Raw genomic sequence first — 111,006 nt, forward strand, 5'->3', positions numbered from 1 at the left:
TCAAGCGAGGAGATCAAATCAGTTCTAGCTAAAATCAGGGGACTAAATGAGAACCATCGCACGTAGGGTAAGAGTAATAACCTTCTCTGCACGAACCAAATGTGATGCCTTTCTTTTCTATAAGCTCTCTAGCCCTCTGAAGGATTTTAAACCTGACATCCCTTCTAAGATAAAGATATCCCTCGTATTTCTCTGTGTATAAGGGTTCAAGCTTTCTCATAAGGTGTGGGAATTTTGCCCTCATTCTGGCCCTAATATCTGGCCTAAGCTTTAGTGTTGACACTGTTATGTGACTGACAAAATCAAGCTCATTAAGAGTCTTTTCGAAATCCTCCCAAGTATAGTAGGGTATTATGGGATCTATTCTGGCATACACTGGGATTCCAGCCTTTTTAGCCTTTTTTAGCGCTCTTATTCTCGCCTTAGGTGGCGGGGCATTTGGCTCAAGCATCTTTGCTTTTTCCTCATCCATTGTCGTTACTGTAATCCCCACGGCACATCTAAGCTCTTGAAGAATGTCAATGTCTCTTTCAAAAATATCCGATTTTGTTAGCAAGAGACATCTAACCCCATACCTCTTAAACAGCTCTAGAACTCTCCTGGTTATTCCTAACTGCCTTTCTATAGTCGGATAGGGATCCGAAGAATATGACATTGCAATTATGTACCTCTTGTCGAATTTCCTCAATTCTTTTTCAAGAGAAGGGAGAAGATTGTCTTTAGTTCTAACCTTAAACGCCCTAGGTATATAACCGGTTATATAACAGTATACGCACGCATGGTCACAACCGGTATAGGGATTGAGTGTGTACTTAAATGGACATGTGCAGAGCTTAGATTTCCAGGGGTCAAACGGTCTTATATACATCGCATGTTGCTGAAATGAGAAGCAATATAAAGTTTTAAGCTAAAACTGGGAAGGGTGAAAATTATGTCAGATAAAGTTAGAGGGACTGTCAAGTGGGTTGAGGGTGAACAGTTCATAGGAAGAATAGAGGGAGATCAGTGTTCAGTAATCCTAGGTGAGGGTGGAATAAGTCCAATGAAGCTCCTCCTTCTCAGCGTTGCAGGATGTACAGCATTTGATGTAGTTATGATTCTAAAGAAGATGAGAGAGCCAATTAAGGGCCTGGAGATTGAAATAGAAGGTGTTAGAAGGGACGAATATCCAAGGATATACACAGAAGTTACGATACACTATAGAATATATGGAAATGTAGACGAGAAGAAGGCGAGAAGGGGTATAGAGCTAAGTCAGGAAAAATACTGTTCAGCATCAGCGCACATCAAGCTGAGCGGGGCAAAGGTAAACTATACCCTTGAAATAATCAGAGATAATTAATCAAGAGTTTCCCGTCTTCAGCACTCTTCTATCTCTTTTTTTCTAAATTCTTAAAAATCCTAATGAGATAACTAACTCAGATGATGAGCCTCCATCCAAGCTGAGTTGTGATGAATGCACATCAGGCTGAACACTCAACAATATTGAAAGAATGTCCTCAAGGTGGTTTATATGGTAAAGATTCCCAAAAGTCATCCAAGATACTGGAGCCTTCTTTATAGGGAGAGAATTATAGAAGGGATGGAGAGAGGAATAACTGCGAAAGCTGGTCTGATAGCACATGGAAGAGGAGAAGCTTTTGATTACCTCATAGGAGAGAAAACAATACCCCCAGCGGAGAGAGCTATGAAAGCGGCAGTTGCAAAGATATTACTTGCTAAGCACCCAGTAATTTCTGTAAATGGGAATGTAGCAGCTTTAGTCCCAAAAGAAACTGTAGAATTGGCAAAAGTTCTTAATGCAAAACTGGAGATCAACTTATTCTACAGAACCGAAGAGAGGGTAAAGAGAATAGCAGAAGTCTTGTACGAAAACGGGGCTAGGGAAGTTTTAGGAATAAACCCGACAAAATTAATTCCTGGACTAGAAAGCGAGAGAGCAAAAGTGGACGAAAATGGTATATGGAAGGCTGATGTAGTGTTGGTTCCCCTAGAAGATGGGGACAGAACAGAGGCGCTTGTTAGGATGGGAAAGTTCGTGATAACGGTTGATCTGAATCCCCTCTCCAGATCCGCAAGGATGGCAGACATAACGATAGTAGACAACATAATCAGAGCATACCCAAGGATGATTGAAATTGCAAAAGAGTTTAAGACCCTAGGAAGAAGTGAGCTTGAAGAGATAGTTTCCGAATATGACAACTCAAAGACTCTCAGCGATGTTCTACTTCATATAAGAGACAGACTGACAAAGTTGGCAGAGGAGGGGATTTGGAGAAGGAAAAAATTGGACTAATACTATAAACTTTCAACAAGTTTCCTCAGCCCTGCTATTAGTTCTGTTTCATTTTCTGCATGGGAAACGACTAGAGGAACTCTCTCCTTTTCTGCTATTTTTACAGCTAGCTCATCCAACCTCTTAACGCCATGCAATACAACCATTGCTGGTTTTAGCCCTTGAACCCTAACTGCGATCATTGGACTTCTTCCAGTAGTCACCTTAGTAAAGATCAGAGCTCTTTCTGTTGTCCAGCCATAGAGTTTTAGAAATTCTTCAGCAGACATTTCAAGTATTGCTTGGATACTATCCACTACTGTATACCCATAGATTCTCCTATCCATGAGATCAGGATTTGCAACTATCTCGCCCTTAACGGCATTAACTATGTCCTTAACTGTTACAGGGATGTTGAATTCCCTAATATCAAGAATTGCACTAGTTGGAATTTCGCCACTTAGTGTCCTGCTAAACGCCTTTATCACATTTCCCCCTCTCTTTTCGTCTATTTCTATTAATGCTTCAACGAACTTCCTTATGGTAGATGCTCCAGGACTTTTTCTTCTTCCCCCTTCATAATCACTAATAACAGAAGAGGAGACCCCAAGATACTCAGCAAGTTCGGTTTGACTTATTCCAAATATCTCCCTCCATTTTCTCATGGTTTTGCCTGGATCTGGAGAGAGAACTATCTCACCTGCGATCCTTCTAGCTAGGGCTTCCTTTTCCTTTTCGAACATGATGATATTTTAACAAAGGGATAATATAAATATTTCGGCAATTGCCTAAACATTGAGTGAAGTTAAAAGATTTTTCAACTTTCTGAAGTCTTCTTCAAGTTCCTTCCGAAGTTGGGGTCTGTATAAGGCCACGGCGGGATGGTACATAGGAATGATATAGATTTTTCCGAAGAGTGTTCCAGCCTCGAAAATCTTACCATGGATTTTACTGATATTCTCAACTTCAAAACCAAACTTTCTCAAAATGTAAGATGTTGAGAAACGGCCAAGGGTCACTATGATCTTTGGTCTTATTATATCGATTTGCATATCAAGATACGGAGCACATGCTTTGATTTCATCCTCTGTTGGATCTCTGTTATTTGGTGGTCTACATTTAACTATATTTGTTATGTAGACTTCTTCCCTTCTCAAACCTATACCTTTCAGGAGCTCATCTAGTACTTTTCCAGCTTTTCCAACAAAGGGAAGTCCTTGTTGATCCTCCCAATATCCTGGAGCTTCTCCAATGAACATTATCTTTGCATCATAATTTCCATAGCCTGGAACAGGATTTGTTCTCAAGCGCCATAGGGGACATTTTCTACAAGATTTTATTTTCTCTTCAAGCTTTTTCATCCGCTCTTCTTTAGAAACCACAGAGGATCACCTTTTTACAGGGAGTCTTGCTTGGGAAAGATAAGCTTGAAGTAATTCTACCCAAGCCGTGTAATATCCTCTTTCGTAATCATCCCTAAACTCTTGGTTTTTTATTTCTTCAAATCTTTTGAGCAATTCTTTGATCTCATCTGGATCGGGGTTGTTAAGTAGTCTTACAATAAGTGAATCAGAGTCGTTGTCTTTTATTGCACTCATAAACCCGTTTATTGCTTTTAGATATCCTCTCCCCCACTCGTCATCTTTAACAAGCTTTGAGAGCTTATCAAGGTGAGATTTTGCTTTATCAAAATCCCTCCTAAGTAGAGCCCTTAGAAACATTTCCATTCTCATTTCTCTTGCTGGCAATTTCTCACCTCCTTAGCCTCTGTAGGAGATCCTCTTTTGTTGGTAGATTATTGAACACTTTTGGATCTTTTACCTTCACTAGAATCGGGATAGTATCGTCGAACATTTTGAGTATTTTACCAAATGGTATCTTACCTTCGCCAGGAAGGAGATGTAAATCACCAACTCCATAAGCCAAAGCATCTTCAGGCTCAACCTGGGGGAACATCTTCCCGAAATTATCATGTACTAGTAGAAGTATCGTTTTGTCTACGCCAAGTTTTACATCCTCCAAAAGCTTATTTTCATTTCCCTGGGCACTCAAGAATGCATGTGCAACGTCCAATGCAAATCCTACGTTGTCTCTATCAACGTTGTCTATGACATATAGGGTGTCCTTGACACTGAAAGTATTTTCAAGGGCTATCTTTATTCCAAATTTAGATGCTGTATCGGCTAGACTTCTTATAGCATCAATTTCCAAGTCAAGCCTTCCTGTTTTCCCGCTTTGCATTACAATAATCTTTGCTCCAAGTTTTATGGCAACATCAAGAGCAGCCTTTGCTACTTTAAAGTGTCTGGTATAGTAGACGCTGTCTCTCAAATTAAGAGAGACAGGCATTCTAATTATATACTCAATTCCAACTCCCCTCAGAGCAGCCTCAACTTGTTGCAAGTGGTCTTCGATCACAATTCCATTCTTTATCAGCCCCAAGGCATGTGGAAAAATTTGAACAAAATCATAGTTCTTTATCTTGACCTCCGCCAAAATCGAAGGTAGAGTCTTTCCCTCTTTAATAAAGTGGGGATATATACTTACTCCAACCTTCATAATCCTAACCCCCTTGAAAAACCCTCAAGCGAAAGACTTAAAAGTCTTCCGTGAATGAGGTACTTCCGGGCAATGCCGGGGTAGCTTAGCCTGGTCAAAGCGCCCGGCTCATAGGGCTACTCCCCCGTAGAGGGGGAGCCTGAGAAACCGGGAGATCCGGGGTTCGAAGCCCCGCCCCGGCACCAAAGCTTTTCTGAACGTAGGTATTTTTAAGGAGTTAAACATAGATAAGAGGGGAGACCAAATGCACCTAATGGAATTCCCAAGAGAAGTTATTCTTGGTAAAGATTTAATTAGGGAGGTAAATAATGTAGCTAAAAGGTTGAAATTAAGTTCACCTGTTCTCGTAGTATATGGACCAAAAACAAGGGAAATAGCAGGAAAAGATGTGGAGAAGGCATTGAACTCAGATTTTGACGTTCATTCCATAACCGTTAAGGAAGCCCACATAAAGGAAGTTGAAATTGTCGAGGATAAAATAAGAGATGAGGGGATAAAATGGGCAATTGCTGTTGGCGGTGGAAGCATAATTGATGTAACAAAGCTGGCAAGCTATAGAGCAGGAATACCCTTCATAAGCTTTCCAACTACAGCTTCCCATGATGGCATTGCAAGTGCAAATGCCTCGATAAAAGGGCTAGGAGCAAAAACATCGATAAAGGCAAGGCCACCTATAGCGGTCATAGCGGATATAGGGATAATAAAAACAGCCCCCAAGAGATATCTAGCAGCAGGAGTTGGAGACGTGATAAGCAACATAACAGCAGTTAGGGATTGGAAATTGGCACATAAAATTAGAGGGGAATACTTTAGCGAATATGCAGCTGCATTAAGTCTAATGAGTGCAAAGATGGTCATGAGAGATGCGGAAATAATAAGGCTTGGCGAAGATGAAGGAATTAGAAAGGTCGTTAAAGCTCTGATATCTAGTGGAGTCGCAATGAGCATCGCTGGCTCTTCAAGACCTGCAAGTGGTGCTGAGCATTTGTTCAGCCATGCCCTTGACATGCTTCTCGAAAAGCCCGCTCTTCATGGAGAACAAACAGGAATTGGAACAATAATAATGGCATATCTCCACGGAATCAACTGGAAAAAGATCAAAGAGACTTTAAAGACTGTAGGCGCTCCAACAACAGCATATGAGCTGGGAATTGACCCAGAGATAATAATAGAGGCTCTAACGATAGCTCATACGATAAGGCCAGAAAGGTACACAATTTTAGGTAGAGATGGCCTAACGAGAGAAGCTGCTGAAAGAGCAGCTAAAATAACAGGTGTAATTTAGGAGGTGTTTTGAGATGGTTACGAAGACGATAATTACGCTAGTTGGGGAAAAACTGGCTAAACCCGGGCTAGAATTCATATATTATGGACCCGCAGAACCATGTAAAACGTGCAAACTTGCTAGAGTTTGTATAGGAAATCTAGAGGTTGGAAGAAGGTACAAAATAGTAAGTGTCCGCAACATAGAACATCCCTGCCCCCTCCATGAAGGGAAAGTTAGAACTGTAAGAGTAGTAGAGCCAGCAATAGAAGTCCTCATAGACCCGAGATATGCAATTGCAGGAAGCAAAATAAAATTGAAGTTCGTTGAATGCGATGATCCAGAAAAACTCGAAATAATAAGACCAGAGGGCCTATTTGAGGGAGATATGGTAAAGATACTTGAAATAGTTAGCGATGTTGAGTGCAATGGGAAGAAGTACAAACTTGTTAGGGTAGTTAGGGATACTGAATGATTTAACGTCTTTAATTTTTATTAAAAATTTTGTAGAAAAATTGAGGGAAATCACATTTTGTCAGGAGCCTCTATCCCCATAAGCCACAATGCATTTCTCAAGACCTGTCTAACAGCCATAACCAATAGTAATCTCGCTTCTCTGATACCTCTTTCTGCCTTTATCACGGGATGATCCATGTAGAATTTGTTGAAGAGTGAAGCTAATTCATTAGCATACCATGCAATTAAGTGAGGCTTTACATCCTCTCCAGCCTGCCTCACAACTTCTGGGAATTTCGCTAATAGGATCAGGAGCTCTCTTTCTTTTTCAGTTAGCTTCCCAAAGTTCGCAAGCTCAAGTAAAACTTTCCAATTTGTCGATATGCCGCTCTCTTCTGCCTTTCTGAGGATTGATGAACACCTAGCATGAGCATACTGGATATAAGGAGCGCTTTCTCCTTCAAAGTTAAGTACATCCTCCCATCTGAAGACTATCTTTTTATCTGGGCTATATTTTATCATGTTATACCTGACAGCCCCTATACCGACCTTCTGGGCTATCTCCTCTTTTTCATCCTCGGTCAGGTTCGGATTCTTCTCTTCAACAAGCTCTCTTGCCCTCTTGATAGCCTCCTCCAGAACTTCATCAACTGTAAATCCTACCCAAGTACCTTTTCTTCCAGAGAACTTCCCTTCTGGCCTCTCAACATGCTCATAGGCTAGATGATGGAAGTTCTCAGCGGCATCCTTATACCCAAGCAATTCTAAAGCATATTTCACAGCCAGCTGAGGATGCCTTTGCTCAGCCCCAATGACATTTATAACAACATCTGCCCCACCAAACCTTCCAGGCATTGACTCTCCATCCGGGGCAGTTGTCCAAGTGTGGAAGTCCCACTTCTTGTAAAGAAGGTCAACTTCAACTTTCCCAAACTTCCAGAGATGGTAAGCTATATCCTTTCCAGTATATGTCGCCGTTCCATCGCTTCTCCTTAACACCATGTAGGGATTCTTCATGTCTGGGAACAGCTTCGATAAATCCATTACAAATGCTCCCTTGTACTTTCCGTCTTTTGGGACATAAAAGTTCTCATTTTTCTCCAGCAGTTCGATTGCAATCTCAAATAGCCTTCTTGAGACTATATCACTTTCCCAAACTAGAAGATCATACGTTATGCCGAGCCTATAGGTTGTATCCATCTGAGCCCTAACTACTTCCTCCGCGAGTTTTCTTCCTTCGAAATCTCCCTCCTCTAGTTTTCTCATTAGCTCTCGTATTTCTTCCTCAATTTTAGGGTTCTCTTCAATTAGCTTGTTAACTTCGACATATAAGAGTCCTAAAGCATGATCGATTGGATTATCCTTGAGCTTCCTTTCCCTAAGTGTGTTCATTAACTCCTCAAATTTTTCCCTCATATTGAGGTAGCCCCAGTAAACTTGGGCAAACTGAACGCCGAGATCATCAATATAGTTCTGAACTTCAACGGTATATCCCAGAAACTTCAATATCCTTGCCATCGTGTCTCCCAAAATGGCGTTTCTTGCATGGCCCATATGAAGAGGCTTTGTAGGATTAACGGAGGTGTGCTCTACTATAACCTTCTTTCCCTTACCAATATCACTTCTCCCATAATCGGTTTCTTTCCCTAGAATCTCGCTGATTAATAGTCTTGCAAATTCAGCATAGTCTAGGAAAAAGTTTACATACCCGTTCACAGCCTTTACGTCCTTTATCCCTCTAGGGAGCTGAGATTTCAACTCTCTTGCTATTTCTTCAGCTATTTCCATTGGAGATCTTCTTAAAATCCTCGCCAACTGAAATGCAACCGCTGTACCAAAATCACCCATTTCGGGATTAGGAGTGTCAGCAAATTCAATTTTCCCTTCCCATTCTGGAGCTAATTTCTTAATAACTTCCTCCAATGACTTTTCTGCCTCAATCTTAATCTTATCGAGCATCCCAGACACCTCACTTTATTTTAAACCTCAGAAGTGCAGCTATTCCTCCAAGGGCCTTAAGTTTATCGCCTCCTTCATGCTCTGAACTGACAACTAAAACCTTTGCCCTAAGATTCCTAGCAAGCTCCATGAGCTCTTCTATCTTTTCCCTAGCTTCGCCTTTTAATAATTCGTCAAGAACTAAAAGAACATCAACGGCCCCATAGTTGATCGCTTCTTCAACTTCCCTAAGGCCATATGCAACGGGGCCGTTCTTTGCTATCTCTTCAATGACTTTTTCCACAAAATGTATTTCCTTAGATACCCTGCTCTCCGCGTAAACTTTGTCAACGGTTCCCCTCTTTATGACTTCGTAAATGCCCGTTCGTCCTCCCATACTAGTGTCATCTGTAACAACTCTTTTTGCAAGCTCTGGGTAGTTCTCTTTCAGAAATTTTACAAAATCCTCCTTGTAAAATCCTGGACCAGCTACTATTGCCTTTTCTATGTTTTCTCTTTCAAAAAGTTCTAACATTGTTTTTGCAATATCATGGAAAAACCTTGCCTCTTCTTCTTCCCTTTTAACGTTGTATCTTTTTCCTCCAATGTTATACCTTATTGAAGCTATGAAATCTAGGCCATACTCCCTAACTATAGCAATCTCCGCTTCTCCATCCTCAATTACAACTATCATTACCTTAGCCCTTTTAGACGCCTCAACGGCCTCTTTTATTCTCTCTATATGATGGCTTCTCCATTTCTCTTTCTGGATTGTCACTACAGTTCCAGGTTCAATAGCTATCGTGTGGTATTTCCCAAGCGGGACGTCCTCTCTGCTAGCATAGACTATTGGTCCAGTAACTCTTAACTGATTTGCAAATCTATGAAGGTTAACTTTCTCAACCCTTACTCCCAGAAACACGGGAATAACTTCAACTTTTTCAGGCCTCAATGAATCTCCACGCTGGGATTGTTTTCTAAGGGTTTTCGCGTAAACTATATCCCCCTCATTAATAACGTGATAAAGGTGCCATAAGTCATCAAGCGTCTCGACTTTTATTTTAACCTTTCCTTCTTTAGGCTTTTCTTCTAGAATTTCCATGACAAATCACCTCATTTCCAGCCAAATTCCGATAAGAATTTCCTTTTAAGCCTTTTTATAGTTCCAGACACCCCAAGTGTTCTTATCATTACTCTCTTCTCTCGCCAAGAAGAAACAAGGGTAAGTGAAAATCTTATCTCCTCTACGTAATTCCTATCACACCTAAGAATTCCAGTCTGGCTCTTCTCGTCAAATTTTACTAACCATGGCTTTGCTTTTGCAGTTCCAAGCTCCCCCAAAGTTCTAAGGACTGCATTCCAGATAAGTTCCTTTATATCATCTTTCGTTAGAGTATCTTCAGCGATTATCTGAAACGCTATATACCTATGCTTATCTCTCATTGTAGGAGGAAGCGTCTTTGGCTTATCGTTCATGGTTTGAGTTTAGGACAGTTCAATTAAAATACTTCCTCTGAATTTTACTACTGCATTTCGTAGCACAAAAGGTTTATATACCTTTCGGTATTCGTAGTTATATTGAAGGGGGTTCTCGAACCGCCGGCGGGGGTGTTGTGGTGAGTAAGCAAAGAGTTTGTCCTGTTTGTGGGTCAACTGAGTTTATCTACGACCCCGAAAGGGGTGAAATCGTCTGCGCACGGTGTGGATATGTAATTGAGGAGAACATAATTGACATGGGTCCAGAATGGCGTGCATTTGACGCTTCTCAGCGTGAAAGAAGGTCAAGAACTGGAGCTCCAGAGAGCATACTTCTTCATGACAAAGGACTCTCAACCGACATAGGAATTGACAGGTCACTAACAGGATTAATGAGAGAAAAGATGTACAGGCTAAGAAAATGGCAGTCTAGACTCAGAGTAAGCGATGCTGCCGAGAGAAATCTTGCATTTGCCCTAAGTGAGCTCGATAGAATAACAAGCCAACTTAAGCTTCCAAAACACGTTGAAGAAGAAGCGGCAAGGCTTTATAGAGAAGCCGTGAGAAAAGGGCTTATTAGAGGAAGGTCAATCGAAAGTGTTATTGCAGCCTGTGTATATGCTGCTTGTAGGCTCCTCAAAGTACCCAGGACATTAGATGAAATATCTGATATAGCAAGAGTAGAAAAGAAGGAAATCGGAAGGAGCTACCGTTTTATTGCCAGAAACTTAAATCTCACTCCCAAAAAGTTATTCGTGAAACCAACTGACTATGTTAACAAGTTTGCAGATGAACTGGGCCTTAGTGAGAAAGTTAGAAGGAGGGCTATAGAAATTCTTGAGGAGGCATACAGAAGGGGACTTACTAGTGGAAAGAGTCCTGCTGGGCTTGTTGCTGCAGCTTTATATATAGCATCTCTTCTAGAAGGTGAAAAGAGAACGCAAAGAGAGGTTGCAGAAGTTGCAAGAGTCACTGAGGTAACCGTAAGAAACAGATACAAAGAGCTCGTAGAAAAACTTGGAATCAAAGTCCCCATGACATGAATTTCTTTACTATTCCTCTTTTCTCTAAAATTTGTAAAGGGAAAGACTTTTATTGGCGCCGGGGCGGGGATTTGAACCCCGGTGGGCAAACGCCCACGGGCTCTCCAGGCCCGCGCCTTCCCTGGCTAGGCTACCCCGGCACACTCCCAACAGTAAATAGAATTAGAGGGATTATAAACTTTTCATGAGATGAGTTCAATTTCAATTGTAACGTCTTCAGGAACGCGGATTCTCATGATTTGCCTCATAGCTCTCTCATCAGCTTCAATATCAATGAGCCTCTTATGAATTCTAAGCTCCCATCTGTCGAAGGTAGCTGAACCCTCTCCGTCGGGGCTCTTCCTTGTAACTATCCTTATCCTTTTGGTGGGAAGAGGTATTGGCCCGCTCATTCTCACTCCAGTTCTCTCAGCTATTTGCTTTATCTGATTTGCAACCTCATCAAGAGAGCGGACATTTGTACTTGCAAGCTTAATCCTTGCTTTCTGCATAAAAATCACCCCAGAGAATTAATAAAGAAGGGAGAAGAAATCACTCACCCTTCTGGATTGAGATTACCATACCTGCGGCGATTGTCATACCCATGTCTCTGATAGCGAATCTACCGAGCTGTGGGATCTCCTTGAAGGGCTCAAGGACTACTGGCTTCATTGGCCTAAGGATAACGATTGCTGGGTCACCAGTCTTGATGAACTGTGGGTTCTCTTCAACAATGTTACCTGTCTTTGGATCAAGCTTTGCTAGGAGCTGCTCAAACCTAACTGGAACCTGAGCAGTGTGAGCGTGAAGGACTGGGCTGTAACCAACGGTAATTGCTGTTGGGTGGTTGAGGACATAAATCTGTGCCTTGAAGGTGTCCTTTGTCCTGACGACTGTTGGTGGCTTGTCGGTGTGTCCAGCAACGTCACCTCTCTTAATATCGTTCTTGCTAACACCTCTGACGTTGAATCCGATGTTGTCACCTGGAAGAGCCTCTTGGAGTGGCTCGTGGTGCATCTCGATGGACTTGACTTCACCCTGTATGGGCTTGTGGAAGATCGTTGATGCTGGCTCAAAGATTACGACATCACCGACCTTAAGCTTACCAGTCTCTACTCTACCAACTGGAACAGTACCGACACCCTTAATTGAGTAGACATCTTGGATGGGTATTCTGAGTGGCTTGTCAACAGGCTTCTCTGGCTCTGGTATCTGGTCAAGTGCCTCAACGAGTGTTGGACCGTTGTACCATGGCATCTTGTCACTCTTCTTAACAACGTTGTCGCCTTCCCAAGCGCTAATTGGGATTATTGGGAACTCCTTGTAACCAAGGATCTTGAGGAGCTTCTCAACCTGGGCCTTGACCTTCTCGAAAGCCTTCTGGTCGTAGTTAACCATGTCCATCTTGTTTATAGCAACGATGATGTGCTTGATACCGAGAGTCTTTGCAAGGAATGCGTGCTCCTTGGTCTGTGGCATGACACCATCGGTAACTGCAACGACAAGAACTGCTGCGTCAGCCTGTGAGGCACCAGTAATCATGTTCTTAACGAAGTCCCTGTGACCAGGAGCGTCAATAATTGTAATGTACCTGTGTGGGGTCTCGAACTTGGTGTGAGCAACGTCAATGGTAATACCTCTTTCTCTCTCTTCCTTAAGCCTGTCCATGACCCAAGCGAACTTGAAGGACTTACCCTTTTCACCCATCTCCTCGAACTTCTTGATGATTGTCTCTGGGATGTTACCTGTGTCGTAGAGGAGCCTTCCAATGGTTGTGCTCTTTCCGTGGTCTACGTGCCCGATAAACACGATGTTAACGTGGGGCTTGTCCTTTGGCATCTTTAACCACCTCCAAACTTTTGCCTAACCCTACTTTTGAGCTGGCTTTTTAAAATTTTCGCACATCAGCCCCCTCCGGCGGGAAACCCGCCACTTGGGAGGGAGCTTCATGGGCTCGGATTGAAGTAAAAAATGGGGCTTAAAAACTTAACTCACAGATTTAAACAGAAAGTCGTAAACTGACTACCTAGGAAGAGGCTCAGCGGTGACCACTATCATCATCACTCAGACAAGACCGATTTCTTCATCGCCCCTTCAATTCACTCGCAAATATGTATTTAAACTGTTATACAAACTACAGGCCATGAGATTCATACCCCTTATAGTCGCAAGACCGGAAGTTCAGATGGCTATAGACGAAGCCATAATGATAGCGAGGATCGAGGGGAAAGTTCCAGATACAGTAAGGCTTTATGTGTTTAAGCCAAGTTCAGTAACAATCGGTAGATTTCAGAGTGTTAGACACGATGTAGACTTGAATAAAGCAAAAGAGCTTGGAATTCCAGTAGTTAGGAGAATTACAGGAGGAGGAAGTGTCTTCCATGATGAGTTTGGGGAGATAACGTACTCAGTTGTTATAGGGGAAGACTATCATCCCGCACTTAAAAATATCCAGGAAAGCTATAGATTTTTAGCTGGCCCTCTAGTGGATGCCCTTAGAGATCTCAACCTGAATGCAGAGTTTTCTGGACTTAATGACATTGTTGTCAATGGTAAAAAGATAAGCGGATCTGCTCAAACTAGAAGGAAAGGGGTTATACTCCAACACGGAACTTTTATGTACTCAACGAGGCTGGAAATCTTGGCATCGGTTTTGAAAGTTTCCAAGGAAAAACTCAAGGATAAAGGAGTAAAAAGCATTTACGAAAGGGTAACTACTTTGGAAAAAGAAGGGATAAAGCTGAGCATGAACGAAGCCTATGAACTACTTAGAGCATCATTCTTTAGGGCATTTCCACTAGAGGAAGGAGAGCTAACGAAATATGAACTAGAGCTGGCAGAAAAGTTGATCGAAGAGAAATATGGAAATCCCAACTGGAATGAAATGAAGTAATTATGTCGTTACGTTATTTTTTCTTTTTTCAAGCCTCGCCCTTTGGGGTGGGGACGAATAAACGTTCAATGTGTCTCGGAAAATCGAAACCTTTTTAGAATCTTGCAACGTAATTTGGCCCCCGAAGCGACCACCTAAAAAACAACCCCTCTCAAAGGGGTTTAACGTGTCCCTCCCGATAGGGGGATGACGCCATAAGGCGTCCTCGTTGGGGTGGCCTTTGGACGATAACCCCGAACCCGCTTGGGCGGGTAGGGGTAACGGGCCTGAGACCGGGCCTGCGGGCTGAGCTGAAACCGGCGACGGGAGTAGGTGATGGGCCCGCGAACCGATGAGTCCCCTAAAGGGTTGGGGTTATGACGCCCAAGAGGAACCCTCACCCTTCAGGGCGAAGAGGAGGTCAGACCCTTTATATCCACGTGAACAAATGCAACTTCAACCTCTGGCAACTCCTCAATTTTCTTCTTGACTTCTTCACTTATGTTATGTGCCTCCAGGAGAGTAATGGTAGGAGAAACCTCTATGTGCAACTCGACATGTAACTTACTTCCCACGTAGTGAGCTCTTAAATCATGAACTCCTAAAACTCCAGGAACGCTAAGAGCAGCATCCTCAATCTTCTTACACACCTCATATGGAGGAGCCCTACCCGTTAGATAGTTCAGGTTCTCCAAGATTATCTCAGCAGCAACCTTTCCAATAAAAAGAGAAACAATTATCCCAGCCAGTGCATCACCAAACCAAAATCCAATTTTCTCAAGGAAGAATCCAAACAAAACAGCCACAGTGCTGAGAACATCGCTTCTATGGTGGTATGCATCTGCTATTAGAATCTTATTATCAACTTTCTTTCCAATGCGCAACGTGTACCTAGTCATTCCTTCCTTAATTATAATCGAGACTACTGCAACGCTTATCATAAGAGGGTTAACATCAATTCTAACTCCATGAAGAATTCTCTCAATTGAATCTCTCCCGATTTCATAAGCGACTAGAATTAATAACTGACCCATAAAGAATGCAAAGAGGGGTTCAAATCTAGAGTGGCCAAAAGGATGCGAACTGTCTGGAGGCTTCTTTGAAATTTTTATCCCTATTAGGCCGATTATACTTGTTAGTGTATCACTAAAAGAGTGAACACCGTCTGATATCAAAGCTATACTTGAATAGATTATTCCCACTATAATTTTAAGGAAAGCCAAGAACAGATTTCCCACTATGCTCACTATTATCGGCTTGTATTCTTCCTCCATATTATCACCTTAGCATATGCACAAAATTTTATAAGGCCCCAAATTCAGTTTTCCGGAGAACATTTATTAGATTTTCCAATTTTGTTAGCCTAATCTAAAAAATTTAGAGAACAGCGGTCAGTCCGTCACTCCCTCATCACTTCTCAGCCTAGGCTGAACTCCTCATCCCGCACTCGTATTCCTTGAGGGTCTAGAGCTCAGAGATCACCTACCATCATCACAACTCAGTTCGCCCATCACTCATCATTGCCAAAAAGAGAAGTCAGTAAGAGGTTAATAAGGTTTGGGCAGGAAGCAAGAAAACGGGCAAAACTTCAGACATCCCACCCGAACTCTTCCCTTACAAGTTTCACCAATTCTTTAAATTCCTCTTTTTTGATATTCACGCTGCTCGTTGCCCCAACAAGCGCTATTATCCCATGAACTTCTTCTTGGATCTGGATAACATCATCTGCAACCTTTGCAACTCTGAGCTCTCTCCTCGCTACCTCATCCTCGCTGATCTTAAATCTATCCTCCCCTATCTTGTAGTATCTAATTTCTGTCATTCTTCATCACCTCCACTTTTTTCTCAACTTTTAGTTACGAAATGGAAAATTATAAGGGTTTCGGAGAATCTTGAATAGAACCGTAATATTTATAAAGTCATTAGGATGGTTATTTCTTGGACGCGCCGCCGTAGCTTAGCTGGTGGAGCGCCGGACTGTTAATCCGGCGGTCCCCGGTTCGAATCCGGGCGGCGGCGCCAAAAGGAAAAGGGCCCGTAGCTCAGCCTGGTCAGAGCGCGCGGCTCATAACCGCGTGGTCCGGGGTTCAAATCCCCGCGGGCCCACCAAAACTATTCAAAACTATTCTTAAATTCTCGATTCTCCTTGAACTATTGAGATCCCTAATATTATTAGAGAAAGGCCGACAATTGTTGATATTAGTATCTTCTCCCCCAAGACTATTGAGATGATACAAAGAGACAACGCAGGAGTTAAGTATATCAAAGAAGATACTTTTTTAGCTTCCTCACTTTCAAGAGCTTTAAGCCATACAAAGAAAGTAACCCCCATTTCAAACAATCCGATATATATTGACCCAACAATTCCAAGAATGTCAATCTTAATGCCCCGAAGAACGACGAAAGCTCCTATGTAAATCACTCCAAAAAAGAAATTCCAGAACATCTTAACAATGCTGTCCCTCTTATCTCTCAAGTTGAGAATCCAGTAGGTGGCCCAAATTAATGCACTAGCAAGAGCGAGACCATCCCCAACTGGATTTACAAACTTTAGAGAGGATAAATTCCCTCTTGTCCCAACAACTAGAGCTCCAGTAAAGCTCACAAGAATACCAAGGAGGGAATGATAGGTTAAAGACTGACCAAGAAATATTGTTGCAAATATTGTTAAGAAGATTGGCCAAGTATAGTTAAGAGCCTGAGCCTCTTGGGCTGGGAGAAGATCATATGCTGTAAAAAGAACTAGATAATAAAGGAAGGGGTTTAAAAATCCTAAAACTGCAGAACTCAGATTTACCTTAAAGTCGAATACATCTCTACTCTTACTCCTTAGAATTCCAAAAAAGAATACTAAAAGTGATGTCAGGGAGGCATAGAACAACATTGAAACAGGATCTATTCGAGACAGAGTCAACTTAAAGGCTGTAGCTACAGTAGACCAGAGTAAAACGGCTAGTATTCCATACTTGTTCATGATGTATGCTCATGCTAACTCCCTTATAAGGAGTTCGGATGATGAAAATGAATTAAAAGGACAATCAAGAAAAATGCTACCTTCTCTTTCCTCTCTGAATCTTGGCTTCTTGATAAGCTTTAGTCCACTTAAGCTTTCTAGGATTTCTACCCATAAAGAAATATCTTTCACATTTCCTAGAGCAGAAAAAGAACACTCTACCATCATTCCTAACGAACATCTTGCCAGTCCCGGGTTCAAAGGGCTTGCCACAGTATGAGCAGATGTTCCACCTTGCCATCTAATTTCACCTCCTGCTCTTAATCTCCCTGGCTTCTCTTTCGGTTTCTCTGAGTATCAAAATGTCCCCAACCCTAACTGGACCTCTGACGTTTCTTCTAATTACCCTGCCCTTGTCCCTACCCTCAAGGATTCTAACCTTAACCTGCGTAACATCTCCCGTTGTTCCAGTTCTTCCTATGATCTCAATAACTTCAGCTGGGTATCCTTCATCCTCCGCCATGCCTCACACCCCACTTATGAGCATGATTAAATGAGAGAGGAAATAAAGGAAGGGAGCTCACTTCATGAGCTCCCTAACCTTCATTGCAATTTCCTCAACTAAATCTCTCGCCTTACCAGGCTCAATTATAGCAACACTAGCTGCAGCAACCTCAATCCCAGCAGCAGCACCAAGCTCCTTCTTGCTTGGAACGTAAATGTATGGGATCTCCTTCTCCTCACAGAGAGGTGGCAAGTGAGCTACTATTTCCTCTGGATCAACGTCTTCAGCTATTATGACAAGCTTTGCCTGACCCCTCTCAACGGCCTTTGTAGTTTCGTTTGTTCCCTTCCTTATTTTTCCAGTGTCCCTAGCAATTTCTACTGCCTGAAGTGCCTTCTCAGCGAGCTCCTTTGGGACTTCAAACTTAACGTAACTTGGCTTGGCCATCATCCATCCCTCCCTTCGTCATCGTTCATCTGTCGAGCTTGGTTGATATTGGATAATTTAAAAGGATTTTGGTTAGACAATACATTTTTAAAATCAGCATTACTCCCAAAAATGGGGAGATAGGTGAGGAAGATTTGGAAGCATTTCCCAGGAACATTTGGATTGCTTGTTATCATCACAGCAGTTTTCGTCTATGAAGTAATCGTTGGATTTGACAAAGCTATTCTTCAACTCGCACAGATAAACGGTCTTGTCCTGCTTAATGGAGAATGGTGGCGCTTAATAACTGCCATTTTTGTTCATATGGGCTTCGTACACTTTGCATTAAACTCATTTTGGCTATTCTATTTGGGGATTGACTTAGAAGGGATCATAGGGATGAAAAGATTCCTGATCGTATTTTTCCTTTCGGCACTCGTCGGGAACATACTCAGCCTCTTTACTCTTCCACTGTATGTAGCTTCGGGAGGAGCCAGTGGAGGTCTCTTTGGAATAGTTGGGGCTTCCTTATCAATAGAAGGAGTTCTAAGGAGAAATATGCAAAAGGCCCTCATAAATGCAATAATTTTGTTCTTAATAAACAGCATACTCCCCGGAGTGAACGCGATAGCACACTTTGGCGGACTTGCAACAGGTCTTTTACTAGGCTATGTCTATGGAAGATGGCTTAAAAGAAAGTTAATTGACATGAGTTATTGGCTTGAACCTTACTGAACTCCAATCTTCGGGCAGATATCCCTTAAAGGGCATTCGTCACACTTAGGCTTTATAGGTCTGCAGACAGCCTTTCCATGATCAACCATCGCATGATTAACGTACAACCATTCATCCTTTGGAAGAAGCTTTTTCAGAATTTCTTCAACCTTCTCTGGTGTTGCATTTGGAGGGACAAGACCAAGTCTCTTACTAACCCTATTTACATGGGTGTCAACTGGAATCGCTGGAATTCCAAATCCATAGGCTAAAACTATATTGGCACACTTTCTGCCTATTCCAGGGAGTTTCATGAGTTCCTCTAAAGTATTCGGAACTACCCCTCCATATTTTTCGAGGATTATTCTAGTTGATTCAACTATCCACCGTCCTTTGGTTTTCCAAAGGCCAATTCCAAGATTTTTGAGAAACTCTTGCATCTCCTCAATTGAAGCCCTTGCAATGTCCTCCATGCTAGGATACCTCTTGAAAAGCTCCTCAGCAACCCTATCTGTTACTTCATCACGATTTCTTTGAGAGATTATGCACTTGATGAGGGTTCTATATGGATCCCCGGAAACATGTTTCTCCCTTGGATACGTCTCTTTCAGAATTTGAATAATTTTCAAAACTCTAGAACTTAATGACCTTAAGTTTTCTTCCATCAACGACCACCAATCCTCCATTCATTGGAACTACTTTAATTATTTTTTCGAACTTTTCTTTATAAATTTCCTCGAGATATTGGTTCAAAATTAGAACTTCATTGTTAAAGATTACAACAATTTTATCTCCAGAACATAGGACGTCAATTGGCTCTCTTTCAAATTCCACCTCTAGAGTTTCAATTCCTAACCTGGTAAGCAAAATCTGAGTCTTTTCTGTGATCTTCTGGGGTGAAGGTGTTGCATGAACTACCTTAAATTCTAGCTCCTTGCCAAGTATCTCAATTCCAACAACATCTCCACTTTTAACTTCCTTTCCTTTGAGTTTTGCCCTGAGTATCTCAGCAAAGTCTTGGGGTAGCTCTATATCAATTAAAGGTTTCAAAACAACCCTTCTCATTTTAGAACACCCTCGCATATCCCCATTTCTTCACGCTTGTCAATATAGATGTTTCCGTGCTTTTAATACCATCTATCTTTCCAAGCTTATCCAGCAGAAATCTCTCCAGCTCTTCAAGGTTTCTAACAGTGACTTGCATAAAGATATCATGGGCTCCCGTAGCTATTCCCAGAACGTCAACTTCTGGAAGTTCAGCAAGTTTTTCTGCAACTTCTCTAACCTTACTGGGCTCAGCGTCTACAGCTATCACAGCAACTATCTCATATCCGGCTTTAAATGGGTTTATTAGGGCAGCAAATTTCCTTATTATTCCTTTTTCAACTAACTTCTTTACCCTGGCCCTCACCGTCGATTCAGGCACCCCTATTAACCTAGCAATCTCAGAGTAACTAATCCTACCATCTTCTTGGAGTAAGTGCAATATCCTCCTGTCTAGCTCATCCAGCATTATTTCACCCCCAATTTTACTAATTCGTTTTATTCGTAAATAAAGATTTTGTTGAAATAGCAAAAATTCAGCGAAAAAGTTATCGATTTTTGTGAGAATTAATATTGGGGAGAGTTATGGAGCCAGAGGAAGTTGTGGAGAGGTATAATAGGGTAATAGCTCCAGCAAACAGGACAACTTATTTTCCCCTAGTCCCCGTTAGAGCGGAAAATGCTAAGATATGGGATATTAAAGGAAGGGAATACATTGACTTCCTAAGTGACGCAGCAGTTCAAAACGTTGGACATAATAATCCCAGAGTTGTAAAAGCCATAAAGGAACAGGTCGAAAAGTTAATACACGCAACTTACATATATTCCTTTCCAATTGAGCCCCTTCTTTTGGCAGAAAAGCTAGTTGAGATTGCTCCCATAGAGAACGCCAAAGTTTCTTTTGGATTGTCTGGAGCAGATGCAAACGATGGGGCTATAAAGTTTGCAAGAGCCTACACTAAGAGACAGGTGATTTTAAGCTACATGAAGAGTTTTTACGGATCAACGTATGGAGCAATGAGTCTGACTGGTCTAGACTTCCATGTAAGGGCTATGGTGGGAGAGCTCAGCGGTGTTCATTACATTCCCTATCCAAACTGCTATCGCTGCCCATTTGGAAAAGACCCAAAAACTTGCAACATGGAATGTGTTGAATATATAAAGGAGAAGTTTGAAGGTGAAGTTTACGCTGAGGGAGTCGCAGCACTTTTTGCAGAACCAATTCAAGGAGATTCTGGCATGGTAGTCCCACCAAAAAACTACTTTAAGAAAGTGAGGAAGATCTTGAAGGAGCATGGGATACTGTTGGTTGTAGACGAGGTTCAGAGTGGAATGGGAAGAACGGGGAAGTGGTTTGCTATAGAGCATTTTGACGTAAAACCAGACATAATAACAGTAGCAAAGCCCTTGGGAGGAGGGCTTCCAATAAGTGCAACGATTGGAAAGGCAGAAATCATGGATTCTCTCCCACCTCTTAGCCATGCATTTACACTATCGGGGAATCCAACAGCCGCTAGGGCTGCTTTAGCTGTCATTGATGAAATCGAAGAAAAAGACTTACTCAGAAGAGCAGAGAAATTAGGAAATTATGCAAAGAAACGACTCGAAAAAATGAAAGAAGAACATGAGATAATTGGAGATGTTAGAGGACTAGGCTTAATGCTTGGCGTTGAGCTCGTTAAGAACAGAGAAACCAAAGAAAGAGCTTTTGAAGAGGCGAAGAAGGTTGTATGGAGAGCATTTGAGCTCGGCCTTATAGTGACATTCCTCCAGGGAAACGTCCTTAGGATACAGCCTCCCTTAACAATAGAAGAGGAGACACTAGAGGATGGGCTTAATATTCTAGAGAAGGCAATAACAGACGTCGAAGAGGGAAGAGTCCCAGACGATGTTCTAGAAAAAGTTCAAGGATGGTAATGTTCATCTCCAGATGATATTAGGTTTTACTTCCTTATTACTATTTCAGCGGAAGGATTAGTGTAGAAAACTCATCCATACATAGTCCAGGACGAAGTAATAAAGGTACACAAATTCAACGACCTCCACTTGATAACATGCTTCAGAAAATTCAATTATTATGAATAAACGGGCAACATTAAGTCGGTTTATTAAAAAATTCCCTGTAAGGAGTCTGACCTCCTCCTCCGCCCTAAAGGGCGAGGCTTGAAAAAAGAAAAGTCAAAGAAGGAATGAGAGGATAATTTGGAAAAAGAAATTTAGAACATCAATTGTTCTTCTGCCTTAAAAAGGCCGAAATCCCAATTGCAAGGAGCACAGCAATACCTGGTCCACAGATACCCTTCTTCGGATAAGGAACCGTTTCTGGGGAGGGTATTGTTATGTTTTGGGGAATATTTGTTCCAAGGTAATACTTGTCCGGAATCCATGCTGGAGGTTTCTCTTCAAGTCCCCTTAGTATTGCATCTAACAGAGGATGGGAATGCGTTCCCGGCTTCCTATCGGCGGTAATCTCCCAGACCATAACTCCTCCTAGACTATTATTGAGCATATACCTGGTCTTTATGTAGATGCTCTTAGGATCGTCAAATGTTATAAAAATCCTATACTGCCTTGAATACAGCCATGGAACTTGAGAGTAGTCGTCCCAGAAATATTCATATGCCTCGCTTCTGGCCTTTTCAGCAACATCCCAATAATCCATCACCCCATGAGTTTCCGCTGCAGATCCCCATGTTCCGGCAGGAGTGCCACTATATGGTTGGAATAGTCCATTGTTCTTAGGAGGCACATTTGCAAAGCTTCTAGCGTAGAATGGAAGGCCAAGAACTATTTTTCTCTTATCAGGGACGTGCCTCAGGTACCACATTATCGTCTCGTTCACAGAACCATAGTCTGGCCCATTCGGATTCTTATAGAGAGGAGCATTGTGGGCAGTAACAGGGCTCCATGGGCCTGCGTAGTCGTAGGTCATCACATTTATAAAATCAAGGTACTTGCTTGCTTCCTCCCAGTCAATTCTTGAAGCTATATCTATACTCGCCGGAGCAGCAACGGTTAAGAGGTAATGTTTTTTGTCCTCCTTTCCGGCTTTATCCAGGGCTTCTCTAAATTCTCTCAGCAGAATTATGAAATTCTTTGGATCATCTGGACTTACGTAGTTATCTTCCATCCCTCCACCGCCAGGGTACTCCCAGTCAATATCAATGCCGTCGAGATTGTACTTCCTTATTATGGAGATAGCACTACGTATGAACTCTTCTCTTTTCTTAGGATCAGCGGCAACAGGTGAGAAGTACTTACTAAGCGTCCAGCCTCCAACCGAGATAAGGAATTTAACCGCGGGGTATCTTCTCTTTAACTCCTTGAATGATTCGAGATTCATTGGATCTGCCCATGGATCTGCCCACGTGACTGTTCCGTTCTCTAGTAACTTAAGGAATGCATAGTTGACGTGGGTGACATTTTCAAATGGTATGTCGTACGGAGAGAAAGCTCTAGCGTAGATTCCCCATGAAATGTAGTATACAACGATCCTATACGGTTGAGGGGGCGTTGTGACCTTTACTATGTTACTCGGCTCTCCTTTTTTCCCATCCTTAAAGATAGGAACAACGGCATAGTAGTAGGTTGTATTGCCAGTGACATTGAAGTAGTCAATCGCCGTGTTGGTAGGTGTGATCGGCCCAACTTTCTCCCAATCTTCTCCCTCCCCTGGGGGCTGAGATGTCACCCTTTTTGCTCTCCATAGGTAGCCGTGGTATTCAACGATTTCACCGGGCAGGTAGTTCCAATTCTCTTTGTACCTGGGATGACTGCTCCAATTAACCACAAAGACTAAATTTTCAGAAGATACAATATCACTTACATTTAAAGACCTGTATACTTCATAGGCCTTGGCATCTTTTATTGGAGTCCATGTTAGGTTAACTGCATCCCATGCAATTGGATGGGCAATTAACTTAAATTCTGATTGAGTTGCAGAAGCATTCATGCCAATAGGGATTGCAGAGAGACACAAAAGCATCACAAGAAAAAGTGCCCTTCTCATGATTTGTCACCCATAATGATCCATATAAGGGTTTATCTATTAAGGTATTATTTTAGATAGACAAAATAACCAAGAAAGGGGTTAAGTAGAGCTGACCTCCTCCTCGCCCTGAAGGGCGAGGCTTTCAAAAGAAAAAGCAAGGAGGTTGAGAGCTAAATTAATCACGACCGATAAAGGACAAGAAGAAGTAGCAAAAAAGAAAGATGGGGCTATATAGACTGACATCTCGTTCTTCCTACTCGTGGGTTGTGTGGGAATCTCATAGCGGGTAGGTTTACAGCTTCCATCTTCATCGGCTGGCTTTCGAAGGAACGATTACTCTCCACATTTCCAAGGCCTTCAACAGTCCCCAGTCAGGCTTAATAACCCTCCATACCAGAGACTACCATACCACTCAAAAAATCTTACCTATCCCCACACATTTTTGCTACCCAAAGGAAAGTATTGCCCTCTTCTTATTATCCTATGCCGCCGGTTAAATCATATATCAAAAAGTTTATAACTTGATACATCTGCAGATATATCTGGTGATATATTTGGAGAGGCCAAGAATTAGAGGGTATATGAAGCTCCTAATACTCCACATACTCAAAGAAAAGCCCCTCCACGGGTATGCTATAATGCAAGAACTTGAGAATAGGTACGGAATCCCCGAACCAAGTGCTGGTGCAATATATCCAATCCTCTCTGAACTCAAAAGGGCAGGTCTTCTGGAGGTTGTTGGAGAGGGAAGAAGAGAGAAGAAAATTTATAAAGTAACTGAGGAAGGCCTGAAATTCCTCAAAGAAAACGAGGAAGAGGTCGAAAAGGTTCTGAAAATTATTGAAGCCCATAAAGAGTTTTCAAGACTCGGTGGTAGGGAGCTTGGTAAGACCTTGAAAGAGTTGCTTGAAAAAATGCCCGAGCTAAGCGAGAGCGAGAAGGAGAAAGTTAAGGAAGCAATTGAGGAGTTCACGAGAAGGATAAGGCTCATTCTAATAGGAGGTGATTAAATGTACGCGATAGAGGTTGAAAATTTAGTTAAAAAGTACGGGGACTTCACAGCGGTGAAAGGGATATCATTCAAAGTAAAGAAAGGAGAAATCTTTGCATTTTTGGGACCAAATGGAGCAGGGAAAACTACAACAGTTCACGTCTTAACTACGTTACTTAAGCCAACTTCAGGAAGAGCAACAGTCGCTGGTCATGACGTCGTTGAGGAGCCAATGGAAGTGAGAAAGAAAATAGGAATAGTATTCCAGGATCCAAGCGTTGATAGGGAATTAACAGCATATGAAAACATGTACATTCATGGAAGAATATATGGACTTGGAGGAAAAGAGCTTAAAGAGAAAATAGAGAAGCTACTGAAGTTTGTTGAGCTCTGGCAGTTTAAGAATAGGCCAGTCAAATACTTCTCAGGGGGTATGCAGAGAAGGCTTGAAATAGCTAGGGCACTTCTTCATGAACCAGAGATACTTTTCCTGGATGAACCAACTATAGGGCTAGACCCTCAAACAAGAGCCCACATATGGGACTACATTAGGACTATGAAAGAAGAGCATGACATGACGATATTCCTAACTACTCATTACATGGACGAAGCAGAGCAACTGGCCGATAGAATAGCAATAATAGACCACGGAAAGATAATAGCTGAAGGAACTGCCGAAGAGCTAAAAAAGCTCGTTGGCAATGATATAATTTATTTGAGGCTTGAAAGTCCAAAAGAAGACCTAAAGTGTTTGAAAGCAGATTTCATAAGAGGATGTAAGCTTCTTCCAGATGGTAGGGTTAGAATAGATGTCGAAAATGCAACTGAAGCACTACCAAAACTCTTTGAGCTTGCCCAAAAGTCTGGAGTTAAAATTCTCGAAGTCACGTACCACAGGCCAACACTTAACGATGTCTTCCTTCACTTAACTGGGAGAGAAATTAGAGATGAAGGTGGAGAGCAAAACGTTGCCAGAATGATAATGAGGGCTAGAATGAGGAGGTGAGAGAATGAGGGTTCTGCTTACGATGGTCTACAGGGAGATTAAGAGGTTCATGAGGTCGAGAGCAAGAGTTATTGGATCGCTCCTAAATCCACTAATTTGGTTGATATTCTTTGGAAAGGGGTGGGCTGGCGCCTTCAACTTCCCTGGTGCCAAGATGCTTTTTGGAGGAGTTGACTACATGACCTACTTGGTTCCAGGAATAGTGGCAATGACAGTATTCAACATGGGTTTTATGCAGGGTATAACGTTGATTTGGGATAGACAGTTCGGATTCCTCAAAGAGCTCCTCGTCGCACCAGCCTCGAGAGTTGAAGCAATAATTGGGAGAAGCATTGGAGGGGCACTGATGGCCCTTATCCAGGGAATAATAATCTTAACCCTAAGCTTTACGATGGCAGATCTTAAACTTTCAGGAGTTCTACCCACATTGGCGCTGGCATTTTTAGTAGGTGTGGCGGTTTCAGGCCTGGGAATGGCAATAGCCATGAAGATGACGAGCATGGAGGGATTCCAAGTAATAGTAACAATGCTAATGCTCCCAATGACATTCCTTAGCGGGGCGTTCTATCCAATAAAGACGATGCCGGAATGGATGCAGTATTTAGCAAAGATAAATCCACTAACGTATGCAGTAGACGGAGCAAGATACTACCTGGCCGGAATTCCAACGACATTCTCACTAAGAACAGATTGGCTGGTTTTATCTGGATTAGCCGTGATCCTCGTTGGAATTGCGGCCCTAGAATTCAGAAAAGCAACAATAGACTGACCACTCTCCTTTTAGATTGTTCCAAAACTTTTTTATTATTCGATAAACCCTCTGCCAATCATGAATGCTAAAATCACGCTGATGATTCTAATAGGAGGAGGACTTGGAGCGGTAGCTAGGTTCTATATATCAGGGATCCTACCCGTTTATAGAGACTTTCCGGTAGGAACTCTCCTGGTTAATTCAATAGCAAGCTTTATACTAGGATATCTCTATGGTCTTCTTTTCTGGGGATTTGATGTATCCCAGGAAGCGAGGGCATTCTTTGCAACTGGGTTTTGTGGAGGGCTTAGCACATTTTCAACGTTCTCCTACGAAACATTTTCTCTACTCAGAGAAGGAGAAATGAAGCTAGCACTACTAAACGTTTTGGCAAACGTTTTTGTAACGCTATTCCTAATATTTATAGGATTCCTACTTGCGAGAAGGTGATAAACATGGTTGAAGTTGAACACTGGAACACGCTCAGGTTGAGGATATATATAGGAGAAAATGATAGATGGGAAGGAAGACCGCTCTATAAAGTAATAGTTGACAAACTACGGGAAATGGGAGTTGCAGGAGCAACCGTTTATAGGGGAATTTACGGATTCGGCAAGAAAAGCAGGCTACATTCAAGTGATGTTATAAGACTATCAACCGATTTGCCCATAATAATAGAGGTTGTTGACAGGGGCCATATAATTGAAAAGGTCGTAAACGAAGTAAAGCCAATGATAAAGGATGGAATGATAACGGTAGAACCAACAATAGTTCTTTGGGTCGGAAGCAAAGAGGAAATAAAGAGATTTGAAGAAGATGCTGTTAGGCGATGATGTAGATTGGCCTTTGGGGTACTCGATGCCCGAGACCGGTGTATGCTGAGCCTAGCAACTTCCTCTTTTATTCAAAATCCTTAGATATAAGCTTTGTAGATACTAAATGTATAAAATTCACAAAATTGCATCGATTTCTCCGTAGGGGGCACTTGAGTTTAGAAACTATTATAATTCCCTGCTCAGATTAAGATTAAGGGTGGTTTTATGCTCATTCGGGGAAGAGTAAGAGAAAGCAAGATACCAAAGTTTAAGCACAGATGGTTTGGAGTTCTAGAAGTCGAAGCCAAAGATTCTAGTGAAATTTACCGCTTATATATGAGCGGCGTAGCCCAATGGTTGGTAGAAGGAGATGAGGTGGAGATAAAAGTTCTTAAACCCCCAAAGGAGAAGGACGGAATAAAGATTTTGGAGTTCAATGATTACGAGCTATATAAATTCTATAATGGAGAAAGGATTAAGGTTTGGCCTCTCTGGGAAAAACTGTACAAGGCAAAGAGGTTTTCTCCACTAACTGGAGAGTTGCTTTATGAGTACGAGATTAGGGCAAGAGAAGCCACATACGAGAGTGATTTTGAGGCTATAGCTGAGCTTGAACAGTACCACTATGCAAGTCAGAAAGAGAAAGTAGCTCTGTGGAGATGTGAGAAGTGTGGGACAATAATAGAGGCAAACACAAAGCCAATATGTCCCAAGTGTAAAACGGATAAGCATGTCCATATATTAGAGATTAAAGGATCAACACCAGCTTCGAGGTTCCTTCTCCTAGAGCTTGTAAAGAGGGAGGAGTACGAGCCAAGAATATTAGCGTATGTGAGAGTGGATCCACCAATCCCCCTAATGCACAGAAAACTGCCAAATGGAGATGTTGAAAAGAACATTAGGGAGAAAATATTCCCTGAGGAATGGCTAAAGCCAAGCTTTTGGCCAGAAAAGATAATGCATGAGCTCTTTATGGAGCTCAGAAAGAAGTATCCAAAGAAAGTTGCGAGATCGCTACTCTGGGAGAAAGCGAAAGAGAGGGCACTCAGAGAGAGCGATACAGCTGGAGCCAGGATAGCCAGAGTTGTCGTTCATCCTGACTATCGCTCAGATGGATTAGGACAACTAAGCGTTAAAGCAGCACTTGAATGGATCGCCGAGAGAAGAATTCCAGAGATGAGAAAAAGGAAGCACTTTGTAGAAACGATAGCCCAGATGGCCCGATATAATCCCTTTTTTGAAAAGGTGGGATTTAAGTTTGTCTGGGAAACTGCCAGTGGGAGACCAGTCTTGATATATCCCTTAACTGAGGAAGCCAAAGAGTACTTAGATAGGTACTTCAAAGAGGACCCATATGCTCCAAAAGAGCCTTTATGGAGACCGAGTTATGGAAAAGTTGAGAAAATGAAGGGGTCGATAGTGTTCAAAAACGTCAGCAAGGTCTTTGAGAGCGAGCTTGATATAAAAGGACTGCCAGAGGAGATACAAGATCTGCTGAAGGCTTTTGGTGTTAAACATAGGGTCATTCAAAGGCCAGTGCTTAGGAACCTGAACTTTGAAATTAAGCCGGGAGAGATAATAGCAGTGGTTGGAGCTAGTGGAGCCGGAAAAACGACACTACTCAGACTGATTTTGGGAGCAGTTAAAGGATTCTGGGAGGAGAAGTATAGGCCAACAAGCGGAGAAATTAAAGTACCCGACAATGTGAAGGTCTCTGTTCTCATCCCTGGAGAATTCGAGCCAGAATTTGGATCGGAGAGTATATTAGAGCATGTTTACAGGAAAATAAAGGATCTTAACGCGGCTGTGGAGGTTCTAAACAGAGCTGGATTAAGTGACGCAGTTCTCTATAGGGCTAAGTTCTCCGAACTCTCTACGGGTCAAAAGGAAAGGGCCAAGATAGCATCCCTTCTCGCCGAAAAGCCAAATCTAATTTTAATAGACGAGTTTGCAGCCCATCTAGATACGCTTACAGCAATGAGAGTTGCAAGGAAGGTTGCCGAGATACTTAGAGAGGCTGGAATTACCGGTGTCATAATAACACACAGACCAGAAGTCGTTAAGGCTCTCGACCCTGACAGGGTGTTGTTCGTTGGATACGGAACGGCTATAATGAAAGACTCTCTTCAATAAAGGATCTTCTAGTCACTATTCTTCAGTTTTTAGAATTACTTTTTCTTTTGAAAACCTCACCCTTTAGGGTAGGGAGGATGTAGTTAGCACCATTTTCAGAGGATAGGTTTATATACCACGCGTCATATTCTAGCAACATGAAAGTATCTGCCTTTGAAGTTGCTTCCCGCTACGTTTATCCTTCTTTAAGGAGAAGATTGGTAGAGATACTTAGGGAGAGAGGACTCAAACAAGGAGAGATAGCTGAATTACTCCACATAACACAATCTGCGGTTTCTAGGTATCTTAAAATGAGTAGAGGTGCACTAATCGACGTTAGACAGTTCAGTGACATTGAAGATAAATTAAGGGAGACTGCCAAATGGATAATGGAAGAGAAGCCAAGCGAATATGAAATCCACAAGGCACTAATAAAAATAACAGTAGAAATGCTCGCAAAGGGCTACGTGTGCAGTTTTCACTCTAAGATAGACCCAACCTTGAATCCCAATGAGTGCAATGTATGCTTGGAAGTTTTTCAATAGGGTGACCTGATGCATCGAACTGCCTTAGGCATGGAACAACCAAATATAGAAAACACTGACCTCCTCCCCGCCCTAAAGGACGAGGCTTTAAAAAGGAAAATGTCAGGTAAAAGAAAGTTTTGAGAGGAAAATCAACCTTATCTCGATTTTCAAACCTAATCAGTTTTCATATCGAAATTACAAGGTGATAATGGAAAACTTTATATGACATGTGGCAAATCTAGTATGGTGGTTTCCATGCCTAAAATACTCGTCAAGAGAATCCTAGATGAACCGGAACTATATATAATTCGGGTGGATGACGACCAGATAAGGTACTTTGAAGCCATGTGGAGCATTCCAGAAGGAATAACATACAACTCATACCTAATGAAGCTCGGAGATGAAGTAGTCCTTTTCGATACTGTAAAGAGAGAGTATGCAGAAATGTTCATAGAGGAACTCAAAAGGCTCATCGACTTAGAAGAGATAACTAGGATAGTCGTTCATCACACAGAGCCAGATCACAGTGGAGCACTTCCACAGGTTCTAAAGGAGAACAATTACAGGGCCCAGGTAATAGGAACGACATTCGCTAAGAATTTACTAGAGGGATTCTATGGGAAGGACGTCATAAAGAACTTCAAGGTAGTTAAGGATGGAGAGGAAATGAAAATTGGAGACAGAACCTTCAGGTTTATTACCGTCCCATGGCTCCACTGGCCGGATACAATGATAACTTATGTCGTCGAGGACAAACTGATCTTTAGTTGCGATGCTGGAGGGGGATATTCAATTCCCGAGGATATTGACGATGAAAGAGACGAGGTTGTCCAAAGATATTTACCCTACGTGACTAAGTATGTTGTCACAGTCATTGGACATTATTACAAATACATAGTCCAGAATATAAAGAAGCTAAAGCGTCTAGGAATAATTGACAGTGCAAAGATGATACTGCCAGGCCATGGGCTTATATGGAGGAAAGATCCAAAGAGAATCTTTGAACATTATGAAAAAATAGGAGCCGGAATTCCAGAGAAAGACAAGGTTTTGGTAATATATGATTCAATGTATGGCTTTGTTGAAGAAAGAATGAGGATAGTCATTGACGAGCTGAGGAAGCTTGGAAAAAAGGTTAGTGTTTATAAGTTTACCGATAAAGAGAACCCTTCTGTTGCAGACATCCTAGGAGAAGTACCGACTGCAGAAGCCCTGATAATAGGAGCCTCAACATTTGAAGCTGATATCCATCCTAGAATTAGATACACCCTATTTGAAATCCTCGACAAGGCAAACTATGAAAAGCCTGTCCTTATTGTAGGAGCATTTGGATGGGGAGGAGTTGCTGGGAGAAAGATAGAGACAATGATATCTAGGAGCAAGTTTGACCATGTAGCAACGGTCGAAAGCAGAGGAAAGCCATCAAAAGAAGACGAGGAAAATTTAAGAAAAGCTGTGAAAATGTTATTCTCTTAACTTTCCCTATTTTTCTGGGACGAACACTACAGAGTTTTTTGTTATCTCATACCTCCAAGATTTAAGATTGTAGTCCATAAAGGGGCTTCTAATTATCGTCAAAACTCTCTGGATTGAGACTCCGCTAACTCTAACTTCTAATCTTATAACATTCAAAGCAAAACTATTCACGATCTCAAGAATACTCTCTGGAAACATTTTTGTATCGAATGTTATAATTACACTATTTCCGGGAGCACGGGATAGAACCTTTGTTATACCTGGAATCATTAGTGTTAGTTCACTTTTGTGTCTAACACCATAGATGTCCAAACCTAACACGAAGAATATTGAGTTTTTTAATCCCTTTACAGCTTCTCCTATTCTCCCAACGATTAATTCTGGATCTGAAGTCTCAATTATTAAGGAAGGCCTTAAATCTTCCTCAAGGAACGGATTTATAGAGATCAGCTTATCTGCACCGAATACTTCCTCTGCATCTTTAAATATAGACTTCAAATATCTCATAACAGCAGCATACGCATCATTGAAAGATATCACAACGAATTTCTCGTAATCACTTCTCAACATTTTTGCCAAATTATACAAAATAACTTCTATATCGCTTCCTATCTCATGGGTGATTAAGGTTGGGCTTAACCTCCTAGCAGCCTCTGCAATTATCTTCAATGGATCCTCCATGGTCAATCACCATATATTTCCTTAAGTATCTCTACTAGTTCCTCTAAAGTTTCTGGGGGTTCTGATCCACCTAATACGTCTTTCACTTGATCTATGACTACCATTTCCAACAATCTAGCACTATATTCCCCAAATAATTTTGCAACAGCACTTTTAAATTCTTTTGGATTTGAATAAGCTACTTCAAGTCCCTTTCCTAAAGAAACTTTTAAATGAGTCTCTAATACTGCCTTTAGCCCTGGACTTACCTTGTCTAGGGCCGAAGCCAAAGCTTTGACTAAGATTTCTTCACCCTTACTCATATATTACCACCCCTGAATCTGTGATTTCGTACCTGTGAATCTTTCTGGAATGGTTTGACCCCCTTGCCTTGACTATTAACAGCCTTCTTTCTAGTTTATCTCCAACTAAAAAGTATTTTAGCCAGATTATTATATCGGCCAAAGTACTCGCATGAGTTGAAGGGACAGCATTTCCATTGCTTTCCTCCGTTAGGGTAAAGTACAGAGTGGTTTTCATGTCCTTTGCTAGAATAGATAAATATCTGAGAACTTTTCCTAAGTCCCTTTCATTTATGTGTTCCCGAAGAGAGCTTAAGCTATCAATTACTATTCCTGTTGGGTGGAACTCTTCAATTATCTTCCTTATTTCTATGAATATCCTTAGAGGGGTAGTCGCTTCTGGAATCCAACTAAATAACAGCAAATTACCAGAGTCTAAAGCTTCCCAGATTTTAAAACCATAGTTCTGAGCAGTCCTTAATAGTTGATCAATTGGCTCCTCAAAGGTTATATAGACAATCCTTTTCCCTTCTAGGGCATTTTTAACGGCAAAATGTAGAGCAAAGGATGTTTTTCCAGTTCCTGTCATTCCTACAAGAAGCAATGTTGATCCAAGATATATTCCTCCGCCAAGAAGCTTATCAAGTTGCTCTATTCCAGTACTTATTCTCTCCCAGCCAGGTTCAAATTCTGCTCTTTTCAGCTCAGGAACGTCAAAAAATTCAATACCTCTCTCCGTTATCGCATATTCGTATTCAGGCTTCTTTATGTTCCTTCTTCTCATCTTTCTTACCTCAAGCGTTCTAACTATATTTTCTCCTAACCCCCTACTCTTAAGAACAAGAACACCATCAACGACGAACTCCTCTATTCCAAATCCGATTTTATCTTCTCCTATTGGCTTCTCAGCAATTAGAAACACCGTCGAATTATACACCTTAGCTAGTCTCCCCAACATTGTATGCAAAAACGTTCTGAGCTTTTCTTTTCCTAGCATTTGAGCTATTACAGTTATTGAATCAAAAACAATCCTTTCTGGCCTAAATTTTATGATCTCACTCATTATGAGTTCAATTTCTTTTTCTATTGTTTCTGGTGGAACCGTGACTAAGTCTAAAAACTTAAACATGTTCTCCTTTTCAAGAGTCTCAAAATCCATTCCAAACATCTTCATCTGCTCATAGAATTCTGCCTTAGTTTCACTAAAGGACACATAAATCCCCTTTTCTCCAAACAATTTTGCACCGTTATGTAAAAAGGTTGCGGAGAATATCGTTTTTCCCGACCCAGGCTCTCCAGCCACAAGGATTATTGATCCCTCCGGAAATCCACCTTGAACAATGTAATCATCAAAATATTTCACTCCAAATAATCTTCCCATACTCTCACCCTATAATTAATTTTTCTTGAATAACTTTAATTTTGTTTTTAAAACTTCCACAAGATCTTGGTTCAATAAAGTAAACCAAATATGTTTGAACCACAAACCTTATAAGGACGAATCACAAAACTAAAAGTGAAGAATTCAAAAAAATGAGGTGATTAGAATGCTGAAAGATACCATCAAGAGTGGAGATTGGAAAGGAGAAAAACATGTACCCGTTATAGAGTACACAAGGGAGGGGGATCTAGTAAGGATAGAGGTAAGTGTTGGAAAAGAAATTCCCCATCCAAACACTCCAGAGCACCATATCGCCTGGATTGAACTATACTTCCATCCAGAGGGAGAGAACTTCCCCATAATGGTGGGGAGAGTTGCATTTACCTCCCATGGAGATCCACTCACAGAGCCAAGGGCAGTCTTTTTCCTAAAAACAACCAAAAAAGGCAAACTCTACGCGCTCAGCTATTGTAACATTCACGGCCTTTGGGAGAATGAAGTTACCCTTGAATGATTTACAAACTTTTGATATTTTGTCTTTATAAAATTTGAATGTTTTTCCCTGGGATAACACAAATGTTTATATCCTCCCCTCCTCCCCCATTTTTTGGTGGTTCTCTATGAGGATAGTTGTTATAGGCTCAGGAACGGCGGGAAGTAACTTTGCACTTTTCATGAGAAAACTTGACAGAAAAGCTGAGATAATCGTTATAGGAAAGGAAGACACGATGCAATATTCTCCCTGTGCTCTTCCCCACGTAATTAGTGGAACCATAGAAAAGCCTGAAGATGTCATAGTCTTTCCTAATGAATTCTATGAGAAGCAAAGAATAAAAATGATGCTTGGAACAGAAGCAAAAAAGATTGATAGAGAAAGGAAAGTCGTAATTACAGACAAGGGCGAAGTTTCATACGATAAGCTCGTTATTGCAACAGGATCAAAGGCGTTCATTCCCCCCATAAAGGGTGTCAGCAACGAGGGAGTTTTCACACTAAAAAGCCTTGATGATGTTAGGAGAATAAAAGAATACATAGAAAAGAGAGAACCCCAGAAAGCCGTAGTCATAGGGGCAGGGCTTATTGGCCTTGAAGGAGCGGAAGCTTTTGCAAAGCTGGGAATTGAAGTTTTAGTCGTAGAACTCTTAGAGCACCTTCTCCCAACAATGCTAGACAGGGACATGGCAAGAATAGTTCAAGAAGAAATGGAAAAGCACGGGATAAAATTCAAGTTTGGAATTGGGGTAAATGAGATAATCGGAAGCCCTGTTGAGAAAGTCAAAATTGGCAATGAGGAAGTTGAGGCTGATCTAGTTCTTGTTGCTACTGGAGTTAGGGCTAACGTAGATCTTGCAAGGGATGCGGGCCTTGATGTTAACAGAGGGATAATTGTTAATGAACACATGCAGACAAGTGATCCAGATATTTATGCAATTGGAGACTGTGCTGAGGTCATAGACGCTGTAACCGGCGAAAGAACATTGAGCCAACTTGGAACATCGGCCGTTAGAATGGCTAAGATTGCAGCTGAACATATTGCAGGAAAGAACTCAATATTTAGACCAGTGTTTAATACTGCAATTACAGAATTATTTAATTTAGAAATTGGGACGTTCGGAATGACAGAGGAAAGAGCGAAGAAACTCGGAATCGATGTTGTGGTTGGTAAATTCAAGGGATCTACAAAACCAGAGTACTATCCTGGAGGAAAGCCCATTACTGTTAAGCTTATATTTAGAAAAGAGGATAAAAAACTCATTGGTGCTCAAATAGTAGGGGGAGAGAGAGTTTGGGGCAGGATAATGACACTATCAGCTCTGGCCCAGAAAGGAGCAACTGTTGAAGACGTTGCTTATCTCGAGACGGCATACGCTCCTCCAATAAGCCCAACTATAGACCCGATTACAGTCGCCGCGGAGATGGCCATGAGGAAGTTCAAACTTTAACCTATTTTTTGAAAACTTTTAAATACATTTCTTACTACTTTTGTTGAGGATAACCATGAAGGGTCTAGCAAAGGCAGGTCTCTTCATTATACTATTCACACTATTTGCTATTCCAACATTAGCAAAAGAGAATATCGTGTACGTAGCTCAGATTAGGGGGCAGATAACATCCTATACATATGACCAGTTCAACAGGTACATAACACTCGCAGAAGAAAACAATGCCGAGGCCATAATAATTGAATTTGACACACCAGGAGGAAGAGGAGATGCTATGATGAATATTATTCAGAGAATCCAAGGAGCAAAGGTTCCAGTAATAATTTATGTATACCCCCCAGGAGCCACGGCAGCGTCCGCTGGAACTTACATTGCTCTGGGCTCTCACCTCATAGCGATGGCTCCAGGGACGAGCATAGGAGCATGTAGACCTATCCTAGGCTATGCCCAGAACGGTTCAATAATAGAGGCCCCTCCAAAGATCACCAACCATTACATAGCATACATAAAGAGTCTAGCCCAAGAAAGCGGGAGAAACGCAACTATAGCTGAGGAGTTCATAACAAAAGATCTAAGCTTAACCCCCGAAGAGGCTCTGAAATACGGTGTTATTGAAGTAATAGCTAGGGACGTTAATGAACTCCTCAAAAAGGCGAATGGTATGAAAACAAAGCTCCCTGTTAATGGTAAATACGTGACACTAAACTTCACTAACGTTAAAATAATAACACTAGAACCATCCTTTAAAGACAAGGTGATAACATATATAACCGACCCTAGCATAGCATACTTGCTTTTAACCCTGGGAATATGGGCATTAATAATAGGATTCTTAACCCCAGGGTGGCATGTACCAGAGACTATCGGGGCAATAATGATAGTCTTGGCAATAATAGGATTCGGGTATTTTGGATATAATGCAGCAGGATTGCTACTGATAATCGTGGGAATGCTATTCTTTGTTGCAGAAGCCCTGACCCCCACCTTTGGCCTGTTCACAGTTGCCGGGCTTATTTCATTCATCTTAGGAGGTATATTACTGTTTGGAGGTGGGGAAGTGGAGTATCTAGTGAACAAAGAGGTATTTTCACAGCTTAGGATAGTGATAATAACGATAGCAGCATTACTTGCGATATTCTTTGCTTTTGGAATGGCGGCTGTAATAAAGGCCCATAAGAAAAAGGCAGAAACAGGAAAAGAAGAAATGATAGGCCTCGTGGGAACTGTTGTCGAGGATCTAAATCCCGAAGGAATGATCAAGGTCAGGGGAGAGTTGTGGAGGGCCAAAAGTAAGTTTGGTAAGAAAATTGAAAAGGGAGAAAGAGTTAGAGTGGTTGATATGGAGGGACTGACACTTATTGTTGTTAGGGAGGGTGAAGAAAGATGATAATTCCTGGAAATATTATCGTTATAGGGATCGTCCTACTCTTTATATTGATATTCCTGGCAAGTGCCATAAAGATAGTAAAAGAGTATGAGAGAGCAGTAATATTTAGACTCGGTAGAGTTGTAGGTGCCAGAGGACCAGGACTGTTCTTCATAATCCCAATATTTGAAAAGGCAGTGATAGTTGATCTAAGAACTCAAGTATTAGATGTCCCAGTACAGGAAACGATAACTAAGGACAATGTGCCTGTTAGGGTTAATGCAGTAGTCTACTTTAGAGTAGTTGATCCAGTCAAAGCTGTAACTCAGGTTAGGAATTACATTATGGCAACATCCCAGATATCGCAAACGACTTTGAGAAGCGTTATAGGACAGGCCCACCTAGATGAGCTACTCAGTGAAAGGGACAAATTGAACATGCAACTCCAGAGGATAATTGATGAAGCTACGGATCCCTGGGGGATTAAGGTTACTGCGGTAGAAATAAAGGATGTCGAACTACCTGCTGGAATGCAGAGGGCTATGGCAAAACAAGCAGAAGCAGAGAGAGAAAGAAGGGCCAGAATTTTACTTGCCGAGGCTGAAAGACAAGCCGCGGAGAAGCTTAGAGAGGCTGCGGAGATTATAAGCGAGCACCCAATGGCTCTGCAACTTAGAACACTCCAGACGATAAGTGACGTTGCTAGTGACAAGAGTAATGTGATAGTTTTGACACTACCCATGGAGATGCTAAAACTTTTCAAGAGTCTAGCCGAAGCAGCAGAAGCTTACAAGGAGAAAGTAGAGAAAGAAGAAAAGGAATAATCTCTTTAATCTATTCTTTTAATCCTCTCCACTTTATATAACCTCCAAGAAGGAACTTCCCTGGCATCATTGGGTGATAAGCATAAACTCTTACCGCATAGTGCCAACAGGGGTCATTTAAGTTCTGGAGGGCTTTGCCTCTATATGTATATACATATCTTCCATTCCCTAACTCTTTTGTTTTCCTGAGCTCCACTATATGAGGCTTTAGTATCTTAAACTTCTCCTCTCTTATTCCGTAATACAGTTCAACTCTGACGTCTTCTGGGGAGAGACCGTTAAGATTCACGGTAACTTCGACTAGATGCTCATTAACCTTAACGTCCTCAATTTCAACTTTCTCCCACTCCTTCATTACCCTTGCTTTCCATCTTGCTAGTTCTTTTGCCCATTTATAGTTGTCTCTGCTAAGGTATATTCCGAGCTCCATGGCCTTTGAGTAAAACTTAGTAACATAATCCTTGACCATTCTATGAGTGCTGAACCTAGGAGCTATTGTTTTTATGCTCTCCTTCATCATCCTGATCCATGCATCCCTGTTTTCGTAGTACATGGGTACTACAACACCCTCGAGGATGTCGTACAAACTGATTGCATCCCAATAGTCGTCAGCCTCGGTTTCAGGTTCCGTGCTCGTGTCCCCGATCACCCAGCCATTCCTTCCGTTATATCCTTCAACCCACCATCCGTCGAATATGCTGAGATTTATGACCCCATTGAGGCCCGCCTTCATACCACTTGTTCCACTGGCCTCTAAGGGTCTTCTTGGAGTGTTAAGCCACACGTCAACTCCCGATACAAACAATCTTGCAGAGCCCATGTCATAGTTCTCGATTAAAATGATCTTCCCTTTGAACTCTGGCATTTGAGAAACTTCATAAACTCTTCTAAGGAACTCCTTGCCAGCTTCATCTCTTGGGTGAGCCTTTCCTCCAAAGACAATGTAAACTGGCCTTTCGGGATTGTTCACTATTTTCTTAAGCCTCTCAAGGTCTGCGAATAGAAGAACAGCTCTCTTATATGTGGCAAATCTTCTTGCGAATCCTATTATCAGAGCGTTTTCGTCAATATCGGGCAGGGGTTCATCTATTCCTAACCTCTCATTTCTTCTCATGATTTTCCTTCTTATAAGCTCAATCAACTCTTTCTTTGCCTTTAAATGAGCCTCCCACAGCTCTTCATCAGGAATCCTTTCTATAGCATACCAAATACCTTCTAAGTTCACATGCTCCCTCCATATTTTTCCAATGTATATATCATACAGCTTCGCAAGATTTTCGTTTACCCATGTTGCTGTATGAACACCATTCGTTATGCCCTCTATTGGTATCTCATCCAGAGGAACTCCTTTCCAGAGATCAGCCCACATCTCTCTAGTAACTTTTGCATGTAACTGGCTGACTCCATTGACGAAGTTTGAGGTTTTAATTGATAGGATTGTCATATTGAAGTTCGAATCCTCTGGCGTAGCTTTTCCTAGCTCAAGGAACTTCTCCACAGGTAGTCCCTCAAAGAATTTTGAAAGTTTCTCTTTAACGAAGTCAGCTGGAAATACATCATGGCCTGCTGGTACTGGGGTGTGGGTTGTAAACACGCTTGTCCCTCTAACAACCTCCAAAGCCTCCTCAAAGCCTAGTCCTCTCTCCATGAGCCACCTTATTCTTTCAAAATTTGCAAAGGCCGGATGACCTTCATTTAAGTGAATAACTCCTGGCTCTATCTCTAAAGCCTTTAGAAGTCTCATTCCACCTATTCCTAGAAGAATCTCTTGCTTTATCCTTTTGTCAGGCTCCGCGTTATACAGATAATCACATATTCTTCTATCTTCATCGGTATTTTGGGGAACATCTGTGTCAAGCAGGTACAAGTTAACTCTACCAACTTTAACTAAAAAGACCCTTGCCTTTACTATCCTGTCCTCCAGAGGAACATCGATGAGAAGCGGCTTTCCATCGTTCGTTAGAACCTGTCTGATGGGCATTTCTTTTATGTTATACTCCGGGAATATTTCTACCTGTCTACCGTCTTTATCTATTTCCTGCTTGAAGTATCCATGCTTGTAAAGGAGGCCTATTGCTATGAAAGGCAGGCCAAGGTCACTGGCCGTCTTCAAATGATCCCCCGCAAGTATGCCAAGGCCTCCGGAATATATAGGAAGACTCTTACTAATGCCGTATTCCATACACAAATATACTATGGGCTTATCCCAGTGGGGATAATTTGTTGAAAACCACGTTGTACTTTCAGTCATATAGCTCTCAAATCTTTCGATTACCAGTTCATATAGGTCTAGGAAAGAATCATCCCTAGAAAGTTCTTTAAGCCTTGACTCTGGAACCTCTAGCAAAAGCTTAACTGGGTTTTTGTACTCCCTCCAGTGTTCCTCATCTATCTTTTGCCAAAGTTTCATTGCCTTATGATCCCAACTCCACCAGTAGTTATATGCTAAATCTGCCAATTTAAATAAATTTTCGGGAAGCTTTCTGAGTATTTTCTCTTTAATAGAATTGTCAACTTTCATTCCCTACCACCCCCAGAGAGCTAATTGCAACTTTATAATCCCTGTCAGAGTAAAGGACGAGGTAAATTTCCTTAACATTTCTAGCGTTTTTAAGAAACTCCTCAGCCACGGAGGCGAATACCCTAACAACATTTTCTAGGGGACAGCCATATATGCCTGCACTTATAGCTGGAAATGCAATACTCCTAACTCCAAGTTCGTCGGCTTTTTTCAATGCCCCCAAAATCGCAAGCTTAAGTTTTTCTTCTTTCTCATTATCCCATTTACCCCCACAATAGGGACCCACAGTGTGAATAACATACTTAACTCCATTTTCAGCAAGCCTCAAAGGAGGGGTAACAACAACTTCCCCATGTTCAATCCAATCTTTACCTAATTGTTTTTTCATCTCTTCTTTACTAATTTTTATGTACTCATATACGTCCCCAGCGGCAGCCTTTGCTATTGCATATGCAACGCCTCCTCCATGCTCTAAGTACTTGTTCGCTGCATTTACTATAGCATCTGCCCTAAACTTAGTTATGTCTCCCTTTACAATCCTAATCATTTCTCTTCACCTATTACCCTTAATATGAGGGTTTTCTCTCTTTCAGAAAAACTATCCATAGATCCAACAATTATCACAGTCGAATTATAGAGGATAGCATAATCCCTTAAATGAGCAAGGAACTTCAAAACACTATCAAATCCGTTTTCAAGAATCAGATATTCAAGACAATCTAACACAACTATTCCTCCTTTTTCCATATACCTAGTTGCTAAGGTTAACATTTTTACAAGATTCGTTGGCTCCACAGTTTGTTCACTCCTCTGAACTTTTGTTACCCAGAACCATCTCTCTTTATTTTCCTCTCTTGGAGGGTTCCTAGAAAAAACTAAAGCCATTTCTAAAATGTTGCTTGGTACTTTCTCCATAAACATTACTCCAGGTTTTAAGTTGACGCTCTCTGTTTTTTCAAGCGGCACAGGAATTTCAATTTTAAGAGAGCTGGTTGCAATTAGATAACCCAATACTAATGCCACTATAGCCTGAACTTTGTAGATTACCGAGGGATATTTATATAGCCCAATCGTTAAGAAAGCCAGAAGAAAGACTAGAAATGAAACTGTTTTCAACTCTCTCTCATTGGAGAAATATGTCACAACTCCCGCAATCATCAAAACAATCATATTAATGAATATCACCAGGAACGGAGAGTATTGAACAAAATATAAATACGCTACCACTGGTACGACAGTTAAGTATCTTATTTCATTCCCGTATTTATTGAAAAATTCTGGCAAAGTCATTTCGATAGTCCCTATCCAAAAGAAGGATACGAATGCAGAGATACTTGCCAAGTAGGTCACACTATTTATCAAGGCTCCGATACTCAAGGTTAAGAATGCAAGTGCATAATACAATAAGGGTCTCTCCCCTCTTCTGCTATGTTCATAGAATAAGACAACATAGAGAAGGAGGAGAGCAACGCCCAATACAATGTCAATATTTATCATAAGTTTCATAGTCCAATAACCCCCAAAAACTTGTCAATTACTTTATCTTCATCCACAGTCTGAAATTCTCCATCCAAGAGGATTATGTTCCCATTTACTATAAGGGTTTCAACATCGCCCATTTTTGCTGAGAATATTATCGAGCTTAATGGGTCATGAAGAGGCAACAAATTGGCCCTTCTAAGGGGAATTACTGCAATATCTGCTAAATATCCTTCTTTTATTACACCACCCTTCAGCTTCAATGCCTTTGCCCCATTCAGAGTTGCCATTCTGAGTATTTCACTAGATTTTATTATTGCCGGATCAAGAGCATGAACCTTCTGAAGAAGGGAGGCAAGTCTCATTTCTCTCAGCATATCTAGGGTATTATTGCTGGCCGCTCCATCGGTTCCTAGAGCAACGTTAACTTTGTTATCCAAGAGATCTCTCAGCCGTATTATACCACTTCCAAGCTTCATATTACTCGCAGGACAATGTACTATGGTAACCCCACCTTCGCTTAACAATTTTATGTCATTATCGCTTAGCCACACTCCATGGGCTGCAATTACCCTCGAATTTAGCAAGCCCACTTCGGCCAAAAGTTCAACCGGACTTTTACCATATCTCTCCTTAATTTGTTCTACTTCACTTCTTGTTTCGGATAGGTGGATTGTGACCAGAGAATCCCACTCCTTCATTTTGGTCGCGACCCACTTCAAGCATTCTGGAGAACAGGTGTAGGGAGCATGGGGAGCTAAAATAAAGTTGATAAGAGGAGAGTTAACCTTCTCCACGTATTTTTTGAACTTTTCTGTTTCCCTAAACTCGATTCTCCTTTTTTCTTCATCACTGAGATCTATCATCCCATAACCTAGAAAACCCCTTAATCCAACTTCCAAAGTTGCCTTGGCGACCTCTTCCATATGAAAGTACATATCAATAAAAGTCCCTGTTCCTGATCTTGCCATCTCAATAAGGGCAAGAAGGGCTCCCCAATAAATTTCCTTTCTTGTGAGTTTCTTCTCATTTGGCCAGATATATTTCTCTAACCACTCCATCAAAGGTACATCCTCTGCGAGTCCTCTTAACAATACCATAGGAGAGTGAGTGTGGGCATTAATAAAGGCCGGTATTACTAGTGAATTATTCACATCAATAACGATGTCCGCATTTGGGGATATATTCCTACCAATCTCTGAAATTACATTCCCCTCAACATATATATCAGCTCTCACAAGCTCAAAATTTTCTCCATGTAGAACTAAACCATTTTTAAGTAACACCGACAATGATACCCCCTTGTGTTTAATCGCTGATAAATATAAAAAGCTTTTTCCAAGTATCTTGGGGGAATTAAAATGCTCGAAGTCGAAATTTCCAGAATAAAGTTTAGGAACCCTCTAATATTAGCTTCAGGAGTCGTTGATATGACACCCGATTTGTTAAGAAGAGCTCACAGAGAAGGGGCCGGAGGGGTTGTAACTAAGTCAATAGGACTTAAACCCAGAAAGGGATACGAGAACCCTACGATAGTTGAGCTACCTTATGGCCTAATAAATGCCATGGGGCTTCCAAATCCTGGATGGGAAGCATTTCTTGAAGAATTTAAGGGAGAGAAATTTGATTTTCCTCTTATAGTCTCAATATTTGCTGGAACTCCCGAAGAATTCGCATTCTTGGCTGAGAAGCTTACCGAGATTGCCGATGCCTTCGAGCTTAACCTTAGCTGTCCCCATGCAAAAGGATATGGAATGGAGATCGGCCAGAGACCAGAAAACGTATATGAGGTAGTTAGAAAGGTCAAAGATGCAACAGACAAACCAGTTATAGCAAAATTAACTCCAAATACTGATGACATAACTAAGTTGGGGCTTGCAGCTGAAAAGGCCGGTGCCGATGCAGTTTCCGCAATAAATACAGTAAAAGCAATAGCGATAGACATATACGCCAGAAGACCCATTTTAAGCAATAAGGTAGGCGGATATTCAGGGCCAGGTATAAAGCCAATAGCACTGAGGGCCATCTATGATCTAGCAAGAGTGTTGGAGATTCCAGTGATAGGGATAGGAGGAATAACAACCTGGCAAGATGCAGTGGAATTCCTCCTCGCAGGAGCTTCAGCTCTTCAAATAGGAACAGCCGTGTACCTTCGAGGATTCTCCGTGTTTCGAGAGATTTCAGAAGGAATTAAAAGATACTTAAAGGAAGAGGGCTTTAGAAGTGTAAAGGAAATAATTGGACTTGCCCTAGATGTTTAACAAATGTCGAAATTCATTTCGTCGAAAACATAGAGGAAAAGTTATAACATTCGTCGAAAATCGAAAAATGTAAACGCTTTCAGGGGTGATATAAATGAGCTTGGAAGCTCTTTTTAATCCAAAAAGCATTGCTGTTATAGGTGCTTCTTCAAAGCCAGGAAAGATAGGATACGCAATCATGAAAAACCTAATTGAGTACGGCTATGAAGGCAAGATATACCCAGTAAACATTAAAGGAGGAGAAATGGAAATTAGTGGGAGGAAATTTAAGGTTTACAAGAGCATACTTGAGATTCCGGATGAAGTTGATATGGCAGTCATAGTTGTTCCAGCTAAGTTTGTCCCCCAAGTTGTTGAGGAGTGTGGACAAAAGGGAGTCAAGGTAGTTCCAATAATAAGTTCAGGATTTGGTGAGCTTGGAGAAGAAGGAAAGAAGGTTGAGCAACAACTAGTCGAAACTGCAAAGAAGTATGGAATGAGAATTCTAGGGCCAAATATTTTCGGAGTTGTTTATACCCCAGCAAAACTTAACGCAACTTTTGGACCAACTGATGTTCTCCCAGGTCCTTTGGCTTTGATAAGCCAGAGTGGAGCACTAGGAATAGCCCTCATGGGATGGACAATCTTAGAAAAGATAGGGCTCTCAGCGGTAGTTAGTGTTGGAAATAAGGCAGATATCGACGATGCAGATCTCTTAGAATTCTTCAAAAACGACGACAACACGAAGGCAATTCTGATATACATGGAAGGAGTTAAAGACGGAAGAAGGTTCATGGAAGTCGCCAAGGAAGTGAGCAAGAAGAAGCCCATAATTGTAATAAAGGCAGGAAGAAGTGAAAGAGGTGCAAAAGCAGCGGCTTCACATACTGGTTCATTAGCTGGAAGTGACACAATATACAGTGCTGCTTTCAAGCAGAGTGGGGTCTTAAGAGCACTAACAATAGGAGAAGCCTTCGACTGGGCAAGAGCCCTAAGCAACCTGCCTGAGCCTCAAGGGGACAATGTTGTGATAATAACAAACGGTGGTGGAATAGGAGTTATGGCAACTGATGCCGCAGAAGAGGAGGGCCTAAAACTTTATGATGACCTCGAACAGCTTAAAATCTTTGCAAACCACATGCCACCATTTGGAAGCTACAAGAATCCCGTTGACCTAACTGGAATGGCCGATGGAAAGAGCTATGAAGGGGCAATTAGAGATGCACTTGCCCACCCAGAAATGCATGCAATAGCCGTTCTTTATTGTCAAACTGCTGTTCTCGATCCAAGAGAACTCGCAGAGATAATAATCAGGGAGTACAACGAAAGCGGGAGAAAGAAGCCTCTTGTTGTGGCAATAGTTGGTGGAATTGAAGCTAAGGAGGCTATAGACACCCTCAACGAGAATGGAATTCCAGCATATCCAGAACCTGAAAGGGCGATAAAGGCACTTTCAGCACTCTACAAATGGAGCAAATGGAAGAAAAAACATGGAGAATGAAAAGTAGAAAGGATTAATGGACATTCTTTTTCTTCTTCCACTTCTTACTCCATCTGTACTTCCTGAGTCTTCTGCTTCTTCCAAAACCACAGGCGGCGCAGTATCCTTTCTTTATGTTAAATGCAACTCTCCCGCATCTTCTGCATCTAATGTGTGTGGGGGTCTTATTTCTTTTACCGAAAGTCGCTGTTCCGCTACCCATTCAAGTTCACCCCCACTAGAGTTCTTCTGTTGGGGATATAGCTAACACATTGTCTCCTCTGATAACGATCTTGCCGTACTTCTTCACAACTTCTCCATCCTGAATCATCTCAGCATCCGCTAGGACAACGTTAAGATGAATGTCATATCCGATGAGCCTGCCTCTGAATTCAAACCCCTTCTTGAGAATTACAAGCACGTCCTTATCCAAAGACTTGTGGATAACGTCAAGAGGCCTCTCAGCCATTTTCCTCCCCCCTTTAGTTTCACACACATAATTGGGAGTGTGTTTATAACTCTTTCCGTTCTTTGATTTGAAGTTCTAGCTAATGATTCTCAAATGAAGATGACATCCAACAAATTTATATCTTCCTATGAAAATTTTTCCCCAGAGGTGTCCATAGTGAGAGGAGTACTCGATGAAGTTGATAAGAAAATCATAGAAATTCTTCAAAAAGATGGAAAGGTTCCACTAAGGGAAATCTCAAAGATTACTGGACTAGCAGAGTCAACAATTCATGAGAGAATTAAAAGGCTAAGGGAAAGTGGTGTTATAAAGAAATTCACAGCAATCATTGATCCCGAAGCGTTAGGGTATACAATGTTAGCATTCATACTAATAAAGGTGAAAGCGGGCAAATATTCAGAAGTCGCATCTAAACTAGTGAAATATCCAGAGATAATGGAGGTTTATGAAACTACGGGAGATTATGATATGGTTGTGAAGATAAGAACCAGGAACAGTGAAGAACTAAACAATTTCCTCGATATAGTTGGGAGTATAGAGGGGGTAGAAGGAACACACACAATGATTGTTTTAAAAGTCCATAAAGAGACTACAGAACTCCCAATCAAATAAACCTTCTTTATTTAGAAGTATTGAGAACTAATCCAACTAATGAGAGAAATGGTTCAATATTCAAACTTACCCTCAAAACTTAATAAATTTCCAAGTTCCTTAATAGTATTTGAGGGCCTTACATATGGAGAGGGGATTTTCAATAATAAACATTAGACAGCTTCGAGAAGATGTAAGAAAATGGAGAATAAAGGAAGCAATCAATACCATAAGCCTTGCTAGAAATAGAGTAGAAGTACTACGTAGCTTGCTTAGAGACAAAGAGAGCACGATAAGAGGAAATACTTTGTTCTTAATTGAGAAAATGGTCAAAGAAAACATTCTCAAACCAGAGGAACTTGAGGAACTCCTTGATGATATAATAGCTCTTACAAAAGATTCTAACGAGAGAATAGCCCTCGACTCTATAAAATTCCTAAAATACATTCTTGAGAATGTTGAACTTTCCAATGAAAGTTATAATAAAATAATGAAGACATTAATGGAAGTAGTAGAATCCGGAAAGGGTGTTCTTGGAGAGTACGCCGCAGAAGGCCTTGGCGTTCTTGGGGTTAAGATAACCAGATTAGTCAGGAAAATAGTGCAATTTCTAGTCTCCTTAATAAAAGGGAGTAAAGAAAGAGAAGTTCAAAGTGCTGCCTTAACTGCGTTAACAGAAATAGCGACAAAATCAAAAGACAAGGAGATAGTAGAGGAGATAATCTCAGAATTCATGGACTTTCTAGATTCCGACGACTCGTATATTAAGGAGAGAACACTATCCTCACTTACTAGAGTCTTATCCTCCCAGAGAACTACAGTATCTAAGGGATTATTAGACAAACTAAAGGAAAAAATATCTGGATTAAAAGGAGGATATCTTGAAGAAAAAGCAGATCTGGTCTTAAATGCAATATCAACCAAAGAAAAAGAGAGTACAAGCCAATATGCTGGATATAAAATAGAACAACTGCTTGACATGGAAAAGCATGAAATAGTAGCCGAAATGGCTAAGGAAAATGAAGAAATATTAGATAGAATAGTGGATATGCTTTCATCACAAGATTATATAAGAAGAACAGATGCACTATGGGTGATTTCTAGAATTGTTGACTTCCTCGGTCCAAGTAGAGCATACTCAATACTGCCAACTCTTGGAGACTTAATAAAGAGTCCAAATCCCTGGGTAAGGAACACTGCAATAAAAACACTGTCAAATATCTATTTCCTTTATCCGGGAACAAAAGAATATATAATATCCCTTCTTGACCTACTATTGAAATCCTCTGACAAAAGAGCAGTTGAAGCTGGACTTGAACTCATAAAGGAAATAACAACCCACTCTCCTACCAAGGATCTCTTCAAAGCTGTTATAATCCTGACACTAAAGAGGTTAAGAGACGAAACTGTAAGACTTCCAATTTTGAGATTCTATGCTTTAACGGCGGAGCACTTTTTGAGTTTGGACAGAGAAATACTACAGAAACTGTTTGACGAGCTAAATGAAATTTACAAAATTGCAAGTGATGAAGAGAAAAAGATAATAATATCATTGCTCGACCTAATAAACACAATCCTTAAGAGGGAAACAGAAAATGGAAGCATACAATGAATTTATAGAGTACCTAAAAGGATGGAGATTAAGAAAAGCAATAGAAATTGTCTCTTCAAACAAGGAAGTAGGATTAGAGATCCTTAAAAAGGCCCTCAATGAAAAGGAACCTCTAATAAAAAAGGCAACTTTGTATATAATAAAGAAGTTAGTCATGAAAAAAGAGCTTAACGTTGAAGATATAAGGACATTAATCCAGCACATTCTTCCCCTACTTGAAGACAAAGATGAATCTGTAGTTCTTCAAGCTATCGAGACCCTAAATACAATATTAAACTTCGTTGAGTTGCCTCAAGACTTAAACGATGAAATAACCACGATATTGATGAATGTTATAGAGGAAAGGTCAGAACCAATAAATGAGTATGCAGCAGAAGGACTTGCAACACTCGGAGCAAAAATCTTGACAATAGCTAGGAGAATCATAAACTGGATTAGAGAAATTATAAGAGGGAAATCACCAAGAAAGAAAATCGCGTCATTAAGAGTGCTGAAAGAGATGATAGCTAGAACTGAAAACCCAGAAATAATGGAAGAGGCCTTTAACTTAGCTTTGGATCTCTTGAATGATGAGGATCCTCTAGTAAGGAAAATTGCACTTACAATAATTGATGTTGCTGTTGACAAAATAGAATACTTATCCCAAGAGAGCCTCCAAAGAGCATCTAAAGAGCTTGGGATACCCGGATTAGGAGAAAAGGCCAAAAATACAAAGGCAAAAATAGATGAATATCTTGAAAATCCAAAGACTATACAAAAACCGAAGGTCGAAATTAGGGAAGTTGAAGAATACAGTATAGAGATGATAAAGAAGATGTTTGAGAAAGAGCAGCATCTAGCGGTTTTAGAACTAGCAAAGTCAGATTATAGAATTATGAGTCTCATAATTAAAATTCTCCTCTCAGAAGACCTTCTCACAAAACTTGATGCCCTCTGGGTTATTTCAAATGCAACAAGCTACATAAAAAGAGATGATGTTGAAAAGATAATCCCCCAACTAGAAGAATTCTTACTCCATGACAACCCCTGGATAAGATCGACTTCAGCAAAAGTACTTGCAGAGCTTGCACTCAACTATTCCTCAGTTATGGACAAGATCATGAATACCACATTGAAATTCTTAGAGAAGAAAGATGACCCCAAGCATATAAGAGGAGGTATAGAACTCGCGGATGCTCTTCTTTCGAGAGTAGAGAATATTGGATTTTTAGAAGAGGTCGTAAAGAGATTAGCCAAGTTGGACCGCTTACCAAAAGAAGCTACAGACTTCCTTAAGAAACATGAAAAGGATATAGAAGAGCTAAATCCAGAGTTAAAGCGTGAAATCTCGATAAAGCTTGCAAACTCACTGCTCGGTTAGCTTTAATATTGCCTCCGCAAGGTCTCCATTTGTCTCTTCTAAAGCTTTTTTTGCAGTCTCATAATCAACCCCGGCCTGTTCCATAACAAGCTTTATATCTTCCTCAGATATCTTCACAATAACCTTCTCTTCCTCAGTCCCACCAGCAATTTGATACATCTTCTCTCCCATAGCTTTTATAACTGTCACAACGGGTTGCTTAATTATGATTTCCTTATCTTCCATCCTTATGATAACTTCTTTAACTCCTTCTAGCTGCCTCATGTCAAGTTGTTTCATTAGTTTTTTCAATTGTTTCTGGTTTAGTGGAATCATCTTCATCACCTAAGACAGAAATGGTGCGGGGGGCGGGATTCGAACCCGCGCAGCCCTACGGCACCGGATCTTAAGTCCGGCCCCTTTGGCCAGGCTCGGGCACCCCCGCTCACAAAAAGGTGATAGAGGTAGGTTTAAAAATATTATTCCTCCTCTTCTTCCATTTCTTCAATCTCTTCTAAGATGTGCTCAAACTTTTTGAAGTCTTCTGTCTTTGCTAGTAGAGTTATAAAGTCATCTATCTCCTCTTTCTCAAGGAAAGCTCCAGCCAGAACTCTCCCGGTATATTTATTATCCTTTATTTCCCAGAACAAATAGAACTCTGGGAAATCTTGTTTTATCTTTCTGTAAGCGACTCCATACTTTGAATCTTTAAGAGGATTCTGTTCAAGAAAGAAGTGTCCGGGCCTAAGCTCAATCATGTGAAGAATTGCTCCTCTCTTTGTTCTTACAAGTTTGACTTTAATGTTCCACTCCTTGATAACCTTCATGGGGTTCACCAAAAGTAGAAGAGAAGAAGGAGTAAATAAAATTGTCTAAAGCTTCAGCTCATGAATGTTCTCTAAGGCTTTGACCATCAACTTAACGGTGGCATCCACGTCCCTTTCATCAACAACCTCGGCGTTGGAGTGAATGTATCTGGCAGGGACACTGATTGCACCTGTTGGGACTCCTTCCCTTGTAAGGTGAATCGCCCCAGCATCAGTACCTCCACCTAGAAGTATTTCGAGCTGGTAGGGAATTTCATTCTTCTTAGCTAGCTCCTCAAGCCACCTCACTATCGTTGGATGGCATATCACAGAGCGATCCATAATTTTTATTGCAGTTCCCTTGCCGAGTTGGGTAACCTGCTTGTGCTCCGGCGTTCCAGGGACATCAGCAGCTATTGTAACATCGATTGCAAAGCCATAGTCTGGGTTTATTCCAAATGCCGAAGTTCTAGCTCCTCTAAGGCCAACTTCTTCCTGAACCGTCGCTACAAAGTATACATCGGCTTTTGTATCCTCAAGCTGTCTTGCAGTCTCAATTAAGGTATAAACAGCAATCCTATCGTCAAATGCTATGCTCACAAATCTGTGCTTTCCAAGCCTCTCAAGCCTGCCGTCCCACGTTATGACGGTTCCTATTCTAACTCCCATTTCTTCTGCTTCTTCTCTGCTCTCGGCACCAATGTCTATGAATATCTGATCCCAGTCAGGAGCCTTCTTTCTTTCCTCAGGCTTTTGAATGTGCGGAGGTACGGATGCGCCAACACCATAGATGAATTTTCCTTTATCAACCCAGACCTTAAACCTTTGGGCTATCAACGTTTTAGGATCAACTCCGCCGATAGGAGCAACTCTAAGGAATCCATTCTTCTCTATATGGGTAACCATCAGACCTATTTGATCCATATGGGCTGCTATCATGACTTTCGGTCCGTTTCCTTTCTTGTGAGCTATCACGTTTCCGAGTCTATCAACCTTAATCTCATCCACATAGTCTTTGATTTCTTCTATTACAACATCTCTTATCCCCAGGAACTCATACCCTGAAACCCCAGGTGCCTCCACCACTTTCTTAAGAAGTTCATAATCCACCATATTTCCACCTCCATTAAGATTTCTATCTTAGTGTTTAGTTCTCGCTATATAAGGATGTCGTTTCTAATTAGTTAACGTTGCGTTATAAACTATTTAAAGAAAAATGACTAATTTTGTTAATGGGATGAGGATGGAGGAAATTAACAAACCAAAGGAAAGAGATGATTTTGTAGTTTTTGCAGGTATAAGACCTGACGGAAAAATTGAGTTCATAAAAGTTTATGCCATAAGTGAAGATTTAGCGATAGCAGTACTAGAGCAATTTCTAAGAGAAAACAACATTTATCCATCGGATTTTATAGTAATTCAGAAGGGATTCGAAAGTGTAAAAGGAAAAGAAGCAATAACGACAAGATCCGAAGAAGAACTCAGTGCTACACTGTCAAGATTAGGACTTAGGCTTGTTTCAAATGGCATCCTATATACAAAGGGAAGGGATAAAATATATCAGATAACAGCAATTTCAAAAGATTTACTTGAGACAGAAATGAGCAAAGAAGAAAAGATAATAGAAGACGTCAAATTCAACTTCTCAAAAGTGGGGCTACCGGAGAAATACTCTAGAAGGTTAAACTTGTTATCGCTTATGGAAGACGCCCTAATCCTGAATAGGGCAGAATTAGACGTTCCAACCATTATTAAAAATTCTATTGAAGGAAGAATTTCAATTCCAAGATTAATCGAGGTTGAGGGAATAATTATTAGGGTTTTTGATGAAGAATATCATGAAGTTAAGGGCTCTCATTTGGACAAAGTAATAGTTAAACCCCCAGTAATTCATTGGGATGCTCATATTGATAGCATCGAAGACTTTTCCTTCAAGAACATTGAAGAAAATATATACTCTGCACCTCTTTTTCTAAAAGCTATGGGAGGTTTTTTGATTCTCACAGAGCCTCCCAGGGATCTTGTAAGGATGTTACTGAAGATGAAAAAGAGAGGAGAAGTTAAAGTAACTTTAAATGGTAGAAGGATCCGTCTTCCAGTTAACTTCACGATAATAGTTGATACCAAATATCCAGAGAACTATTCAGGTCTCAAGTTTCCAATAAGAATAAATCTACCTCCATTTGATGATGACACATTTAAGCAGGTACTATCAAAAGCTCTAGGAGTCACGATACCTACAGGAGTTCTTCCAATGTTCCCCGAAGAGTACAGAACTTTTCTAGGAGTGGAAATTATAGCAAATCTGTGGAGAAAGCTCACCAAATCAAAAAATAAAGATAGCATAGAGCTTTTAAGGGAAGTCGCCGCGATAGTTAGCGGGGGCACACCATGATAACTATAGACGGCAGCTACGGAGAGGGAGGAGGACAGATATTAAGAACAGCAGTTGCACTCTCTGCGATCACTAAAGAACCCGTCAGGATTATCAATATAAGGGCCAACAGGCCAAATCCGGGACTGAGGCCTCAACACCTCAACGGAATACTAGCCTTAAAAGAACTTGCAAATGCGGATGTTAGAGGAGCCCATGTCGGGTCAAAAGAGTTAATATTTATACCAAGAGAGATTGAAGCAAAGAAGATAATAGTAAATATAGGAACGGCTGGAAGCATAACACTTGTTCTTCAGGCCCTTCTTCCAGCAATGGTCTTTGCCAATGGCAGAGTTGACTTCAAAATCACTGGAGGAACTGATGTATCCTGGAGCCCTCCAGTTGATTATCTAGCCAATGTGACACTATTTGCCCTTAGAAAAATCGGAATAAGAGCAGAGATCGTATTAAAAAGAAGAGGCCACTATCCAAAAGGTGGAGGGCTTGTTGAAGGATACACCGAGCCTTGGAGAGAGAAGAATTCCCTTATTGCTAACGAGTACTCTAAAGTCCTCAAAATTGGTGGGATAAGTCACGCAACAAATCTTCCAGCCCATGTGGCCGAGAGACAGGCTAGAGCAGCAAGAGAGGAGCTCCAACATCTAAACGTACCAATAGAGATAAAGACAGAAGTATCAAAATCAATTGGTCCAGGAAGTGGAATAGTCGTGTGGGCAGAAACAGACTGCCTCAGGATAGGCGGAGATGCTCTAGGAAAGAAAGGAAAGCCAGCAGAGATCGTTGGAAAAGAAGCAGCCCAAGAACTTCTAGAACAGCTAAAAACAAGAGCTTGTGTAGATAAGTTCCTAGGAGATCAGCTAATACCCTTCCTAGCATTCTCTGGAGGGGAATTTAAAGTTGCGGAGATAACAAATCACCTGATAACAAACGTGTGGGTTGTTGAAAACTTTCTTGGGAAAATTTTTGATGTGGATGGTGAGGTTGGAAAACCTGGTAAGGTGAAAGTTGTGAAGAGGTGGTAAATATGAAAGTCGGAATAATGAGTGACACCCATGACAATTTGCCCGCTATAAGGAAAGCAGTCGAATTCTTTAATTCAGAAGGAGTAGATTTGGTTATACATGCCGGGGATTATGTAGCCCCTTTCGTTGCCAAGGAACTTTCAAAACTGAATGCACCTCTAAAAGGAGTTTTCGGAAATAACGATGGAGAAAGAGACGGACTAAGAGAGAAGTTAGGCATCAAAGATGAGATCCTTGTTTTAGATTTAAATGGCCTTAAAACCGTAGTTCTCCACGGAACTGATGAGAGAATTGTCGAAGCCTTGGCGAGAAGTCAGCTTTATGACATAGTGATTAGAGGACACACCCACAGACATGGAATCCAAGAAGTTGGAAGGACGATAATAATCAATCCAGGAGAAGTTTGCGGTTACGTTACAGGAGTTAAGAGCGTTGCAATATTGAATGTAAGAGAAAGGGAGATAAAGATAGTGGATCTAGATACAAAAGATATTCTAGGCCTTATGAGCCTTTAGCTCTTTTGAATCTTATTTTTGCAGTCAAAATCTTTTCTGTCCTGAAAAACTTCGCTGTCAAATATAAGGTAATTCCTGAAACAACAACCAAATATCCTATACTCCTATACATCATCGAGTACTCTCCAAGTATCATTGCTCTAGAAGCAAGCACAGGATGGCTAAATGGAATTGCATATAGAATATACCTCACAAGCGGAGGCAATGTTTGAACGTCAGTTACCATGAAGATAAACGTTGGGAAAAGCATTGGCATTAACACGGCAGTAACAAGCGTCGAAGCACTCTTTGTATCCTCTGCAAAAACCCCCAAGAGCATTGAGATTGAAATTGCAAAAGTAATTGCCAAGAATATTATTACAGCAAATAGAAACATGCCATAGGGAGTTACTCTAAGACCCAAATCTTCGAGCCTTATATTTGCTGTCTCTCCGAAGCTTGAGAAGTATCTACTCATTCCGAACATATATGCTATAGCAGCCACAAGACCCAGAACAGCGCTCCCTATCATCTTTCCAGCGACTATCGAAGTCCTTGAAACTGGTAACGTAAGAAGGGTCTCCAGCGTCTTATTCTCCTTCTCGCTAGCCATGGTTCCAGCAGCCATCTGAGAGACCATTGTGAACATTATGAAGACCACTATTGGAATAGAGAAGGCTTGGGAAGCCATAACTGCAGACACTAGAGAAGGAGGTAAGTTGATTATCCTCCCCTTAATTACAGAGTAGCTCCTAACCCCTATAGGATGAAGAACCGCTTCAGGATTTTGGAATTCAGTTTTAAGCTTTAACTTAGCTAGTTCTTCGCTGAGAACATTTACAACTGCATTTATCCTTCCCTCACTAACACTCTCCTTCATTCCAAGGCTCATCCCTGTAAATACTCCATAAACTTCAATAAGGGCCTTCTTGTTTTCCTCTATGCTCTCTGAAAAGTTCTTTGGAATAACCAAAAGAACGTTATATCCCTCCTTAATGGCAATATTCAAAGCATCTTCAACATCCTTTGCCTTTATTTCGACAACAGTCACATTTGGGGCAACCTTTAGAGCCTTAATTAGTAAATCAGCATAATTGCCTTCATCAAAGTTCGCTATTACAACCTTAGTCTCCTTTTGAGCCTGTTCCATTCCAATTTGAACCATTTGACCTAGAGCCGGATAGAGAACGAGAGGGACTATAATAAGGGCAAAAATCAGACCTTTATCCCTGAACATATCCTTTAGTTCTTTCATTAAGATTACCATAAAGTCAGACATTCTTGATCGCCTCCATAAATACCTCCTCCAAGTTTTCGGCTCCGTACTTCCCCTTAAGCTCCTCCGGGGTTCCCACTTCCATTATCTTACCCTTGTGGATTAAAGCAACTCTATCGCACAAGTACTCAACTTCAAGCATGTTGTGGCTCGATATCAAGAAAGTAACACCTTCATCCTCTGCAAAACTCTTTATGGTTCTTCTTATTTCAAAAGCATTTATTATATCAAGTCCACTTGTTGGCTCATCTAAAATTGCAAGCTTTGGTCTAACCATTAGAGCCCTCGCAAGCAGAAGCCTTCTTGTCATACCCTTTGAGTACGTTGATACCTTATCCCTAAGCCTGTTACCGAGACCCGAAAGTTCAATGCCAAGTTCTAACATTTCTTTAGCCTTCTTTTCTTCCTTGGCATAAAGTTTTGCCATAAACTCCAAATATTCCAGCCCAGTGAGTCTTTTGTAGGCACCAGCTTCCTCCGGGAGATAACTTATCAATTTTCTAACTTCATCTGCCTCTTTCACTACATCATAGCCAAAAACTTTTGCTTTCCCCCCTGTTGGTGTGAGTAAGGTGGCCAGAATTCTAAGGGTCGTTGATTTTCCAGCACCGTTGGGTCCTATGAGACCAAATATCTCTCCTTCCTCGATCGTGAAGCTTATTCCCCGAAGCGCTCTAACTCTTCCGTAGTCCTTCTCAAGATTGATAACTTCAACGGCGCTCATTCTTTACCCTCCCATATTTATACATGAGCAATCCTATGGTTGCCAAAGTAATTCCGAACAAAGCTAATATCCTCAACCCAGAATACCCACCCACAAAAGCAATTCCCAAGCCGGTAACAACGCCAAGCCATCCATTCCTTTCATGAACATTATAGAAGTTTTGAGAAAGCATTAGAAACACAGCTCCACTCATTATGAGCCCAATCTCCAGAATTAGGAAAAATGGGTTTATTCCCCTGCACACTTCCCCAGTAACTAAGTTAATGCAAGCCAGCCTTTCGACGGGAGGTCTGATAACTGCCAATCCTATTCCAAATATGTATAAGGCCAAACCCGCCTGCTTTTCAGTAATTTTCATTTTTCTCCCTCCTCATATATGAATATATCCTCAATTTTAAGTCCAAAAAATCTCGCTATTTTAAATGCTAACCTAAGGGATGGATCGTACTTTCCCTTCTCTATCGCTATTATCGTCTGCCTGGTAACGCCCAGAATCTTGGCCAATTCCTCCTGGGTCAGCCCTCTAGCCTCTCTAAGTTCCCTAAGCCTGTTTTTCACACTACATCACCCTGGAATAGTAGAATCTGAAGATTATGTGGAAAGCCATGAGGATGGCAAGTAGAATCTCGGATAAAATGAAGGCAGGCTTAAGAAGTTGATTTTCTTGATGAGCTACTGAGAGGTAAACAACAATGAACGCCAAGATTAGCATAAACACCTGCAATGTTCTTCTTGATGATATCTCCTCTATTCTTAACGTTCTTTCATCACTTAAGACGTGGCCTCTCCTTGTGAGGATTGTGTAGTATAAGTTAAGGACTAATACACCCACTATCAGAACTGCAAAAGCTATACTGAGGTTGCCTCTTGCCGTGGCTAATCCAAGGACGTATCCCATTATTCCAATGATGGCTACAGGTACTATCATCGAGCTTTCTTTTTCTTCCCCCAACTTCCTTCTGAGATAGCCAATTCCAATCGCTAGTACAAATATTGTAACTATCCATACAATCATGCTCTGGAGTTCCATGTCTTGCACCTCTTTATGTAAAGTTTCTTTTACGTTAAATATACCTAACATTTAACTTAAAAATATTTCGAGGAATAGTAATCAATGAAGAATATTTATAAATACGAAAGAAGAGTTCTCTGTTTTGGTTTTGGTGCTTCCTCTCCAACTGATATTTCAATATTCTCAAGCTCTTGAATCTTAGCTTTCCTGATCTCCTCAGGTAGTCTTATTTCACCATACTTTCCTCCACCACCAGGGATGACTATGAGTTTCCCATTTCTATATGCCCATATTGCCTTAGCAACATCCTCATGAATTTGGGCAAGGGTCTCTATTGGAACATCTACAAGAACCCTAATTTCACTCCCAAATTCTTTAAGAAATCTCTTCCAAATAACCTTAACAGCCTTAGTTTCTATTCCCTTTCCAATAACCATCCCTATTATCTCCGCTAGTGGGGCAAGTCTCAAATAGGGAGGTCTATCCTTTGGCCTCTCATTGGTATCCGCAAGCTCGAGAATTCTGTCCCTAACACCTTTCTTAATAACCCCTCCACACTTAGGACACCTCCACCTTAGAGATATTGCATCCTGGAGGGTATACTTTGTATAACACCTCGAACATGCGGTAAGGTGATATTTTCCGAGCCTTGGATCCAAGCCCGCATTCAAAACTATCTTCCTTCCTCCTCTCCTGAGAATTGCTTTTCTTATTTCCTCGAATGTAATGTCTTTAACTTCAAATCTATTGAACTCCCTTCCCAACCTGTGTGGCTGGGGAGAATGGGCATCTGAATTGCTCAAATATGTTAGAGTGTGATGTGCCTTAATCATGTCAGCCATTTCAGAGTCAGCAGACAGCCCAAGCTCGAGAAAATCAACCCTTGCATCTCCATACGCTTCCTTCAGGGAGTTGTATTCCTTATACAAGGCCGTCCAGGGAGTAAATGCGTGGGCTGGACCAATCAACACTCCAAGCTCATTACATATCTCAGCTATTTCAGATGCAGAGAGAGTGAGATGTGGTCTGCCTTCTGCTTCGATATCTCGCGAGTACTTTCTAAGGATCTCTCTTAGCTCATGAACTTGAGACAAACTGGGAAAAATGAGAAGATGGTGAACCCGTTTTGAATCCTCAACTTCAGCAGTTAAAATGAATCTAACCCCTCTCACTTCAAAAGTTCCTTCATCAATTCTCTTTCCCTCTCTTGTTAACTCATTCTCCCAGTGGGGATTAAGAATATCCCCTGTTCCAACGAGGTTCAGTCCCTTTAGCTTTGCATTTTCCGCTATTATAGGGAATATCATTAACTTTGAGACAGCCTTAGAATAATGGGAGTGAATATGTAGATCACCATCGACGAGCATAGTAGTAGAAACATGGCAACAAATAAAAATGTTTAGAAGTGCTCAGCCTTTAACGACGAGCACATCATCATCTAATCCTGAGAACTCTATCGAGCTGTCCCCAAAAGTTATGCTTGCTTCTTCATTTACAAGCTTCGAGTAGTCCTCATACCTTATTCCCACGATATACATAGGATCAAGATTGAGAACTTTCCTCTCAACTTCGAGCTCCGTTGCCATAAGCAGGGGGATATCTCCGGAATAAATCCCAGTAACCTTGAGTACTTCTCCAGATTTTCCTACGGAGATGAAAACGTAATCATTAGAGCTCCTGAATTCGTCTATCATATGAACAGAGCCCACTCCCTGTGGATTTGTTAGCGAGATCTTTCCTTCATTACCATTAAAGAACTGATACTCTTTTGAATAGACGGTCTCGTCAGCAACTTTTACAACGGCCCTAAGATCTGCAAAGTCATCCGATAGCTCATCCTCTCCAACAACACTCAAGCTCTTGAACTTTACTGGGATGTAGTCTTCATCAGTAGATATTGAATATCCAATTATCTTAGGCGCTCCTTCTTGAAGGCCATTGTCATAGTCAAATTCATAATAGATAAGCTCGTCAGAGTCTATGGATAGAGAGTTATCATGTCTCTCATAATCAACGTCACTAATAAACAAAACAGCTTTTCTCTGTCCTTCCTCTTTAACTACAGTTAGAGTCGGTATTGATACATCGACCTCAACTACTTTTAAACCCTGAAACTCTAGATTAACTGGCCCTTCTAGTTTTGTAACCTCTACTGTCTGAGTTTTCGTTGTTGCCGGAGAATTCAAACATCCGCTCCCAAAAACCAAGAGCAAAATTCCTATTCCCAAGCCAAAAATCCATTTTTTCATTTCAAACACCTGTTTAGGAATGAGGCTCATCCTAACACCTTTAAATACTTTTCTAAAAATTCATCCTGGAGGTGAGAGAATGAAGACATGGGAGCACTATGAACACACAGCAGACATAGGGATCAGGGGATATGGGGACAGCCTCGAAGAGGCGTTTGAAGCTGTGGCGACAGCTCTCTTCGATGTTATAGTTAACGTCAACAAGGTGGAAAAAAAGGAGGTAAGAGAGATAGAAGTTGAGGAAGAAGACCTTGAAGCACTGCTATACAGCTTTCTTGAAGAACTATTAGTACTACACGACACAGAAGGGCTTGTCTTTGGAGATTTTGAAGTTAAAATAGAAAAGGTTGATGGAAAATACAGGCTAAGGGCTAAAGCATATGGAGAAAAGTTTGACCCAGAGAAGCACGAGCCAAAGGAAGAAGTCAAGGCAATTACTTATCATGACATGAAAATTGAGCAACTACCGGACGGTAGATGGATGGCCCAACTTGTTCCTGATATCTAAAGGTGATAGATAATGAATCCCAAAGAGGAGTTCAAAAAGATAAATCCCAGATTAGTTGAGAGGTACTCAAAACTTGACGAAAGTGAGGAGTTTTGGGCATATTTATACAAGCCCATAAGACCAAGTATAAGGATAAATACACTGAAGGGGGAACTTAATGAGATAAAAAACCTTTTAGAGGAGAAATTCGAACTAGAGGAGATCCCCTGGACAAAAGGTGAGGGATTTTTTATAAAAAGATATGACGTCAACTTTGGAGAGCTTATAGAGTACTCCTTAGGCTTGATAATTCCTCAGGAAGCGAGTTCAATGATACCCCCCGTTGTCCTTGATCCGCAACCCGGTGAGTTCATTCTTGACATGGCGGCGGCTCCTGGAAGTAAAACTACTCAAATAGCTCAGTACATGGAAAACAAAGGATGTATAATTGCTAATGATGCCAAAAGGGATAGAGCAAACATACTCATAGCGAATTTAAACAGAGCAGGAGTTTTAATAGCGAAAGTCACAGTTAGGGATGGTGCGTATTTTGGGAGGTATGAAAATACATTCGATAGGGTTCTACTAGATGCTCCCTGCTCATCAGTAGGCATGATAAGAAAGAACTTCAAGTTTGCAAAAACGTGGAGCGTTGGAAAAGTTTACTATCACTCAAAACTCCAAAAGAGGCTAATATTAGCAGCGTACAAGGCCTTAAAGCCAGGGGGAGTAATGGTATACTCGACATGTACTGTTGATCCTGTTGAAAACGAGGAGGTTGTCGATTTCTTACTTCAAAAAACCGATGCGAAACTCGAAAAGATAAAACTTCCGCTTAAAAAAACACCTCCTGTTCTCGAATGGGAAGGGAAGAAGTATTCGGAAGAAGTCGCGAAAACCGTAAGAATTCACCCACAGGACAACGATACAGAAGCATTTTACATAGCGAAGATAGTTAAACCTAAATAAGAAATATTCCCTGGTGATCTGTATGCTCGTAAAGAAGAAGGGTGTTTTTACCGAAGAGGATGCAAGGAAAGTAATTGAGATGGCGAGTCAGAAAATGGAGAAGGAAATAATAGTAATGGCATACAAAGTCACGGAAGAAGCAAAAAGGAGACTTTGGGACTACCAAAGAGCGGTTGCGTTGATGGCGGATTTAACTGGAGAAGAAAGATATGTTAGAGTGGAGATACTTGAGGGATACGTCAGTGACAAAGTCAAGGGAATAGAGCTTGATTAGTTCTTCATAATCTCCCTTAAGACGCTAGTAGCATAGACTCCCTTAGGAAGGAAGAATCTAAAGAGGACGTCTTTGCCCTCAATTTTATATGCAAACTTTATAGGCTTTATCAGAAGTTCTCTTCTTCCTCCAGGTTCTCTTAGGGGTTTTGGAAGTTTTTTGAAGTCCTCAAGTTTCACTCCGCTTTCCTCAAGGATTTCGTCCTCGATTCTTCCTGGTAATCCCCTTGCTTTTCTCATAAAGTAACCAAAGATGGGACCAGATACCATTGCTTCTTTGTTCTTTATTTTCTCATTTACGAAATCAACGTTAGTTTCAGTAACCCTGTATGTCCTTGTCCTTAGAGGAATCCCTTTCTTAACCTGAACGACAATATCCCCCGGCACCGCTTCGTTAAGAGGAAGACCCTCTTCAATTCTCCTAGATAGGTAGAGGTTAAAGAGATACGATTGAAAAGAGTGTATAAATATCCTTAATATTGGCCTTGGAAGAACTAAAAAGGCCTTTTTCCAGCTTTTAGTTTCTTTATACCTGTAAAGCATTGCCCTTTCATACCTGAGAAACTTTGGAAACTCTTCAAGAGCCTTTTCAACATTCTTAGTCTCGAGAAAGTTCCTTCTCGCTTCGTCACCTTCCATTCCATCTCCAGGATAACCTAAAAACACCTCTGCAGCCTCTTCATATTTTCGTTGAAGAAGTAGTTTTCCTACAATATGGTTTACTGCCCTCCTCTCTCCGAACCTTTGAATTCCAAAATAGTTTGGGAAACCACCTTTTTCTTTTGCCTCTTTAATCAACTCGGGTAATGTTGATGGGTTTGCATCTCTTACTCTAATAAGAAACCAATTACCAAGGAGAAGACCAAGCTTTAAAGGCCTTCCATATCCAATGAACCTTATATCGATATCTTGGATGTTCAGGTTCTCTAGAATACCCCTGTACTCTCCGCAGATACTTATGTATTGATAAGTTATCGCGTGTCTATCTTTGGTCCCCGCGAATCCTATTTTTGAATAGTGAATCCCCAATCTCTTTGCAATTTCTTTAATTGCTGCCATTGTCTCCCAGTTCCTCTTTTTAAGAAGGTATATTTCGCAATTCCCTCTGAAAATTGACCGCGGGATAACCTCTCTAACAATGAAATCTTCAGGAAACGTTTTTATCTTCCCACCTATTCCAGGAGTCCTCGTTAAAAATGCCAGTTCTTTGAGCATTTCCTATCCCCGAATGTTTGACAAATACAATCCAAATACTCATAGCAGTTTTAACTGTCCAGTTACTTTGTCCACGAGCTCCTCAGGACCGGGCCCTATTGCAAGCACTGTTATCGTTCCTGGAGGAATTTCCGTCAGTCCAGCATCTTGAATTAAAGCGGTAGGTAGCCCTAATCTTTCAGCTTCAGCTTTAAGTTTGAATAACTCTTCAATACCCTCGGCTTTTACAACAACTTTTTTCTGCCCCTCATGGAACCATTTTTCAAACCATTCCCTTCTTTCCTTGTATGCCTTAAAAGCCGCAGTAACAGCTCCATGTGCAACTTGAACAGCGAGCTTACCCTTACTTAACTTAAGGTCTTTCCTAACAACTATAACCTGTTTGTACCGGAACAAAAGAAACACCTAATAAAAATAGTTTGCAAAAGAGGAAATCAACGTGAGGATTCTGCAATTCTCTCGATTTCGAGCTTCTTGCTGTATGCGTAGCTCTTTGGATCTTTGTTTGCTGCTAGGATTATTTCCTCTGCCAGAGCTTCTGCGAAGCTCATTTTGGTTCTATAGCACTTTGCTGAAGCACCTAGTGCTATGTTTCTAAGTGCAACGTCAAGCCTCCTAAGTGGAGAGATATCTACCGCAACGTGATACCTTATACCACCGAACATTACGCTCGTAGTGTCTTCTCTTGGAGCCGCATTTTCTATTGCCCAGACAAGTACTTGAATTGGGTTCTTTCCGGTTCTCTTCTCTATAATCTTGAACGCCTCTTTCACTATCTCATATGCCCTTGCCTTTTTGCTGTTTAATGACCTGTGCTCTCTTCTCATGAAGTGACCTGCAACCTTGTAGTGGCTTCCTCCACTCCTCATAATCTTGTTTATAAGCCTTTCAACTATGTGAACGTTGGCCTTTCCGAAGTGCTTCTTAGCATGTCTTCCGTGAGTGTGTGGGAGTAGTCTTGGCTCAAGGTTTATGTAAGGCTTTAGGGAAGGATCCCTAACTTCAACGTCTTCCGTACTCCATCTCCCCATGACCTTAATCTCGTGTGGTATGAAGAACCTCTCGGAAAGTGGTTTGGCCATTAAAGATCACCTCCTTGGCTTCTCTTTCCTACCTTTGACAAGCTCTTTCAGTGAAACTCTGTTAACTTTGACTACCTTGTACCTGATTCCAGGGATATCACCCATTGAACCTCCCTTTGGACCACCGATACCCTCGATGATAACTTCATCGTGCTCGTCAATGAAGTTTATTGCACCAACACCTGGACAGAATGCTGTAACAACTTTACCGTTCTTGATGAGCTGAACTCTCACGGCCTTACGCATTCCTGAGTTCGGCTGCTTTGCCTCTACTGCGATCTTCTCAAGGACGATTCCCCTAGCCTGTGGAGCCCCCTCAAGTGGATCACTCTTCTCCTTGAGCCTGAGTACTCTCCTCTTGTACCTTATATCGCTCCACCTGAACTTCTTCCTCTTGAGCTTTAACTTTCTGCCAGCGAATTCACCATTTGGAGCCTTTTTACCCGGCATGAGCATCACCTTAAATTATTATCACATCTTCAATTCCGTGGTGTCTCTCCATAAGTTGCTTTACAATATTAATATTATGGCCTCCCCTTCCGATGGCCCTCGGCTTATCCCTCGGATTAACATCGAGGAGGGCCACTTTTTTACCGTCTCTCTTTTCAGTTATATGAACTCTTTTAACCTTTACGCCCATTGTCTTATAGATGTTCCTCAGGAACTCCTCGGGATTCTCAGAGTGCTCTACCAAATCTATTTCCTTCCCTAGAAGGCTCTGAATTCTCTTAACATTCATTCCTCTCTTCCCAAGTGCAAGTCCCATTTCGCCTTTCTTTATCACATAAATTAACCTGTTTCTCTCTTGATCAATTAAGCAGTCAAGCACTGTAGCCCCTGTGAAGCTTTCAAAGAGTGCTATATACTTTATCTGGTCAGTGTTGAGCTTTAGTGGCATTTTTTAACTCACCTCTTTGCTAGTGCTAGTATTTTGCTCTCCCCTGGGTCAACTATTGCAAGGGATGCAACAACAAAGGGCTTACCAAGAAGCGTTCCCAACTCAACACTCGTTCCTTCAAATTCATAAACTGGTATGTCACTGAGCTTTGCATAATAATAGATATCATCCTTGATCTCTTTGGGAGCGTTTTTTGCAACTATGATTAGCTTAGCACCCCCGGTCTTGGCAAGCCTAATGGTTTCATTAGAACCGAGAATTACCTTACCAGTTTCCATAGCCTTTCTAAGTTCAAACGCTAAATCCATCTATCACACCTCCTCTTCCTTCTGTGGCTTTAGTGGAAGTCTCATAGTTAACTTAACAATGCCCGTTCCTACTGGAACGGGCTGCCCAATGAGGACGTTTTCAATTACACCGTTTAAGTTGTCAACTTCTCCTCTCTCGGCGGCCTCAAAGAGGTGTTGTGTTGTTATCTCGAAGGCCGCCCTTGCAAGGACGCTTGCCTTTTCACCAACAACACCATGTCTTCCAATTGGCCTAACAACGCCGTCAAGGGTCATTATATCAGCAACGAGCATGATATGCCTGATATCAACCTCAAGACCCTGCTCACGCATTGTATTTACTATCTCTTCAATTATTGCGTTCCTTGCAGCTTCAATTCCAAGGACTTCTGCTATTTCATGAATGTTATTTGTTTTCGTCCTTGTTGGATCAACCCCTGGAACCTTCAAAACTTGTTTGAAGTTTGAACCTTCGGTGTAAATCACGTATTCATCGCCTTCCTTTCTCACGATGGTCTTACCGACGCCCGAGAGACCCTTCAGACGGTGCTTTTTAACCTTTTCGGCAAACCTTCTCAAGTCAGAGATCTTTTCAACTTTCTTCGGCCTAACTATTAGAGTGTATCCCTCCGCTTCAAATTCGGCACTCTTAAACGAGCCCTGAAGCTTCTTCAAGATTTTCTCCATGGTTAAACCACTCTTTTCAAGCCTCTCAGGATCTATTTCCACGATAAATTCCATGTTTATTAAGTCTATAGTCGTCGTTCTTGCCAAGTTCTCCAAGGTTGTACCCTCAATTCTCCTAGCAACCTCCTCAGCTTTAGCCCTGTCATAGCGATGCTCCTCATCGAGGTAAACAGTCATCATGGGCGTTGATGGGTTCTTCCTCGCGTCTACAATTTCTATAATTCTTGGCAAACCAAGAGTTACGTTAATCTCTGCAACACCTGCATAGTGGAAGGTGTTGAGTGTCATCTGAGTTGAGGGCTCACCTATAGACTGGGCAGCTACAGTACCAACGGCCTCACCTGGCTCAACAAGAGCCCTCTCGTATTCTTTAACAACCTCCTCAATGATCTTCTCAACCTCAGCCTTAGTTAGCTTGTATTTCTCATTGTATTTAATGAGCTTTTCATAAAGCTCATTCTTGACACTCTCAGGAAGATTTGCACCTTTCTTTTCAATTAAAGATTTAATAGTAGAAGGAGCTACCATAAAAACTCACCCCTCAGGTTTTTCCATTGGCTCTCATCTTTAATAACGTCCTAAGGATCACCCTATCAACATCAACAGTCTTTCCACCCCAGCTCTTCATTGGATCTACTCCATCCTCACCGTAGCGGAACTGAACAATGACTCCAGTTGGATCTCTAACCGTTCCATCGTAGTCAACTTTGAGATCCTGTAACGCGTTGATTAGTCTTCTCTGCATGTAACCGCTCTGTGCAGTTCTAACTGCCGTGTCTACTAGACCTTCTCTTCCACCCATTGCGTGGAAGAAGTATTCTTGGGGGCTAAGACCACTCTTATAAGAGTTCACGACGAATCCTCTAGCCCTAGCACCTAGATCACCCGGCTTGAAGTGACTGAGAACTCTTCCCTTAAATCCTCTGTAAAGCCTCTTACCTCTGATAGACTGCTGTCCAAGTAAAGCGGCCATCTGAGTAATGTTAAGTATCTTACCTCTAGCTCCTGTCTTTGCCATTATAACCGTGTGGTTATCCATACCAAGGTACTTTTCTGCGATTGCACCAGCATTATCTCTTGCCTCTGCAAGAACTGCCATTATCTTGCTCTCTAGGGTCTCTTCAAGGCTCTTACCGGGAAGAGGCTCAAGTTCTCCTCTCTTGTAAGCTTCAATGAGTCTCTGGACTCTTTCTTCAGCTTCCCTGATTACCTCTCTTATTCTATCTCTAGCCTCCTCTGGGAGGTCTTCATCATCAATTCCTGTTGTGAATCCTTTGTGAGTTATGACCCAAATTGTTAGCTTTGTTACCTGATCAAGGAACTGCCTAGCCCTTTCGATTCCGTATTCTCTAACTATTAGGTCAAGAATTATCCCATCCTCTCTTCCGTAGGCTTTTTTATCAATGGCACCGCTGAGCAACTTTCCGTTCTGGATGTAAACGAAGCCATCGTAAGCTAGCTTCCTAACTTCCTCTGGATCTGGGATAAGTTTCTCCTCGATTAGCTTCTCTAAGGCCTCACAACGCTCTGGTTCGTCACAGAGCTTGTTCCTATACCATACTGTTAGATCATCCGGAAGGAGTAGTGAGAATATTGTCTTTCCGCTCCATAATGGCTTCCCATTCTCATACTTATCGGGTTCCGGAAGCTCCTTGATATCAACGCCTGCAAACATTAGCATCTGCTCAACTTCTTCCCTGGTAAAGTAGGCTCCCTCTCTAGTTAACAAGTATCCACCAGAGATATGATCCTGAATCCCACCAATAATCGGCCCTCCATACCTCGGAGAAATTATGTGGTTCTGAACCTCCATTAGTATTCTAGCTTCTGCCTGAGCTTCTTCTGTCTGAGGCACGTGGAGGTTCATTTCATCTCCATCGAAATCAGCGTTATAAGGCGGACATACGGCAAGGTTAAGTCTGAAAGTCTTATAAGGCATTACCCTGACGCGATGAGCCATTATGCTCATCCTGTGGAGTGAAGGCTGTCTGTTGAAGAGGACTATATCACCATCAAGAAGATGCCTCTCAACCGTCCAGCCAATGTCAAGTCTCTCTGCCAAGAACTCCCTGTTGCTTTCCATAATTCTAATTCTTTTTCCATCAGGATCGATTACATAGTTAGCTCCTGGATACTTATCTGGACCGTTAAGAACCATTTTTCTCAGCTTTTCAATGTTGAATTCAGTAACCTTTTCGGGAACCGTAAGCTCCATGGCTATTTCAATTGGAACACCAACTTCATTTATACTTATCATGGGATCTGGACTTATGACTGTTCTCGCTGAGAAGTTGACTCTCTTACCGCTAAGATTTCCTCTGAATCTTCCCTCTTTACCCTTAAGTCTCTGGGCAAGAGTCTTTAGAGGCCTCCCACTCTTGTGCTTTGCGGGTGGTATTCCTGAAGTTTCGTTGTTTATATAGGTGGTAACGTGATACTGGAGGAGGTCCCAGAGGTCTTCTATAATCAGCTGGGGAGCACCAGCCTCAATGTTCTGCTTGAGCCTGTTGTTAATTCTTATGATATCAACAAGCTTGTGAGTTAAGTCATCCTCAGCCCTGATACCAGTCTCGAGCGTAATGGAAGGCCTTACTGTAACGGGAGGAACAGGAAGAACCGTGAGGACCATCCATTCTGGTCTTGACTTTTCAGGATGTAATCCGAGAAGTGGGAGATCTTCATCGGGAATCTTCTCAAGTCTATCTCTCACCTCTGTAGGCATCATTCTGTGCTTGTACTCATTCCCCTGCTCATCCTTTCTAAGCTCCCAGTATATTGTGGGCTTTTCGAACTTTATTGGATATTGAGGAGCACCACAGTGAGGACATACCATCCTTTCCCTAGCCTTCTTGTGTATCTCCTTGAGTATCTTGTTGACTTCACTTCTTCTGTTCTTTGCTAGCTCCAGTTTCTTCATGTACTCCTCAATTTCCTCATCGGTTAGCTTTATCCTCCCACATTCTCTACAAGTGCTCTCAAGGACTCTGTGAATAGTTTTTGCAAATCCAACGTGAATAACTGGACGGGCTAGTTCTATGTGACCAAAGTGTCCGGGACATTCGCCAGCTCTTGCCCCACAAGTCTCACATCTAAGTCCTGGGTCTATAACTCCCATTCTCTTATCCATTACACCGCCTTCAATTGGATAACCGTCATCGTCGTATGTGTCTGGAACAGTAACCTCGACTGCACTCATTTTTCTAATTTCTTGAGGGGAGAGGATTCCAAATTCAATACTCCCAATAACCTTTTTAACTGACTGCATGGCTCACACCCTCTCCGTGAGGTTTAACTTGGGCCTAATAACCATCGCCTTAAGCTCATCAAGCAATAGCTTGAACGCGTAACTCATCTCAACTTTGCTTATTCTCTCCTCCTCACCACATACTGGACAATAGACCTTGTGTCTTCTCTTGTCTTCTATTGCTATATGACCACAGTTCTCACAGACCCATACTTCTGTCTTGTCACTCTCCTCGAGTAGCCTCTCAATTAGTAACATTGCTGCACCGTGCCCAACGAGGACGTCTCTTTCCATCTCACCGAATCTGAGACCACCCTCCCTAGCTCTACCCTCTGTTGGCTGCTTCGTAAGAACCTGAACTGGACCTCTTGAACGTGCGTGTATCTTATCAGCCACCATGTGGTGAAGTCTCTGGTAGTAAATTACTCCAACGAATATGTCGGCCTCGAGCCTTCTTCCCGTTATACCATCGTACATTATCTCCCTTCCAGTGTGCTTAAAGCCAAGCTCCTCAAGCTCTTTTCTGAGCTTCTCCTCTGGCTCTCCTATGAACGCTGTTCCATCGACTCTTCTTCCTTTTAGGGAGGCAACTTTTCCACCAATTGCCTCAATGAGCTGTCCAACGGTCATTCTTGATGGGATACCGTGTGGATTGACTATTAGATCCGGAACTATTCCACTCTCAGTCCAGGGCATGTCTTCCTGGGGAACTATTAGGCCAATTACTCCCTTCTGTCCATGTCTTGAAGCAAACTTATCTCCAAGCTCTGGAATTCTAAGATCTCTCACGGTAACTTTAACCAGCTTAGTTCCATCTCCAGTTTCGGTTATTATTACCTTATCGACAACACCCTTCTCACTAGGCCTTACAGCTACACTCGTCTCTCTTCTCTCCTGAAGTGCAACGCTACCAAGACCCCTTTCTTCGAGGAATCTTGGTGGAGACGTTCTTCCAATGAGAACATCCTTACCTTCTACTCTTGATTCTGGGAATATGAGACCATCCTCATCAAGGTTTCTATAATACTTCTCTCCCCTATACCCTCTAACGGTTGGAGCTGGAATCTCAAACTTGTCAGTTTGTCCACCAAGGTACTTCTTTTCTTCCGCCTCGTAAGTTCTGAAGAACGTGGATCTTGCAAGACCTCTCTCTATCGAGGCCTTATTGATTATTATTGCATCCTCCATATTGTATCCCTGGTATGCTAAAACGGCAACAATAAAGTTCTGCCCTGCAGGTCTGTCTTCGTAACCTACAGCCTTCATAATTCTCGAATCGACGAGTGGAACTTGTGGATAGTGGAGGAGATGACCTCTGGTGTCAACTCTAATTCTGAAGTTTGCCCATCCGAGACCAAGACTCTGCTTGGCCATACCGGCTCCATAGGTATTTCTTGGAGCGGCATTGTGCTCTGGATAGGGAACCAGGGATGCAGGAAGTCCAAGAATTGCAGCAGGCATGAGTTCAAGATGAGTATGTTCTTCTGTAACCTCCCAAGGCCACATTGCAACATAGGCATTTTCCTCTTCCTCAGCATCGAGATACTCAATTACTCCCATCCTTATGAGATCACTCCACTTAAGCCTACCTTCCTTTACTGCCTGAACATGTTCTTTGGTTAGCTTTGGCTTTCCGTTCTCGACTATTATCAATGGCCTTCTAACTCTACCGTCATCGCTATTGACGTAGACTTCCTTAACATCCTCATAATATGCAACGTTTATCACGTCACTAATCTTTCCATTTCTCCTATCTTGCCTAATCCTCTGAGCTAAAGCTTTTCCGTCCTCAATTGTACCTATAAGAACTCCATTTAAGTAAACTCTCCAGAGCTCTGGGCTTGGTCTTCTAACCTCAATTGGAACTATTCCCAGGGACATTAAGTACTCCTTAACTTCCTCTTCTGGAACTGCAGTAGTTATCTGGGACATGAGTGCTAAGTTTTTGACCAGACCACAGTTTGGACCTTCAGGGGTTTCGGTAGGACATATCCTGCCCCAGTGAGTACCGTGGAGATCTCTGGCCTCGAAGTGGGGTTGCTCTCTGTCAAGTGGTGATGTTACCCTTCTCAGATGGGAAAGCGTGGAAACATAATTCGTTCTATCGAGAAGCTGGCTCACACCAGTTCTTCCACCGGGCCATGCACCAGTTGCAAGTGCATGTTCAATTCTTTCCGTAAGAACGTCTGGTCTTATTGAGTTCCTAATAAATCTGTGGATGTTTCCAAACGTGTATTTTTCACCCTTTCTCTGGTATGTCTTGGTCATTTGATATTGAATGTCCTTGACTAGCTGTCCAAATGCCACTCTGAAGAGATCCTTTAGAAGGTCACCGGCAAGCCTGAGCCTCTTGTTTGCATAATGATCCTTATCATCCTCATCTCTTCTTCCGAGGGAAAGTTCTATAACCTTCAAAGCCATCATTCCCAAGTAATATGCCTTCCTGATCCTGTCCTCTGGATTCACACCCATGTGTGGGAGGAGGTTGTTGTCTATTACGTACTCGGCTCTCTTGAGTCTGTACTCTCTGGCTTGACCTGGAGCAACGAGCTTTCCAATATATTCAAGAGCCTCCTGTTGGGTTGTTATATCACTTGCATCCTCCAAGTTATCGAAGAGAATCTGCTGGACTTCGGGATCATTTCCTACAGCATCAACTATATCTCTATCTCTCTCGAGACCCAAAGCCCTCATTACATAAACGAATTTAATGGGCTTTGGAACGTTGGGTATTCCAACATATAGTATTCCATCTTTCTTCCTTTCTACAGTTACTAACGCCCTATAGCCATGTCTGTAGGAGAATACCTTTGCAACATATCTTTCTTGTCTCTCATCTTTCTCAACTAATGTTCTGTTTGGAGCTATGTCCTCAATAGATACAATTACTCTCTCAGAACCGTTTATAATGAAATAACCCCCAGGATCTTTTGGATCTTCACCAAGTTTTATTAGTTCCTCATCACTGAGGCCATACAACCTACATACTTTGGACTTCAACATTATTGGAAGCTCACCGATCCTAACTTCCACGGGTTCTTGTTCAATTCCTCTAATTACAGGAATCATTTCCAAGTATAATGGTGCCGAGTACGTTAGGTTTCTGATTCTTGCATCCATTGGATAGAGGGGCTTCCTTTGACCGTGAGGCTCCTGAAACTCTGGTTGACCAACTCTTATCTTTCCAAATTTAACTTCAAAGTCAGGTATGTCAGGTTTTATTCCGCCAAATTCGTTAACAACTTCCTGAAGACCTCTCTCAATGAAGGCATTGTAAGAATCTAAGTGCTGCCTTACAAGTCCCTTTTCTTGCCAATAGCTCTCCATAACTATCCATAAATCGTCGGGAGTAACCTCTACAACCGTCGGACCTCTCATTCTCTCACCCCAGAAGCATTTAATCCTCCACAACTATCCTGTAATAGTAATAAACTCCGGCAGTTGGACTTTTTCTTTTAATTTCAATTATGTCACCAGGTTTTGCTCCAAGAGCTTTGACAGCAGGATCACTTGCCTTGATCTGGGGTAACTGGGCAGGTGTTATCTTATACTTTTCAAGCAGAGCCTTCTTCTCTTCCTCGCTTAGTACTCTATGTTCGGGTACTAACACATGATCAAATATGTTAAACTCTTTTTTCCCCGCCACGGAGAATTGCCCCCCAGAAATTTTTTACGAATGTCATCCACACACCGGCTTTAGCTTCTGATATATAAGCTTTACTCAGATTTTATATCCATTGCGAAAAGCTTATTAGAGAATGTGGAGCCCCGGCCGGGCTTTGAACCCGGGACCTGCCGCTTACCAAGCGGCCGCTCTACCAGGCTGAGCCACCGGGGCACCTGCCGGAAAAACTTCGAATAGAGAGGATATATAAGGTTTTCGGTTATGCTACTCCTCCCCCGATATCCCAGAGAAACATCGTAAACTCGAAATCATAAGCCCTAGTCAGGAGAGTTCCAGGATTGTACGGATAGTATATATAAAACTTCTTTAACCCTATTATTTTATGGCTGTCTCTAGGATCCACTTCATAACTCCAAACTTCGGTTATTGGCAAGGGGAACAGACTCCTAGTTATTACAACGGCATTAACAACGTCATACTTAAACTTTAGTTTGTTAAACTTTTTATCAGAAAGCCTAAATGCAGTCATGAAACCAATTCTTGGCATTCCATACTCTCCAATTCCAGTCACGTTAAACTTATAGTACTCATTCCTTTTCATTTCCTCTATCAAACAGGATGATGTTAGGCATGTTTTTGTCTTTGTAAGGGAATAAACATACAAGTAATCATTTGTTAATTTAAACTGAAGGAGGGAAGTTAGAGAAAATGATACTATGAGTGCTATTATGAAGCCTCTAAGAACGTTTCTCCAGTATCTCTTGATAATATAATCCCATTTAGCCCTTAGTGTTACAAGAATGGCTAACGGTATTAAGCTAAAATACAGGAGCATACTAAACATGTAGCTCCCAAAACTTGGAAAGTGATCAAAGTACATTAGCTCACCTCAATCTTTGAAGATGCATACTCCATTAATAAACTTTTACAGAACTGAAAAAGTTAATAATGGTGGGGCCGCCGGGATTTGAACCCGGGTCACGGGCTCCCAAAGCCCGCAGGATGGACCAAGCTACCCTACGGCCCCGCTGGAGCCCCGGGCGGGATTTGAACCCGCGACCTGGGGATTACAAGTCCCCCGCCCCACCAGGCTAGGCTACCGGGGCTCGAGGCCGAAATAAAGGGAAGAGAATTAGTTTATAAAATTTACCCTTTTGCATGACCCTTCTCTACAGCCTCCACTATTAAGTTTCTTATGTATTCAGCCTTTTTGAAGGCAGTTTCAACCGCATACATTACTTCTTCAAGCTTAAAAGCTCCTCCTTCGCTTTTCTGAACCGCTGAGATATGACCAGTTTCATCCGTGGTTATCGTTAGCCTCCCATCCATAACCTGCTCTTCCTCGAGACTTGGATCAACGACGAGAGTGTTTCCTATTTTTGCAAATGTAACTGGTACTGGAATCTTTTCTACAGGCAGAGGCTCTTTCTCCTCTAGTATCTCAACTTCTTCGGTTTCTTCATTGTATCTTACCTTAGGAACTCTCGCATTCATTAGCGCAGCGATTGCCGCTATGCCAATTGCATCCATTAGGTTCCCATCGTGATCCAATACATGAACGTCAATGAAAACCACTCTAACAATCTTTCCTGGTACTATCACCATTTTTTCTAAATTTAAAGCTCTACTTTCCCTTATTCCCCTATCTATAACCCTCGCAAGTTCTATGGCCCTCTCATCCGGGGGCCCAGGTTCAAACGTTGGTGAGGCCAAAGGCACTAGCTCTACATTTGTCGTCATTACACCCATATTTGGGGTATCTGGAAATGGCTCACCCAACGTTGTTTTTATTCCGACTAAGACTTGAGTACTCCCAAGTTTCACAAGTGCCGACCCTTCAGCTTTTTCTATTAATCCAACCTCGATTTCAATCGGCCTATAATCTTCAAATCCCCTATCATCAATTCTTTTTCCTTCCTTGAGGAGGTTTATTATATGATCCCTCATTATTCCCGCGATTATTTCATTATCACTCACTTCCCTCAACCTCCTCAGCTATCTTTATGTACTTCTCTTTCAATGCCTCCCTCTGCTTCTGATAAACTGCCTTTGCTCCCTTTATGGCCAGTTTTACAGCTTCTATAAATTCCTCCTTTGTCAAATAACCATCCATTTGGAGAAGCGTTATATCGTTTTTAAGGGGCATTATGGCAACTGGAACATCGGCCTCTCCATAGTTGTCTTCCTCTTTATTGAGATCCAGAACTATTTCCCCCTCTATCTTCCCAGCGGCACACGCTGCAACGAGATCCCTCATTGGTATGCCAGCATCGGCTAAAGCCAATGATGCAGCCGTGATTCCTGCAACTCTAGTACCAGCGTCCGCTTGAAGAACTTCAATGAAAATGTCAATTGCAGTCCTCGGAAACATCTCAAGAATTAGGGCTGGCTCAAGAGCTCCTTTTATAACTTTGCTTATCTCTATACTTCTTCTATCTGGGCCGGGCTTCTTCCTTTCCTCAACACTAAATGGGGCCATATTGTACCTAACCCTAAGAATTGCCCTGTCGGGTCTTTGAAGATGCTTCGGATGGATCTCTCTCGGTCCATAAACGGCGGCTATTATTTTGTTTCTCCCCCACTCAATGTATGCAGAACCGTTAGCGTTCTTAAGAACACCAACTTTCATTTTAATTGGTCTGAGCTCGTACTTTTTACGGCCATCAATTCTCCTTCCATTTTCATCAATAAGCTTAATATCTTCAGGCTTCTCCATCATTTTTAACCACCTTTTCCTCTTCTTTCTTCTCCTCTTCCTCCTCCAACTTTGGTATCTCTTCGATAATTCCTTGCTGCTTTAATTCTTCTAATCTTGACAACAGAAGAGCCTTTATCCTATCTGTCAGACCTCTTGTATGGCTTTCTCTATCTATTTTTAAAATGGCCTCTATCGCAAGCTTTTCAAGGGCATCGTTTTTACTATTGACCCATATCCATCCATTCTGTCCTACTATAATTCTGCTCATTGTAAGCTTCTTAATCATGTTAATCATAGAACCCCCTTTGCCAATGACCCTTGGAACTTTAGAGGGGGTTATCTTAACTATCTGACCACCTCTTAGAGGACCACCATTGAATGGCATTCCCTTTGTGGTAAGATCTATGTTGTTCACCTCATTAATTGCCTTGACCTTAGCGTATATTATGTCCCCAATATCAAAGAACTTCCTGAGATCTGTCCTTATCAAGTCAATTTTTTCATCTGTAAAGTCTTGAATCTTAAGATTCGCAGGATATGGTGCACCTATGTCTACTACCCAACTCGAGAACTTAACGTCAACGATCTTCCCTATAACATTGTCTCCTACTTCTGGAATGTAAGGCCCTTCAAGGGGAATCACCCTTATCGTATTCCCCTTTATATCGACAAGCCCTATCACAGTAGAATATATCCTTGATCCTTCCCTGAATGTTCCTCTACCGTTTTTATAGGGCCCCTGGGCAAGTAGTGTCCCCGGAACCACTAATTCCCTATTTTGGACGAAAATCCTCCTCATACGCCCTTCCTCTCTATAAGTTTAGTCTGAACATTTCCCTTTGTTAGGGCATTAAGTTTCTCATAAAATTCCTCCTCAACGCCACCAGGAATTTCAATCAAAAACATCCAGGAACCATCACTTCCCCATTCTTCTCTCTTTATCCTTCCGAACTTCCTGACCTCTCCATATGCCCTGCCCGCATATTCTCCAGGTATTTTCACAGCTATGACCTTTACTTCTATCTTAAGTGGAAGAACCCTCCGGAGAGCTTTGATAACATCTTGGACTTGGGCTTCTGCATCCTTGAATATATCCACTCTAACACCCACTTCTTCCATAGCCTTTAATATTCTATCTACAGGGTGAGGATATCCTGTTCTAGGGTCAACAGCGTGTCTGTGAATTATTGTAGCTATTTGCCTCTTCTTTTCCTCTAGCATTTCTCTTCTCTGCTGTGCAGTCAGCTGAACCTCCCCTTTCCTAAGGATTATCTTTGCAACTTCGTAAGGATCACTGGTTCCAAATATTTTTTCCATCTCGTGTTCACTAGCCTTATCACCCTTATGAGCATCTTTGAATACATAAGGAGTTGCAAGTATCTCTTCAATGGGAACATCTTTGCCTTCCTTGAAATCTCTCGCAAGATATGGATCTACAAGAATTTCAAAAGTTTCACCATGTACTTTCAATCTTGCAATTACAGCTTTATCCACGCTTATTGGCATTTTCTTCACCCCCTAAACCTCAAATAAAAACTTAAAAAGAGAGAACATTTCTAATTCCCCCAAGAAGGAGAATTAGTAATGGCTATCAAGTTCAGAGTAGTCTTCTTCCTTCTCCTTTATTTCCTCCTCTTTCTCCGCCTCCTTCATAACTTCCTCAAGATACTTTTCAATTTCTTCTTTTGTAAGCTTTCTAAATTTCTTATCCTTGACAGTTATGACAGCAACTTCAATACTATCTGGACTTGGATTCTCCATGGTCTTTACCAATGCCAAGATCGCAAGCTTTATTGAGTCTTCCAGCGTCATATCTTCTCTGTATTTTTCCTCAAATATTGCCATTGCAGTGTTCCTACCACTACCTATGGCCACCGCCTTCCATGCAAAGAACGCCCCACTTGGATCGGTTTCATAGAGTTCGGGCTTGTCATTAACACCTGCCATTAACAATGCAGCACCAAAGGGCCTAACCCCACCATATTGGGTGTGCATCTGCTTGAGGTCACATATCTTCTTAACGATGACAGCCAATGGAGCAGGTTCCCCATAAGTCAGCCTGTGGATTTGAGCTTCAAGCCTCGCCCTATTCACGAGAACTCTTGCATCAGCTATTATACCACTTGAGGCTGCAGCTATGTGATCATCAATCTGGAATATCTTTTCATAACTCTCCGGCTCTATAAGCCTACTCGTTATCCTCTTCTCTACAGCTAGAACAACACCTTCATTACACTTAACTCCTACAGCCGTAGCTCCTCTCTTCACTGCTTCTCTTGCATAGTTTACTTGGAATAACCTCCCGTCAGGACTGAATACAGTAATAGCCCTATCGTACCCTGCTTGAGGTGGGACAAACGCCATCTCTTCACCCCCCAAAGATACTCAAATGATGATTTTATATACCTTCCGTGCTTTTTCGGCTTTTTATCCTTTATTATAGCCAAAGTATATTTGAGAGCATGGAAACATTTTAATACTAATGAACCCTATAGTGGAGTGCTGAACTTTGATGGCGGTGATGGAGCATGTGGGGAAGGATTGAACATCATTTCGATGAGTACCCGGTCAGGAAACTCATCGCCAAAACATTACTGAGGTATGGTTTAAAAGTTTCAGAAGATATGAAGATTAAGGCAGGGGACATAGAAGTTCCATACACAAAGATAGCAAAGGCCCTTAATGTTGATAGGAGAGTTGTGAAAGAAACAGTAGCAATGATACTAAAGACTCCAGAGCTCAGGGAGATATACATGAATCTGGAGCCTACTGTTCACATGAAGTATGTTGGGAAGCATGTTGGGTATGGGGTTATTGAGATAGAACCCGAGCCTAGAGCAATAGGAATTCTTGCAAAAGTTGCCCAGAAGATTTCAGATAGGGGAATAAATATAGTTCAAGCAATAGCAGAAGACCCAGAACTATATCCAGAAGCTACACTAACAATAATAACTGAAAAACCTATCCCAGGAGACTTAATTAACGAGCTTTCAAAGCTTGAGGGTGTGAAGAGGATATCCATCTACTAAAGTCTAATTTAATCTTCTCTTTATTCTCAAGGAGTGTTAATAATTTGGATTGAGGTAGAGGTTCATTTCGAACCTCATCGATACACTCAAAAAGGCTTTTATATGGTAAGCTTCGAGGAAATAGTGTCTAGAACAAGACTGTAATTCCTAAAATTTTCCTGCCTAGGATGGAGGTCTTCAGTCCTCAAAGGAGGTGATTTTGTGATTGATAGGTTAGAAAAAGCCCTCAAGTGGGCTGAGGAAAATTTGAAAGCAGAATACATAGAGCTCCGATATGAAAACTTGCAAAAGACAACACTAAACCTCAAGGATGGAATTTTTGTAAGCTTTACTGAAAAGCTTAACAGGGGAGTAGCAATTAGAGTTCTAGCAAATGGGGCATGGGGATTCTCCTCAACAAGTAACTTGGACAAGCTAGAAGAGTCCATAAAGGAGGCATATAAACTTGCAAAATCCGCCGCAGAAAGCAAGAAAGAGAAAATAAAACTCGCCGAGATAAAGCCTGTGGAAGACTTCGTAAAAAGCAATATGAAAATCAAACCCAAGGAAGTTGACATCGAAGAAAAAGTTAACCACTTGAGAGAGCTTGAAAAGCTACTCAAAGAGGACGAAGCCGTGAAAAGCGTTAATATAAGGTATGAAGACGGAGGAGGACAAAAGATACTCCTAACAAATGAGGGAACAAAAATCGAGTGGGACTACAACTATCTCTACCAGGGGGTGTATGTAACAGGGAAAAAGGAAGGGAAACTTGCAATGGCGAGAGACAGCATAGGAGCAGTAGACTATGGATGGGAGCTAATGACAGATAGGGAACCAAACGAAAAAGTAAAAGAAAGACTCCTAAGAAAGCTCCATGCCCAGCTCAATGGAGTAGCACCAAAGCGGGGAGAATGGCCAATAGTTGCAGGGCCAATTGTAGTTGGAATAATAGCCCACGAAGCCCTTGGACACTTAGCAGAGGCAGACCTGACAATAAATTCACCCTTTAAAGACCTTCTAGGGAAACAGATAGCCCCAGAGTACGTAACCATGAGCGAAAGGTGGGTTGATGGAGGATTTGGAAACGACAAATACGATGACGAAGGCGTACCTGTCAAGGATATCCACATAATAGAGAACGGAATCTTGAAGGAAATTATGCTCAACAGAGAGTACGCCGCTAAATGGAATATGGAACCAAATGGCCATGCGAGAGCAGAGAGCTACAGGTATCCACCTATAATAAGGATGAGGAACACGATCTTCGAGCCAGGAGATTGGTCATTTGAGGAGATGATAGAAGACATAAAGTTTGGTTACTATGTAGTTGACTTCCGTGGGGGACAGGCCCAGCTGAATTCTGCCTTCCAGGTTGGAGTTCAGGAAGGATATGTAATAAGAAACGGAGAGATTGCAGAACCAATTAGAGATACATCAATAACAGGAGTAGCGATTGAGGCACTAAAGAAGATAACAGCAGTTGGCAAAGACTTTGGACTTGAGGTGGGATTCTGTGGAAAGGGCCAAACAGCCTTTGTTAGCTCTGGAGGCCCACACATGAGATTTGACGGAGGAATTCTCATCGGGTGAGGTGGTATTATGGAGGAACTCATCAAATATGGAGAGAAATTTTTTGACGAGCTCGAAATCGTGACCTATAAGGCCAAAGACGTTAGTGTCGATATAGAATTAAATGAAATTTCAATGGCAGCAACAAGAACCGATGTTATAACGATAATCAGAGGAATCAAGGATAAGAGGATAGGAATATCAATAGTGGACACGATAGACAAGGAAGAAGTCAAGAAGGCCATAGAACAGGCAGCAAAAATGGCCAAACTCAACAATCCAGATGAAAAGTGGGTATCCCTTCCAGAACCTGGAAAGTACAGAGAACAGCCAGAACCTAATGAAGAACTAAGAGAAGTATCACCCGACATCCTCGTTGAAATGGCAATTAAGGGAATAAAAATAGCTAGAGAAAAGGACGAGCACGTGACAGTAGCGGGAGGCTCAATTGCAACATCCTGGGTCGAGACATGGATAGGTAACTCGCATGGTATTGATGTTATCCAGAGGTTCGGCAATGCCTACGCCTTCTTTGAGCTTGTAGGAAGGAAAGAAGGGATAGTCACCCCAGGAATATTCGAATTCGACGCAAAGGACAACCTCGCTCTTGATGTAGAAGGAACAGTTGAAAAGGCCCTTCAAAAAGTCCAGTGGGCATATAAAGTTAAAGAGGCCAAAAACGAGGAGGTACCCATAATCCTTGGACCCTGGGCGATAGCAGGATTGTTTGCCTATACTCTCTTCCCAGCGTTCAGCGGTGAGAGACTCGTTAAAAAGACCACCCCGCTTGCAGATAAAGTCGGAGAAAAAATAGCCAGTGATGTTATAACTATATACGACGACCCATTCCACGAACTTAGCCTTGCAAAAGTTATAGCAGACGGCGAGGGCGTTCCAACAAGGAGATATGAACTAATAAACAACGGTGAATTCAAGGGCTTCATATGGGACAACTATTGGGCAAAGATATATGGAACTGAAAGCACAGGGCATGGACATAGAGACTTCAGGGGTGGTGGGGTAAGCATAGGACTCAACACGCCAATCATAGAGAATGGAAAGAGAAGCCTTGAAGAGATAATTGGAGAAATAAAACACGGCTATTTCGTAGATGGCGTCCAGGGAGCACATTCAAGCAACCCTGATAACGGAAACTTCGCCGTAACTGCAAACCCTGCCTATCTGATTGAGGATGGAGAAATAGTTGGAGCAAGCGTGTTCCTCATCGCAGGAAATATATATGAGCTGTTAAAGCAAGCAAGCGAGGTAAGTAAGGAACAGACAGTAATGCCAGTCATGTACACCGTGATAACCCCATACATAAAATTCGAGAACGTCAAGATAGCTGGAAAGAAGTGATCTTTCTTCTCTTTATCAATATTATTCCAAAAATCATTCCAAAGGAATCCATTATCAAGTCCCTGACCTTATTTTCGAGTGTTTCAGTTATGAAAGATATCTCCCCCTCCGTTAGTTTCTCGGCAACCTCCCAGCCAACGGCTAGTATATAGAAAACAACTATGGAATACACAAGAACCCGCCTTGGAGAGAAACCATAAGAATGTAGAATCTTTGCAACCATAAGCCAGAGAGTTAAACCACCCAGGAAGTGGCTTATCATATCAGCATTTCTCCATTCCTTATGGAACAAGTCAATATTTGTAAAAGGAACGTTGACAAGGGATACATGAACTGCTATGAAGATTCCGAGGATAGCCATAATTTTTGGATCATAGATTGGAGATAATACCACTTTAAAAATCCCCTTGGGTGAGTAGACCCTTGGAAGCCATAAAGGAACAGAAAGACCAAGAATCGCAAGAGAGCACCGGTATATATGATCGAGTCTCCAGTAGTAAAAAGCTGTGAGTAAACCAAGGAAAACTACTCCAATTGAAGCAACTATCACTCTTTCTTCTAATTTCAAAGCACTCACCTACTTATTCTTCACTACTTATCTGTTGTTGCATCGATATGAGATAATAGAGCGTTCTTAGTGGGATTCCAAGAGCCTTACTTATTTCCCTCGGCCTCTTCCCCTTCTTTAACATCTCGTTTATTTGCTCTATCGTTTTCTGGGAATACTTCCTTGGCCTTCCCCTGCCTTTACTAATTGGAATTACCTTTATTCCCATCTGCTCAAGGACATTAATCACCTTCTTAGACACCTTGGGATATAAACTTGGAGGGCAACCGATTACCTTTACATTCGGGGCATTATCAAGAATCCTCACAATGACTTCTTTAGTTGGCCTTAAGTTTATGTAAACCTCGGTTACATCCTCATTCAGAGTATCGTCTATTTTCTTTAAAAGCTCCCTCATGTTCCTCGCTGTTATCTCAACTCTCATATTACTCACCCCTGAAGGAGTTCCAGAAACTTCTTTGCTTTCTCACTCTTAGGTAAGAATTTCTCGAATTTAGTGACGTCTGAAAATAGAAGCTTATGCAAACCGGAAACAACAAACTTTCTTATCCCCTCTCTAAGCTCTCCTTCGTCTATCTCTAGAAGAGAGGCAACTTCCTCTTCAGTAAAGTTCGAAATTCCATAAAGAATAACACCACCAAGTACATAGTTTGGCAGCCTTGAAATGTCACTTCTCTTCTTAACAAGCATTCTTTCAATCTCACATTTCCGAATTACAAGTAAGCTACCGAATCCTACTTTAAAATCGGCTCTATCCTTAAATGGCAAATCAAAGAGAGAATAGTGACAGTCTATGCACGACCTTATGCCAGGATAGAGTGTCAAGGATTCTCTCTCTTTCTCAGATGTTAAGAAGTAATACTTAAACACATCCAAAGCAAGCATTTTTGCACCATCTTCTGGATTGAGGGTGGAATAAGCTAGGGCAAGGTTATCTACTGTGTAGTGATTGTTTATTAAAACCCCTACAGTTTTCACATAGCTTAGAACTCTCCATCTAAAGCGTTTGCCAAACCTCTTCCTAAGTTCTCCCTCTATATCAGCATCTACTGGCAGGTCAATCTTTTCTTTCTTTAGCTTCCCATCTTCCCAATACTCAACTTCAATCCTGAATTTTTCTTTCCTGACAGTTCCTTCTTCCCTAAGTTTGCTTTTGATAAACTTAAAGTGCTCCCTCACTTCAACTCCTCTCTGCCCAAGTAGTCTGAGGACATCACCAGAATAAGCCAAATAGGGCAATATTTCAATTCTGCCTAGTTTAATATCTCTTTCTACAGCTTTAACTTTTGAGAGCTTCTCTTTCTTCAAAGACTCAGGAAGTATTTCTCTCTTACCTTCTTTAAGGGTATAATTTGCCTCAAGTATGGCCAACGCCATTCTATGAGCTGTAATTGCAGATCTTAGCCTTTCAAGGGTTAAAGTCCTGTAGTGTCTTTTCCTATAGATCCAAGACAGGTGAGGATCTCTTGATTTCTTATCCTTAAATATCGGAGCTGGCCCTAACTCACCAACTCTTCGCTCTAACTCTTCCTCCAACTCCTTAAGCATTTCCAATCTAGTTCTGAACGTAAAAAATAACTTAGGAACGTCAAGATCCTCAAATAACCCGGGAGTGTCTATTGCTATATCATCAAGAATCTTGTTTATTCTTGCAATCAGCTCTTCTGTTGTGGGCATGGCTCATCACGGAAGTAGCTTACCCTCCCTAATTTTCTCGGGCAGATATTCCTTAGCAACAAACTCAAGGCTCTTGTTTGCAAGGGCCTGCTGTTCTATTCTTACTCCCCACTTAAGGGCAAGCTTGAGCTGCCTTTGCCACTCCTTGTTCTGGAACCATGGATAGTTCAGCTCTTCAATTATTCTCTTGTAATCCCCAGTTGGGCCCCCCTTCTTGTCGGGGGGTATGCCCTTGAGTTTTTCAGTAACGTTTTCGAGGCCATACTCCTTTATGTCATCCATTGTCATCCCAACGAACTTGGCATCTGGAGTTGCAAGCTTCTCACTTAGGTAAGCCAAGTTGATTGAGCCCTGCTTGATCGTCGAATATATGTACCATCCATATGGGTCTCCATCAGTAAACACTATTATCGGGAGGCCTTCTTCGTAGTGGAGCCTGTGAATAAGCCTCCTAACTCCTCTCGAAGCCTGTCCCTGGGTTGCAACAATCAGAGCTCTTTCCTTCTTTGGGTACTTTTCTTCTATCAGCCTATCGGCCATTGCAGCCGTCTCTACAACCAGGACGTAGTCAACATTAATCTCGGGGAATTGTATATGTTCAACTGTTCCAGGTACTGCCCATCCACCAGTTCCCAGCTTTGATGCATTGAACTCGTCCTCTCCATCCTTGATAACTATATCTCCGTAGATATATCCCCTTCTATCGGCAGTTATGTGCATCTCCTCTCTCAAAACACCAAGCATTCTCTCAAGGTCTTCTATTATGGGATCACTCTCACTCTGGTCTTCAAACGTGTTCTCTCTCGTTCCTGGAATCGTGTGCTTGTTTGCATAGTAGGCTTCTCTTAAGCTTGCATGCTTGCCCTCACTAACTAGCCTCTTAACGTAGGCCATTAGAATTAAGGTCTGCATGAATTTTCTAGCATGAGCCACGTTGAGGAAGTACCTCTTTGAAAGCTTATCTCCCATCCTGATTAATCTGGCCTCTTCGTCAAAGTAGACGTTATTTAACCCTCTCGTAGGGACGTCAAAGTAGGGATTCTTACCTGCCTTAACATCTTCTAGTATCCTATTTGCTAATTCCTCTAACTTCTTCAAAACCTTCTGAGGGTCATAGGAGAACTTCTCTTTAGGCTTCTGTCGCTTCAGCTTCAACTTCACTCACCTCCTCTACCTCGATTTTGCTCTCAATTAAGTTCAGGAAGTACTCCTTGATTTTCTCCTCAGGTTCTCCGGTAAGAATGTGAAGTGCCCTCGCTATCTCTGGGAGGTACTTTTCAAGGGTCTTCCTCCTTTTAACTTGATACAGCCTTCTAAACTTCCCACCAAGGTAGAAGGCTAATCTTCTTGCTGCTTCCATTAAAGCTAATCTTATCTCATTATGGATCTCCTCTATATCAGCTATGCTCTGCTTTCCTGTGCTTGTGTAGGGAACGTGAACGCTGATGACATTTACAAGAACCACTATCGGAGATGTTTCAAATGAATCTATCCTGTACCTCTTCCAATCTATACTTCTAACAGCCGAGGTTATTACACAAGAGCCAGCATCAAATAACAGGGGAACTCTGTTTGCGTATCTTAGAACTTCTGAACTTGAAATGTGTCCACCATATGCAATTCCAACTTCAACTTGGAATGGAATTCCACCAGAGTAAACTTTAGGAGGTCTTGTTATTGCTGTTACAAACTCGGGTTTTAGTATGCTACTCAACCCTCTCTTTATATTTTCCTCTCCTATTGGCCTGAGACCGTGGGTTGGAGGAGCTAAAAACTTCATCAATTTGAACGCTTCCACGATTTCTTCAGCCTCGTGCCATGTAAGCTTCTCGGGAGGCTTCTCCATAATCTTTGCAACTTGCTCAACAACTTTTTTCCACTTTCTTCCAAAGGACTTAAGAACAGCATCAACTTCCCCATTCATCAACCTTTCATAGAGTTGCTCTCTAAGTTCCTTATTTTCCTCTGACTTGATTAATCTAATGGCCGCTATGTATTTTATTAGCTCATCCACTTTTTTATCGCTAATTCTAGAGAACTCAGAAACAAGGAATCTTCTAACACTACTCCTCTTACTCTTGTGAGCCATTGTATAAACGTCATCAGTCATAACACCCTTAGGATGAGGCTTCATCTCCACGGGAGGCTTTGGAATTTCATCGCTGGATCTTGGGAAAACGATGAGCTTTCCATCAGGTTCAATAAGCTCTATGTGAGCATGAGGATTCGCTATTGCAGTAAGTTTGAGATACCAATAAACCCCCTGCTTTGAACGGACATATTTAACATCCTTAACCTCAAGCTCTATTCTAGTTCCCCTCCAACCCCTGGGATTGGGATGCCTAAGCTTCTTAACGATCTTACCTTCATTCTTTTGGACATCAATCTTAACCCAGGCTTCCACTATGTCATCGCCAGTTGAAGTTATAACCCTTGTAGCCTTTCCACTAGTTATTTGAGCAAACATTACGGCCCCACTTATTCCAATTCCTTGTTGTCCTCTACTCTGGATATTTCTGTGAGCCTTAGTTCCAGCAAGCATCTTTCCAAAGACATGGGGAATATAGTCTTCAGGGATTCCTGGCCCATTATCCTCAACTATAACTTTATAGTGCTCTTTCCCCAATTCTTCAATCTCCACCCTAATGTAGGGTAAAATTCCAGCCTCTTCACAAGCATCCAGGGAGTTAGTGACCGCCTCGTGGATTATTGTAGTCAGTGACCTAACTTTTCCAGTATATCCTAACATTGCAGCGTTCCTTCTGAAAAATTCACTGACGCTCTGAACCTTAAACTCCTTAAATAAATCCCTTGCCTCCGCCATACAAACACCTCACAAGTTTTCATAATACATCGAGCCCTCAAGCTCGAGATCCTTTTTCCTCCGCTCCAAATACCTATAAACTGTCCCATGGGGGGAGCCTCTTGCCAACTTCTCTATAGCTGTCTTTGCTATCTCTATCTGAATAGGATTCCCTATTATTGCCACAGTTTTTCCGTAGACACTTACACTAGCTCCACTCATCTCCTCTATAATCTGCCTCGTTCTTCCCTTTCTACCAATTATTCTTCCTCTAACTCTTGGGAGAGCCTTTTTCTCATCTCCAATAATTATGTCCGTTAAGTTGACAATCTCCAAGTATTCACCCTCATTTAGAAGCCTAAATGCTCTCTCGGGAGAGAATCCTCTACCTATTGCAAGAACTATATCCCTTGCCTTCCAAACAGCTAAAGGATCAGTGGTCTCTCTTGTAGAAGTTATCCAGACTTCACCCGTCTCACTGTCAACTTCTATCTTTGTCTTGGTTCTCCTTTCTATTTCTTTCTTTGTTTGCCCTTTCTTCCCAATAAGCACAGCTATTCTCTCTTTTGGTATTTTAACGTACTCTTCCTGCCTAAAGAATTCTTCCCACTCATCATCCTCTTCCTCTCTAACAATCTCACCATCCTTCGTTACTTTTTCATACTTTTTCATAAGTTCTTCAAACTCCTCTCCCATATTTCCTCACCCGCCAGCTCGCGGAATTTTTCCTCTGGATCTTCAACATCAACACCCTTCTTTCCAAAATAATTGACTATGTTCCTAATATCCCTATAAAGGAGAGTTAAGCTCATCCTGTTCCTTCTCACAGTTGCTTGAGACCAGTCTATTATAACAGGCTCGTGCCAAATTAGTATGTTGTACTCGCTTAAATCTCCATGAACCATATCCCCTCTTTTCCAAAGCCTCTCTATGGCTCCCATTGCAAAGTTATAAAGCTCTTCAAAGTCAGACTTCTCAAGACTTTTCTCAACATCCTTGAGCCTTGGGGCAGGTTCTTCATCCCCTATGTACTCCATAATAAGGACATTATTTCTGAAAGCTATTGGCTCTGGTGCTCTAACTGCATATTTCATGGCCCTCTGGAGGTTCTTGAACTCTCTTCTAGTCCATACGAAAACAAGTTTCCTTATGTCCTTAGGTAAATACCCAACTCTAGGATCTGCAGCCAGGTATTCCCATATTCTCCTAAATTCTGTTGTATATGTTCTGTAGATCTTAACCGCTATTCTATTTCCCTTAGCATCATAACCAACAAATACATTGGCCTCTTTACCCGTACTCAGCACTCCATATAGTCTGTCTATCTTTCCCCGCCTGTAAAAGTAGCTAATAGTCTCAACGGTTGTTTTATCAAATACCTCACTAAATACCTTAAAGAGCTCACTATCCTTCTCTCTTTTTTCAGTTAACCCAAGTACCTCTGCAATCTCTCTGTCAAGCCTTTCCATAGCCCATCACTCTACTCCAGGAGGAGAGAGCCTCCAGTTAAGAACTCCTGACTGATTTTTCCTTTCCTCAAAAGCCAATCCACCTGAGTCTGGGTGTATCTATAGACTATGTCTCCCCTCTTGTCGCTCTGAACTGGCCAAGGTTGCACTATAACCAAATCCCCGACCCTTATCCACACTCTTCTCCTAAGTTTCCCTGGGATTCTGCATCTCCTTATTTTCCCATCCTCACATCTAACATCCATCCAGCCAGCTCCAAGTGCTTGCTCAACAACCCCGAATAACTGGTTTCCCTCTGGAAGGGGAACCCTTATAACTTCCTCACCTTCAACCTTCCTATCCTTCTTAGGCATGAGCATCACCCCCTGATTTTTGCAAAAATTTTTCCACATACACCTCTTGGAAGAAGTTTAAAAATTTTTGCATACTCCTTCCTTAATCAATCCAACTACCCTTTAATAATCCTCAAAGAGCAAAGTAAGGAGACGTATCCACTATATTCAAGTTATACCTAACTCCTTTCCTGTTCTAAAGGGCAAGAATTGAAAAAAGCTAAAGAGAAAAATGACGAGCAGTACAAAGGTATTCTCCAATTTCGTTTAGAGAGAAGTGGGCTCTACCATACGAAATAATTTAAACTCAAATCCACTACTAGAAATCAACGAGCTAAGTGTTTAGGAGGTGAAGAAATGTCGAATAGTGTTTGGAAGTATGTCTCGTTTATTCTCATGCTTATCCTAGCGCTCTCCATAGTAACCAATGCCCTACTATACATTCAGATAGGAGAGATAAAGTCCCAACAAAAAGAGATAGTAGTCCCCGCTTCAAATTTAACTGAAAACAAAACGCTTTCCTTAAAAATTCAAGAGCTAAAGAGGGAGATAGAATTTTTACGCTCTTTAGTGGCTACTAAATCTAAAGGAGGGAACATGTCAATAGCTATAGTACCAATATTTGGACCAATTGACAACTACATGGCTTTGAATATTGTCAAGATAATAAGAGAGATAAGAGATAACTCCTCGATAGGCGGAGTCCTCCTTTGGATAGAAAGCCCAGGAGGATACGTTGGGCCAGTAAGGGTGATATACGAAGAACTTAAGAAGCTCAGCTATGTTAAGCCAATAGTTGCATATACAGGTAGTTACGCCGATTCTGGGGCCTACTATATTGCATGTGCTGCTGAAAAGATAATAGCAGACCCGCTGGCAGAGGTTGGTAGCATAGGTGTTCTATATGTGCACTTTAACGCTGAAGAGTACTATAAGATGAATGGAATAAAGGTGGAAGTATTCAAGACAGGCCCCTACAAAGACATGGGAGCAGACTGGAGGGGACTAACCCCAGAAGAGAGGAGAATAATAAAAGACCAGATAGAGACGTACTTTAATGAATTCTTGGAAGTTGTGTCAGAAGGAAGGAATATGAGCATCAACGAGACAAGAAAATTCGCAAATGGTTTAGCCTGGTTTGCAAAAGATGTCAATGGAACGTTGGTAGATGAACTCGGAGATTTAGATTCAGCTATTAGAGAGCTGTTAAAGCTAATGAACGTTACGAGTGCGAATGTAGTTATGTACAGCACACCTCCAGAGAATTTTGAGATTACAGAAAGTTCTTCCCTATACATGCCAGCAAAATACGTATATGGATACATCAGGAGGTGAGGAAGATGCAGTGTGAGGAAAAGCTGGAGGTGTTTGAAAACGGCTTTAAAGATGAGAAGTTTAATGTTGAGATTAGAGTTATAGGAGGGGATGCGAGGAAGATTTTGGCTGCAATAATCTACGAGTTATATCTTCCTGAATATGGCCCGGAATATGTCTACCCATTTGAATGTGCAAAGGAGTTCTGGAGTGTATACATTGATAGCTCTGAAATTCAGGGAGAAAAAGTAGAACTCAAGCCAATAAAATTCGTAAGCAACCAAGTTAGGCAGAAGATAGAGGAAACTATCAAGGACATTGAAGTTCCCTTTGAAATTGAGCTTGACAAGGCTAATGTATACAAAACCAAAGAAGGATACCTTGTTGTCGGCAGTAATTTCATTCTCGATCCAAAGGGAAGATTGTTCCTGTTTAACAAGCCTTCCGTTGCTGAGATGATACTAAAGTATATCTGGAAGTGGTGAGGCGTGGAAAGGGAAAAAATCGTTTGGATAGTTCTTGTTCTAATAATAATTTTCCTAGTCTGGAAAACTTTAAAGGAGCTGATCACTCCAATAGTTTACGGAATTGCAGCGACTTACATAGTGTACCCTTTTTATAATAGAATTAGAAACAAAGTTGGAAACCCGTGGGCCAAATTCATAATTTCTGGTATTGTTACTGGATTTTCAATTTTATTTCTCCTTGGGGTTACATTGTGGATAACTGACGCTCTAAAAAACCTCTACATATACTTAGACTCATTCTTTTCCTGGTTGGGGGCCCTAAGAGTTCCCCAAGCACTTTCTGCAGTATTTGATGCAATGGCTACTAGCTTTCCAGAAAAGCTTAGAGACCTCTTATTAAAATACACCCTTTCAATACCAAAACTGGCCCTTCAACTCATAGTATTTCTTGCCGTGTTCTATGCAACCCTGTCAAATGCTGACTTTTTAGCTGAGGAGATATATTCTCTCCTCCCATCTACTAACAGGAGATTAGGAGAAAAGTTAATTGAGAAAGTTAAGGAGACCGTTGATGCCATTCTAAAGACATGGTTATTCTTTAGCATAATGAAAGGCATGTTTTTGGCAATTGGGTTTTATATCTTTGGCCTAAGCAACGTTGCTGGGGCGATAGCGGCAGGAATATTATGCGCGATTCTTGAGTTACTTCCCGTAGTTGGTGGATGGATAATGTGGGTTGTTGGAGCGATAATATTATGGCATAGATCTCCACTATTGGCAATTCTATTTTCATTATATGGGATAACAACAATATCTCCCTTGCCCGATTACACTATAAAACCTAAACTTACAAAGCACAGAGCGAAAGTAAGCTCAGTCGTAGCTCTTGTTGGAATTTTTGGAGGAATTATGGCATTCGGTGCCGTTGGGATAATTCTAGGGCCAATAGCCATAGGACTCCTCTTTGCCTTAATAGATGCTTGGAAGGAGATAGAAAGACCTAAACGACTTTCCAAAGCTCATCACTCTCAGGACGTCTAAGCGGTCTCTCAATTCCATTTTCAATTATTACCCTCTTTTTCTCAGCGAGAAACTCCCCAATTATACTAGCACTTATCCCATGGGCAAGCAACCTCTCCACAAGAACTTTGGCATGATCCCTAGGAACTGAGATTAGAAGTGCTCCAGAACTTATCAAGGCCAAGGGATCTAAATCATAGAATGCACAGATTTTCTTTGTCTCCTCTCTCACAATAATTTTATTCGAGAAAATCCTAAACCCTAGCCCTCCTATATCAGCCATTTCGTGAAGCCCATTTGCTACTCCCCCCTCTGTGGGGTCATGCATTGCAGTCGCAAACTCTCGAGCAATTAACGCCTCCTTTACAACACTAATCTCCTCTATGTAGGCCTTTGCCCTTTCAACGAAAGACCTCCCAAATACTGAAACAAGTTCATCTTCTCTTTCATGAGCAATTATAGACGTACCCTCGATTCCGGCACCCTTCGTCAAGATAATTGCATTCCCTGGCCTTGGCCTTGGAATAACTAGATTCTCCTTCTCAACTTCTCCCAGCATAGTTCCAACAACTATAGGCTTTCTGAGTCCAGGAGTTACTTCGGTATGGCCTCCAATCACCGCTATGTCCATCTTTTCCGTGAGTTCCTTAATTTCATCCATGATTGACTTTACCAGATCAACGTCAGCCCCTTCAGGAAGTAATATCGTCACTAAAAACCATCTAGGTACAGCTCCAAAAGTTGCCACATCGTTAGCATTAACATGAACAGCGTAATATCCGATTCTCTCTTCAGCCCCAGTAATTGGATCTGTCGATGCAACGAGAACATAATCCCCAAAATCTATTGCAGCGGCATCTATTCCAACTCCAGGCCCTATTATAACTTTGTGACCTCCTTTTAGTCCCTTAAAAACGATATCTTTCAATACTTCGGGGGGAACTTTACCTGCAAGCATCTCCCAACCCCACTAGAAAAGTGCACTAAGAGTTATTAAGTTAATCCACAAGCGCATGGAGGGTGGTTAGATGAAAGTTCACTATGAATGTTTAACGTGCATGGCTAACCAATGTCAAAAAATCGCCGAAATGGCCACTAATGACTTGAATCTTAGAAGAGAGGCAATGTTTCTTTCAGCGAGACTGCTTGCAAGAGAGTATCATAGAGATGCCATTCCCGCCATAGCTGGAAGCTTAATATTCCTAGAACTCTATAGGTTCCTTGGAAATGACGACCCATTCAGAGAGTACAAAGAAAAGTCAAGAAATATTGCAAAGAAAGTTGTGGAAATACTCAGGAAAAAGCTGCTAATAGATTGGAAAACTGCAATAAAACTAGCGATAATTGGCAATGTAATAGACTTTTCGGTTGGTTTTTCTCCAGAAGACCTAGAAAAAGATGTAGAGAAAATGCTATATGACAAGTTATACATAGATGAGAGCGAAGAACTCCTTAAAACTGCGAAAGAAGCAAAAATAATCCTATATCTCACGGACAATGTGGGAGAACACTATTTTGACATGATACTAATTGAAAAGTTAAAGGAAGTCTCAGACGCTGAGATATATGTTGCCGGAAAAGAAGGGCCAATAATAAATGATGTAACCGTTGAAGACTTAGAAAGAGACGGATTCAAAGAGATAGCAAAAGTAATATCCACAGGAACCAGGATAGTTGGAGTCCCATTAGGCCAAGTTAGTGAAGAGTTTAAGGAGATTTTCAGAAGAGCCGATTTAATTATAGCTAAGGGTCAAGGAAACTTCGAAACACTAAGTGAAATTAAAGACGAGAGAATATTTTTCTTACTTAAGGCAAAATGCCCAGCCGTTGCAAGAGAGCTCAGGGTTCCACAAGGGGCACTCGTATGCAAAAGAAATATTTAAGGAGCAAAGAATTTCTCCAGTTCCTCATCTTCGTCCTCTTCATAATATCCAAGCTCTCTTTTTTGAAGTTCAATGAGACCTGGGGTTAGCAAAAGCTTTCCATTCAGCTTTGGAACAGCATAATGTAATGTTATCTCGCTAAATTCATCCAGCTTTATTGTTGGATTTTCCTCATATTCAATTTCCTCCAACCTTTTTCCGTCAGCTATGAGCTTTGCAATTATTGAAGCACCATCTATGGAAAACTGAGGCTTCCCTATATGTCTAACTTTAACACCGCTCATTTTAGATGTTATAAACTTCTTAGTCCTCCCACGTGGAATCGCATCCCCGAGAATTCCTCCGACCACTATTATGGTGTCCTCCTCTATATCCTCTGGCTTGAGCTCTTCCTCTGCTTGGAGGTCTAGTACTATCACTTTACTCCTATCAAAGGGTAGCCTCGTAATGCTCTCACTAACAACACTGCCTATCTCCGCAAGAATTCTTCTTTCTTCTGGCCTCACATTGGTGAATATCAGCTTATCTCCCCACCATTGGGCAACATGCTTGTACTCAAGTAGTAACCATTCACTTATTTCCTCCAAATGCTCTATCACTAAGTACGGCATGCTCCAAGATTAAAACTAGTGCTTAAAAAGATAGCCTCAAAATTCTCAAGCATGAAGTATGCAGTTATAGGAAACTTTACCATAGATATTATTAACGGGAAGAAAAGACCTGGAGGAGGGGCCTATTACTCGGGATTAGTGCTCTCAAAGTATGCAAAAGTAACAGTTTATGCAAAAATAGGGCCAGAATATCCGGAGGAATGGATTAGGGATATCGAGAGGTATGTGAAAGTTATCCCATTTCCAGCTGACTCAACGACCTCCTTTGAACTTGTGTACGAAGGAGAGTCAAGGGTCTTGAGAGTTCTATCAAAAGGAGAACAATTCACCCTAAGAGAACTGAATAGCATCAAAGAGAGAAGAGTTATAGTAAACCCAGTTTCCGGAGAAATAAGACCGGAACACTTAACTGTATTCAAAAATCCCTCCCTCGATGTTCAAGGATTCGTAAGGGAGCTTAAGGATAAAGTCGAGATAAAAAACGTCGATGGGAGCTTCTTAAATAATTGTAATATTGTTCATGCATCTGCCGAGGAATATAAGGCCCTAGTCAATCCTGGAACACCAAACATATTGGCAGTGACCAACGGAAGTAGAGGGGGTGTTCTTAAACTTAGGGATGGAAGGGAAATTAAGTTCGAACCAAAGAGAGTACATACAGAAAACCCGACAGGAGCAGGTGATGCATTCTTAGCTCTTCTAGTTTATGGTATAGACTCCTTTGGTATAGAGGAGGGCCTAAGGTTTGCAATAGATGAAACAGCAAAATTCTTGAAACTTGGATTGAAAAATTATCTAGACCGCGATGATGACGCCTCGATTGGCTGAGTCGCGATGATTGGGAGGGACTTAGCTGAGCGGTGGTGAAAATGAACCGGTATGTTCTCCTAATTAAAGCCCCAAAAGGAACTGATATCTCAAAGTTTAAAGAGGAAGTTGAGAACTTAGCAAAGAAATATGGGTTAAAAGCTGAGCTTCACAGGTGTATAGGGTTAACAGTTGACTTAATAATAATCTACAACAACGGAATAGTTTTCGTAAAAAGAAAGAACGAGCCATACAAAGGGTATCTAGCGCTCCCTGGAGGCTTTGTTGAATATGGAGAGAGAGTTGAAGAAGCCGCGATAAGAGAGGCAAAGGAAGAAACAGGATTAGATGTGAAACTAGTTAGGGTAGTAGGGGTATATTCTGACCCCAACAGAGATCCTAGAGGTCACACCGTCACCATAGCTTTCCTTGCAATTGGAAGTGGTCAGCTCAAGCCAGGAGATGATGCAAAGGAGGCAATCGTTGTCCCAATAAATGAAATTGAAAAAATAAAAGATAAACTTGCGTTTGATCACTCAAAAATACTCGAAGATGCCCTCACCTTGAAATGACATCTGCCACCTTTTCAACTTCCTTGGCGAATTCCGTTTTCATTAGCTCTTCAACGTTTCCAATCTTGCTCTCCAAGTCTGGATAGAACTTTATACCAGCAAGATACCTGACTCCATACTTCTCCGCTATCTTTTTAACATCTTCCTCCTCATCAAGCTTCATGTTTTCTACCACTCCAAGAATTTCTCTATTTTCTTCCTTTAGGAGCTGTATCAGCTTTTCCACTACATTCAGGGCAAGCTTTGATGGCGTTGCTATAATGAGAAAGTTGCCCCTTTTCAGAAATCTTAAGACATCAAGGAACTGATCTCCCATCCCTGGAGGCATATCAATTATTAGGTAATCCAACTCATCCCATCTCGTTATTGTGAGCAACTCGATTAGGGCATCACTAATTTCCTTTCCGCGCAGGGGCGTTGGCTTGTTCTCCGTATAGTAGGCTATTGTCATGAACTTTATACCGTGAACCAGGGGTGGAACAACACCCTTCTCCTCTTCAGGAAATTCCTTTGGCTCAAATCCTAGAATTATATGATCGCTACACCCATGAAAATCCAAATCTAAAAGCCCCACTTTCAACCCTTTCTTTGCCAGGCTCAATGCTAAAGTAACTGAGATTAAAGATTTACCAACCCCTCCCTTTCCGCTGACTACTGGGATTACCCTTCTTACGTTTTCAAGCCTCGCAGATATGGCCAACTGTCTTGGATCAATCATTCCTCTCCCTCCTCTTTCTCAATTTTTATTCCTCCAATGTAAACTCCCCTTCCCTTTACAACTTCGAAGTCATGACTTCCACATCTCGGACAGGAAATAAATGCATGAACGACTTCTGGAATAAAGTGAATGTCCTCTCTAATCCTCTCATCAAGTCTGTCTTTAACCTCCTTTAGCTTCCATTCGTATCCACAGCTCCTGCATTTGAAAATCGCTTCCTCTTCTTCAAATATTATTTCTGCTCCTTCTGCTATCGTTCCCTTAAACAGCTCCCTCATCGCAAACCCAACAACATCAGCGTTAACATCTTGCAGTTCTCCAAGAACTACCTTAACAGCGAGCACCCTTGAAGCGTTTTCCTTTTGAGCGTAATCAAGAACTGTCCTTACTATGGCATCAGCAAGAGCCCACTCATGCATGGTATCACCATAGAACACTCCAATGCCACCCTTTAAAAATTGGAGAGTTTTGAACCGAAGGTTCAGATCATTAAAATTTGAATTTAAAGGGTAAGTCTTATATCTCAATGAAACTAAATTCATATGGTGAGCCAAGATGAGAGCATTTGTCTCCATAGACCTTGAAGGATTGCCATATATAGTAAGCAGGGAACATCTATTCGTCAAAGGAGCCCTTTATAACGAAGCTAGGAAGATAGCAACGAGAATAGCTAAAGTCGTTGCAGAAGAGCTCCACTCTAATGGCTTTGAAGAAGTAATAATTGCAGATTCTCACGGGCCAATGGTCAATGTAATTCCAGAGGAAATGCCAGAATTCGTTTCAATTGTCAGAGGCTTTCCAAGGCCGTTGAGCATGGTGGCATTTGCGAAGGGAAGTGACATTGCAGTATTCTTGGGATACCATGCAAAGGCAGGAACTGGATATGCAACTTTTGACCACACATATAGTGGGGCAACTATTGACAAGATCGAGATAAATGGGATTGAAGTCAGTGAGTTCTTAATGAATGCAATGCTCCTAGGGGAGTGGAACATACCTGTCGGCCTTGTTGCTGGAGATGAGGCATTAAGGGAAGATACGAAATATACCCCCTGGACTGAGTTCATAGCACTAAAGAAAGCAAGCGGAAGATATTCCGCATTGAGTCCTGCAATTAAAGTCATAGAAGAGAACCTCCGAGAAGGAGTTAAAAGAGCTGTAGACAAACTCAAAAAGAACGAACTGAAACCATTGAAAGTGGAAAAGCCTGTTAAGGTAAATGTCAGGTTTTTAAACAGCGCTTATGCTGAAGTTGCCGAACTACTCCCAATTGTTGAGAGAACTGGAGGAAAAGAAGTACAGTTTTCAGCAGATAGTGTAGAAGATGCCTACAAGATATTAGAAGTCCTTATATTTGCAGCTGCTGGAGTTTCCTACATAACTTCTAGATAGGTTTAGCTGTCCAAACTTTTATTAACTAATTTTTTTGTCCTTTTTTGATGCCCCATGCAAAGGAGTGATCGTTTTTGGCCTAGCTAGGGGGGCTTGTTTTTGGAACCTTTGAGGTAGGCTGTATTCTGCAGATAAAACTGAGGGAGGTGTTTTTATGAAAGTAGTTCTCCCAGATGGTAAAATACCCAGGAGATGGTACAATATACTTCCCGACCTTCCAGAGCCACTAGCCCCTCCGCTAGACCCAGAGACGAATGAGCCAATAGACCCAGAGAAACTGAAGAGGATTTTTGCAGAAGAGTTAGTTAAGCAAGAAATGAGCACTGAAAGGTATATAGAGATCCCCAAGGAAGTGAGAGAGCTCTATGCAAAAATAGGAAGACCAACACCATTATTTAGGGCTACTAACTTAGAGAAGATTCTAGATACACCCGCAAGAATCTACTTTAAGTACGAAGGGGCAACCGTTACTGGAAGTCATAAAATAAACACTGCCCTCGCACAGGCATATTATGCAAAGAAGCAGGGAATAGAAAGATTAGTGACCGAAACTGGTGCAGGACAGTGGGGAACAGCATTAAGTTTGGCTGGTGCACTCATAGGGCTTAAAATTAGGGTCTATATGGCCAGAGCAAGTTACTACCAGAAGCCCTACAGAAAGACATTGATGAGGATTTATGGAGCTGAGATATACCCAAGTCCCAGCGAAAACACAGAAGTCGGAAGGAAGTTTTTAAAAGAGGATCCAAATCATCCTGGTAGCTTAGGAATAGCGATAAGTGAAGCTATAGAGGACGTTTTGAAGGATGACAAGGCAAGATACTCACTTGGAAGTGTGCTCAACCACGTTTTGATGCACCAAACCGTAATCGGGCTAGAAGCAAAAGAACAGATGAAAGAGTTTGAAGAGCCAGATATAATAATAGGGTGTGTTGGAGGAGGGAGTAACTTCGCGGGTCTAGCATATCCCTTCGTAAAGGATGTCTTAGATGGGAAAAGTGAGTACGAATTTATAGCCGTCGAGCCAAGGGCAGCACCTTCAATGACCAGGGGAGTCTACACATACGATTACGGAGATTCAGGGAGACTAACACCAAAAATGAAAATGCATACCCTAGGACATACATACTACGTTCCACCAATCCATGCAGGAGGATTGAGATATCATGGCCTAGCCCCCACCCTTAGTATCCTAATAAACCATGGAATTGTAAAACCAATTGCCTATCATCAAACAGAAGTGTTTGAGGCTGCAACTCTATTTGCGAAGGCTGAAGGGATAGTTCCAGCACCCGAAAGTGCTCACGCCGTCAAGGCAGCAATAGATAAAGCATTAGAGGCAAAAAAGGAGGGTAAGGAAGTCGTTATTCTATTCAACCTAAGTGGACATGGCTTGCTCGATTTGAAGGGTTACGAAGACTTCCTTGATGGTAAGCTTGAAGATTATGAACCAGAGGAGTTTCCAATATTAAAAGAGGTCTCTAAATCTTAAATCTAAGCAACGCCCCCAATCCACCAAAGGCTCGATAGAACTGCTGTCCTTCCTCGGTGTCAAGGGAGATTATTTCCACATCTGACCCCGCTTCCTCTGCCATTTTTATTAGTTCTTCCGCAACGTCCCACTTTTCAAATGATATGTTCTGACTTCCACACTTCGGACATCTTGTCAACTTTCTCTTGTAGACTTCGAAGTCTTCCTCGCTCATGGTTTTCAGCTCTTCCCAACCACAGTTGTTACATTTAGCCCTAACCCTGACCTTGTTATATCCCTCACTAATCAGTAAAGTGTCAACGGCTCCCAATTCAAGCGCTCTTCTCACTTCCCTTTCACCATATGTGGCTAGACCGGTGTCTTTGACTATGTGCTTCAAGAACTCATTTACAAGTTTCCTCTCCCTTATTACCTCGTGATCCCTAAGAATGTCAGAGGCCTTAGCAACTAATTCCCTGAGCCCGTATTCACCATGATAACTAATGTCTACTACTCCAATTATTTTCTTCTTAAGTTCGTGGTGTAGGTAATCTCCCTCAACGAATTCCTCCTTTGTCGGTCCTGGGCCCCCTACTATAATACCCTTAAGCTCCCCTTTTTCAAGGAGCGGAAGAAACGCTCTGTTAGCGTGCTCTCCGATCCTCTTCATAAATTCATGAGTTTCCTGCTCCCTTATCCTCTCATAACGCCTTGCAGACTGACCACCTGCCCTGGTTTTACCTGGGACATTTGAAGTGAGCTCATCAATAACTTCAATTCTTTTACCCCTAAGAATACCTATCGTAGCCTCATTTTTCTCCACTGTAATTAATCCATAGGCATCCTTCACCCTAAGCATTTCTTCGAGTGGCTCTGTAACAAACGTCTGGTCACATCGATAGAGTCTCACATTCAGAGGCTCTGGAGGAATTATTGCCCACAATCTAATATCAGTCGTTCCCTCCATCTCACTAACGTTCCCAACGAACAGAGCAAGTCCATTTTCTGGAGTTTTTTTGTAAAGTTTGAGATGCTGCATTGCTCTTTCTAGGGCCCCCAGCACGTTCTTTCTAGTTGTTTTTGATTTTATGTTCTGGGCTGTGCTATACTCTTCTCTGAGTTGTTGCATGACTTTACTCAAATCATATCCCGCTGGAATATAGAGGGATATTAACTCAGTTCCTCGCCCTCTAATTTTCTTTAGCTCGTCAATCTTCTTCTTTAGTTCATAAAGTTGAGCGTCACGGTGAACCATTTTGCCTCACCTCTCCGTCCAAAGGTTTAAAAATTGGCAAATTTATAAAGGTTTGGCATGGTGAGAGAGCGTGAATTTTGAAAACGTGAGAGTAGAAAATGGAGACACTCTTAAAGAATTCGTTGGATCCTTGGGGTTACAGATTAAAGATGATGCAATCATCAAGATAGGAAAGTTTTTTGTTGAGATTCATGGTGTAAAATATGAAGCAAGGTCTTTAGAAGAGTTAAGGGAGATAATAGACAAGCTTAGGAAAACCTACATTGTGATGCCAGCTTATAATGAGGAAAAAACCATAGGGCAGGTTTTAGATTCTTTATTAACAGTGTTTCCAAAAGAAAACATAATAGTGGTTAATGATGGGAGCAAGGATAATACTGAGAAGATTGCCAGAGAGAAGGGAGTCCACGTATTGACACATCTAATTAATCGAGGTTTAGGGGGAGCCCTTGGTACCGGAATAACGTACGCCCTAATACTTGGAGCCCAAATAATAGTTACTTTTGACGCAGATGGTCAACACCTGCTTGAGGATGCCTTAAAGGTAATTAAACCAGTAGTCGAAGGGAAAGCCGACTTGGCGATAGGAAGCAGGTTCAAAGGGGACATTAGCGGAATGCCATTAACAAAAAGGATAGGAAATATTGGCCTAAATGTAATAACGGCACTTTTTGCTAAGAAGTATATCACAGACACTCAAAGCGGACTCAGAGCTTTTTCTCGGGAGTGTGCAAAAAAGATTAAAATCACCTGTGACAGATATGCAGTTTCAAGTGAAATCATAATAGAGGCATCAAGAAATAAATGCAAAGTCACTGAGATACCAATTAAGGCCATATACACTGAATATTCAATGAAGAAAGGAACAAACGTTATTGAAGGGATAAAAATAGCACTAAATTTGTTCCTAAGCTTATTTAGGAGGTGAGAGAGTTGTATACAATCCAGTATATTGGATTGGTTATAGTAGTTGGCTTAATGATTTATACTTACCTCCATTACAAGAAGAAGCGTTTCGAGCTCTCTGATCTCATGGCATGGGAGATTTTCTTTATAATTCTGCTAATAATAATTTTAGCCCCAGTTAGAATTTCAATGGAGATAAAGAAGATTCTTGGGCTTGGAAGGGGATTAGATGCCCTTTTTGCAACAATGATAGGATTAAGTTATCTTATCCTGTTTAAGCTGTACTTAGACATAGACAGGATAGAAAGAGAAATAACCGAACTCACAAGGAATTTTTCAATAAGGCTTAAGGAAATCGAAGACAAAATAAATGAGAAAAAGATAGAGAAAAATTAAAGAGCTCATAAGCTAAAATATGTAAGAGACAGCGGGGGGATGAATCCATGGAACCAAGCGAATTTAAACTGAACCAGAAAGGAATAAAGGCAGTACTTCCATCTTTAGAGGCAGAAATAATGGAATACATGTGGGAAGTTGGTGAGGCAACGGCTGGGGAGGTTTACGAGTATTTAAAAAACAAATACCCCGAGATAAGGAGATCCACTGTTAGTATATTAATGAACAGGCTATGCGAAAAGGAGCTCCTCACAAGAAGAATGGAGAGAGGAAGGGGTGGAATAAGATACATATACAAAATAACGACAACAAGAGAAGAGTTTGAAAGAAAAATCGTAGAAAAGATAATAGACTCTCTAATGGCAAACTTCAGGGAAGCAACTTACGCATACCTTTCAAAAATTAAGAAGTGATAGAAATGCTCTACTGGTCCTTCATATTTCAACTCTTAATTGTCTCCCTCACATATGGAAGATATGGAATTATAGCTTCTATGTTAGCTGTTCTTCTGCTAATGTTATGGTATAAAATTTCCCTGAAATTTAATTTGCCAACAGACAGATATTCCCTAATAAAATGGGAAGATATCCCTTGGTTATATGACGGGATAGCGAGAATGGCAAATAGAGCAAGAATTTCGATGCCAAAAATATACATCGAGGATTCTCCAATCCCAACAGCTTATTCTTTTAGGAATGCAATAGTCCTCTCGGCCGGGCTATTTGAAGTCCTTGACAAGGATGAAATCTTAGCAGTGGCTGCCCATGAAATAGGGCATATAAAAAATGGGGACACCTTCATATTCCCTCTCTCTAAATACGCCCAATATATCATGGGGGCACTGACAATAGCAATTTTAGCTGGCTCAACTTCCCAAGGCATAAAAATAATCTCAGCACTAAATTTCCTAATATACTATGCAGGCCTTAGAAAGTTCTTGAGAAAGAGGGAGTTTCTTGCAGATAGCGTTGCCCTAAGAATAGCAGAAGTGCCATACGCCTTAAAAGAAGCCCTTGAAGAGTTGAAATACTATGAGGCAGCACTCAAGGCAAAGGATATTCCCCTACCAACGATAAAGCCCCAGGTTGAGAGGAAGGAAGAGCCCCAAAACCCAATTATGTATATCATGAGCACTCATCCCTCTTATGATGAGAGAATAGCCAGAATAATGGCAATAGTCGATATGTATAGGATTTTTGAATACATGAGCTGAAGAAAGTTAATTTTAAAATTCTAAAAGAACTAAGGGGAGAACATGACAATTGAAATTTTTCTTGATAAGGAAAAAGCAGAGAGGATAAAGAGAATCAGACCAACTAAAGATGAGTATTTTATGTTAATTGCAAAGCTTGTTTCTCTTAGGGCAACGTGCCCAAGGCTTAGGGTTGGCGCAGTTGCCGTGAAGGATGGATACATCCTCGCAACGGGATATAATGGAGCCCCAAGAAACATGGATCACTGTATAGATGTAGGATGCATCCTCGTTGATGGTCACTGCCACAGGGCTGTCCATGCGGAGCAAAACGTAATCGCGATGGCCGCAAGAAAGGGAATTAGTCTAGAAGGGGCAACACTCTATGTCACCCACTTCCCCTGCGACACCTGCTTTAAACTACTTATAAATGCGGGGATAAAAGAGATCGTCTATGAGGAGATGTATCCAAATGAAGTTACTGAAATGCTACTCAAAGAAGCACAGGAAAAGGGAATTATAAAAATAAGACAGTTCAAACTGTCGAAAGAAAGAGTTAGGCAATTTCTCGAGGAGTTATTCCCCGAGTTCTGTGGAAAAGGGTGTGGAGAAGAAGACTAGCGCCCAAACCTCCTCTCCCTTTTCTGATACTCTCTTATTATCCTGAGGAAGTCTATCTTCCTGAATTCTGGAAAGTAGACGTCAACAAAGAACAGCTCGCTATACGCTATTTGATATAAGAGGAAGTTGCTTATCCTAACTTCTCCCCCAGTCCTTATAACAATGTCAGGATCGGGCATATTCGGAACATATAGGTATTTCCTAAGCAACTCTTCATCTATGTCCTCAACCCTAAGCTTACCTTCCATAACGTCTCTAACGATATCCTTAACTGCATCAACTATCTCACTCCTCCCTCCATATGCCAAAGCTATGTTTAAGACATAATTGTTGTACTTCCTCGTAACTCTTTCAGCCTCCTCAGCGGCTTCCCTAACATTCTTAGGAAGAAGATCTTTCCTTCCAATAACGTTAACCCTGATTCCATACTCGTGAACCCTTTTATCCTTTACAAGCTCCCTAAATTTCTCCTCAAACAGTTGCATTAACCTAGAAACTTCCTCTTTAGATCTCTTAAAATTCTCAGTTGAAAAGGCATAAACAGTCAATATGCGTATGCCAAGCTCATGACACCATTCAACAATTTCCTCAAGCTTTTTTGAACCAAAAAGATGTCCATACCAAGGAGGTTTTTCCTGTTTTCTTGCCCATCTCCGATTTCCGTCCATGATAATAGCTACATGCTTGGGCAAATTACCAGATTTCACTTTCTCAAATAAATACTTCTCGTAAAGATCATAAGCAGGCTTGAAAAGAATGTGAGGAATGTGAGAAATAATCCTGTAGATCATATTTTCTTTCTCCCCTTCAAATGTTTTTCAGCCAGCTCTACATATATCTCAGCATTTTTCTTCGTCCACTCAATCTCTTCCTCCGTGAGTTGCCTGACCACCTTTCCTGGAACTCCAATAACGAGGCTATAATCCGGGATCTCCTTGTTTGGAGGAACCAATGCACCAGCTCCAATTATAACGTGATCCCCTATCTTAGCACCATCCAAAATTACTGCCCCCATTCCTATTATTACATAGTTGCCAACCTTCGCACCATGAACAACGGCATTGTGACCTATTGTAACATACTCCCCGATCTCCGTCGGCAAGCCATGGGAAGTGTGAATACTGACATTGTCCTGAACGTTAGAATATCTGCCCACATAAATCTGCTCTATGTCTCCCCTCAGAACTGCAGAAGGCCAGACACTTGTCTTTTTTTCTAGCACAACATCTCCTATTACAACGGCGCTTTCATCTATGAAAGCCGTTGGATGTATTTTAGGCTTCCTACCATTAAGCTCGTACACCACCATTTTCTCTCCCCAAAATTAGCTATAGCACACACTTTTAAGATTTAACTATGAAAATATGAAAGGCGATGAAGAAAATTTCGCTAGCTGATAGATGATGAGTACCCTCGCAACCGAGCCTATTTAAGCCTCTCCAAGATTATCGCTGGGCAAACCTTTGTTACCCCATCTATTTTGCCTATTTTGTTGGAAATTATGTCCGCAAGATCTTCCCCGTCCTTTGCCCAGATAACGGCCATTATCATGTGATCTCCACTAGAAAGATAAAGCTCCCTAACAAACTCAAACTCCTTTAACTTTTCAGCTACTTCAAAGAGCTTCTCCGGCCTCGTATCCACTCCCGTAATAGTCACCAGCGAATAGCCAAGCTTTTTGGGATTTAGCTTTATTGTATAGCCCTCAATTATTCCCTTCTCTTCAAGCGCCCTTACCCTTTTTCTCACTGCTGTCTCGCTGATTCCTAGCCTCTTCGCGATTTCCGTGAAGGGGGTTCTCGCGTCTTTCACGAGCATGTCGAGTATAATCTTATCCCTTTCATCTATCATTTTTCGAACCACCTTAGTATAAATTCAGAACCAAAGTATATAAAGTATTGGTTTTTAAACTTTGCTATAATTACAGAATTAGGTAAATTGTATCATCGAAATTCCGAAATATACTTTGTTTTCCGTACCATTCTCACAGCTATTTAATTCTTTCAAAACTATCTAAAAATTAAAGCGAATACTATTTAGTTCTTCGGAAACCTAGCAAGAAGGGTAGAAAAAGAGCTAGAAGCAGACATAATAAAACTCTTTCCATACTATTTAGTTCTTATTTAGTTCTTCGGAAACAGTAGGGCCAATGAAAGGGCTCATAAACGCTAAATTTCTTTCCATACTACTAAGTTCTTCGGAAACAGTGGCCTTGCAGAGAATACTCAGAATAGAGATAGTTACCGAGGACTTTCCATACTATTTAGTTCTTCGGAAACAAGAAGTATTATAGAGCGTTGAGGAATGGTAAGCAGGTTTTGTGCTTTCCATACTATTTAGTTCTTCGGAAACACGAAAACACCCCATTGGGAGGCGTTACGTTTCTTTGACGGTGATCTTTCCATACTATTTAGTTCTTCGGAAACTTGTGTCGTCATGGAGATACTCTTTTACATATAAGTTTTCGGCTTTCCATACTATTTAGTTCTTCGGAAACCGGCTCCTGACGTCTTTATTTTTTTGCACCCTCTTACTTTCCATACTATTTAGTTCTTCGGAAACTTTGGGTTTTTTGGTTGTTTTCCTTCATTACTCCCCCCTCCAAGCTTAAATAATTTACCCCTTCAGGAAACCCGTGTTACTGCACTCCCTTTATAAACCCAACCCTAAAATGAAGAACCCACGAAAACTCTCTCACTAACGAGTGGAGGATTGTGAATAGTTAAAACGAGAATTCAAGAAATCGAAGCATGTTGAAAATGAAAAAATTACCTAAAACCAAGAGAATTCAAAAACAATGCCCAATTAAACCTCCTAGACTATCCAATTTTGGGGTCTCCCGCTTTCACTCCCTAATTAGACTTATGAGGGTTCCCAGTTTTCAAATGTATTCAATTGGCGGGAAATTACCACTGGTGGGGTAATCTGAAAACTAAATCAGTTTTTATGGTCTTATTCTTGTTTTACTCTATTATCATTGCTTATTTTTTGAATCTTGACCCCGAGCAGTGCTTCAATCCTCGAGCACTCAATGCATTAACCCTAACTCTACAAATGAAAAAACCAGCATAACACAAAATAACACCAAACAAACAAAAAAAATAACACTAATCACCCGATTTTTCAATACTCTTTACCTTATAAGGATGGTATAGAAGAGGGAATTCATACAGAATAAAGCAGAAAGGAAGAGGCAAGAAAATCAGTGCTTAACCCATCCACGGTCAAGCATTGCCTGGTAAACTCTCTGGACTGCAACTACGTATGCTGCATCTCTCATGTGGATGTTCTTCTCCTTCGCGGTGTTGTAGACATCGTAGAATGCCTTGGTCATCTTCTTGTCAAGCTTCTCTCTAACCTCCTCAAGCGTCCAGTAGTAGCCTGTTATGTTCTGCACCCACTCGAAGTAGCTGACTGTGACACCACCAGCATTACAGAGGAAGTCTGGTATCTGCAGAATTCCCTTCTCGAAGAGGATCTCATCTGCCTCTGGTGTGACTGGTCCGTTAGCAACTTCGGCAACGATCTTGGCCTTTATGTTGTCGGCGTTCTTCTTGGTTATTACTTCCTCGATTGCGGCTGGTGCGAGAACATCTACTTCAAGCTCAAGGAGCTCCTCGTTGGTTATGTTTGTTGCTCCTGGGAAGTCCTTAACGCTACCGTGTTCTTGCTTCCACTTGAGAACCTCGTCAGCGTTGAGTCCATCTGGGTTGTAAATTCCACCCTTGCTGTCGCTCACTGCAACGACCTTCATTCCATAGTCCTCGCTCATTATCTTCGCTAGGTAGTAACCTGCATTACCGTAACCCTGGATTGCGATGGTCTTGCCCTTGAGGTCACCCCATCCTAGAACCTTTGCAGCCTCCCTTATTGTATAGGAGGCACCTCTTGCGGTAGCCTCGTTCCTTCCAAGTGATCCTCCAATGCTTAATGGCTTTCCGGTAATTATTCCAAAGGCTGGTGTCTTTCTTCTGCTTATTGCCTCGTACTCGTCCATCATCCAAGCCATTATCTGTGGGTTGGTGTAAACGTCAGGTGCTGGGATGTCCTCATATGGGCTTATGACATCATAAATAGCCCTTATGTAACCTCTCGCAAGCCTCTCCTTCTCCCTGTCGGAGAGCTTCTTTGGATCTACGATAATTCCACCCTTACCTCCACCGTATGGGAGATCCATAACAGCAGTCTTCCATGTCATCCAAGCTGCGAGAGCCTTAACGGTGCTAAGGGTCTCCTCTGGGTGCCATCTAATTCCACCCTTAGTTGGACCTCTAGCCCAGTTGTACTGAACTCTGAATCCGGTAAATACTTTAACAGTTCCATCATCCATCTCAACAGGAATCGTAACCTCAACAATCCTCTGAGGTCTCTTGAGGAATTCAAGGGCTTCCTCACTTATCTTCATGTATTGGGCAGCTCTCTCAAGCTGCTTAACGGCAATCTCAAATGGGTCTTGCTCAACCATGTTCATCACCTCAATTTAGTCGATTGGCGATACAAATTTGGACAATAAGCTATATAAAACTTTCGGTAAATAAGGGTGGAAATCCTTTTGTTTATTGAGTTCTCAATTTAGAAATTCAATTCGATTGAATTGCAAAACTATAGCAAATATTTTGGCAAAAGGAGGTTGTATTTATCGAATTTTACATACACCAATGCACAAAGGAGGACTTTAATGCCCGTAAATTTATAGCCATAAAATTTTGGAATGATAAAAGATAAAATACCCTCAGCGGGAAGTCGGTCATCATCAAATCAGCTCACTCCAGTTCCAATCATCGGGGCTTCTTTTTCCTTTCAATCCTCTCTTTTCTACTTTCAAGCCTTGCTCTCTTTTGAGCCTCGACCTCCTCTTTGAAGGCCCATTTGAGGAGTGGTGGGGTGACTAATACCGAGACCGTTATGAATATCAGCGTTGCCGCTATAAACTTTGGCACATCATCAGGGGATATTGCACCTCCGTGGATTGCAACCATAAGATCAACTAGGGCGACTTCTGTTCTAGGAACAGAACCTATTCCCATTTGGAGTGACATCTTAAAGTTCTCACGGGTGAACAAGAATTCTCTTCCCCTACCCCAGGCCGTTATCCACGCTCCAAATCCTCTTCCAGCTATTTTCCCGATTATTGCAATTGCGCTGAGAACGAAGGCCAGCTTCAGTGCATCGGCATGTTCAAACACCGTTAAGTTCAGCATTGCTCCAGTATGAATGAAGAATATTGGAATCAGGAGACCGTAACCTATACTCTTTACTTCCTCCATTATTCTTTTACCTTCTGGAAGCTTGGAAAGAATTAGGCCCATCATAAAGGCCCCTTCTATTGCGGCAGCGAACCATCCCTCAGCTAATGCCGCAAAGATAAACATCATCCCTATCATTAGGCCAAGGATTCCCTTCTCCACATGTAGCTTTTCTGCAAATTTGACGTAATGGTCAATGAAATACCATCCAAGAACCCCCGTGATTAGGAAGAACAAAATTATCTTAACCGTAAGTCCCAACAAGGAGCCAGAACCTACTGCAAATATTACGAGAGCTATCCCAAGAAAGTCATCCATTACGCTAGCACTCAGAGATGCTGCACCAACCTCACTCCTGAGGACTCCAAGATCCATCATTACCCTAACGGTTAGACCAATGCTCGTTGCAGTAAGTAAAACGCCACCCGCAAAAGCTTCTCTGTGCTCATAACCCAGCCATCTCAGGGCATAATATCCCATGATCAGAGGGACAAAGACTCCCATTATTGTGGAAACAGTTGCCGTTAGTCCAGTTCTCTTTAGTTGCTCTATATCAGTATCCAGTGCACCCAGGAAGAGAAGGAATATAATCCCTAACTTAGCCAAAAAGTCTATAGCCTCACTTGCACCCACCGTTATTGGAAGATACTCCTTGCCCACAATACCAAAATACACAAGGTTTCCAAGAAGCATTCCCATTAAAAGCTCCCCAAGAACTCCAGGAAGCTCAAATCTCTCAATTATTGCATCCCCAATTTTAGCAGCTATTATTGCTACTCCGATTGTGAAGAGGATCCATGTTGCGGCCTCCATTCCTCACCCCCCATTCTTATTAACCTCAGAAACTCATTTATTAGTAGTCTAAGGCTTATTTCACCTACCAGCTTTCCTTCAGCATCTACAAGAGCCAGAATTGGCATTCTGTATTTCTTCATTTTCTCAAGGGCTTCAAGAACAGTCGCATCTTCCTCGATCGTGAGAACATTCCTCTCCATAACGTCTCTAGCTCTTTCCGCTCCGCCCATTATGGATTTAAAGAGAGAGCTTATTGTGCCTAGCCTTGCCCTCCTTGGAGGAAGCAATATGTCAACTATATCGAAATACCTTATTACCCCAACGAGCTTCATGCTTTCCCTGTTGTCAACAACCCACACATGGTGCCTAGTCCTTAGGATTTTCAGTGCATCAATTATTGGAGAGTTCTCTTCAACTATTGGCATCTGATGGATTGAAGGCGTTATCTGGCTAACCTTCATTGAGTGGAACGCATTGAGTGCCCTTTCTAACTCCATCCTCATCCCCCACTTAATACTGGCATAACCTTAACAAAATCTTCATCCGAGACCTCCGCGTCTTCACTGGCAACTTTCCCATTGATGATTATTATCTTATCTTTAACGTCATTAAACCTTGGAATAACCTCCCTCAAGACATCTCCTATCCTTCTCTTTCCCTCAATCCTAACCTCTATTTCCTCGGCTCCCGCTAGGTGAGAAAATAAACCCATGACTCTTATTCTCATCCCTTCACCCCCGAAAATATTTAAGGACATTGGTTAAATGTCTTTTCATGTTCAAAGGGCTAAGGATTTCGATAGTTATTCCAGCGTACAACGAGGAAAAAAGAATAGGGAGTGTCTTATCAAGCATTCCTAGCTTTGTCGATGAGGTTATAGTTGTAGATGATGGGAGTTCCGATAATACTGCAGAAGTTGCAAAAACCCATGGAGCCAAGGTAATCAGAATGAACAGAAACAGGGGGAAAGGAGCTGCAATGAGGGAAGGAGTAAAAGTAGCCAGTGGAGATGTGATAGTATTCATGGACGCTGATGGCCAGCATGATCCAAAGGAGATTCAAAAATTGCTGGAACCAATAGCCCAAGGAGATGCAGACTTCGTCATAGGCAAGAGAGTTGTAAAGGCCGGTGAAAGGCCATTCATTAGAAAGGTCAGCAACTTTATAACAACGACGCTCATAAGAGTAAAAACAGGGCTCAAAGTTGAGGATTCTCAAAGTGGATTTAGGGCAATAAAAAAGGAATTTTTGCCAGAAATAAAGAGCGATAGGTATGAAGTAGAGACAGAAGTCTTAGTGAAATCTGCAAAAATGGGTGCTAGAATAGTTGAAGTTCCGATTTCAACACGGTATGATGTCGAGACTGGCCACTTTAAATTTGAGGATATCGTGAGGTTTCTGTATGTTCTGATAAAATATTGAGAGCATAAGGTTTAATTTTGAGGAACTCTAACTACTTTAGTTGAGGAACTCTAACTACTTTAGCTTGACTAAAAAATGAAATATCGCCCACTTTCAAAGTGAAGAATCCTGGAAAGTTTGGAGGTGATCCTATGAGGGGGAAAGTGAAAATACTCAACCTAGAGACTGGACATTTTACGATTTTCATAAATCCTCAGGACGCTAAAGTCTGGAAACTTCACCCAAATGATCTTGTAAGAGTGGAAACGGGGAAGAGGTCAATATATGGAAGTGTCGTAATTAGTGATTTTGTTGGTGAGGGCGAGGTCGGATTATCAAAAGATGTCTTATCCAGTTATCAGTTTTCTGAAGGAGAATTAGTTACTGTAACGCCAGCGGGAACTCCAGAGAGCGTTAGATACATTCGTAAGAAGATGAGGGGTGAAAAGCTTAGGAAAGTTGAAATCGAAACAATAGTAAAAGATATCGTAGATAGAAAGCTCAGAAACACAGAAATAAGCGCGTTTGTTACTGCAATCGAGATCAATGGCCTTGATATGGACGAGATAGCAGCCCTAACGATAGCAATGGCAGAGACGGGAGATATGCTTGACATAGACAGGAAACCCATTATGGACGTTCACAGTATAGGTGGGGTTCCCGGCAACAAAACTAACGTAATTGTGGTTCCAATAGTTGCCGCAGCAGGTTTAACGATACCAAAAACAAGCTCAAGAGCAATAACGAGCGCAGCCGGAACGGCCGATGTCGTTGAAGTCTTGACCAATGTTACCTTGAGCCTTGATGAAATAAAGAGAATAGTTGAGAAAATAGGGGCATGTCTAGTGTGGGGTGGAGCACTAAATTTAGCTCCAGCAGACGATTTGACGATCCACGTTGAGAGAAGGTTAAGTCTCGATCCAAGAGGATTAATGCTCGCAAGCATTATGTCCAAAAAATACGCTATAGGAAGCCAATATGTTCTCATAGATATTCCCACCGGAAAGGGGGTTAAGGTTGAGACATTAGAAGAAGCGAGGTCACTGGCTAAAGATTTCATAGAGCTGGGGAAGAGGCTCGGGCAGTACGTTGAGGTGGCAATAACTTACGGAGGCCAGCCAATTGGTCACACAATAGGGCCAGCACTTGAAGCCAAAGAAGCCTTAGAAACACTGATGACTGGTAAAGGACCAGGAAGCCTGGTTGAGAAAGCAATAGGACTAGCTGGAATCCTATTAGAGATGGGAGGAGCTGCTCCTAGAGGAATGGGTCGAAAAATGGCCAGGGAAATCTTAGAAAGTGGAAAAGCATATGAGAAGATGAGAGAG

Annotated in this window: 125 protein-coding genes, 8 tRNA genes, 1 other RNA gene and 1 CRISPR repeat array (2 of these 135 only partly in view); of the genes, 53 read left to right on the forward strand and 81 right to left on the reverse strand. The window is 41.6% G+C overall.

The features are described from left to right. Positions 1-66, forward strand: partial view of a hypothetical protein gene (locus PY04_RS07120; RefSeq protein ID WP_148266024.1) — the 3' end only. The gene continues 708 nt to the left of window position 1, outside the view; the window shows 66 of its 774 coding nt (coding positions 709-774); the start codon falls outside the window, past its left edge; the stop codon is at positions 64-66. Here PY04_RS07120 and PY04_RS07125 read toward each other — a convergent pair. Further along, positions 35-868 carry a radical SAM protein gene (locus PY04_RS07125; protein WP_048056084.1) on the reverse strand — a complete coding sequence of 278 codons (834 nt, stop codon included), beginning with the start codon at positions 866-868 and terminating at the stop codon, positions 35-37. The genes PY04_RS07120 and PY04_RS07125 overlap by 32 nt on opposite strands. A gap of 63 nt (positions 869-931) precedes the next feature. Between PY04_RS07125 and PY04_RS07130 the strand changes: the two genes are divergently transcribed. Together PY04_RS07130 and PY04_RS07135 are read left to right on the forward strand one after the other, a co-directional pair. Continuing rightward, on the forward strand, positions 932-1,342 hold the full coding sequence (locus PY04_RS07130) for an OsmC family protein (protein WP_014734461.1): 411 nt from the start codon (positions 932-934) through the stop codon (positions 1,340-1,342). Positions 1,343-1,513: 171 nt separating this feature from the next. Continuing rightward, positions 1,514-2,296 (forward strand): 4-phosphopantoate--beta-alanine ligase, encoded by a 783-nt coding sequence (locus PY04_RS07135; RefSeq protein WP_014734462.1) that lies wholly within the window; start codon positions 1,514-1,516, stop codon positions 2,294-2,296. A 2-nt stretch (positions 2,297-2,298) separates the two neighbouring features. Here the strand turns inward: PY04_RS07135 and PY04_RS07140 are convergent, their stop codons facing one another. The 4 genes from PY04_RS07140 to PY04_RS07155 are packed head-to-tail and all read right to left on the reverse strand — an operon-like array spanning position 2,299 to position 4,834. Beyond that, entirely contained in the window at positions 2,299-3,018 is a 720-nt protein-coding gene (locus PY04_RS07140) for a helix-turn-helix domain-containing protein (RefSeq protein WP_048056085.1), read from the reverse strand. Between the two features lie 45 nt (positions 3,019-3,063). Further along, a complete protein-coding gene (gene udg, locus PY04_RS07145) occupies positions 3,064-3,636 on the reverse strand; it encodes a type-4 uracil-DNA glycosylase (RefSeq protein ID WP_014734464.1) in 573 nt (190 codons plus the stop codon). A 27-nt stretch (positions 3,637-3,663) separates the two neighbouring features. Then, positions 3,664-4,023: a hypothetical protein gene (locus tag PY04_RS07150; protein ID WP_048056086.1), complete on the reverse strand. Its 360-nt coding sequence runs from the start codon at positions 4,021-4,023 to the stop codon at positions 3,664-3,666. A gap of 4 nt (positions 4,024-4,027) precedes the next feature. Further along, positions 4,028-4,834 (reverse strand): sugar phosphate isomerase/epimerase, encoded by an 807-nt coding sequence (locus PY04_RS07155; RefSeq protein ID WP_014734466.1) that lies wholly within the window; start codon positions 4,832-4,834, stop codon positions 4,028-4,030. Between the two features lie 74 nt (positions 4,835-4,908). Between PY04_RS07155 and PY04_RS07160 the strand changes: the two genes are divergently transcribed. The 3 genes from PY04_RS07160 (at position 4,909) to PY04_RS07170 (ending at position 6,573) form a co-directional block, all read left to right on the forward strand. Next, positions 4,909-5,019: transfer RNA gene (locus PY04_RS07160), tRNA-Met, on the forward strand. Between the two features lie 59 nt (positions 5,020-5,078). Continuing rightward, positions 5,079-6,119, forward strand: coding sequence for an NAD(P)-dependent glycerol-1-phosphate dehydrogenase (locus tag PY04_RS07165; protein WP_014734467.1), 1,041 nt, complete (start codon positions 5,079-5,081; stop codon positions 6,117-6,119). 13 nt (positions 6,120-6,132) lie between these two features. After that, entirely contained in the window at positions 6,133-6,573 is a 441-nt protein-coding gene (locus tag PY04_RS07170) for a UPF0179 family protein (protein WP_014734468.1), read from the forward strand. A gap of 50 nt (positions 6,574-6,623) precedes the next feature. Here PY04_RS07170 and PY04_RS07175 read toward each other — a convergent pair whose 3' ends face one another. The 3 genes from PY04_RS07175 to PY04_RS07185 are packed head-to-tail and all read right to left on the reverse strand — an operon-like array spanning position 6,624 to position 9,968. Beyond that, on the reverse strand, positions 6,624-8,513 hold the full coding sequence (locus tag PY04_RS07175; RefSeq protein ID WP_014734469.1) for an arginine--tRNA ligase: 1,890 nt from the start codon (positions 8,511-8,513) through the stop codon (positions 6,624-6,626). Positions 8,514-8,523: 10 nt separating this feature from the next. Further along, on the reverse strand, positions 8,524-9,594 hold the full coding sequence (locus PY04_RS07180) for an mRNA surveillance protein pelota (protein WP_014734470.1): 1,071 nt from the start codon (positions 9,592-9,594) through the stop codon (positions 8,524-8,526). 11 nt (positions 9,595-9,605) lie between these two features. Next, positions 9,606-9,968, reverse strand: a complete 363-nt coding sequence (locus PY04_RS07185) for a ribonuclease P protein component 2 (protein ID WP_014734471.1) — start codon at positions 9,966-9,968, stop codon at positions 9,606-9,608. A 140-nt stretch (positions 9,969-10,108) separates the two neighbouring features. On the opposite strand from PY04_RS07185, the gene PY04_RS07190 reads away from it, so the two are divergent. Next, positions 10,109-11,011, forward strand: a complete 903-nt coding sequence (locus PY04_RS07190) for a transcription initiation factor IIB (RefSeq protein ID WP_048056087.1) — start codon at positions 10,109-10,111, stop codon at positions 11,009-11,011. Positions 11,012-11,064: 53 nt separating this feature from the next. On the opposite strand, the gene PY04_RS07195 is transcribed toward PY04_RS07190, so the two are convergent. The 3 genes from PY04_RS07195 to tuf all read right to left on the reverse strand — a co-directional run bounded on the left by PY04_RS07195 (position 11,065) and on the right by tuf (position 12,829). After that, positions 11,065-11,151 (reverse strand) — tRNA-Ser (locus PY04_RS07195). A gap of 42 nt (positions 11,152-11,193) precedes the next feature. Continuing rightward, complete coding sequence (gene rpsJ, locus PY04_RS07200; protein ID WP_014734473.1) at positions 11,194-11,502, reverse strand: 30S ribosomal protein S10; 309 nt, start codon at positions 11,500-11,502, stop codon at positions 11,194-11,196. A 40-nt stretch (positions 11,503-11,542) separates the two neighbouring features. Further along, positions 11,543-12,829, reverse strand: coding sequence for a translation elongation factor EF-1 subunit alpha (gene tuf / locus PY04_RS07205; protein ID WP_014734474.1), 1,287 nt, complete (start codon positions 12,827-12,829; stop codon positions 11,543-11,545). Positions 12,830-13,133: 304 nt separating this feature from the next. Here tuf and PY04_RS07210 point away from each other — a divergent pair, with 304 nt between their 5' ends. Further along, a complete protein-coding gene (locus tag PY04_RS07210) occupies positions 13,134-13,883 on the forward strand; it encodes a biotin/lipoate A/B protein ligase family protein (protein WP_048056088.1) in 750 nt (249 codons plus the stop codon). 383 nt (positions 13,884-14,266) lie between these two features. Here the strand turns inward: PY04_RS07210 and PY04_RS07215 are convergent, their stop codons facing one another. From PY04_RS07215 to PY04_RS07220, 3 genes are all read right to left on the reverse strand, one after another. After that, entirely contained in the window at positions 14,267-15,136 is an 870-nt protein-coding gene (locus PY04_RS07215; RefSeq protein ID WP_014734476.1) for a cation diffusion facilitator family transporter, read from the reverse strand. Positions 15,137-15,250: 114 nt separating this feature from the next. Beyond that, an RNA gene (locus PY04_RS09525) (C/D box small nucleolar RNA) lies at positions 15,251-15,306 on the reverse strand. A 144-nt stretch (positions 15,307-15,450) separates the two neighbouring features. After that, positions 15,451-15,684 (reverse strand): hypothetical protein, encoded by a 234-nt coding sequence (locus tag PY04_RS07220; RefSeq protein WP_014734477.1) that lies wholly within the window; start codon positions 15,682-15,684, stop codon positions 15,451-15,453. Between the two features lie 124 nt (positions 15,685-15,808). Here PY04_RS07220 and PY04_RS07225 point away from each other — a divergent pair. Together PY04_RS07225 and PY04_RS07230 are read left to right on the forward strand one after the other, a co-directional pair. Further along, positions 15,809-15,884, forward strand: a tRNA-Asn gene (locus PY04_RS07225). Between the two features lie 9 nt (positions 15,885-15,893). Beyond that, positions 15,894-15,971: transfer RNA gene (locus tag PY04_RS07230), tRNA-Ile, on the forward strand. A gap of 19 nt (positions 15,972-15,990) precedes the next feature. On the opposite strand, the gene PY04_RS07235 is transcribed toward PY04_RS07230, so the two are convergent. From PY04_RS07235 to rpl7ae, 4 genes are all read right to left on the reverse strand, one after another. Then, entirely contained in the window at positions 15,991-16,836 is an 846-nt protein-coding gene (locus PY04_RS07235) for a DMT family transporter (protein WP_014734478.1), read from the reverse strand. A gap of 76 nt (positions 16,837-16,912) precedes the next feature. Further along, positions 16,913-17,116, reverse strand: a complete 204-nt coding sequence (locus PY04_RS07240) for a 50S ribosomal protein L24e (RefSeq protein WP_014734479.1) — start codon at positions 17,114-17,116, stop codon at positions 16,913-16,915. Positions 17,117-17,122: 6 nt separating this feature from the next. Next, complete coding sequence (locus tag PY04_RS07245) at positions 17,123-17,338, reverse strand: 30S ribosomal protein S28e (RefSeq protein WP_010867791.1); 216 nt, start codon at positions 17,336-17,338, stop codon at positions 17,123-17,125. Between the two features lie 57 nt (positions 17,339-17,395). After that, positions 17,396-17,767: a 50S ribosomal protein L7Ae gene (gene rpl7ae / locus PY04_RS07250; RefSeq protein WP_048053601.1), complete on the reverse strand. Its 372-nt coding sequence runs from the start codon at positions 17,765-17,767 to the stop codon at positions 17,396-17,398. 123 nt (positions 17,768-17,890) lie between these two features. On the opposite strand from rpl7ae, the gene PY04_RS07255 reads away from it, so the two are divergent. After that, entirely contained in the window at positions 17,891-18,481 is a 591-nt protein-coding gene (locus PY04_RS07255; protein WP_014734480.1) for a rhomboid family intramembrane serine protease, read from the forward strand. On the opposite strand, the gene nth is transcribed toward PY04_RS07255, so the two are convergent. Genes nth through PY04_RS07270 form a run of 3 tightly spaced genes read right to left on the reverse strand, consistent with a single transcriptional unit; the run spans position 18,475 to position 19,973 of the window. Next, positions 18,475-19,125: an endonuclease III gene (gene nth, locus PY04_RS07260; protein WP_014734481.1), complete on the reverse strand. Its 651-nt coding sequence runs from the start codon at positions 19,123-19,125 to the stop codon at positions 18,475-18,477. The genes PY04_RS07255 and nth overlap by 7 nt on opposite strands. Continuing rightward, the gene (locus tag PY04_RS07265; protein WP_014734482.1) at positions 19,094-19,525 is read right to left on the reverse strand and encodes an ATPase; all 432 of its coding nucleotides are present in this window, start codon (positions 19,523-19,525) and stop codon (positions 19,094-19,096) included. The genes nth and PY04_RS07265 overlap by 32 nt, the downstream gene beginning before the upstream one ends. A 1-nt stretch (position 19,526) precedes the next feature. Continuing rightward, positions 19,527-19,973, reverse strand: a complete 447-nt coding sequence (locus tag PY04_RS07270; protein ID WP_014734483.1) for an Lrp/AsnC family transcriptional regulator — start codon at positions 19,971-19,973, stop codon at positions 19,527-19,529. Between the two features lie 116 nt (positions 19,974-20,089). On the opposite strand from PY04_RS07270, the gene PY04_RS07275 reads away from it, so the two are divergent. After that, positions 20,090-21,421, forward strand: a complete 1,332-nt coding sequence (locus PY04_RS07275) for a leucine/methionine racemase (protein WP_014734484.1) — start codon at positions 20,090-20,092, stop codon at positions 21,419-21,421. Positions 21,422-21,728: 307 nt separating this feature from the next. Here the strand turns inward: PY04_RS07275 and PY04_RS09530 are convergent, their stop codons facing one another. Further along, positions 21,729-23,513 carry a glycosyl hydrolase family 18 protein gene (locus tag PY04_RS09530; RefSeq protein ID WP_081482823.1) on the reverse strand — a complete coding sequence of 595 codons (1,785 nt, stop codon included), beginning with the start codon at positions 23,511-23,513 and terminating at the stop codon, positions 21,729-21,731. 536 nt (positions 23,514-24,049) lie between these two features. On the opposite strand from PY04_RS09530, the gene PY04_RS07285 reads away from it, so the two are divergent. The 8 genes from PY04_RS07285 to PY04_RS07320 all read left to right on the forward strand — a co-directional run bounded on the left by PY04_RS07285 (position 24,050) and on the right by PY04_RS07320 (position 31,173). After that, complete coding sequence (locus PY04_RS07285; RefSeq protein WP_048056090.1) at positions 24,050-24,505, forward strand: PadR family transcriptional regulator; 456 nt, start codon at positions 24,050-24,052, stop codon at positions 24,503-24,505. Further along, entirely contained in the window at positions 24,506-25,492 is a 987-nt protein-coding gene (locus PY04_RS07290; RefSeq protein WP_014734486.1) for an ATP-binding cassette domain-containing protein, read from the forward strand. It abuts the gene before it with no gap. Positions 25,493-25,496: 4 nt separating this feature from the next. After that, a complete protein-coding gene (locus PY04_RS07295) occupies positions 25,497-26,261 on the forward strand; it encodes an ABC transporter permease (protein ID WP_014734487.1) in 765 nt (254 codons plus the stop codon). A gap of 60 nt (positions 26,262-26,321) precedes the next feature. After that, on the forward strand, positions 26,322-26,693 hold the full coding sequence (crcB, locus tag PY04_RS07300; protein WP_048056091.1) for a fluoride efflux transporter CrcB: 372 nt from the start codon (positions 26,322-26,324) through the stop codon (positions 26,691-26,693). Positions 26,694-26,698: 5 nt separating this feature from the next. Then, positions 26,699-27,076, forward strand: coding sequence for a DUF190 domain-containing protein (locus tag PY04_RS07305; RefSeq protein WP_014734489.1), 378 nt, complete (start codon positions 26,699-26,701; stop codon positions 27,074-27,076). A 207-nt stretch (positions 27,077-27,283) separates the two neighbouring features. Further along, positions 27,284-29,191, forward strand: coding sequence for a GNAT family N-acetyltransferase (locus tag PY04_RS07310; protein WP_014734490.1), 1,908 nt, complete (start codon positions 27,284-27,286; stop codon positions 29,189-29,191). Positions 29,192-29,328: 137 nt separating this feature from the next. After that, positions 29,329-29,715, forward strand: a complete 387-nt coding sequence (locus PY04_RS07315) for a transcriptional regulator (protein ID WP_048056092.1) — start codon at positions 29,329-29,331, stop codon at positions 29,713-29,715. Between the two features lie 237 nt (positions 29,716-29,952). After that, on the forward strand, positions 29,953-31,173 hold the full coding sequence (locus tag PY04_RS07320) for an FprA family A-type flavoprotein (RefSeq protein WP_014734492.1): 1,221 nt from the start codon (positions 29,953-29,955) through the stop codon (positions 31,171-31,173). A 6-nt stretch (positions 31,174-31,179) separates the two neighbouring features. Here PY04_RS07320 and PY04_RS07325 read toward each other — a convergent pair whose 3' ends face one another. Genes PY04_RS07325 through PY04_RS07335 form a run of 3 tightly spaced genes read right to left on the reverse strand, consistent with a single transcriptional unit; the run spans position 31,180 to position 33,516 of the window. Then, complete coding sequence (locus tag PY04_RS07325) at positions 31,180-31,854, reverse strand: hypothetical protein (RefSeq protein ID WP_014734493.1); 675 nt, start codon at positions 31,852-31,854, stop codon at positions 31,180-31,182. 2 nt (positions 31,855-31,856) lie between these two features. Further along, entirely contained in the window at positions 31,857-32,156 is a 300-nt protein-coding gene (locus PY04_RS07330; protein ID WP_014734494.1) for a NitrOD5 domain-containing protein, read from the reverse strand. Next, on the reverse strand, positions 32,149-33,516 hold the full coding sequence (locus PY04_RS07335) for an ATPase domain-containing protein (RefSeq protein WP_014734495.1): 1,368 nt from the start codon (positions 33,514-33,516) through the stop codon (positions 32,149-32,151). Before PY04_RS07335 ends, PY04_RS07330 begins: the two co-directional genes overlap by 8 nt. A gap of 166 nt (positions 33,517-33,682) precedes the next feature. On the opposite strand from PY04_RS07335, the gene PY04_RS07340 reads away from it, so the two are divergent. The 4 genes from PY04_RS07340 to PY04_RS07355 all read left to right on the forward strand — a co-directional run bounded on the left by PY04_RS07340 (position 33,683) and on the right by PY04_RS07355 (position 37,649). Next, on the forward strand, positions 33,683-34,030 hold the full coding sequence (locus PY04_RS07340; protein ID WP_014734496.1) for a class II SORL domain-containing protein: 348 nt from the start codon (positions 33,683-33,685) through the stop codon (positions 34,028-34,030). A 106-nt stretch (positions 34,031-34,136) separates the two neighbouring features. After that, positions 34,137-35,459 (forward strand): NAD(P)/FAD-dependent oxidoreductase, encoded by a 1,323-nt coding sequence (locus tag PY04_RS07345; RefSeq protein WP_014734497.1) that lies wholly within the window; start codon positions 34,137-34,139, stop codon positions 35,457-35,459. A gap of 55 nt (positions 35,460-35,514) precedes the next feature. Beyond that, positions 35,515-36,846 carry a nodulation protein NfeD gene (locus PY04_RS07350; protein ID WP_048056093.1) on the forward strand — a complete coding sequence of 444 codons (1,332 nt, stop codon included), beginning with the start codon at positions 35,515-35,517 and terminating at the stop codon, positions 36,844-36,846. After that, positions 36,843-37,649, forward strand: a complete 807-nt coding sequence (locus PY04_RS07355) for a slipin family protein (RefSeq protein WP_014734499.1) — start codon at positions 36,843-36,845, stop codon at positions 37,647-37,649. Before PY04_RS07350 ends, PY04_RS07355 begins: the two co-directional genes overlap by 4 nt. 10 nt (positions 37,650-37,659) lie before the next feature. Here the strand turns inward: PY04_RS07355 and malP are convergent, their stop codons facing one another. From malP to PY04_RS07375, 4 genes are read right to left on the reverse strand one after another with little or no spacing between them, the layout of a single operon-like run. Then, on the reverse strand, positions 37,660-40,170 hold the full coding sequence (gene malP, locus PY04_RS07360) for a maltodextrin phosphorylase (protein ID WP_014734500.1): 2,511 nt from the start codon (positions 40,168-40,170) through the stop codon (positions 37,660-37,662). Beyond that, positions 40,160-40,717: a [protein ADP-ribosylglutamate] hydrolase gene (locus tag PY04_RS07365; RefSeq protein WP_014734501.1), complete on the reverse strand. Its 558-nt coding sequence runs from the start codon at positions 40,715-40,717 to the stop codon at positions 40,160-40,162. Before PY04_RS07365 ends, malP begins: the two co-directional genes overlap by 11 nt. Then, a complete protein-coding gene (locus PY04_RS07370) occupies positions 40,714-41,676 on the reverse strand; it encodes a DUF835 domain-containing protein (RefSeq protein WP_014734502.1) in 963 nt (320 codons plus the stop codon). Before PY04_RS07370 ends, PY04_RS07365 begins: the two co-directional genes overlap by 4 nt. Further along, positions 41,673-42,935, reverse strand: a complete 1,263-nt coding sequence (locus PY04_RS07375; protein WP_014734503.1) for an amidohydrolase family protein — start codon at positions 42,933-42,935, stop codon at positions 41,673-41,675. The genes PY04_RS07370 and PY04_RS07375 overlap by 4 nt, the downstream gene beginning before the upstream one ends. Before the next feature lie 75 nt (positions 42,936-43,010). On the opposite strand from PY04_RS07375, the gene PY04_RS07380 reads away from it, so the two are divergent. Then, complete coding sequence (locus PY04_RS07380; RefSeq protein ID WP_048056094.1) at positions 43,011-43,910, forward strand: dihydroorotate dehydrogenase; 900 nt, start codon at positions 43,011-43,013, stop codon at positions 43,908-43,910. Between the two features lie 94 nt (positions 43,911-44,004). Next, complete coding sequence (acdAI, locus tag PY04_RS07385) at positions 44,005-45,390, forward strand: acetate--CoA ligase II subunit alpha (RefSeq protein ID WP_048056095.1); 1,386 nt, start codon at positions 44,005-44,007, stop codon at positions 45,388-45,390. Between the two features lie 13 nt (positions 45,391-45,403). Here acdAI and PY04_RS07390 read toward each other — a convergent pair whose 3' ends face one another. Then, positions 45,404-45,592: a 50S ribosomal protein L37e gene (locus PY04_RS07390; RefSeq protein ID WP_014734506.1), complete on the reverse strand. Its 189-nt coding sequence runs from the start codon at positions 45,590-45,592 to the stop codon at positions 45,404-45,406. A gap of 15 nt (positions 45,593-45,607) precedes the next feature. Next, positions 45,608-45,838, reverse strand: coding sequence for an LSm family protein (locus tag PY04_RS07395; RefSeq protein WP_014734507.1), 231 nt, complete (start codon positions 45,836-45,838; stop codon positions 45,608-45,610). Between the two features lie 156 nt (positions 45,839-45,994). On the opposite strand from PY04_RS07395, the gene PY04_RS07400 reads away from it, so the two are divergent. The 3 genes from PY04_RS07400 to PY04_RS07410 all read left to right on the forward strand — a co-directional run bounded on the left by PY04_RS07400 (position 45,995) and on the right by PY04_RS07410 (position 49,401). Further along, positions 45,995-46,450 (forward strand): Lrp/AsnC family transcriptional regulator, encoded by a 456-nt coding sequence (locus PY04_RS07400; protein ID WP_014734508.1) that lies wholly within the window; start codon positions 45,995-45,997, stop codon positions 46,448-46,450. 109 nt (positions 46,451-46,559) lie between these two features. After that, complete coding sequence (locus tag PY04_RS07405; RefSeq protein ID WP_237710116.1) at positions 46,560-48,041, forward strand: HEAT repeat domain-containing protein; 1,482 nt, start codon at positions 46,560-46,562, stop codon at positions 48,039-48,041. Next, positions 48,025-49,401, forward strand: coding sequence for a hypothetical protein (locus tag PY04_RS07410; RefSeq protein WP_014734510.1), 1,377 nt, complete (start codon positions 48,025-48,027; stop codon positions 49,399-49,401). The genes PY04_RS07405 and PY04_RS07410 overlap by 17 nt, the downstream gene beginning before the upstream one ends. On the opposite strand, the gene PY04_RS07415 is transcribed toward PY04_RS07410, so the two are convergent. From PY04_RS07415 to PY04_RS07430, 4 genes are all read right to left on the reverse strand, one after another. Further along, positions 49,387-49,716, reverse strand: a complete 330-nt coding sequence (locus PY04_RS07415; RefSeq protein ID WP_014734511.1) for a nascent polypeptide-associated complex protein — start codon at positions 49,714-49,716, stop codon at positions 49,387-49,389. The two genes, PY04_RS07410 and PY04_RS07415, sit on opposite strands and share 15 nt — an antisense overlap. A gap of 21 nt (positions 49,717-49,737) precedes the next feature. Continuing rightward, positions 49,738-49,825, reverse strand: a tRNA-Leu gene (locus PY04_RS07420). Positions 49,826-49,859: 34 nt separating this feature from the next. After that, entirely contained in the window at positions 49,860-50,207 is a 348-nt protein-coding gene (locus PY04_RS07425; RefSeq protein WP_048056096.1) for a hypothetical protein, read from the reverse strand. A 45-nt stretch (positions 50,208-50,252) separates the two neighbouring features. Further along, positions 50,253-51,299 (reverse strand): M42 family metallopeptidase, encoded by a 1,047-nt coding sequence (locus PY04_RS07430; protein ID WP_014734512.1) that lies wholly within the window; start codon positions 51,297-51,299, stop codon positions 50,253-50,255. 130 nt (positions 51,300-51,429) lie between these two features. Between PY04_RS07430 and PY04_RS07435 the strand changes: the two genes are divergently transcribed. Genes PY04_RS07435 through PY04_RS07445 form a run of 3 tightly spaced genes read left to right on the forward strand, consistent with a single transcriptional unit; the run spans position 51,430 to position 54,118 of the window. Then, positions 51,430-52,581, forward strand: a complete 1,152-nt coding sequence (locus PY04_RS07435) for a hypothetical protein (RefSeq protein ID WP_014734513.1) — start codon at positions 51,430-51,432, stop codon at positions 52,579-52,581. Then, positions 52,578-53,603, forward strand: a complete 1,026-nt coding sequence (gene rtcA, locus PY04_RS07440) for an RNA 3'-terminal phosphate cyclase (RefSeq protein WP_014734514.1) — start codon at positions 52,578-52,580, stop codon at positions 53,601-53,603. The genes PY04_RS07435 and rtcA overlap by 4 nt, the downstream gene beginning before the upstream one ends. A 2-nt stretch (positions 53,604-53,605) precedes the next feature. Then, the gene (locus PY04_RS07445; protein WP_014734515.1) at positions 53,606-54,118 is read left to right on the forward strand and encodes a metallophosphoesterase; all 513 of its coding nucleotides are present in this window, start codon (positions 53,606-53,608) and stop codon (positions 54,116-54,118) included. On the opposite strand, the gene PY04_RS07450 is transcribed toward PY04_RS07445, so the two are convergent. The 7 genes from PY04_RS07450 to PY04_RS07480 all read right to left on the reverse strand — a co-directional run bounded on the left by PY04_RS07450 (position 54,105) and on the right by PY04_RS07480 (position 59,388). Further along, a complete protein-coding gene (locus tag PY04_RS07450; protein WP_048056098.1) occupies positions 54,105-55,376 on the reverse strand; it encodes an ABC transporter permease in 1,272 nt (423 codons plus the stop codon). The genes PY04_RS07445 and PY04_RS07450 overlap by 14 nt on opposite strands. Further along, positions 55,369-56,097, reverse strand: a complete 729-nt coding sequence (locus PY04_RS07455; RefSeq protein WP_014734517.1) for an ABC transporter ATP-binding protein — start codon at positions 56,095-56,097, stop codon at positions 55,369-55,371. Before PY04_RS07455 ends, PY04_RS07450 begins: the two co-directional genes overlap by 8 nt. Then, on the reverse strand, positions 56,084-56,455 hold the full coding sequence (locus tag PY04_RS07460; protein WP_014734518.1) for a hypothetical protein: 372 nt from the start codon (positions 56,453-56,455) through the stop codon (positions 56,084-56,086). The genes PY04_RS07455 and PY04_RS07460 overlap by 14 nt, the downstream gene beginning before the upstream one ends. Beyond that, positions 56,452-56,655, reverse strand: a complete 204-nt coding sequence (locus tag PY04_RS07465) for a helix-turn-helix transcriptional regulator (protein WP_014734519.1) — start codon at positions 56,653-56,655, stop codon at positions 56,452-56,454. Before PY04_RS07465 ends, PY04_RS07460 begins: the two co-directional genes overlap by 4 nt. A 1-nt stretch (position 56,656) precedes the next feature. After that, the gene (locus PY04_RS07470) at positions 56,657-57,127 is read right to left on the reverse strand and encodes a DUF2178 domain-containing protein (RefSeq protein ID WP_014734520.1); all 471 of its coding nucleotides are present in this window, start codon (positions 57,125-57,127) and stop codon (positions 56,657-56,659) included. A gap of 95 nt (positions 57,128-57,222) precedes the next feature. Next, positions 57,223-58,476: a TIGR00375 family protein gene (locus PY04_RS07475; protein ID WP_048056099.1), complete on the reverse strand. Its 1,254-nt coding sequence runs from the start codon at positions 58,474-58,476 to the stop codon at positions 57,223-57,225. 42 nt (positions 58,477-58,518) lie between these two features. Beyond that, on the reverse strand, positions 58,519-59,388 hold the full coding sequence (locus tag PY04_RS07480; protein ID WP_048056100.1) for a hypothetical protein: 870 nt from the start codon (positions 59,386-59,388) through the stop codon (positions 58,519-58,521). Positions 59,389-59,437: 49 nt separating this feature from the next. Between PY04_RS07480 and PY04_RS07485 the strand changes: the two genes are divergently transcribed. From PY04_RS07485 to PY04_RS07495, 3 genes are read left to right on the forward strand one after another with little or no spacing between them, the layout of a single operon-like run. After that, positions 59,438-59,866: an archease gene (locus tag PY04_RS07485; protein WP_014734523.1), complete on the forward strand. Its 429-nt coding sequence runs from the start codon at positions 59,438-59,440 to the stop codon at positions 59,864-59,866. A 12-nt stretch (positions 59,867-59,878) separates the two neighbouring features. Then, a complete protein-coding gene (locus tag PY04_RS07490) occupies positions 59,879-60,814 on the forward strand; it encodes a tRNA (cytosine(49)-C(5))-methyltransferase (RefSeq protein WP_014734524.1) in 936 nt (311 codons plus the stop codon). 22 nt (positions 60,815-60,836) lie between these two features. Continuing rightward, positions 60,837-61,088 (forward strand): hypothetical protein, encoded by a 252-nt coding sequence (locus tag PY04_RS07495; RefSeq protein WP_014734525.1) that lies wholly within the window; start codon positions 60,837-60,839, stop codon positions 61,086-61,088. On the opposite strand, the gene truD is transcribed toward PY04_RS07495, so the two are convergent. From truD to psmA, 19 genes are all read right to left on the reverse strand, one after another. Continuing rightward, complete coding sequence (gene truD, locus PY04_RS07500) at positions 61,085-62,302, reverse strand: tRNA pseudouridine(13) synthase TruD (RefSeq protein ID WP_014734526.1); 1,218 nt, start codon at positions 62,300-62,302, stop codon at positions 61,085-61,087. The two genes, PY04_RS07495 and truD, sit on opposite strands and share 4 nt — an antisense overlap. Positions 62,303-62,341: 39 nt before the next feature. Next, positions 62,342-62,698, reverse strand: coding sequence for a peptidyl-tRNA hydrolase Pth2 (gene pth2 / locus PY04_RS07505; protein WP_014734527.1), 357 nt, complete (start codon positions 62,696-62,698; stop codon positions 62,342-62,344). Positions 62,699-62,736: 38 nt separating this feature from the next. Next, positions 62,737-63,384, reverse strand: a complete 648-nt coding sequence (gene rpsG, locus PY04_RS07510; protein WP_014734528.1) for a 30S ribosomal protein S7 — start codon at positions 63,382-63,384, stop codon at positions 62,737-62,739. A gap of 6 nt (positions 63,385-63,390) precedes the next feature. Continuing rightward, on the reverse strand, positions 63,391-63,834 hold the full coding sequence (locus PY04_RS07515; RefSeq protein ID WP_014734529.1) for a 30S ribosomal protein S12: 444 nt from the start codon (positions 63,832-63,834) through the stop codon (positions 63,391-63,393). 10 nt (positions 63,835-63,844) lie between these two features. Continuing rightward, positions 63,845-64,282: a NusA-like transcription termination signal-binding factor gene (locus PY04_RS07520; RefSeq protein ID WP_014734530.1), complete on the reverse strand. Its 438-nt coding sequence runs from the start codon at positions 64,280-64,282 to the stop codon at positions 63,845-63,847. Positions 64,283-64,290: 8 nt separating this feature from the next. Then, positions 64,291-64,590, reverse strand: a complete 300-nt coding sequence (locus tag PY04_RS07525) for a 50S ribosomal protein L30e (RefSeq protein WP_014734531.1) — start codon at positions 64,588-64,590, stop codon at positions 64,291-64,293. Positions 64,591-64,593: 3 nt separating this feature from the next. Further along, positions 64,594-65,784 (reverse strand): DNA-directed RNA polymerase subunit A'', encoded by a 1,191-nt coding sequence (gene rpoA2, locus PY04_RS07530; protein ID WP_014734532.1) that lies wholly within the window; start codon positions 65,782-65,784, stop codon positions 64,594-64,596. Positions 65,785-65,797: 13 nt separating this feature from the next. Next, positions 65,798-68,521: a DNA-directed RNA polymerase subunit A' gene (locus PY04_RS07535; protein WP_014734533.1), complete on the reverse strand. Its 2,724-nt coding sequence runs from the start codon at positions 68,519-68,521 to the stop codon at positions 65,798-65,800. 3 nt (positions 68,522-68,524) lie between these two features. Next, positions 68,525-71,878 carry a DNA-directed RNA polymerase subunit B gene (locus PY04_RS07540; RefSeq protein WP_014734534.1) on the reverse strand — a complete coding sequence of 1,118 codons (3,354 nt, stop codon included), beginning with the start codon at positions 71,876-71,878 and terminating at the stop codon, positions 68,525-68,527. 19 nt (positions 71,879-71,897) lie between these two features. Further along, on the reverse strand, positions 71,898-72,146 hold the full coding sequence (locus tag PY04_RS07545; protein WP_014734535.1) for a DNA-directed RNA polymerase subunit H: 249 nt from the start codon (positions 72,144-72,146) through the stop codon (positions 71,898-71,900). Between the two features lie 115 nt (positions 72,147-72,261). Next, positions 72,262-72,338 (reverse strand) — tRNA-Thr (locus PY04_RS07550). Positions 72,339-72,384: 46 nt separating this feature from the next. Further along, positions 72,385-73,005, reverse strand: a complete 621-nt coding sequence (locus PY04_RS07555; RefSeq protein WP_014734536.1) for a hypothetical protein — start codon at positions 73,003-73,005, stop codon at positions 72,385-72,387. Between the two features lie 69 nt (positions 73,006-73,074). Beyond that, positions 73,075-73,152: transfer RNA gene (locus tag PY04_RS07560), tRNA-Pro, on the reverse strand. Positions 73,153-73,154: 2 nt separating this feature from the next. Further along, a tRNA-Thr gene (locus PY04_RS07565) sits at positions 73,155-73,231 on the reverse strand. A gap of 40 nt (positions 73,232-73,271) precedes the next feature. Continuing rightward, positions 73,272-74,102 carry an exosome complex protein Rrp42 gene (gene rrp42 / locus PY04_RS07570; protein WP_048056102.1) on the reverse strand — a complete coding sequence of 277 codons (831 nt, stop codon included), beginning with the start codon at positions 74,100-74,102 and terminating at the stop codon, positions 73,272-73,274. Then, complete coding sequence (gene rrp41, locus PY04_RS07575; protein ID WP_014734538.1) at positions 74,095-74,844, reverse strand: exosome complex exonuclease Rrp41; 750 nt, start codon at positions 74,842-74,844, stop codon at positions 74,095-74,097. Before rrp41 ends, rrp42 begins: the two co-directional genes overlap by 8 nt. Next, positions 74,828-75,622 carry an exosome complex RNA-binding protein Rrp4 gene (rrp4, locus tag PY04_RS07580; RefSeq protein ID WP_014734539.1) on the reverse strand — a complete coding sequence of 265 codons (795 nt, stop codon included), beginning with the start codon at positions 75,620-75,622 and terminating at the stop codon, positions 74,828-74,830. The genes rrp41 and rrp4 overlap by 17 nt, the downstream gene beginning before the upstream one ends. Next, positions 75,619-76,329: a ribosome assembly factor SBDS gene (locus PY04_RS07585; RefSeq protein ID WP_014734540.1), complete on the reverse strand. Its 711-nt coding sequence runs from the start codon at positions 76,327-76,329 to the stop codon at positions 75,619-75,621. The genes rrp4 and PY04_RS07585 overlap by 4 nt, the downstream gene beginning before the upstream one ends. 72 nt (positions 76,330-76,401) lie before the next feature. Then, positions 76,402-77,187 (reverse strand): archaeal proteasome endopeptidase complex subunit alpha, encoded by a 786-nt coding sequence (gene psmA / locus PY04_RS07590; RefSeq protein ID WP_014734541.1) that lies wholly within the window; start codon positions 77,185-77,187, stop codon positions 76,402-76,404. Between the two features lie 164 nt (positions 77,188-77,351). Between psmA and PY04_RS07595 the strand changes: the two genes are divergently transcribed. The 3 genes from PY04_RS07595 (at position 77,352) to PY04_RS07605 (ending at position 80,762) form a co-directional block, all read left to right on the forward strand. Continuing rightward, positions 77,352-77,852 carry an ACT domain-containing protein gene (locus PY04_RS07595; RefSeq protein ID WP_014734542.1) on the forward strand — a complete coding sequence of 167 codons (501 nt, stop codon included), beginning with the start codon at positions 77,352-77,354 and terminating at the stop codon, positions 77,850-77,852. A 204-nt stretch (positions 77,853-78,056) separates the two neighbouring features. After that, positions 78,057-79,424 carry a TldD/PmbA family protein gene (locus PY04_RS07600; RefSeq protein WP_048056232.1) on the forward strand — a complete coding sequence of 456 codons (1,368 nt, stop codon included), beginning with the start codon at positions 78,057-78,059 and terminating at the stop codon, positions 79,422-79,424. Positions 79,425-79,433: 9 nt separating this feature from the next. Further along, complete coding sequence (locus PY04_RS07605) at positions 79,434-80,762, forward strand: TldD/PmbA family protein (RefSeq protein WP_014734544.1); 1,329 nt, start codon at positions 79,434-79,436, stop codon at positions 80,760-80,762. Here PY04_RS07605 and PY04_RS07610 read toward each other — a convergent pair. Genes PY04_RS07610 through eif1A form a run of 8 tightly spaced genes read right to left on the reverse strand, consistent with a single transcriptional unit; the run spans position 80,740 to position 87,632 of the window. Beyond that, on the reverse strand, positions 80,740-81,339 hold the full coding sequence (locus tag PY04_RS07610; protein ID WP_193384565.1) for a hypothetical protein: 600 nt from the start codon (positions 81,337-81,339) through the stop codon (positions 80,740-80,742). The genes PY04_RS07605 and PY04_RS07610 overlap by 23 nt on opposite strands. 4 nt (positions 81,340-81,343) lie before the next feature. Further along, positions 81,344-81,754 (reverse strand): DUF1699 family protein, encoded by a 411-nt coding sequence (locus tag PY04_RS07615; protein ID WP_014734546.1) that lies wholly within the window; start codon positions 81,752-81,754, stop codon positions 81,344-81,346. Positions 81,755-81,759: 5 nt separating this feature from the next. After that, the gene (locus PY04_RS07620; protein WP_014734547.1) at positions 81,760-83,007 is read right to left on the reverse strand and encodes a DUF530 family protein; all 1,248 of its coding nucleotides are present in this window, start codon (positions 83,005-83,007) and stop codon (positions 81,760-81,762) included. Positions 83,008-83,013: 6 nt separating this feature from the next. Beyond that, positions 83,014-84,162, reverse strand: a complete 1,149-nt coding sequence (locus PY04_RS07625) for a DNA topoisomerase IV subunit A (protein WP_014734548.1) — start codon at positions 84,160-84,162, stop codon at positions 83,014-83,016. Next, positions 84,137-85,831, reverse strand: a complete 1,695-nt coding sequence (gene top6B / locus PY04_RS07630) for a DNA topoisomerase VI subunit B (RefSeq protein ID WP_014734549.1) — start codon at positions 85,829-85,831, stop codon at positions 84,137-84,139. Before top6B ends, PY04_RS07625 begins: the two co-directional genes overlap by 26 nt. 9 nt (positions 85,832-85,840) lie before the next feature. Beyond that, positions 85,841-86,506, reverse strand: a complete 666-nt coding sequence (locus PY04_RS07635; protein ID WP_014734550.1) for a KH domain-containing protein — start codon at positions 86,504-86,506, stop codon at positions 85,841-85,843. Then, a complete protein-coding gene (locus PY04_RS07640; protein ID WP_014734551.1) occupies positions 86,479-87,279 on the reverse strand; it encodes a serine protein kinase RIO in 801 nt (266 codons plus the stop codon). The genes PY04_RS07635 and PY04_RS07640 overlap by 28 nt, the downstream gene beginning before the upstream one ends. An 11-nt stretch (positions 87,280-87,290) precedes the next feature. Further along, positions 87,291-87,632, reverse strand: a complete 342-nt coding sequence (gene eif1A, locus PY04_RS07645; protein ID WP_014734552.1) for a translation initiation factor eIF-1A — start codon at positions 87,630-87,632, stop codon at positions 87,291-87,293. A 336-nt stretch (positions 87,633-87,968) separates the two neighbouring features. On the opposite strand from eif1A, the gene sppA reads away from it, so the two are divergent. From sppA to PY04_RS07660, 3 genes are read left to right on the forward strand one after another with little or no spacing between them, the layout of a single operon-like run. Then, positions 87,969-88,946 carry a signal peptide peptidase SppA gene (gene sppA / locus PY04_RS07650; RefSeq protein WP_014734553.1) on the forward strand — a complete coding sequence of 326 codons (978 nt, stop codon included), beginning with the start codon at positions 87,969-87,971 and terminating at the stop codon, positions 88,944-88,946. Positions 88,947-88,951: 5 nt separating this feature from the next. Beyond that, on the forward strand, positions 88,952-89,410 hold the full coding sequence (locus tag PY04_RS07655) for a PH1570 family protein (protein WP_014734554.1): 459 nt from the start codon (positions 88,952-88,954) through the stop codon (positions 89,408-89,410). Between the two features lie 3 nt (positions 89,411-89,413). Continuing rightward, positions 89,414-90,433: an AI-2E family transporter gene (locus tag PY04_RS07660; RefSeq protein ID WP_048056104.1), complete on the forward strand. Its 1,020-nt coding sequence runs from the start codon at positions 89,414-89,416 to the stop codon at positions 90,431-90,433. Here the strand turns inward: PY04_RS07660 and PY04_RS07665 are convergent. After that, positions 90,393-91,370 carry an AIR synthase family protein gene (locus tag PY04_RS07665; protein ID WP_014734556.1) on the reverse strand — a complete coding sequence of 326 codons (978 nt, stop codon included), beginning with the start codon at positions 91,368-91,370 and terminating at the stop codon, positions 90,393-90,395. The two genes, PY04_RS07660 and PY04_RS07665, sit on opposite strands and share 41 nt — an antisense overlap. 70 nt (positions 91,371-91,440) lie before the next feature. Between PY04_RS07665 and PY04_RS07670 the strand changes: the two genes are divergently transcribed. Further along, positions 91,441-92,295: a damage-control phosphatase gene (locus PY04_RS07670; protein WP_014734557.1), complete on the forward strand. Its 855-nt coding sequence runs from the start codon at positions 91,441-91,443 to the stop codon at positions 92,293-92,295. Here the strand turns inward: PY04_RS07670 and PY04_RS07675 are convergent. Continuing rightward, positions 92,292-92,906 (reverse strand): hypothetical protein, encoded by a 615-nt coding sequence (locus PY04_RS07675; RefSeq protein ID WP_014734558.1) that lies wholly within the window; start codon positions 92,904-92,906, stop codon positions 92,292-92,294. The genes PY04_RS07670 and PY04_RS07675 overlap by 4 nt on opposite strands. Before the next feature lie 51 nt (positions 92,907-92,957). On the opposite strand from PY04_RS07675, the gene PY04_RS07680 reads away from it, so the two are divergent. Together PY04_RS07680 and PY04_RS07685 are read left to right on the forward strand one after the other, a co-directional pair. After that, entirely contained in the window at positions 92,958-93,734 is a 777-nt protein-coding gene (locus PY04_RS07680; RefSeq protein ID WP_048056233.1) for a PfkB family carbohydrate kinase, read from the forward strand. A gap of 41 nt (positions 93,735-93,775) precedes the next feature. Then, entirely contained in the window at positions 93,776-94,285 is a 510-nt protein-coding gene (locus PY04_RS07685; RefSeq protein WP_014734560.1) for an NUDIX hydrolase, read from the forward strand. Here the strand turns inward: PY04_RS07685 and PY04_RS07690 are convergent. Next, complete coding sequence (locus PY04_RS07690) at positions 94,272-95,003, reverse strand: Mrp/NBP35 family ATP-binding protein (protein ID WP_014734561.1); 732 nt, start codon at positions 95,001-95,003, stop codon at positions 94,272-94,274. The genes PY04_RS07685 and PY04_RS07690 overlap by 14 nt on opposite strands. After that, positions 95,000-95,422 carry a hydrogenase nickel incorporation protein HypA gene (gene hypA, locus PY04_RS07695; protein WP_014734562.1) on the reverse strand — a complete coding sequence of 141 codons (423 nt, stop codon included), beginning with the start codon at positions 95,420-95,422 and terminating at the stop codon, positions 95,000-95,002. Before hypA ends, PY04_RS07690 begins: the two co-directional genes overlap by 4 nt. A 136-nt stretch (positions 95,423-95,558) precedes the next feature. Here hypA and PY04_RS07700 point away from each other — a divergent pair, with 136 nt between their 5' ends. Further along, positions 95,559-96,395 carry a M55 family metallopeptidase gene (locus tag PY04_RS07700; RefSeq protein ID WP_014734563.1) on the forward strand — a complete coding sequence of 279 codons (837 nt, stop codon included), beginning with the start codon at positions 95,559-95,561 and terminating at the stop codon, positions 96,393-96,395. A gap of 154 nt (positions 96,396-96,549) precedes the next feature. Next, on the forward strand, positions 96,550-97,887 hold the full coding sequence (locus PY04_RS07705) for a TrpB-like pyridoxal phosphate-dependent enzyme (RefSeq protein WP_014734564.1): 1,338 nt from the start codon (positions 96,550-96,552) through the stop codon (positions 97,885-97,887). Here PY04_RS07705 and prf1 read toward each other — a convergent pair. Then, positions 97,877-99,121 carry a peptide chain release factor aRF-1 gene (prf1, locus tag PY04_RS07710; protein WP_014734565.1) on the reverse strand — a complete coding sequence of 415 codons (1,245 nt, stop codon included), beginning with the start codon at positions 99,119-99,121 and terminating at the stop codon, positions 97,877-97,879. The genes PY04_RS07705 and prf1 overlap by 11 nt on opposite strands. A gap of 70 nt (positions 99,122-99,191) precedes the next feature. Here prf1 and PY04_RS07715 point away from each other — a divergent pair, with 70 nt between their 5' ends. The 5 genes from PY04_RS07715 to PY04_RS07735 are packed head-to-tail and all read left to right on the forward strand — an operon-like array spanning position 99,192 to position 102,236. Further along, positions 99,192-100,049, forward strand: coding sequence for a glycosyltransferase family 2 protein (locus PY04_RS07715; protein WP_014734566.1), 858 nt, complete (start codon positions 99,192-99,194; stop codon positions 100,047-100,049). 5 nt (positions 100,050-100,054) lie between these two features. Next, the gene (locus tag PY04_RS07720) at positions 100,055-100,423 is read left to right on the forward strand and encodes a DUF2304 domain-containing protein (protein ID WP_048056105.1); all 369 of its coding nucleotides are present in this window, start codon (positions 100,055-100,057) and stop codon (positions 100,421-100,423) included. A 47-nt stretch (positions 100,424-100,470) separates the two neighbouring features. After that, positions 100,471-100,836, forward strand: a complete 366-nt coding sequence (locus PY04_RS07725) for a BlaI/MecI/CopY family transcriptional regulator (RefSeq protein WP_014734568.1) — start codon at positions 100,471-100,473, stop codon at positions 100,834-100,836. Positions 100,837-100,841: 5 nt separating this feature from the next. Next, on the forward strand, positions 100,842-101,636 hold the full coding sequence (locus tag PY04_RS07730; protein WP_014734569.1) for a M48 family metallopeptidase: 795 nt from the start codon (positions 100,842-100,844) through the stop codon (positions 101,634-101,636). Positions 101,637-101,678: 42 nt separating this feature from the next. Next, positions 101,679-102,236, forward strand: coding sequence for a cytidine/deoxycytidylate deaminase family protein (locus PY04_RS07735; protein WP_014734570.1), 558 nt, complete (start codon positions 101,679-101,681; stop codon positions 102,234-102,236). Here PY04_RS07735 and uppS read toward each other — a convergent pair. From uppS to PY04_RS07770, 7 genes are all read right to left on the reverse strand, one after another. Further along, positions 102,233-103,027 (reverse strand): polyprenyl diphosphate synthase, encoded by a 795-nt coding sequence (gene uppS, locus PY04_RS07740; RefSeq protein ID WP_014734571.1) that lies wholly within the window; start codon positions 103,025-103,027, stop codon positions 102,233-102,235. The two genes, PY04_RS07735 and uppS, sit on opposite strands and share 4 nt — an antisense overlap. Continuing rightward, a complete protein-coding gene (locus PY04_RS07745) occupies positions 103,024-103,545 on the reverse strand; it encodes a gamma carbonic anhydrase family protein (RefSeq protein WP_014734572.1) in 522 nt (173 codons plus the stop codon). Before PY04_RS07745 ends, uppS begins: the two co-directional genes overlap by 4 nt. A gap of 116 nt (positions 103,546-103,661) precedes the next feature. Then, positions 103,662-104,087, reverse strand: a complete 426-nt coding sequence (gene lrpA, locus PY04_RS07750) for an HTH-type transcriptional regulator LrpA (RefSeq protein ID WP_014734573.1) — start codon at positions 104,085-104,087, stop codon at positions 103,662-103,664. Between the two features lie 248 nt (positions 104,088-104,335). Then, a CRISPR array of direct repeats spans positions 104,336-104,798; the repeat unit is 29 nt; unit sequence CTTTCCATACTATTTAGTTCTTCGGAAAC. Between the two features lie 640 nt (positions 104,799-105,438). Beyond that, positions 105,439-106,701 (reverse strand): glutamate dehydrogenase, encoded by a 1,263-nt coding sequence (gdhA, locus tag PY04_RS07755; RefSeq protein WP_014734574.1) that lies wholly within the window; start codon positions 106,699-106,701, stop codon positions 105,439-105,441. Between the two features lie 313 nt (positions 106,702-107,014). Beyond that, entirely contained in the window at positions 107,015-108,295 is a 1,281-nt protein-coding gene (locus tag PY04_RS07760) for a cation:proton antiporter (RefSeq protein WP_048056106.1), read from the reverse strand. After that, complete coding sequence (locus PY04_RS07765; RefSeq protein WP_014734576.1) at positions 108,256-108,774, reverse strand: HPP family protein; 519 nt, start codon at positions 108,772-108,774, stop codon at positions 108,256-108,258. Before PY04_RS07765 ends, PY04_RS07760 begins: the two co-directional genes overlap by 40 nt. A gap of 2 nt (positions 108,775-108,776) precedes the next feature. Beyond that, on the reverse strand, positions 108,777-109,004 hold the full coding sequence (locus PY04_RS07770) for a MoaD/ThiS family protein (RefSeq protein WP_014734577.1): 228 nt from the start codon (positions 109,002-109,004) through the stop codon (positions 108,777-108,779). A gap of 47 nt (positions 109,005-109,051) precedes the next feature. Here PY04_RS07770 and PY04_RS07775 point away from each other — a divergent pair, with 47 nt between their 5' ends. Together PY04_RS07775 and PY04_RS07780 are read left to right on the forward strand one after the other, a co-directional pair. Further along, positions 109,052-109,699 carry a glycosyltransferase family 2 protein gene (locus PY04_RS07775; RefSeq protein WP_048056107.1) on the forward strand — a complete coding sequence of 216 codons (648 nt, stop codon included), beginning with the start codon at positions 109,052-109,054 and terminating at the stop codon, positions 109,697-109,699. A 131-nt stretch (positions 109,700-109,830) separates the two neighbouring features. Continuing rightward, positions 109,831-111,006, forward strand: the 5' portion of a protein-coding gene (locus tag PY04_RS07780) for an AMP phosphorylase (RefSeq protein ID WP_014734579.1). 336 nt of this gene lie beyond the right edge of the window; 1,176 of the gene's 1,512 nt are visible here — the first part of the coding sequence; the start codon lies at positions 109,831-109,833; its stop codon lies off the right edge, out of view.

The sequence above is a fragment of the Pyrococcus sp. ST04 genome (assembly GCF_000263735.1).
In the GTDB taxonomy this organism is placed as follows: domain Archaea; phylum Methanobacteriota_B; class Thermococci; order Thermococcales; family Thermococcaceae; genus Pyrococcus.

Bases quoted from the DNA above. Each gene is read 5' to 3' on its own strand.
- PY04_RS07125 (WP_048056084.1), bottom strand. From the start codon at position 868: ATGTATATAAGACCGTTTGACCCCTGGAAATCTAAGCTCTGCACATGT.
- PY04_RS07130 (WP_014734461.1), top strand. From the start codon at position 932: ATGTCAGATAAAGTTAGAGGGACTGTCAAGTGGGTTGAGGGTGAACAG.
- PY04_RS07135 (WP_014734462.1), top strand. From the start codon at position 1,514: ATGGTAAAGATTCCCAAAAGTCATCCAAGATACTGGAGCCTTCTTTAT.
- PY04_RS07140 (WP_048056085.1), bottom strand. From the start codon at position 3,018: ATGTTCGAAAAGGAAAAGGAAGCCCTAGCTAGAAGGATCGCAGGTGAG.
- udg (WP_014734464.1), bottom strand. From the start codon at position 3,636: ATGAAAAAGCTTGAAGAGAAAATAAAATCTTGTAGAAAATGTCCCCTA.
- PY04_RS07155 (WP_014734466.1), bottom strand. From the start codon at position 4,834: ATGAAGGTTGGAGTAAGTATATATCCCCACTTTATTAAAGAGGGAAAG.
- PY04_RS07165 (WP_014734467.1), top strand. From the start codon at position 5,079: ATGCACCTAATGGAATTCCCAAGAGAAGTTATTCTTGGTAAAGATTTA.
- PY04_RS07170 (WP_014734468.1), top strand. From the start codon at position 6,133: ATGGTTACGAAGACGATAATTACGCTAGTTGGGGAAAAACTGGCTAAA.
- PY04_RS07175 (WP_014734469.1), bottom strand. From the start codon at position 8,513: ATGCTCGATAAGATTAAGATTGAGGCAGAAAAGTCATTGGAGGAAGTT.
- PY04_RS07180 (WP_014734470.1), bottom strand. From the start codon at position 9,594: ATGGAAATTCTAGAAGAAAAGCCTAAAGAAGGAAAGGTTAAAATAAAA.
- PY04_RS07185 (WP_014734471.1), bottom strand. From the start codon at position 9,968: ATGAACGATAAGCCAAAGACGCTTCCTCCTACAATGAGAGATAAGCAT.
- rpsJ (WP_014734473.1), bottom strand. From the start codon at position 11,502: ATGCAGAAAGCAAGGATTAAGCTTGCAAGTACAAATGTCCGCTCTCTT.
- tuf (WP_014734474.1), bottom strand. From the start codon at position 12,829: ATGCCAAAGGACAAGCCCCACGTTAACATCGTGTTTATCGGGCACGTA.
- PY04_RS07210 (WP_048056088.1), top strand. From the start codon at position 13,134: ATGAGATTCATACCCCTTATAGTCGCAAGACCGGAAGTTCAGATGGCT.
- PY04_RS07215 (WP_014734476.1), bottom strand. From the start codon at position 15,136: ATGGAGGAAGAATACAAGCCGATAATAGTGAGCATAGTGGGAAATCTG.
- PY04_RS07220 (WP_014734477.1), bottom strand. From the start codon at position 15,684: ATGACAGAAATTAGATACTACAAGATAGGGGAGGATAGATTTAAGATC.
- PY04_RS07235 (WP_014734478.1), bottom strand. From the start codon at position 16,836: ATGAACAAGTATGGAATACTAGCCGTTTTACTCTGGTCTACTGTAGCT.
- PY04_RS07240 (WP_014734479.1), bottom strand. From the start codon at position 17,116: ATGGCAAGGTGGAACATCTGCTCATACTGTGGCAAGCCCTTTGAACCC.
- PY04_RS07245 (WP_010867791.1), bottom strand. From the start codon at position 17,338: ATGGCGGAGGATGAAGGATACCCAGCTGAAGTTATTGAGATCATAGGA.
- rpl7ae (WP_048053601.1), bottom strand. From the start codon at position 17,767: ATGGCCAAGCCAAGTTACGTTAAGTTTGAAGTCCCAAAGGAGCTCGCT.
- nth (WP_014734481.1), bottom strand. From the start codon at position 19,125: ATGGAAGAAAACTTAAGGTCATTAAGTTCTAGAGTTTTGAAAATTATT.
- PY04_RS07265 (WP_014734482.1), bottom strand. From the start codon at position 19,525: ATGAGAAGGGTTGTTTTGAAACCTTTAATTGATATAGAGCTACCCCAA.
- PY04_RS07270 (WP_014734483.1), bottom strand. From the start codon at position 19,973: ATGCTGGATGAGCTAGACAGGAGGATATTGCACTTACTCCAAGAAGAT.
- PY04_RS07275 (WP_014734484.1), top strand. From the start codon at position 20,090: ATGGAGCCAGAGGAAGTTGTGGAGAGGTATAATAGGGTAATAGCTCCA.
- PY04_RS09530 (WP_081482823.1), bottom strand. From the start codon at position 23,513: ATGAGAAGGGCACTTTTTCTTGTGATGCTTTTGTGTCTCTCTGCAATC.
- PY04_RS07290 (WP_014734486.1), top strand. From the start codon at position 24,506: ATGTACGCGATAGAGGTTGAAAATTTAGTTAAAAAGTACGGGGACTTC.
- PY04_RS07295 (WP_014734487.1), top strand. From the start codon at position 25,497: ATGAGGGTTCTGCTTACGATGGTCTACAGGGAGATTAAGAGGTTCATG.
- crcB (WP_048056091.1), top strand. From the start codon at position 26,322: ATGAATGCTAAAATCACGCTGATGATTCTAATAGGAGGAGGACTTGGA.
- PY04_RS07305 (WP_014734489.1), top strand. From the start codon at position 26,699: ATGGTTGAAGTTGAACACTGGAACACGCTCAGGTTGAGGATATATATA.
- PY04_RS07310 (WP_014734490.1), top strand. From the start codon at position 27,284: ATGCTCATTCGGGGAAGAGTAAGAGAAAGCAAGATACCAAAGTTTAAG.
- PY04_RS07315 (WP_048056092.1), top strand. From the start codon at position 29,329: ATGAAAGTATCTGCCTTTGAAGTTGCTTCCCGCTACGTTTATCCTTCT.
- PY04_RS07320 (WP_014734492.1), top strand. From the start codon at position 29,953: ATGCCTAAAATACTCGTCAAGAGAATCCTAGATGAACCGGAACTATAT.
- PY04_RS07325 (WP_014734493.1), bottom strand. From the start codon at position 31,854: ATGGAGGATCCATTGAAGATAATTGCAGAGGCTGCTAGGAGGTTAAGC.
- PY04_RS07330 (WP_014734494.1), bottom strand. From the start codon at position 32,156: ATGAGTAAGGGTGAAGAAATCTTAGTCAAAGCTTTGGCTTCGGCCCTA.
- PY04_RS07335 (WP_014734495.1), bottom strand. From the start codon at position 33,516: ATGGGAAGATTATTTGGAGTGAAATATTTTGATGATTACATTGTTCAA.
- PY04_RS07340 (WP_014734496.1), top strand. From the start codon at position 33,683: ATGCTGAAAGATACCATCAAGAGTGGAGATTGGAAAGGAGAAAAACAT.
- PY04_RS07345 (WP_014734497.1), top strand. From the start codon at position 34,137: ATGAGGATAGTTGTTATAGGCTCAGGAACGGCGGGAAGTAACTTTGCA.
- PY04_RS07350 (WP_048056093.1), top strand. From the start codon at position 35,515: ATGAAGGGTCTAGCAAAGGCAGGTCTCTTCATTATACTATTCACACTA.
- PY04_RS07355 (WP_014734499.1), top strand. From the start codon at position 36,843: ATGATAATTCCTGGAAATATTATCGTTATAGGGATCGTCCTACTCTTT.
- malP (WP_014734500.1), bottom strand. From the start codon at position 40,170: ATGAAAGTTGACAATTCTATTAAAGAGAAAATACTCAGAAAGCTTCCC.
- PY04_RS07365 (WP_014734501.1), bottom strand. From the start codon at position 40,717: ATGATTAGGATTGTAAAGGGAGACATAACTAAGTTTAGGGCAGATGCT.
- PY04_RS07370 (WP_014734502.1), bottom strand. From the start codon at position 41,676: ATGAAACTTATGATAAATATTGACATTGTATTGGGCGTTGCTCTCCTC.
- PY04_RS07380 (WP_048056094.1), top strand. From the start codon at position 43,011: ATGCTCGAAGTCGAAATTTCCAGAATAAAGTTTAGGAACCCTCTAATA.
- acdAI (WP_048056095.1), top strand. From the start codon at position 44,005: ATGAGCTTGGAAGCTCTTTTTAATCCAAAAAGCATTGCTGTTATAGGT.
- PY04_RS07390 (WP_014734506.1), bottom strand. From the start codon at position 45,592: ATGGGTAGCGGAACAGCGACTTTCGGTAAAAGAAATAAGACCCCCACA.
- PY04_RS07395 (WP_014734507.1), bottom strand. From the start codon at position 45,838: ATGGCTGAGAGGCCTCTTGACGTTATCCACAAGTCTTTGGATAAGGAC.
- PY04_RS07410 (WP_014734510.1), top strand. From the start codon at position 48,025: ATGGAAGCATACAATGAATTTATAGAGTACCTAAAAGGATGGAGATTA.
- PY04_RS07415 (WP_014734511.1), bottom strand. From the start codon at position 49,716: ATGATTCCACTAAACCAGAAACAATTGAAAAAACTAATGAAACAACTT.
- PY04_RS07425 (WP_048056096.1), bottom strand. From the start codon at position 50,207: ATGAAGGTTATCAAGGAGTGGAACATTAAAGTCAAACTTGTAAGAACA.
- PY04_RS07430 (WP_014734512.1), bottom strand. From the start codon at position 51,299: ATGGTGGATTATGAACTTCTTAAGAAAGTGGTGGAGGCACCTGGGGTT.
- PY04_RS07435 (WP_014734513.1), top strand. From the start codon at position 51,430: ATGGAGGAAATTAACAAACCAAAGGAAAGAGATGATTTTGTAGTTTTT.
- rtcA (WP_014734514.1), top strand. From the start codon at position 52,578: ATGATAACTATAGACGGCAGCTACGGAGAGGGAGGAGGACAGATATTA.
- PY04_RS07445 (WP_014734515.1), top strand. From the start codon at position 53,606: ATGAAAGTCGGAATAATGAGTGACACCCATGACAATTTGCCCGCTATA.
- PY04_RS07450 (WP_048056098.1), bottom strand. From the start codon at position 55,376: ATGTCTGACTTTATGGTAATCTTAATGAAAGAACTAAAGGATATGTTC.
- PY04_RS07455 (WP_014734517.1), bottom strand. From the start codon at position 56,097: ATGAGCGCCGTTGAAGTTATCAATCTTGAGAAGGACTACGGAAGAGTT.
- PY04_RS07460 (WP_014734518.1), bottom strand. From the start codon at position 56,455: ATGAAAATTACTGAAAAGCAGGCGGGTTTGGCCTTATACATATTTGGA.
- PY04_RS07470 (WP_014734520.1), bottom strand. From the start codon at position 57,127: ATGGAACTCCAGAGCATGATTGTATGGATAGTTACAATATTTGTACTA.
- PY04_RS07475 (WP_048056099.1), bottom strand. From the start codon at position 58,476: ATGCTCGTCGATGGTGATCTACATATTCACTCCCATTATTCTAAGGCT.
- PY04_RS07480 (WP_048056100.1), bottom strand. From the start codon at position 59,388: ATGAGCCTCATTCCTAAACAGGTGTTTGAAATGAAAAAATGGATTTTT.
- PY04_RS07485 (WP_014734523.1), top strand. From the start codon at position 59,438: ATGAAGACATGGGAGCACTATGAACACACAGCAGACATAGGGATCAGG.
- PY04_RS07490 (WP_014734524.1), top strand. From the start codon at position 59,879: ATGAATCCCAAAGAGGAGTTCAAAAAGATAAATCCCAGATTAGTTGAG.
- PY04_RS07495 (WP_014734525.1), top strand. From the start codon at position 60,837: ATGCTCGTAAAGAAGAAGGGTGTTTTTACCGAAGAGGATGCAAGGAAA.
- truD (WP_014734526.1), bottom strand. From the start codon at position 62,302: ATGCTCAAAGAACTGGCATTTTTAACGAGGACTCCTGGAATAGGTGGG.
- rpsG (WP_014734528.1), bottom strand. From the start codon at position 63,384: ATGGCCAAACCACTTTCCGAGAGGTTCTTCATACCACACGAGATTAAG.
- PY04_RS07515 (WP_014734529.1), bottom strand. From the start codon at position 63,834: ATGCCGGGTAAAAAGGCTCCAAATGGTGAATTCGCTGGCAGAAAGTTA.
- PY04_RS07520 (WP_014734530.1), bottom strand. From the start codon at position 64,282: ATGCCACTAAAGCTCAACACTGACCAGATAAAGTATATAGCACTCTTT.
- PY04_RS07525 (WP_014734531.1), bottom strand. From the start codon at position 64,590: ATGGATTTAGCGTTTGAACTTAGAAAGGCTATGGAAACTGGTAAGGTA.
- rpoA2 (WP_014734532.1), bottom strand. From the start codon at position 65,784: ATGGTAGCTCCTTCTACTATTAAATCTTTAATTGAAAAGAAAGGTGCA.
- PY04_RS07535 (WP_014734533.1), bottom strand. From the start codon at position 68,521: ATGCAGTCAGTTAAAAAGGTTATTGGGAGTATTGAATTTGGAATCCTC.
- PY04_RS07540 (WP_014734534.1), bottom strand. From the start codon at position 71,878: ATGAGAGGTCCGACGGTTGTAGAGGTTACTCCCGACGATTTATGGATA.
- PY04_RS07555 (WP_014734536.1), bottom strand. From the start codon at position 73,005: ATGTACTTTGATCACTTTCCAAGTTTTGGGAGCTACATGTTTAGTATG.
- rrp41 (WP_014734538.1), bottom strand. From the start codon at position 74,844: ATGATGGAGAAGCCTGAAGATATTAAGCTTATTGATGAAAATGGAAGG.
- rrp4 (WP_014734539.1), bottom strand. From the start codon at position 75,622: ATGAGGAGGATTTTCGTCCAAAATAGGGAATTAGTGGTTCCGGGGACA.
- PY04_RS07585 (WP_014734540.1), bottom strand. From the start codon at position 76,329: ATGCCAATAAGCGTGGATAAAGCTGTAATTGCAAGATTGAAAGTACAT.
- psmA (WP_014734541.1), bottom strand. From the start codon at position 77,187: ATGGCGTTTGTCCCACCTCAAGCAGGGTACGATAGGGCTATTACTGTA.
- PY04_RS07595 (WP_014734542.1), top strand. From the start codon at position 77,352: ATGTGGGGAAGGATTGAACATCATTTCGATGAGTACCCGGTCAGGAAA.
- PY04_RS07605 (WP_014734544.1), top strand. From the start codon at position 79,434: ATGGAGGAACTCATCAAATATGGAGAGAAATTTTTTGACGAGCTCGAA.
- PY04_RS07615 (WP_014734546.1), bottom strand. From the start codon at position 81,754: ATGAGAGTTGAGATAACAGCGAGGAACATGAGGGAGCTTTTAAAGAAA.
- PY04_RS07620 (WP_014734547.1), bottom strand. From the start codon at position 83,007: ATGCCCACAACAGAAGAGCTGATTGCAAGAATAAACAAGATTCTTGAT.
- top6B (WP_014734549.1), bottom strand. From the start codon at position 85,831: ATGGCGGAGGCAAGGGATTTATTTAAGGAGTTTAAGGTTCAGAGCGTC.
- PY04_RS07635 (WP_014734550.1), bottom strand. From the start codon at position 86,506: ATGGGAGAGGAGTTTGAAGAACTTATGAAAAAGTATGAAAAAGTAACG.
- PY04_RS07640 (WP_014734551.1), bottom strand. From the start codon at position 87,279: ATGGAAAGGCTTGACAGAGAGATTGCAGAGGTACTTGGGTTAACTGAA.
- eif1A (WP_014734552.1), bottom strand. From the start codon at position 87,632: ATGCCTAAGAAGGATAGGAAGGTTGAAGGTGAGGAAGTTATAAGGGTT.
- sppA (WP_014734553.1), top strand. From the start codon at position 87,969: ATGTCGAATAGTGTTTGGAAGTATGTCTCGTTTATTCTCATGCTTATC.
- PY04_RS07655 (WP_014734554.1), top strand. From the start codon at position 88,952: ATGCAGTGTGAGGAAAAGCTGGAGGTGTTTGAAAACGGCTTTAAAGAT.
- PY04_RS07665 (WP_014734556.1), bottom strand. From the start codon at position 91,370: ATGCTTGCAGGTAAAGTTCCCCCCGAAGTATTGAAAGATATCGTTTTT.
- PY04_RS07670 (WP_014734557.1), top strand. From the start codon at position 91,441: ATGAAAGTTCACTATGAATGTTTAACGTGCATGGCTAACCAATGTCAA.
- PY04_RS07675 (WP_014734558.1), bottom strand. From the start codon at position 92,906: ATGCCGTACTTAGTGATAGAGCATTTGGAGGAAATAAGTGAATGGTTA.
- PY04_RS07680 (WP_048056233.1), top strand. From the start codon at position 92,958: ATGAAGTATGCAGTTATAGGAAACTTTACCATAGATATTATTAACGGG.
- PY04_RS07685 (WP_014734560.1), top strand. From the start codon at position 93,776: ATGAACCGGTATGTTCTCCTAATTAAAGCCCCAAAAGGAACTGATATC.
- PY04_RS07690 (WP_014734561.1), bottom strand. From the start codon at position 95,003: ATGATTGATCCAAGACAGTTGGCCATATCTGCGAGGCTTGAAAACGTA.
- hypA (WP_014734562.1), bottom strand. From the start codon at position 95,422: ATGCATGAGTGGGCTCTTGCTGATGCCATAGTAAGGACAGTTCTTGAT.
- PY04_RS07700 (WP_014734563.1), top strand. From the start codon at position 95,559: ATGAGAGCATTTGTCTCCATAGACCTTGAAGGATTGCCATATATAGTA.
- PY04_RS07705 (WP_014734564.1), top strand. From the start codon at position 96,550: ATGAAAGTAGTTCTCCCAGATGGTAAAATACCCAGGAGATGGTACAAT.
- prf1 (WP_014734565.1), bottom strand. From the start codon at position 99,121: ATGGTTCACCGTGACGCTCAACTTTATGAACTAAAGAAGAAGATTGAC.
- PY04_RS07725 (WP_014734568.1), top strand. From the start codon at position 100,471: ATGGAACCAAGCGAATTTAAACTGAACCAGAAAGGAATAAAGGCAGTA.
- PY04_RS07730 (WP_014734569.1), top strand. From the start codon at position 100,842: ATGCTCTACTGGTCCTTCATATTTCAACTCTTAATTGTCTCCCTCACA.
- PY04_RS07735 (WP_014734570.1), top strand. From the start codon at position 101,679: ATGACAATTGAAATTTTTCTTGATAAGGAAAAAGCAGAGAGGATAAAG.
- uppS (WP_014734571.1), bottom strand. From the start codon at position 103,027: ATGATCTACAGGATTATTTCTCACATTCCTCACATTCTTTTCAAGCCT.
- PY04_RS07745 (WP_014734572.1), bottom strand. From the start codon at position 103,545: ATGGTGGTGTACGAGCTTAATGGTAGGAAGCCTAAAATACATCCAACG.
- lrpA (WP_014734573.1), bottom strand. From the start codon at position 104,087: ATGATAGATGAAAGGGATAAGATTATACTCGACATGCTCGTGAAAGAC.
- gdhA (WP_014734574.1), bottom strand. From the start codon at position 106,701: ATGGTTGAGCAAGACCCATTTGAGATTGCCGTTAAGCAGCTTGAGAGA.
- PY04_RS07760 (WP_048056106.1), bottom strand. From the start codon at position 108,295: ATGGAGGCCGCAACATGGATCCTCTTCACAATCGGAGTAGCAATAATA.
- PY04_RS07765 (WP_014734576.1), bottom strand. From the start codon at position 108,774: ATGGAGTTAGAAAGGGCACTCAATGCGTTCCACTCAATGAAGGTTAGC.
- PY04_RS07770 (WP_014734577.1), bottom strand. From the start codon at position 109,004: ATGAGAATAAGAGTCATGGGTTTATTTTCTCACCTAGCGGGAGCCGAG.
- PY04_RS07775 (WP_048056107.1), top strand. From the start codon at position 109,052: ATGTTCAAAGGGCTAAGGATTTCGATAGTTATTCCAGCGTACAACGAG.